Genomic DNA, 112,995 nt, shown 5'->3' with positions numbered 1-112,995 from the left:
CGACCGTGACCATCGGCGACATCGCCGATGTGCAACTGGGCGAAAAGAACTCGGATGTCCTTACGTCGTTCGACGGCGCGCCAGCAACGCTGATCGGACTTTACCTTTCGCCGGGCGCGAACTCGCTGGCCGCGGCAGCGGGTGTGAAGCAGGTCATGGCCGAGATGCAGGCGGATTTCCCGCCCGGGGTGACCTATGACCTGGTCGGGGACAGTTCGATCTTCGTCAAGGAGAGCATCTCCGAGGTAGAGCATACGTTGATCGAAGCGTTCGTGCTGGTCGTGGTCGTTGTCTTCATCTTCCTTGGCAGCCTGCGTGCGACCATCATCCCGGTCATTGCCGTGCCGGTGGCGCTGATTGGCACTTTCGCGATCATGCTGGCCCTGGGCTTTACCATCAACACCGTCTCGCTTTTGGCGATGGTGCTGGCGATCGGTATCGTCGTCGATGACGCCATCGTGGTGGTTGAGGCCGTTGAAGCCAAGATGCACGACCACCCGGAGATGACCCCGGCGCAAGCCACCAGCGCCGCGATGAGCGAAATCACCGGGCCTATCATCGCGATCACGCTGGTGCTCTTGTCCGTCTTCGTGCCGGTGGCCTTCATCCCCGGCATTTCCGGGCAGCTGTTCCAGCAATTCGCCGTGACCGTTTCTGTCTCGATGGTGATTTCGGCGATCAACGCCCTGTCGCTGTCGCCGGCGCTTTGCGCGATCATCCTCAAGCCCCATCACGGGCCGCGAAAAGGGGTGATGGGCTGGATTTCCCGCGGCATCGACAAGACGCGCGACGGCTATGCCTACGTCGCGGGCGCAATCGCTCGGCGATCGATCATCGGGCTGGTGCTGCTTGCCGCAGCGCTCGGGCTTTCGGGCTGGCTGTTCAAGACGGTGCCGACCGGGTTTCTGCCGGCAGAGGATCAGGGCTATTACATGATCGAGACGCGCCTGCCCGATGCCGCTTCGGTCAACCGGACGGCAGCGGTGCAGGCAAAGGTGATCGAGATGGTCCGGGCGATCCCCGGGGTCAAGAACGTCACCTCGATGACCGGCTATTCCATGCTCGATGGCCTGGCCAGATCGAATGCGGCCTTCACGATCGTTTCGCTCGAGGACTTCGCGGAAAGAACCGATTTCTCGAAGTCTGTCTATGCCGCGCTCAAGCGCACCTATGCCGATGGCGCGGCGATCCGCGAGGCGCAGGTGATCCCCTTCAACCTGCCGCCGATCTCGGGTCTCGGCACCGGGTCGGGTTTCGAGTTCCAGCTGATCGACCGGCAGGGCCGCTCGCCGATCGAACTGGCGGAAACGGCGCGTGGCATCGCGGCGGCGGCGAACCAGGACCCCGGCCTGACTGGCGTCTACACCACGTTCTCGGCGGATACGCCCCAGTTGTTCCTGAACATCGACCGCGACAGGCTCTATGCGCTGGGCGTTCAACTGTCGGACGTGTTCTCGACCCTGCAGGCGATCCTCGGAACAGTCTATGTCAACGACTTCAACCTGTTCGGTCGGGCCTGGCAGGTGCAGCTTGCCGGCTCCGAGGACGACCGGACTTCGGTCAACGACATCGCCAGGGTGCATGTGCGGTCACAGACGACCGGAGAAATGGTTGCGGTCGGTGCCTTCTCTTCACCCGATTACACCGTCGGTCCGATGATGCTGCAGCGCTACAACAACAACCGTTCGGCCACGATCAACGGCGGGCCCTCTGCTGGAGCCTCGTCCGGCCAGGCGATCGCTTCGATGGAGCAGGTCGCGGCCCAGACCCTGCCGCCCGGCTTCGGCTATGAATGGACCGGCACGGCGCTGCAGGAGAAGGAGGCGGCGGGCAAGACCACGATGATCCTCGCCCTTGCCCTGCTGTTCGCCTACCTCTTCCTCGTCGCGCTGTACGAAAGCTGGACAATTCCGGTGCCGGTGATGCTGTCGGTGACCTTTGGCGTCGCCGGGGCAATGGGGGCGCTCAAGCTGACCGGCTTGCCGTTCAACATCTACGCCCAGATCGGCCTTGTGGTGCTGATCGCGCTGGCAGCCAAGAACGCGATCCTGATTGTCGAATTCGCGAAGCTCCGCCGCGAACACGGGGAATCGATCGTCGATGCCGCCATCGACGGAGCGCGGTCGCGCTTTCGTGCGGTGATGATGACGAGCTTCGCCTTCATCGCCGGCCTGATCCCGCTGGTGACGGCGACGGGCGCCAGCATGATCTCCCGCCGGTCCGTGGGCACGGGGGTGGCGGCGGGGATGCTCTCGGCGGCTCTTGTCGGCATCTTCGTCGTGCCGGCCCTCTACGTCGTGTTCCAGTCGATCCGTGAGAGGGTGAAGGGCCGCAAGACGGTCGAGGCCCCGGCGAAGGAGGCGTGAGCATGGGCTGGGTTGTCGTCTGTCCGACTGAAGAACTTCAGGATGAGGAGGCGGTGCCCTTTCATCATGCAGGCCTGCCTTATGTCGTGTTCGAGGCGGATGATGGCACGGTCTTCTGCTGTGCCGGCTCCTGCCCGGTCTGCGATGCTCCTCTGGCAGGGGCGGTACTGGATGGAACGGTGCTCGAATGCCCTGCTGATGGCGCGGCCTTCGACCTGACGGATGGCACCAGCGAAGAAGATGGCCCGCCTTTGCCGGTCTTTTCCGTTCGGGTGGTAAGAGGCCGGGTCGAGGCACAGTTGCCGGACTAGTCCGACCGTACGATCCCGCTGAACCCCGCCACCGCCAGCAGGCCCAGACCAAGACCGGCCAGCGTCTGGAAATAGGCATAAAGTTTGCCGAAGTATCCCGCCGTGATCCTGGTATCAGGTGACCAGAAGTCCTTCTGCCCACTGCCAAGGCCGGGAAAGATCATGTCGGCCGAAAGCATCAGGGCGCTGAACTTCGGATAGGCTGCGGCCTCTGGCTGCTCCTTGAAGCAGGCGAGTTGGGCCTGGCCGGGCAGGGCGCGGCCCTCACGCTCCTGCCCGATAGAGGGAAGGAACAATGTCTGCCCCTGGGGCACGCCGCAAAGCACCCATTCGGGCGAGCGCAGAACCACGGGCGAATTCGGGCGCAGGGCGTTGGTCCGTTCGAGCCACGCATAGTAGAAGCCGCCCAGAAGCCAGAAGACGAGGATCCAGACGAGGGCCAGGAGCGGCAGGCGGCCATAGCCGGTCGTGACCCAGAGCAGCCGGTCGGACATCCAAAGCACCGCCTTGCGAGGCCAGCGGCGGGCCCGGCGGATGCGGGCTTGCCTCTGCAACCGCTCTTTCGCGATCAGGACCGAGCGTTTGTCCTCCTGATGCCCCATCTCGGCCAGGACGCGGGCGAGTTGCTCGTAGGGCTGCGGCCAGAAATCCTCGCCCCATCGGGAGGGGTCCTGCCGCGACAGCCAGTCGAGCCGCTCCTTCGCGCCGACCGGGGCGCCGAGGAAGCCGCCATAGCGGCAGCGGTTCAGAAGCAGATCGCCCGGTTTCGGCCAGCAGGCCGCCTCATCGACGATGGCGCCAAGCGTGGCGCCAGACAGGCTCAGCGCCCCGTCGATGACGGCCTCGTGTCTCAGGAAGAACGCGCCGTCGACCTCGCTTCGGTTGAGGTTCAGCGCGATCTCGCCCGGCGCCCAGAGTCCTGCGCCCGAGGCGTCGGCATCGCCGTCGATACGGGCAGAGACGGCCGAGATGCGACCCGTCACCTCGACCCGTCGAAGGATGAGATCGCCACCGATCTGCACGGCATCCGCTTCGATCGCCGGTCCGTCATGCCGCTCCACATGCGCACCGACGAAATCGAGATCACCGCCGATCTTTGCGCCGGGAAGGGCGATCGTTCCCAGCACCCTGGTCCCACGGAACAGGGCGCCTCCTCGAATGGCGATCCTTTCGGCGCTGACCGCCCGATCGTCGGCGTGAGTGAGCTCGGCGCCATCGAGTGCAAAATCCCCGCCGATCCGCGCGCCCCGTAGCGCGATTGGCCCGCTGATCTGCGCCGAGCGCATCAGGATGTCGCCACGCGCGTCGACCCTGTCGGCCGCGAGGCCGGGCAGCACCGATCCGTCGAAGGACACCGTATCGACCACCGCGGAGCGAAGGACGGGAGGCGCATCGAAGCGGCAGTCGAGCAGGCCGATATCATGCGGGATGCGGCAGCCTTCGAGATCGAGGATGCCCTTGATCCAGGCTCCGGACAGGCGAATGCCCTTCTCGTGCATCTTCGGGAGTCCATCGCCGCCCAGCAGGAGCGCGCGGATGAGCTCGGCCCTCACCAGGCGGTCCGGATCACCCTCGACCGGCAGGGACCCCAGCCGGTCGAAATGGCCTATACCGATGTTCTCGACCAGCACCGCCTCGGCGCGGCTGAGCGCACCGAAGCGGCGGGACAGTTCGGGGTGCCGGTCCGCGTCCGACACCATGGGCCTCAGAGCTGCGCCAGAACCCGGGCCCAGGAGCGGATGCCCTTGTGGAAGCTTGTCAGGCTGTATTTCTCGTTCGGGCTGTGGATGCGGTCATCCGACAGGCCGAAGCCCGCCATGACCACGTCCATGCCGAGCTTTTCCTTGATCATCGTGGTCACGGGGATCGAACCGCCACCGCCGACGAAGGCCGCCTGCTTGCCCCATTCGTCCGACATGCCAGCCTGCGTGCGCTGGAAGGCGGGGGCGGAGACCTCGAAGGCCACGGCACGGCCCGAGCCGAACTCGGTGAACTCCACCCGGCAGTCCTTGGGCACGCGGGCCTTCACGAAGTCGCGGAAGGCGGCGCGGATCTTGTGCGGGTCTTGGTCGTAGACGAGGCGGAAGCTGATCTTAGCCGAGGCAACGGCGGGGATGACGGTCTTGAAGCCGTCCCCGATATAGCCGCCATGCATCCCGTTGACCTCGCAGGTCGGGCGGGACCAGGTCTGTTCGAGCACAGAGCGGCCCTTCTCGCCGGCCGGGATCGACAGGCCCACTTCGCCGAGGAAGGCTTTTTCCGAGAAGCCGAGCTTGTCCCAGCCCGCGAGCAGGTCGGGCGAAGGTTCCGGGACGCCGTCATAGAAGCCGGGGATGGTGATGCGGCCATCTGCATCGCGCAGGTCGGCGATGATACGGGCGAGGATGTGGTTAGGGTTCGCCGCAGCCGAGCCGTAGAAGCCCGAATGCAGGTCGCGGTCGGCGGCATGGATGAAGATCTCCTCGGCGCAGAGGCCGCGGAGGCTTGTAGTGATCGCCGGGGTTTCCTTGTCCCACATGTTCGTGTCGCAGATCATCGCGACATCGGCCTTGAGTTCGTCTTTCGCGGCATCGAGGAAGCCGGGCAGGTTGGCGCCCCCTGACTCTTCCTCGCCTTCCAGAAGGATGGTGATCGGGATCGGCAGCTTGCCCGTGACCGCCTTCCACGCGCGGCAGGCCTCGATGAAGGTCATCATCTGGCCCTTGTCGTCGGAGGCACCGCGTCCGCGGATTTCCTTGCTGCCATCGGGCAGAGTGGCGATCTTCGGCTCGAATGGGTCGCCCTCCCACAGTTCAAGCGGGTCGGCGGGCTGCACGTCGTAATGGCCGTAGAACAGCACCTTGGTGCCCTTGGCGTCGTGGTTCTTGGCCAGCACGATCGGGTGGCCGGGAGTGTCGCGAACCTCGGACTTGAAGCCGATCGCCTCGAGGTCCTTCGAATGCCACTCGGCGCAAGCGCGCGTCTCGCCCGCATAGGCCGGATCAGTCGAAATCGACTTAATCCGTACTGTCTGGAACAGGCGGTCGAGAGCATTGTCGATATCGGCGTCAATATGCGCCAAGACCTTGTCGAGATCGGACATGTGATTTCCTCCCTGAACACATGCGCGGCCGTGCCGGGGCGCGGCCGCCAAAACTGGGTATAGGCCTCAGTAGAACGGCCAGATCAGCGGCACGTAGAAGACCGACAGAATGAAATACCAGATCATCATCGGCAGGCCGAGCTTCCAGTAATCCCCGAACTTATAGGCGCCTGGCTCCATCACCATCAGGTTCGTCGGCGTGGCGACCGGCGTCAGGAGCGCGGCGGCGCAGGCGACCGAAACGCTCATCAGCACGGGCTGGATCGAGATGCCCATCTGCTTGGCCGCGACGACGGCAATCGGGATCACGATCAGTGAGGTGGCCGTGTTCGAGATAACCTGGCCAAGGATGGCCGAGAACAGGAACAGACCAGCAAGCAGCGCATAGGGGCCATGGTCGCCGACGAAGCTCACCAGCCCGTCAGCAAGCATCCGCGCGGCGCCAGTCTGATCCATCGCCGTGGACAATGGTGTCAGAGCGCCGACAAGGATCACGGTCGTCCAGTTGATCGCGCGATAGACCCCGTCAACCGTCAGAACTCCGGTCAGAAGGATGATGCCGGCCGCAAGAAGCCCCGCCACCGCCGGCGGCACCAGCCCGGTTGCAAGCAGGATCACCATGATCGCGAGTGCGATCAGGACGGTCTGTGCACCCGGACCCATCGGCACGGCCTGTCGACGCACCAGATCGGGCGAGTTCACCACGAGTACTTCGGCCGGATGCAGCCGTTTGTCGAGCGCCGACCATGTGCCCTGCAGCAGCAACGTGTCGCCGGCAGCCAGCGCCTCGCCCGGTTGCAGATCCGCGCCCTGACGCTGGATCGCAAGCACGATCAGGTCGCCGCTTTCCGTCACCATGCCGGGGAAGAACCGTTTGCCGATCAGGGGCGACCGTGGCGGAACCAGCACTTCGGCCAGGCCGGAGTCCCGGTTGAACAGTTGGTCAGTCACACCGCCCGCAGGCACATCCTCGCGGAAGGCGAGACCTTGTTCGACTGCCAGTTCTGCCGCCGCATCGGCAGGGCCCTTGAGCACCAGGATGTCGTTCTCGGCGACGGAGTCACTGCGGATTGGGCGGCCCTCGTGATCCTTCAGGGTGACGAAGCTCAGGCCGCCGGTCGCGACCTTGCCCAACTCTTCGCGCGGGGTTCCGATCAGGGGCGACCCTGCGCGGACCCGCAACTGGTGAACATCGCTCGACAGGCGGTATTGCTCGACCAGCGTCATCGCATGGCGGCTTAGATCGGGGGGAAGTGTCTCGCTGGTGCGGTTCGGCAGCAGCTTTTCACCGAAGAGGACGACGATCGCGATACACCCCAGCACCAACGGAATGCCGACAAGCGCGAACTCGAAGTAGCCGAAGCCGCCGCCCCCGCCATTCTCGGACGCCTCGACGACCAGCACGTTGACCGGACTGCCCGTCAGCATCAGCTGCGAGCCGCAATGTGCGCCGAAGACCAGCGGCATCAGAAGCTGCGACGGCGCACGTCCCAGGCGAATCGCCATCACCACTACAACCGGTAGCAGGGCGGCGACGGCGCCGTTGACGCTGATGAGCGCGGCAAGGACGCCGACAAACGCCATCATCAGCACGATCAGCCGCGTCCGGCTCTCGCCTGCCTGCTTGATGAGGATCTGTCCGGCCCAAGCGGTGACCCCGGAAACCTCTAGCCCGGCCGAGACAACAAACAGCGATGCGATGAAAATGACGGCCGGGTCGCCAAAGCCCGAAAGTGATTGCTGGAGCGTCAGAATTCCCGTTGCCCACAGGGCGAGTGCGGCCGCGATACAGACGGCGATGACGGGCAGTCGGTCCCAGATGAACAGGACGATGATGCCACCGACAATCGCAAATACGGTCCAGATCTCGCTCAAGCCAGCCCCCATTCGCCTTCCTGTTGCGCCGGGATAATGGACGACATGCGCCGAGGTCGGCAACCGCAAATCGGTTGAAGGCCAATCTGGCGACCGAATCTGGAAGCCATTGTCGGGATGCGGTGCTTGCCGACAAAAGCGATTTCGTGCCATGGTCTTGGTCAAAGGGGGGCGGCCACAGCGCCCCGGCGAAGGGGGGCGAGTATGGCAGCGAAACCGCAGGATCCGAAGGCGGCCGGCATGTCCGGTTTCCTTGGGACGATCGAGCGTGTCGGCAACATGGTGCCGCATCCTGCGATCATCTTCTTCCTTCTCATCGGGATCGTGATCCTGCTTTCGGTGATTTTCGCAGCGTTGGGAACGACCGTCACCTACGAGGGGTTTGACCCTGTCGTGAACGATATTGTCGAGCAGACGGCGTCGGTCCGCAGCCTGCTGTCGCCTGACGGTATCCGTTTCATGGTCACGACGCCTGTCTCGAACTTCCTTGGCTTTGCGGGGGTCGGCGTGATCCTCGTTGCCATGATCGGTGTCGGTCTGGCCGAGGAGTCGGGCCTGATCGCCACGCTGGTGCGCAAGATCGTGGCGGTTGCTCCGGCAGGGCTGTTCACCTTTATCATCGTGATGGTGGGGGTCCTGTCCTCGATCGCCGCCGATGCGGGCTATCTGGTGCTTGTTCCTCTGGGCGCTGCCGCCTTCCATTCGATGGGGCGGCATCCTCTGGCCGGCCTTGCGGCGGCCTTTGCCGGCGTCGCGGCGGTCTTCCTGGTCAACGTCTTCGTCACGCCGACCGATGCGCTGCTGGTCGCTGTGACAAACGATGCGATCCATACGGTGAACCCGAATGCGGCGATCAGCGATGTGGGCAACCTTTTCTTCATGATCGCCTCCTCGATCCTGATGGCGATCATTGTCACAATCATCACCGAGAAATTCGTCGAGCCGCGCCTTGGTCCCTATACCGGCGGGCTGCCGATCGAAGGCGGCGTGCAGCTGTCCTCGCAGGAGTCTCAGGGGCTGAAATACGCCGGCCGGGCGCTGCTTGGCTATGTGATCGTCGTTGGCCTGCTGACCGCGCCGCCCGTTCCATGGGGCATCCTGCGCAATCAGGAAACCGGCGGGATCATGGCGGGCTCGCCCTTCATGAGCGGTCTGATCGTGCTCATCAGCCTTCTGTTCCTTGTGGTCGGCTATGCCTACGGCCGCGGCGCGGGCACCATCGCCAACGTGACGGCGGCGATCGGACTGGTGGTCAAGACCTGGAGCAACCTTGCAGGGATGATCTTCCTGCTGTTCGTCATCGCCAATTTCATCGCCTTCTTCAACTTCACCAATCTTGCGACCGTGCTGGCGGTCAATCTGGCCGACTTCCTGCAGACCGTACCGATCGGGGCCGTAGGCTACATCATCCTCTTCGTCGTCGTCGTGGCGATCATCGACATCATCCTGACCGGCGCGCTGGCAAAATGGGCGATCTTGGCACCGGTCTTCGTGCCTCTGTTCATGCGGCTTGGCGGAGATCCGAACCTGGTGCTCGCTACCTACCGGGTCGGCGACAGCCCGATGAATGTCATTACGCCGTTGAACGTCTATCTGGCGGTCATGGTAGGCTTCGCCCAGAAGTACCAGAAGGACGCGGGGATGGGCACCATCATCGCGCTTATGCTGCCATATACGGTGGTTCTGCTGGTGCTGTGGACGCTGTTCCTGATTGGCTGGTATCTGTTGGGAATCCCGCTCGGACCGGCATGAACCGCGCTGACAGCTCGACCTTGCGGCTTGACCGCAGCCCTTCGATTCTGCATCGCAGAGCAAACTGAATGCCCCGGCGGATCGCCCCGGGTGCGCACCTGACGATCAAGGAGCAACCCATGCAGAAACCGCTGGCAGCGCTGCGCAACGCGACACGAATGGCGCTGGTTCTGGGGGTCGTCGCCACTCTCGGTGCCTGCAAGGGTGAGGAAGAGAAACCGGCCGAGGAACAGGCTCGTCCGGTGCGCAGCGTTACGGTACAGCCGCAGACGATGGGCATGACCGTTTCGCTGGCGGGGATCGTCGAAAGCCAGGTGCAGGCAGACCTTGCCTTCCGCATCGGCGGGCGGATGACCGAGCGGGCAGTGGGGGTTGGCGATCAGGTGGAGGCGGGGCAGTTCCTTGCCCGTCTCGACCCGTCCGACGAGGAGAATGGTCTGCGGGCCGCCGAAGCCACGATGACCGCGGCAGAGGGGCAACTCTCCGAGGCGCGCACCAATTTCGACCGGCAACGCCAGCTGTACGACCGTGGTTTCGCGTCGCGTGCGGCCTTCGACCGGGCCGAGACCGGCCTGACCACGGCGGAGTCGCAGGCCGATGCGGCACGGGCGCAATACCTGATCGCCAAGCGTCGGCTGAATGACACCGCCCTTTATGCCGATGCGCCGGGACGTGTCACAGCGATTGGCGCAGAGCCGGGCGAGGTGGTGCAGCCGGGGCGCATGGTCGTGCAGGTGGCGCGCGATGGCGGGCTAGATGCCGTGTTCGACGTACCTGCAAACATCCTTGAAACCAGCCCCGCCGATCCCGAGGTCACCGTCGCGCTGTCTCAAAGCCCGACGATCAGCACCAAGGGCCGCATCCGCGAAGTTGCCCCCCGCGCCGATCTGGTGACCGGAACTTTCCGCGTGCGCGTCGGGCTGATCGACCCGCCGGGCGAGCTTCGGTTGGGGTCCACCGTAACCGGCACGGCCGATTTCGGCGAGGGAACCGTCATCGAGATCCCCGCGACCGCGCTGACCCGCAGCGAAACCGGGCCTGCTGTCTGGGTGATCGACTCGGCCACCATGACAGTGAGCCTGCGCGACATCGAGGTCGAGCGATTCCTGCCGGCAAGCGTGCTGGTCGAGGCGGGGCTTGAGCCCGGCGACGTCGTGGTGACGGCGGGTGTGCAGGCGTTGCGCCCCGGCCAGACCGTTCGCCTGGCCGGAGCGGCGCAATGACAAGCTTCAACCTGTCAAGCTGGGCGCTGAAAAGCCGCCAGTTGACCATCTACCTGATGATCGTCTCGGTGATCGCGGGGGCCTTTGCCTTCATCAATCTCGGCCGCGACGAAGATCCCAGCTTCACCATCAAGACGATGCTTGTCACCGCCGTCTGGCCCGGCGCCACGATGGAGGAGACCCAGACCCAGCTGACCGACCGTCTGGAGCGGCGGCTGGAAGAGACGACGGGCTTGGATGCACTTCAGTCGATCACCCGGCCGGGGATCGTCACCATCTATGTAGACCTGCAGGAATCCTTCCCGCCGGATCGAGTGCCGGCCGTCTGGCAGGAGGTTCGCAACAGTATCGGCGATATCCGCCACACCCTTCCTCCCGGCGTGCTGGGACCGTTCTTCAATGACAGCTTCGGAGACGTGTTCGGCATCATCTACGGGTTCACTGCCGACGGATTCTCGGATCGCGAGTTGCGCGACAATGTCGACATGGTCCGCTCGGAGCTGCTGCGGCAGGTGGATGGCATCGCCAAGGTCGAGTGGATTGGCGTGCAGGATGAACAGATCCTGCTCGAGTTCCTGCCGGACCGTGTGGCCGCGTTGGGCCTCGATTATGGCCGCATCTTCGAGGCGATTGCCGCGCAGAACGTGGTGCGCCCCGCCGGTGTTGTTACCACGGGTCAGGAGAATGTCGCGATCCGGGTGTCGGGCTCGTTCGAGAGTGAGGCCGATCTGCTAAATGTCTCGCTGGTGGCCGATGGCCGCATGATCCGCCTTGGCGATATCGCGACGGTCCGGCGAACCCTGTCTGATCCGCCACAGCCGCTCCTGCGGATCAACGGGCAAAGAGCCATCGCACTAGCGATCTCGATGGCCGAGGGCGGCGACATCCTTGCGCTCGGCCAGAACATCGACAAGGCCATGGCGAACATCAAGGCGGAACTGCCGATTGGGATCGAGCCGATCCTGATTTCGGATCAGCCGGTGGTCGTGGATCAGGCGATCGGCGACTTCACCGAGTCGCTTTGGCAAGCCGTAGCCATTATCCTTGGCGTGAGCTTCATTGCACTCGGGGTGCGCCCGGGGGCGGTCGTCGCGATCACCATTCCCGTTACGCTCGCCATCGTGTTTCTGGTTATGCAGGCTTTCGGGATCGACCTGCACCGCATCTCGCTTGGGGCGCTCATCATCGCCTTGGCGCTTCTGGTCGATGATGCGATGACGACGGTGGACGCGATCCTGCGACGGCTGGCGATCGGTGAGACGATCGATCAGGCGGCCAGTTTCGCCTTCCGAACGCTGGCTGCGCCCATGCTGACCGGAACTCTGGTTACCATCGCAGGCTTCGTGCCGATCGGTTTCGCGCAAAGCTCGGCAGGCGAGTACACGATCTCGATCTTCTACGTCGTCGGGATCGCGCTGATCGCATCGTGGCTGGTGGCGGTTATCTTTGCTCCGTTGGTCAGTTCGGTCCTGCTGAAGCCGCCCGCGACGACCGGAGAACCCGAGAAGCCGGGCGCGGTGCTGCGGGCTTATCAGGGCTTCCTGTCCGTCGCGATGAGGATGCGTTTTCTGACCGTCGCCGTTACCCTCGGCTTGTTCGCCCTTGCCGTCGTGGGCTTGCGTCATGTCGACCGACAGTTCTTCCCGGCCTCGGACCGGCTGGAACTGATCGTCGATTTCCAGCTGCCGCGTGCCAGTTCGATCTTTGCCAGCGAAGATGCGATCCGGCGGATCGAGGATCATATCAAGGAGAGCGGCGAGGCGCAGTTCTACAGCTCTTACGTCGGGCGGAATGTCATCCGCTTCTACCTGCCGCTCTCGATCGAGCCGCCGAGCGATCATCACTCGCAGATCGTCGTCATGGCAAAGGATTTCGACGCGCGCCAGAGGCTCGAGGCGGAACTGTCAGGCTGGCTGGACGAGACCTTCCCCGAGGCGATCAGCCGCGTCAGCCCGCTTGAGCTTGGTCCTCCGGTCGGTTGGCCGGTCCAGTACCGTCTGACCGGCCCGGATGTGGAAACACTCCGCGCCAAGGCAATGGAGCTTGCCGGGGTCGTCGCCTCGGAACCGGACACGCGCCATGTGCATTTCGACTGGATCGAACCGGCCCGCCAACTCAAGATCGAGGTCGATCAGGACCGCGCCCGCCGCCTTGGCCTGACCAGCGCGCAGGTCGCCGCGATCCTCAACACCGCCGTTTCGGGAACGACCGTCTCGCAGCTGCGCGACAACATCTACCTGATCCCGATCGTCGCCCGCGCAGACGAGCAGGACCGGGTTTCGCTTGACACGCTGTCCACGCTGCAGGTGCCCGTCCCCGGGGGCCGCACGGTGGCGCTCGGCCAGTTCGCCACATTCTCCTATGACCAGGAGCAGCCCTTCATCTGGCGCCGCGACCGACTGCCGACCTTGACGATCCTCGCCGATACCGCCCCCGGCGTTACGCCCGAGGCCGTTGTCGAAGCCTTGCAGGACAAGATCGACGCATTCGGTGCAGGACTGCCGGCAGGCTTCGAGGTGCAGACCGGCGGGACAGTCGAAACAAGTGCCGAAAGTCAGGCGTCGGTCTTTGCCGTGGTCCCGCTTATGGCTTTCATCATGGTCACCCTGCTGATGATCCAGCTCCAGAGCTTCCGCGACATGGCGATGGTGATCTGTCTTCTCCCACTTGGGCTGATCGGGGTCGTAGGGGCGCTGCTGTTGTTCCAGCGCTCGCTCGGTTTCGTAGCGATCCTGGGTATCCTTGCGCTGATCGGGATGATCGCGAAAAACGCCGTCATTCTTATCACCCAGATCAATGACGAACGCGCGGCGGGCCTGGGAGTTCGGGAAGCGGCGATAAAGGCGGCAACCAGCCGGTTCCGCCCTCTGCTGTTGACGGCGCTGTCGACCGTCCTGGGCCTTCTGCCGATCGCCCCGACTTTGTTCTGGGGGCCGATGGCCTTCGCGATCATGGGGGGCCTGTTGGTGGCGACACTCCTGACCCTGGTCTTCCTGCCGACGCTATACACGACGCTTCACCGGGACGACACGAAGCCGACCGGTTGAACAGCAGGGCAGGGCGGCGCGATTACTGGACGAAGGGGGCCCGCGCAACGTTGCGCAGGTCCTGGAACACGACGCCGGCTGCGGCGAACCTGGTCTTGCGTTCCTCGTCCTCGAACATGTCCAGCCCGACATTGCCGGTTCCCTGGATGAGCGAGATCATCACCGGGGATGTCGCCACCTTGAAATGACGCAAGCTGTCGCTTTGCGTCTGGACGCCAGACAAGTCGATCAGAGCGACGGGCAGACCACTGACGCGAGCGGGGTCGCTGACCGACCCAAGCCGGTCGGGCGTGCCGCGCAGGAGAGCCGAGAAGCGCAGCGCGCGATCGCGGCTGGACGTGAAGACGTAGACCGACACGTCCGTGCCCTTCAGGGCCTGCATCTGGCGCCGAAAGACCTCGACATCTATGTCGGGGGCCAGAAGGGCGATTGACTGCAGTTTGCGGAAGCCGGACTGCCCTTCGCGTATGGCGCGCTGTCTGACAGCCTCCATCACCACGAAGGCGCCCATCGAATGACCGCTCAGGACGATGTCGGTGGCCTTGGTGCGCGACAGGATCCCGATCAGACGATCAAGGTCGTCGCGGGCGATGAGCGTGGCCTCCCGATCAGTCGCATAGGCGCTGACGCTGGCAGCCGACGGCCAGGAGTAGTTCACCGAAACCCCGGGCGTCCCGTAGTCGGCACGCATCTGCGCCTGCCGCATCAAACCTTCAGCGAAATTGGTGTTGAAGCCGTGGACGAAGACAAAAATCTCTCGCTGGTTCTTCGGCTGTCGGGCCAGTTGGGCGTTGATCGCCTGGATGAAGGCCGTCTCGTCCGCGATGCGCAGGTTGGACACGGCCAGAAAGTCAGTCCGCGGATTGACCGTAGCGCCCGGGAACCTGACCGTCCCCGGGTCGCGGTCGGGGGGCACCGAGACGTATGTTTCGGCAAAGCTCATGCCGGGGGCCACGCGTCCGGAAAAGACTGCCGGATCGGCGGCCTGCGACCGGCTGCTCGCGACCATGATCGGGCGGACGTCTCCGATGGCAGAGGCCGCCGGATCGACGACGATGCTGCCGCGCGGTGCGCATGCGGACAGCGCGACCAGCGCTGTCAGGACCATCGCCCGGAGAAATCCGCCGCGCATCGTTGCGTACTCCCCCACGCAGCTATTCGGCGGCGCGCGGAACGGAGGGTGGCGCGGGCAGATGCGCATCACCTTCCAGGCTGTCGAGGTCGAGCGTCGAGCGTTCGCCGATATGATCGTAATTCTGCGCCAACCACTCTTCGGCCCAGCCACGGCCCAGATCGTAGAGCTTGCGCAGATAGCCCCATTCCGCATTCAGCTTGCTGGATGCCACAAGGTCCTGCACTTCGACATAGGTGTGGATCAGATGAAGATAGGTGTGAGTATAGACCCCGAGGTCGATGTTCCGCTCTTGTGCTACGCGCTGCATCAGGCCGATCGCGCGCAATTCCTTGACCAAGCTGGAGTTGAAGCTGATCTCGTTCACGCGGTTCATGATTTCGCGCGCAGAACGCGGGGCTTCGTGCCGGACCAGCGGGTTGATCTGGACCACGATGATGTCGGGGCTCGCGAGGCTCGACAACAGCGGGTAGAGCGCGGGGTTCCCGGTGAAGCCGCCGTCCCAGTAGAACTCGCCGCCGATTTCGACCGCCGGGAACATCTGCGGCAGACAGGCCGAGGCGAGGACGGGCTCCACCCCCAACTCGCCCGGCCCGAAGACACGCGACCGGCCCGTCCGCACATTTGTCGCCGCGACGTGGACCCGAAGCCCGTTCATCGCGTTGATCCTGTCGAAGTCGACATGTTCGGCAAGAAGCCCCCGCAAGGGATTCAGGCCGAGCGGGTTCAAGTCATAGGGCGAGAACATCCGGCTCATCCCCTCGAAGAAGAGGTAGCCGGGTGAATGGTCGAGACTGTAATTGCCCAGCATTTTGTCCAGCGGGCTCCGCTGGAAGGGCGAAAACAGCGCGGCGTCGCTGACGGCTTTCCAGAACCGCTCGAGACCCGCCCGGGCGCGGTCGCGCCCGCCTGCGGCGAGGCCATCAGCCATGACAACAGCATTCATCGCCCCTGCCGATGTCCCGCTGATGCCGACGATCTCCAGCCTGTCATCTTCGAGCACCCGGTCCAGAACACCCCAGGTCAGCGCACCGTGCGAGCCGCCACCTTGAAGGGCAAGGTTGATGGGCTTCGTCTTGCGGGGGGCGCGGGCCATCGGAACTCCTTCGCGGCCAATCTGGCCAATCTTCGAAAAGCTTCCGTGAAGCCTAACCTGCCGGCGCACCCGGCACAATCGACCAAGGCGGGATACCGCCTGCCGCAGCAAACGGCGATTTGGCAGGGTTGGCCCTTACGCCCGGCATGCTTAGTTCTGATGGATACCGGCGAGCGAGAAAGGCACTGACCCATGCGGCACCACCCGATCCTTCGGACGACGACGGCGTTGACCCTGTCTCTTTCAATCGTCAACGGCGGTGTGGCTTCGGCCCAGATCCCCGGTCTTGCGCGTGTCTTGCCAGTTGCCTCAGCAGATGAGGCGCGCATCTGGCTGGCCCAGTCGGATAGCGACTGTTCGACAGATCCCGGCGCGCCGGGCTGCGCGGCAACCGAGACCCAACCTGCGAATGAAGGCGCGACGTCGCCCGATGGCACCGCGCCCACCACCGATCCAGCTGCATCTGCTCCTGAGACCCCGCCACCCGCCGAAGAGCAGCAGGCAGAGTCGCCGCCTGCCGACGCAACACCATCCGAGGCACCCACGGAAGCAGCACCCTCTGCGCAGGAGCCGGCGCCAGACGCAACTGAGGCTCCGGCCGAGCCGCTTTCCGCCGCGCCGGAGCCAGAGGCGCAGCCCGTAACGACCGTCACGGAAAGCCCTGCTGAAACCGCGCCGCAGCCTGTGACAAACGAAGAACCAGCCGCGCCCGCTCCGGCCGAGATCCAAGCGCAGCCGGTGGAGGAGGGAAGCGAGACCCAGCCGGCGACTCCATCCGCCCAGCAACCCGCAACCGAGCCGACGGATCCTGCCCCTGAAGTCGGACAGGCGACCGATGCGGAGGCACCCCCAACGACAGATGCCGCGCCTGCTGACCAGCCGGTTGCCGAGACCGCTCCGTTGCCGACTGCAGAGGAACAGGCCGTTTTGGACGTGCTGCTGGCGAAGCCCGAAGTCGCGTCGGCCGTCGACACGCTGGAGCAGGCCATTGCTCCGACGGGGGAAGCCTCTGCGCCCGCGGCGGCGGCTGCCGCACTCGAAGGCCTCGCGCCGCCACCGGCCGAGACGTCGACGCAGACCATCTCCGCCGAGACTGCCCGAAGCAGCGAGCAGGATTTCCAGACCAAGGTAACCACGGCCGCCCCCACTTCTGCCGAGAAAAAGAGCGGGCTTTCCGATCTGGAAAAGGCCGGACTCGTCGCGCTCGGCGCGGTTGCTGTGGGCATGATGGTGGCCAACAACCGGGTTGTTGCGAATTCCGGCGACAGGGTGGTTGTCGATCAGGGCAACGGCAACCTGGCTGTGTGGAAGGACGATGACGCGCTGTTGCGGCAGCCTGGCGTGGTCGAGACGACGCAACGATATTCGGACGGCTCAACGCTCAGTTCAATCGCGCGCGGAGACGGCAGCACGGTCGAGACTGTGCGCGATGCGACGGGACGGGTCCTGCGCCGCGAGATCGTCTTTCCGAACGGGCAGCGCGTCGGGATCATCGACGATACGCGCCCTGTGAAGCCGGTCGATGTCAGCAGCCTGCCGAAACCACGCGTGCCATCGCTCAGCCTTCTTGACGATATGGACATCGCCGAGCTGCGTGGCCAGTTGGCTGAAGCGGAGCAGCCCGGTCTTGACCGCTACAGTCTTGCGCAGGTCCGGGGGATTGCAGAGTTGCGCGCGCTCGCGCCGGAACTCAGCCCCCGGCCGATTACCTTTGCCACGGCCTCGTCGGCCATCCCGCCTGAACAGGCTGGTCGGCTGGGACAGCTTGCGAAATTGATGGCCGACATCATTGCTGACGACCCTCGTGCCCTTTTTCTGGTCGAGGGCCATACCGATGCGGTCGGGAGCGCGGCCTACAATCTTGCCTTGTCGGACCGGCGGGCGGAATCGGTGGCGCTTGCACTGACGCAGGTTTTCGGCATTCCGCCGGAAAACCTTGTGGTCCAGGGCTATGGCGAGCGTTTCCTGAAGGTTCCGTCGGCGGGTGACGAACCGCGCAACCGTCGAGTGGCGGTACGCGACATCACCTGGCTGGTGGAGGGCAGCAGCTAGATCGCAGAGGCGACCAAGCCGAGCGCTACAATCCCCAGGTAGCCGGCAGCCCCGCGCCGCAGTGGTTTCGGCAGTCCGCTTTCGGTCAGGCGACCGAGGACGGCTCCGGCTCCGATCCAGCAGAGGGAAGCAAGAATGATGATGCCGGCCAGCCCGGCAAGCCACGGCAGCAGTGCGGTAAAGCTGCCGGTCGCGGGCAGGACAGCAAGTCCGATGATCAGCCCCTTTGGGTTAAGGAGCGTGGTCACGAAGATGCGGACAGGTGTCACCGTCCGGTCCGGGCCGGTCACGGGCGGGGCCTGCCAAAGCCGCACAGCCAGGTAGATAACCCAGGTCGCCGCCACGAGCCTGACTGTCTCTGCCACGGACGGATGGCCCTGAAGGAACGGGCCGCCGAACAGCGAGAGAGGCGTGACGACCAGCAGATAGGCCGTGACTTCGGCAACGGTCAGGCCAAGCGAGCGCCGCAGACCGCGCGAGGCACCGCCCACTGCAAGCAGCGTGTTGGTTGGACCGGGAGAGAACAGCAGCGCGATCAGTGCTGCCGAAAAGGCGAGGGGTGTCATCATGTCGCTCATGGATCGGTTGCCGCCTGCCTATCAGCCTCGCCGGATTCGCCCTTGACCCATGTCAATCGCGCGCCGCCGCGACCTTGGCCTTCAGCGCGTCCAGACCTTTCGGCGTCCAGCCCGGTGCGTCGGTGAGCGACGCCCAGGCATCGAGGTAATGCGGGAAGGCATAGGTGTGCCCATGCCCCATCGGAGGTGTCGTGGCCAGCATGATGTCGATGCCAAGTTGCAGGAAGGTTACGACCGGAATCCAGTTGAAATCCGGGCTGACATCGGGGCCAAGCGGCTGTTGCAGCCAAGCCGGTCGCCGCCAGAGTGCATAGGGGTCGAAGAACGTCACCGCATCCGAGGCATATTGCAGGTAGATGATCCGGTAGGGACCCCACGGTGCAGGGGCATCGTCCAGCTTGTTCTCCTGCGAGGTGAAGCGGATCACCGAGCCGTCGCGGAACTCTGGCAGCCAGGCGGGTGTGCCCGGATTGCGTTGCGCCGTCACGCTATTCCAGGTGCGGCTTGGGAAGGGCGGGCCGACCCAGAGCGCGCCCTGATAGGGATCGCCGATCACCTGGAACAGGTCGTGGCTGAGGTCCGAGTTGAACGAGCCAAGGCTCAGGCCGTTCAGGTAAAGTCGCGGCCGACTGTCTTTGGGCAGGTTGTGCCAATGGTCATAGACCTTGGCGAAGACGGCGCGCGCGGTCTCGATGCCATAAGTCGGGTCTGCCAAGAGTGCCAGCCAGCTTGCCAGATAGGAATACTGGACCGAGACACTGGCCACGTCGCCATGAAGCACGTATTCCAGCGCCGACTGTCCTTCGGGGTCCACCCAGCCGGTTCCGGTGGGCGTCACGATAACCAGGTTTGACCGATCGAAGGCGCCGATGCGGATCAACTCATCCAAGGCAAGCTGGGCGCGCTCCTCGACAGTATCGGCGGAATTCAGCCCGACATAGACGCGGAGTGGCTCCTGCGCGGGCATCCCGGTCATTGCCTCGATCATCGTCTTGTCAGGCATTGCCGCAATGGTCTCGCGCCCGGCGCGGCCCAGGCCTTCCCAGGTCAGCAGAGATCCGGGACCGCCGGTCTTCATTGGATCGGTGGGTTGAGGGCTGCCATCCTCGAAGGTGGCATCGAGCGTTGCATAGACCCGGTCAAAGGCGAGGAACGCTTGGTGGACGATCACGCCGCTGCCGATGTTCCAGAACAGAAGAGCGGTCGCGACGAGGCCGATGATCACGGCGACCGGTCCCGGAATCCAATGCGCGAGCCGCGTCGAAAGCACAAGAACAAGCCGCCGGAACACCCGGCCGAGCCCAAGCAGGATCAGGAAGACGGCCAGCGCGACGACGGCAATGGTGATAGGGCCGACACTGGCGATAGGCGGCATGTCCATCACCTCGCGCAGCCGGTTCTGCCAGCCTGATGCCTTCCAAAGAGCGATGATTAGCACGAGCGTGCAAAGCGCGATCACCGCGATCTTGATCCGCCTCAGCGCCTGCTCTTCCATGACCGGCAGCTTCAGCCCGAGCCATAGGTATCGCAGGGCCCAGCCAAGGCCGTAGCCCGCTCCAAGAGTGAATCCAGTAAGCGCGCCCTGCACGACCGGATGCCGCGGCACGAGACTGGGGGTCAGCGACGCAGCGGCGAACAGGGTCGCCAAGATCAGCCCCGTTGCCGTGAACGAGGTCAGGAAACTTGCAATACGGTGGGGAATCATGCGCGGCGGCCCTTCACCAGAGGTGCGGCAACCCTATCGCGCTGACACGGCGTGGAAAAGCGGCGCGAGAGGACGCGCCGCCTGCCGGATCAGATTGCGTAGCGCAGGATAGCGGCCAGCGCGCCGTTTCCGGGCACGTCTGCTTTCCGGGCCGAAATCACCCTCGCGCCGGCTTTCAGCGCGCGACTGGCGATCTCGTCGACGATCCCGTAGTTCGCGGCGTCGGCCTCCGTTTCGAAGGTCACGGTGCCGTCCTCGTCTGACACGGTGCCGACCACGACCTGATCCATGTCGACGATCAGTGTCTCTACCGCCCCATAGGTTGCGGCCCTCGCGGCCTGAGCAATGTCGGTCGTCGCCCGTCCCTGCGCGGCACGGTCGGCAAACTGGGCGGCCACCTCTGCGATCTGGCCTTCGTAGATCCGGTCGAGAACGCCACGTGCCGCCGCCGCCAGTTCGTGATCGGGCGTGTGGTCGGCGGAGCCGGAAATCACATCGGTCGCCGTATGGGCATAGGTCGAAACCGAGCGGTAAATGGAGCTCATCGGTTCTGCCGCCGCGATGATGAGCGGGGTTTCATGGCCGGCGAGCACCGGGCGCAGAGCCTGGGCGACGGTGCGGGCATAACGCGTCATCAGCGCATGCTCGCTCGTCTTCTCGCCGGTCGTGCCAGCACCGGTGCGCTCGCCATGGCTGCGCCGGCCAAGCGCATCGGCCATCGATTTGGGCAGCCCCGGAACCTTGACCTCAAGCGGCGGCAGGTCGCTGCTGATCTCGACCAAGCGCAGGGCGCCCATGCCGATGGCCAGAACGAAGGCATGATGCGGAAAGGTGATCGACCGCAGGAGCGGCTTGATATGGAAGCGGTCCGAGACCTCGACCATGCTGACCAGCTTGTTGGGCAGGCGGAAAGTGGTGAGGCTGTCCGGGGTCACGAAGACGGCAAGGCTGTTGGCCTGGAACGCCCAGAACTCGTCGTCCTCGACGACATGACCGACCGCCTCTTCGATCGGCCAGATGCTCCGCTTGGGTGTGCCCGCAGCCTCGAGCTGGGCAACCGCGTCCTTGAGCAGGTTCTTCAGCTCAATGCGGTCCTGCTGCGCCCCTTCGGTCAACGGCGTGGTCGCGACATAGATCGATACACAGGGACCGCCCCGCGTGTTGATGAGTTTCAGGATGTCGGCGCGGGTCGGCAGGTCGATATGCAGCATGTCTCGCTCTCCAATGATCCAGCGGCGCGACGTGTATCGCGCGAGGTCAGATATACTTGTGGCTCAAGACGTCCCGCTCGGCCTTGTTGCAAATCAACCGGGCGGGAAAAGATGGTCGATGCAGTGACCCTAGCGTGAACCGAACCGCCCGGCCACAGGATCAGCGCCCGGTGATCCAGGCGCCGAGTTTGGCGAGCTTCGAGGGTCCGACGCCGGGGCGCTTCTCGCGCTGGTCGGCCATTGCGTAGAGCTTGTACATCCCGTGGACACCCATCCAGCGTAGCGGTTCGGGTTCCCATTTTCGCACGCGGTGGTTGACCCATGGCAGCGTGGCAAGGTCGGTCTTGCGACCAAGGGACAGGTCGGCGAGCGTTCGGCCGGAAAGGTTCGAGGTCGAAACTCCCACACCGACATAGCCTCCCGCAAACCCCATGCCGGTGGCCGGATCGAAGCCGACCGTCGCGCACCAGTCGCGCGGCACGCCGATCACGCCGCACCAGGCATGGGCCACGCCGTACTTGGCGGCCTCGGGGAAGTGCTTGTTCAGGATCGCGATAAGCCGCTCGATCGTGACCGGGTCTGGCTCGCCCATGGTGTCGATGCGCGATCCCATCCGATAGGGCACGCCGCGCGCGCCCACGGTGATACGGCCTTCCCGGGTACGCTGGCAGTAGCAGTAGGCGTTGGCCATGTCGCCCAGTATCTCGTGCCCCTCCCAGCCGATGCGGGCCCAGACTTCGGGTGGCAGCGGTTCGGTCGCAATCTGGGCTGAGTTGATAGGCAGCCACTCGCGCGCAAGTCCGGGGAAAGTAGCGGTGAAGCCTTCGGTCGCTCGGATCACTATCTTGGCTGTGACCGTGCCGCGATCGGTCGTGACCTTGCCGGGGGCAAGCGCCGTTACCGTCGTGCCCTCGGCAATCGTGACGCCCAGCCGCTCGACTGCCGCCGCCAATCCGCGGGCCAGCTTGGCGGGCTGCACTCGCGCAACCCCGGTGACCACCATTGCGCCAATGGCGCCGGGAATGCGCACCCGGGCCAGCGTCTCGCCCTCGCCGATGGCATAGACCCGGTCCGGGCCTTCGCCCCAGCTCTGGCGATGTTCGACCTCGTCCAGCATCCGGGTCATCTGCGCGTGGTTGGTCGCCACCATCAACTCGTCGGTGCGAAGGATGTCGGCATCGATCCCTTCCGCCTCGGCCACACGGATCACCTCGTCCACGGTCCCGGTCATGGCATGGACCATGCGGCGGACATCGGTTGGCGTCTTGCCGTTTGTAAGGTACTTCTCGTGGTTCCAGGCAAACCCGCCAGAAAGCCAGCCGCCGTTTCGCCCCGAAGCGCCGAAGCCCGCGAATTCCTTCTCGACCACGACCACTTTCAGCGTCGGATCAGCCTTCTTCAGGTAATAGGCGGTCCAGAGCCCGGTATAGCCCGCGCCGACGATGCAGATATCGGCGGTGGTATCGCCTGCAAGCGGCGCGCGCCTGGCCGGCAGGCCCCCGATATCGGAATACCAGAACGAGACATCGCCAGTTCGTTGGGGCTTCATGGTAGGCCTTTCACTGCGTTCAGCCGCCGGTCGGCGGCGTTGACGGCCATTTCGGCGGTCAGGAGCGCGCCCTCGAACCAGCCTTGTTCGGCGCTGGCAAAGTCGGATCCCGCAAACAGAACATGCGGCGAGTCCGACCAGTTTGCAGGGTCATATGCGACATGATTTTCAAGATATGGCGAGACCCAGGTGCCAAGCGCGAAGGGATCGGCAATCCAGTCATGCCAGTCGAAGTCGATCACCTGCGCTCCCGGGAACGCCGCGACGACGGCCTCGGCGATCTGTGCCAGGTCAGGAGCGCCTACCTCGTCCTGAAGTCCGAAGGCGACAATCAGCGTTGTGCCGTCCGGCGAGACGTGATCCGCATAAAGGAACCGCAGGCCTGCAGTCTCGCCGGTGGCAAGAAGACCGGGCGCGACCCCCCAGGCGCGGATCAGGAGCTTGATCGCCCGGCCGCCATGACCGGTGCCGCACAGCATCGCGGCCTCTGGCAAGAGCGCGGGCGAAAAGGCAATGCCGTTCAGGGTATTGATGGGCGCCGCGACGATGACAACGGTGCCGGAAAGCGCTGTGCCGTCGGCCAGCCCGACCACGACGCCCGACCCCGTGTCGGTGACCGAGGTCACAGAGACACCTGGCCGGATTTCGGCGCCTGAGGCCTCTGCCGCGCGCCGGACGAGCCCTTCGACGCCGCCCGTCACCGTGTCTGCAAGTTCTTCAAGCTTGATCATCAGCCCGGCTGCAACCTTCGGCGTCAGAAGCTCGCTCACGCTGATCCGTGCCGGATCGCCCGAGCCGCTGATCGTCCACCAGGCGAGGATCTCGCGCCGTGCAGCCTCCGGGATCGTCCGTGTCTCGAAGTAGTCCGACAAGGCCAGTTCCGAGAACCGATCCGCCTCAAATGCGTCGCCCTGGAACCGCAACAGCCCAGGCGCGCGCGCCGCGGTTTCGGACGAGGCGGCCGGACCCTCGACCGGTTGGCCATCCAGAAAGTAGTGGTGGCCGGCAATCGGGACGCGCGGCGTGAAGCCGAGCCCGAGCCGCTTCGCCAGCGCGCGGATCTGGTCGTGATCGCGGCGGATCCAGCCGCCGCCGTATTCGACGATTTCGCCGCTTCCCGGGTGGGGGCGCGACCGCGCGCGACCGCCAAGGTGGTTGCGCGCCTCGACGATCACGCTTGAATGGCCGCGATCCGCAAGCCAGAGCGCTGAGGCGGCCCCCGCCAGCCCGCCGCCGATGATGATCGCGTCCACCATGACCGGCTCACAGGTACCAGTCGTATTCTCGCGGCAGGACATCCGCGAGGAAGGCATCGAGTTCCGACCGCTTGATCGCGGCATAGGCCGCCGGGTATCGCGGCCCGAAATAGTCGGCGAGGATCGCCGATCCCTCGATCTTGTCGAGCGCCGTCCATAGCCGCATCGGCATAGCGGGATCGACCTCCTCGCCGGCATTGCCGGTCGAGGCTGCGGTCGCCTCCAGACGGTTGACCAACCCGTGATGCACGCCCGCGAGCATGGCCGCCATGACCAGGTAGGGGTTGGCATCGGCCCCTGCGAAACGGTGCTCGATCCGCCGCGCCTGCCCACCACCCGTCGGAACGCGGAAGGCGACAGAGCGGTTATTGAACCCCCAACTGGTGTTTACCGGCACGAAAAGGTTCGGGCCAAAGCGGCGATAGGCATTCAGGTTCGGGGCGAAGATCGCCATCGCGTCGGCGCTTGTCGCCTGTAGCCCGGCAATCGCATGGCCGAGCATCCGGTCGCCTTGCGGACTGCGCTCATCAAAGATGTTGCGGCCTTCGGTATCGGCGAGACTCATGTGGATATGCAGCCCGGAACCTGACTGCTCGGTAAATGGCTTGGACAGGAAGGTCGCGTCCAGCCCGTGCTTCTGTGCAACTCCCTTGACGATCCGCCGCAGCATGAGCGCGTGGTCGCAGGCGCGCACCGGGTCGGCCAGATGGTCGAGGTTCACTTCGAACTGCGCTCCGCCGTATTCTGCGGTCGCGGCACCTGCTGGCAGGCCCTGTGCCTGGCAGGCCGCATCGATCTCGGCCAGGATCGTGCCGAATTCGTCGAGCTTGTCAAAGGCCAGCACGCGCGGTGCCTCCGGCGCACGACCGGCACGAGCGGGACGGGCAGGATGGATGCGGCCGTTTTCGTCGCGGGCAGGATCGACGAGGTAGAACTCAAGCTCGCAGGCAACCACCGGCGTCAGCTTCAGTTCGGCAAATCGCGCGACCACCCGTTCCAGGATCCGGCGTGGGTCGAACCACCAGCCATCCGAACCTTCGGGCGCCGCCGGGGCAATCTGCACCTGTGCAACACCCGCTTGCCACGGAACGGTCACGAGCGTGCCGGGCAGGGGGTAGGACGTCGCATCGGGATCGCCATCCGAGAACCCGATACCGTTCACGTCCCAACAGGTGCCAAGCGCGTCGAGCGTGGTGATCCCGGCGCAGAAGGCCGCGCCCGACGACCAAAGCTTGGCCGCATCGCGCACGGGCAGGCGCTTGCCGATCGCCGTGCCGCAAAGATCAAACAGCAGGGCATCCACGAAACGTGTTTCGGGATGGGTCGCCAGGAAGGCGGCAAGTTCCGCCGGGAGCGGCTTTTCAATGAGAGGTTTGTTCATGGCTGCCTGGTGTAGTGATCGAGATCCGCCAGACCGGAAGTGGGCGGCGAGATGATCCATTGTACCTCGGCCAATCCGGCACCGACGTTGACTGTCCGGTGCGGGGTGGCAGAGGAGTATTCGATGCTGTCGCCCGCATTTAGGCGGAATCGTTCTTCGTCCAGTGTCACCTCGACCTCGCCCCGCAAGACGATCAGCATCTCGTGCGAGTTGCCATGGGTATAGGTGTCTGGTCCGGTCGAGCCACCGACTTCGAACTCTCCTACATAGACTTCGAAATCGTGGATCGGGCGCTGCGAGAGCAGTGTCTTTCGGTATCCCGAAGATTCTGGCAGGGCGGGTCGCTCGCCCTTTCGCAAGACGCGGTGGGTCGATGGGAGGCGTTCGTCGAACAGGTCCGCGACCGAGATCGACAGCGCCTGGGCAATCTGCATCAGTGTTGACGTGGTTGCGCCGGTCAATCCGCGCTCGAGCTGGCTCAGGAACGAGGCGGAGGTGCCGGTCAACTCGCCCAACTGGCGCAGCGACAGCCGCCGGGCCTGGCGAAAGCGCCGCACGCGCTCGGCAAGGCGTCCGATCTCGGGCGAAAGCGGGGAAGGCTCGGTAAGTAAGGGGTGGGGCATCGGGCGGCACTCACTGAACGCGCCATTAAGTAGCACTGTCGATCATGTTCTTACAAGGAGATTTGCGGTTTGGTTTCGGGCGCCTCTTGCATGATGTGCGGCTGCCTCTAGCTTGCAGATGGCTAAGGGAGACGGCGAGATGCAGCGGGGCGATACAGGACATAGGGCCGCGATAATCGTCGCGCATGGCCAACCCTCGGCCCCCGGGCCTGCCGATGCCGAGATCGTTGCGCTTGCAGGCCGCATCGCCGGTTTTCTGCCTGGCTGGACGGTGGAAGGCGCGACGCTGGCTGCGGAAGGCTCCCTTTCGCGCGCGGTAACGGCCTGCGCGGGTATGGCCTTGTCGGTCTATCCGCTGTTCATGGCGGATGGATGGTTCACCACGGTTCATCTGCCTACCCGGTTGGCCGCAGCCGGTGCAGGGGACGTGCGCATCCTTCCTGCGTTCGGGCTCGATCCCGCCGTTCAGCGCCTGACGGTCGAACTGGCCAGAAAGGCTCTTTCTGCTGAGGCATCTGATGCAATCCTGTTGGCGGCGCACGGGTCGGGGCGCAGTCCGGCACCTGCGCTTGTTGCTGAAGGGATGGCGCGCCTTATCGCCGCGGAAACGGGGGCGAATGTGAAGGCGGGCTATATCGAGCAGGCCCCGCTCATTTCAGATGTTGCGCGCAGTCTTGGCCCAGGGGCGATCTGCCTTCCTTATTTCGCGGCCCGTGGCGGCCATGTCGTCTCGGATTTGCCGCTGGCGCTGGAGGAGGCTGGATTTGCGGGGACGCTGCTTGAGCCGGTCGGTTGCCATCCGGATGTGCCGGAGCTGATCGCAGATCGCCTGAGGCTCAACTAGGCCGACTTTGGCAGGATCGCGGAGCGTGCCGCCTGCACGGCCACGCGCGTCTCGGCCCAGCTGGCACGAAGGTCGTCTTTCATCCAGATTGTCGGCCGCCCCTGCTTGAGCAGGGTTTCCAGCTTGGCAAGATGGCGCGCGAGTTGATGTGCGCCAAAGGTAGAGGCCGAGCCTGAGAGCCGATGCGCCAAGCGCCGCACCTGATCAGCCTCTGCCCCCGCATCGATCCGGGCGATCGTCGCATCCCCCTCGGCGACAAATCGGATAAGCAACCCGTCAAGTGTTTCTGCTCCGAGATGCGACACGAGGTCGGTGAGCGTCTCGCGGTCGAGCGGTGTGTCAGACACGCCGTCGGTTGGCGCAGTTATGGCGCGCCCCTCGATTGCGGCAGACAGACCGCCGCGCGTGATCGGCTTGACGAGGCAATCGTCCATCCCCGCGGCACGATAGCGCTGAAGTTCGTCGGGCATGGCGTGGGCGGTCACCGCGACGATACGGGCCGTTGCCGAGGCTCCCCCTTGCCGGACAAGTCGTGTCGCCTCCATTCCATCAAGGCGCGGCATCGAGATGTCCATCAGGATGACGTCGAACCGTTCCTTTTCTGCCAGCGCGACACCTTCCATGCCATCGATGGCTTCGGTCACCTCATGACCACTTTCTGCCAGCAGGGTGCTAAGCACAAAGCGGTTGATGGAATTGTCCTCGATCACGAGGACCCGCTGTGGCACGGGTTTGTCCGAAACGGAGCTTTCCCCGTCTTCGACAGAGGTGGTGCCGGCTGGAGAAAAGGGCAGGCGAACCCAGAAGACGCTACCTTCACCCGGTTCACTTTCGATTCCGATCTGGCCGCCCATCGCTTCGACGAGACGCCGCGTGATGCCAAGGCCAAGGCCCGTTCCGCCGACTTCGCGCCCGTAAGAGCGGTCGAGCGTCACGAAGTCTTCGAAGATCCGTTCTTGATCGGCTTCGGCGATGCCGATTCCACTGTCGATGACGCGGAACTCGACCAGCGGGTTGCCGGCGAGCGAAGGCAGGGCTTCGATCTCGACGGTCACGCGGCCGTCGGTCGTGAACTTTACCGCGTTGCCGACAAGGTTCAGCAGGATCTGCCGCAGCCGGCCGGGATCGCCGATGATCCGTCCGACCGGATCTGAGGCCGCAACGATCTCGATGCGGTTTCCGGCAGCTTCGGCCAGACCGGATTGGTTCGCGACCACTTCGGCGACCAGCGCCTCGACCGAGAAGGCAACCGCATCGAGGCGCAGGGCGCCGGCTTCGGCGCTCGACAGGTCAAGCACTGCATTCACATGGCCAAGCAACACGTTGCCCGACGTTTCGATGATGTCGACGATCTCCTTCTGTCGTTCGGTCAAGGCGGTAGAGCCAAGGATCTCGACAGATCCCAGAAGTCCGTTCAGGGGCGTGCGCATCTCGTGGCTCATCACGGCCAGGAACTCCGCCTTCGCTCGTTCGTTTTCCAGCGCCCTGTCGCGGGCCCTGCGCATTTCTTCTTCGGTACTTTGGCGAAGGGAGATGTCGCGCAGGAACAAGACGGCCATTTCCCCCTTGGTTCCCCGTGTGCCGACAATGGTCAACTCGGCCGGGAACCGCCCGCCGTTCTTGCGCATGGCAACCAGTTCAAGTCGCGCCTTGCCGGTCAGCTTGCCTTGAGCGTCGATAACGCGGTCCTCGATCAGTTGTACCGAAGCGGTCATCGATTCCGGAGGCAAGAGCAGCATCTGGGTCGATTGCCCGATCACTTCGTCGCGCATGTAGCCGAACATCTCTTCGGCCGCCGGGTTGAATTCGGATGCGATCCCGTCCCGGTCGATGACGAGGATCGCGTCAGCCGAGGACTCGACGACCGTCTTCAGACGATCAGTCATGGTTGCCATCTGGACTGTCTGCTGGCGGCTTTGCTGGCTGTTGCGGAACATCGCATAAGCGAGGACGCTAAGGGCGATCACCAGCATCGAAGTCAGGACGGCGACGTTTCGAAGGGTCTGCGCAACGCCGAGACGATCCGCATCCGCGCGTGCCGAGAAATAATCGATCCCGGCCATCGAAATCGCCCGTGCATAGGGGCGCAACATCTCGATCTGCTGGGCAAGTGACGGAATCTCGGCTCGGAGCCGGTCGTCCGGGCCATCGATCAGGGGAAGCGTGGAGTCCACGAAGTTGCGGTACTGTGCCAGGCTGTTGGCGAATTCGGGTTGCCGACGCAGGTCCTCGAACAGACTGCTCTTGTCGAAGATCGTGAAGCGCGACAGGAAGATGTCGAACCTCTGCCGTATGTCATCGAGCTTAGGGTCGGGCTTGCCGAGTGCCTCGTGGAACAAGGAAGTCTCGACTTCGAGCTGTGCTAATGACCACTGCACATTGTCCGAACTCGCGCGGCCCAGTGCTTCGAGCTGCCGCTGGACTTCGAGCATCAGCGACACGATGACGAGCGCGAACAACACAAGGGCTGCAGCGACAAGCGTCGCGTAGACGAGTCTTACCCAGCCTTGTCTTTCCCGCGGTCGCTGCGCCAACCGGCTTTCCTTTCCGCGCCAAAGGGCTTGTCTGCAGACCGAAAGCTAGCTGAAAGGGTTTGCTGTGCAAGACCGGCTGCAAGTAGGACTGGGAAGAAGGCGAATCTAGGTTGCAGACCTGCCAGTTTTCAACAAGATCGCTCTTTTGCCGGCTTCGTTCCGGCAAGGCAACGAAACCGGACAGATAGACAGGCAGGCTGAACCGATCATGAGGATCCTGCTAGCAGATGACCATGATCTGGTGCGCGAGACGATCGCGGCCTTCCTCAAGGCCGAAGGTTTCGAGGCTGTGAAGGTCGTGGGGAGCTTGCAAGAGGCGATGGGCGTCATCGTGGAGCAGGGTCCGATCGATCTGGTCCTGCTCGATTACAGCATGCCCGGCATGAACGGCCTTGAAGGCATGATCTCGGCACTGAAGGCGAATGGCGGCAAGCCAGTGGCAATCCTTTCGGGTTTCGCCACGCGCGAAGTGGCCGAGGCTGCGATGCGGTCGGGTGCTGCGGGCTTCCTGCCCAAGACTCTGGGATCGCGGGCGATGGTTGCGGCGGTGCGGGCGATGGCGAATGGCGATACTTTCCTGCCCTACGGCGAGTTGTCCGATGCCAGCCTGCCGGCGGAAGGGCGCTTCAACCTTTCCCGGCGTGAGCAGGATGTGCTTCGCGGCATTTGCGAAGGCAAGTCGAACAAGGAAATCGCCCGGGACCACGACCTTCAGGAAGTGACGGTGAAGCTGCACGTCAAGACGTTGAGCCGAAAGCTCGGGGCAAAGAACCGCACCCATGCAGCGATGATCGCACGCGATTTCAGCCTGCTCTGACCACTGCCAGCGAGGCAGCCGTTTCGCAAGTTGCGCGGTGCGTGCCAAGGGTCCATACCGGCAAGCGACACTCGATGACGGACTCAACCATGATCCTTTACGGCATCTCGACCTGCGATACCTGCAAGAAGGCGCTCAAGACGCTGAAAGCCGAAGGGCACGACGTGGCATTTCGCGATGTCCGTGCCGAGCCGCTTTCGGATGCCGAGATCGCCGAATTCGTACATGCCTTCGGCGACGCGATCATCAACCGGCAATCGACCACCTGGAGATCACTTGGGGAGTTCCTGAAAGCAGCCGAACCCGAGGCGCAGCTTGCCGCACAGCCGACGCTGATGAAGCGTCCTGTCATCCGCGCGGGCGAAAGCCTGCACCTCGGCTGGGACGAAAAGGTCCTTGCAGCCCTGGCCAAATGAAACAGCCCGCGCCTGTAGCGCGGACTGGAAAAGCTCTCGGGGCGATGGCTCAGAGAAGCTTTAGGTCTCCCGCAGACTGGCGACCATCCCGACCCGACTGAAGCTCGTAGCCGATCTTCTGATTGTCGTTCAGGCCTTTCAGGCCCGCCCGTTCCACAGCCGAGATGTGAACGAAGATGTCCTTGCCGCCGTCATCCGGCGCGATGAACCCATAACCCTTGGTCGCGTTGAACCACTTCACGGTGCCGGTCGGCATGCCGCTCTCTCCTTAAGCCAGTCCTCCCGGGGCGAGATTGCACCGGGCCGTGTCCCCCAAACCTGTTTCTCCCCGGAGGACCCTGCCAAGGGCCACCGGCAGCGCTTCCGGCCACGCAAGAAAAAGTCTGCCGCATCCCAATAAAAAATCAAGCATCTCGTGAAATATCCGAGATTCGGCCGCCATGCGGCCGGATTCCCGGGGTTTTCCTTCGATTTCGAGGCTCGGTGCCGATTACTCCGGCACGAGGTCGGGTGGCGTGGCCTCGCTCGTCAGAAGGCGGATCACGTCGGTCAGCGCCAGCGTCTCGGTCCGGGTGTCGCCCAGCCGCCGCAAGGAGACCGTGCGATCCTGGACCTCTTTCATTCCGATGGCCAGGATGACCGGTACCTTGCCAACCGAGTGCTCGCGGACCTTGTAGTTGATCTTCTCGTTCCGCGTATCGGCTTCGGCGCGCAGACCGGCGGCGCGGAGCGCATTGGTGACCTCGTGCACATACTCGTCGGCATCCGAGACGATCGAGGCGACCACGACCTGCCGCGGCGCAAGCCAGAAAGGCATCTTGCCGGCATAGTTCTCGATCAGGATGCCGATGAAGCGCTCGAACGAGCCGAGGATGGCGCGGTGCAGCATGACGGGGCGGCGTTTCGATCCATCCTCGGCCACGTATTCCGCATCCAGCCGGACCGGCAGGTTGAAGTCGCACTGGAAGGTGCCGCACTGCCATTCGCGCCCGATCGCGTCGGTCAGCTTGAAGTCGAGCTTCGGACCGTAGAAGGCGCCTTCGCCGGGATCGATGGTGAAGTTGTTCGTCACCTTGCGGATCGCGTTTTCCAGCGCCCGTTCGGCCTTGTCCCAGACCTCGTCCGAGCCAACGCGGACGTCGGGACGGGTCGACAGCTTGATGTCGAACTTCACAAAGCCGAGGTCGCGGTAGATCGACGACAGCAGCGTCAGGAAGTTGGCGCATTCGCTTTCGATCTGGTCTTCGGTGCAGAAGATATGCGCGTCATCCTGAGTAAAACCGCGCACCCGCATCAGCCCGTGCATCGAGCCCGAGCTTTCGTAGCGATGGCACGATCCGAATTCGGCCAGCCGCAGCGGCAGGTCGCGGTAGGACTTGAGGCCCTGATTGTAGACCTGCACGTGGCACGGGCAGTTCATCGGCTTCAGAGCGTTGATGCGCTTTTCCTTCGCGCCTTCCTCGTCCACCTCGACGATGAACATGTTCTCGCGATAGGCCTCCCAGTGGCCCGACTTTTCCCACAGCACGCGGTCCACCACCTGGGGCGTGCGGATTTCCTTGTAGCCGGCACCGCGCAGGCGGCGGCGCATGTAGTCTTCCAGCGTACGGTAGATCGTCCAGCCGTTCGGGTGCCAGAACACCATGCCGGGCGCTTCTTCCTGCAGATGGAACAACTCCATCTCCTTGCCGAGCTTGCGGTGGTCGCGCTTGGCGGCCTCTTCCAGCATCGTCAGGTACGCCTTCAGGTCGTCGCGGTTCTTGAAGGCGACTCCATAGATGCGCTGAAGCTGCTTGTTGTTGCTGTCGCCACGCCAGTAGGCGCCGGCCACACTCATCAGCTTGAAGGCGTCTGCCGGAACCTGCCCGGTGTTCTGGAAATGCGGCCCGCGGCACAGATCCTGCCAGTTCCCGTGCCAATACATGCGGATATTCTGATCCTCGGGGATCGCCTCGACCAGCTCGACCTTGAAGGGTTCGCCCGCTTTTTCATAGTAGGCGATCGCGTCGGCCCGGCTCCAGACCTCGGTGCGGACCGGGTCGCGGGCGTTGATGATCTGCTTCATCTTCGCCTCGATGGCGCCGAGGTCTTCGGGGCTGAACGGCTCCGCGCGGTCGAAATCGTAATACCAGCCATTGGCAATGACCGGGCCGATCGTCACCTTCACGTCAGGCCACAACTCCTGCACGGCGCGGGCCATGATATGGGCCAGGTCGTGGCGGATCAGTTCCAGCGCAATCGCGTCATCCTGCATCGTGTTGATGGCGATGCTGGCGCTCTCTTGGATCGGCCATTGCAGGTCGAAATGCTTGCCATCGAGGGTGGCGGAGATCGCCTTTTTCGCCAGGCTCGGCGCGATCGACGCCGCCACTTCGGCAGGCGTCACACCGGCGGCGAAATCGCGCTGGTTGCCATCGGGGAATGTCAGGGAAATCTGGCTCATGGCCGGCTCCTCGTCGTTTTGGCGCCTACGAAACGCCCGGTTGCGGGTTTGTGCTGCTTCTGTGCGACGGGAGTTCGGGATTGTCAACGGAGGCAAGCTTGTCCGCACAGCCACCTTCTGTCAGGTTTCCGGCGTTATCTTAAGGGGAAAGAATGGTGCGGACATTCTCTGAAATCCTTGCCATTGCCGTTGCCCGCAAGGGCAGCGAGGAGGCTGTCCTCGCGGGGGCGCCGGTTCCGAAATCGGCAGAGGCCATCGCCGCTATTCCGGACGATCGTTGGCTCGCGGCAATGGCGCGCGGGATCTTCCAGGCCGGGATCAGCTGGAAGGTCGTCGAGACCAAATGGCCTGGCATCGAAGAGGCTTTCCTCGGGTTCGACCCCGGTCGGGTGTCGATGATGGAAGGCGAAGCGATCGACCGTTTGGTCAGCGATGCTCGCGTCATCCGCAGCGGTCCGAAGATCGTCGCCATTCGCGACAATGCAGTCTTCGTGAGCGAGGTCGCGGCAGGGGCCGGATCGTTCGGAAGGCGCATCGCCGACTGGCCGGACGACGATTTCGCGGGGCTGTTGGAGTGGCTCAGCCGCAACGGAAGCAGGCTGGGCGGCACGACCGGGCAGTACATGCTGCGTCACATGGGCAAGGACAGCTTCATTCTCAGCCGCGATGTGGTGGCTCGTCTGGTTGCGGAAGGCGTGATTGATGGTGCGCCCGGATCGAGAAAGGCCATGGCCGCCGTACAGGCGGCATTCAATGCGTGGCGGCGCGAAAGCGGTCGAAGCCTGACCGCGATCAGTCGGGTTCTTGCACAGAGCATCGGCTGAAAGGCGGCGGCATCGGCAGGCTTCCGCCCCGGGCCCCCGCCCGGAACTCGCGCCCGGGGCCGATGTGGTTGCAGCTTCCGCCGCCGACGCACTAGATAACGCTCATGACCTTGACCGATCCCCCCGTGACCCCGCCAGAATTCCTGATGACCCCGCAGGGGCGTCGCATCGCCTATCGGCGCGTTGCCGGTCGCGGGCCGGGGATCGTCTTCCTGCACGGCTTCCGCTCGGACATGCAGGGCAGCAAGGCAGTGCACCTTGCGTCCTGGGCAGAAGCCGAAGGGCGAGCCTTCCTGCGCCTCGATTATTCGGGGCATGGCGTTTCGGAGGGTGACTTTCTGGAGGGCTGCATCGGGGACTGGTTCCAGGATGCGCTGGCGGCCGTGACGTTGTTGACCGAGGGCCCTCAGGTTCTGGTTGGCTCGTCGATGGGCGGCTGGATCTCGCTCTTGCTGGCGAAAGCCGTGCCCGAGCGCATCGCCGGGCTTGTCGGCATCGCCGCCGCGCCGGATTTCACCGAGGACAGCATGTGGGCGGAAGCGACCGAAGCCCAGAGGCAGGCACTGGTGACGGTGGGCCGGATTGAACTGCCCACTGACTATTCGGACGAACCTTATGTCATCACCCGCCGCCTTATCGAGGAAGGTCGCAAGCGCCTCGTCCTGCGCGATCCGCTGCCCCTGCCTTTCCCTGTGCGGTTGCTGCAGGGCACGGCGGATACCGACGTGCCGCCCAGTGTCGCCTTGCGGCTGCTCGGTCATGCCAGTGGTCCGGACGTCCAGCTGACGCTGGTGAAGGGGGCGGATCACCGTTTTTCCTCTGCCGAGAACCTCGACCTGATCACCGCGACGCTGACCGATGTGCTGGACCGTGTCTGACTTTGGGGCAGGACAATGAGCGAGCCAGTCGTCCTGTTGCCTGGGCTGATGTGTGATGCCCGCGTGTTCTTTCACCAGATCGTTGCCCTGTCGCTTACCAGACCGGTCATCGTGATGCCGCTCGGACCGGGCATGGTCGAGGATATGTCGGCAGCGGTCGTCGCGGCGGCGCCGCAGCGCTTCGCCATCGCGGGGCAGGGGCTGGGCGGAACGGTGGCGCTGGACGTGATCCGGCGCGCGCCGGACCGGGTGACGCGCTGCATCCTGATCTCGACCGATCCGTTCGGTGAGACGCCCCAAGCCGCGGGCGCCCGCGAGGCTCGGCTGGTCGCGGCGCGCATGGGTCGGCTTGATGAGGCGATGAAGGGCGAGATCCCGGCAGCAGCCCTCGCACCCGGACCGGGACGCGAGGAGGTGCTTGAGGTGATGCTCGATATGGCCCGGGTCCAGGGACCCGAACAGTATCTGGCGCAGGCCAAGGCTTGGCAGCGGCGGCCGGACCACCAGAAGACCCTACGGCGCTGGCTGTTGCCGACGCTGATCATCGCCGGGTCCTGCGATACGCTGGTTCCGCCGCGGCGACAGGAATTCACCGCTGAATTGATGCCGAAGGGGCGCTTCCTGAAACTCGCCTCGGCCGGGCATCTGCCGACGCTCGAGGCGCCCGAACTGGTGTCCGACGCGATGGAGGAATTCCTGAACGAGCCGCTGATGCTGCGCTAGCGCGGCATCAGTTGGCGGCGACGATGCGCGGCTTGCTGGCGGTTGGTGCGCCGGAATTGGCGTCGATGAAGTTGAGCACCAGCGGGCGGATGTTCAGCCGCCAGGACTTGCCCGCGAAGATGCCGTAATGGCCCGCTTCGGGTTCAAGGTGGCTGGCCTTCTTGCTGTCCGGCAGGCCAGTCAGCAGCTTCAGCGCTGCAATGCATTGACCCGGCGCCGAGATGTCGTCATTCGCGCCTTCGACTGTCTTGACGGCCACTTGGGTGATCGCGCCGATATCGACCTTCTTGCCGCCGACAGTGAAGCGGTTCAGCGCGATCTCGCGGTTCTTGAAGATGCGCTCTACGGTCGACAGGTAGAACTCGGCCGTCATGTCCATTACGGCCAGATATTCGTCGTAGAAACGGTTGTGGGCATCGTGGTCCGACGCTTCGCCACGTGCCACCCGGATGATCTGGTCGAAGAACGCCTTGCCGTGGCGGTCGGCATTCATCGACATGAAGCTCTGCAGTTGCAGCAGGCCCGGATAGACCATACGGCCCGCGCCTTTGTACTTGAAGCCGACACGCTGGATGGCGATCTGCTCCAGTTGGCCCATGGTGATGCGACGACCGAAATCGGTCACCTCAGTCGCGGCTGCGTCAGGGTCGATCGGGCCGCCGATCAGGGTGAGCGAGCGGGGCTGCGCGTCCGGGTCCTCGCCGGCCAGATAGGCGGTCGCGGCAAGTGTCAGGGGCGCGGGCTGGCAGACGGCGATCACATGCGTGTCCGGCCCGAGATGGCGCATGAACTCCACGAGGTAGAGCGTATAGTCCTCGACATCGAACTTGCCGGCGCTGACCGGGATGTCGCGGGCGTTTTTCCAGTCGGTCACGTACACATCACAGTCGGGCAAGAGACTGGACACGGTCGAGCGCAGGAGCGTGGCATAGTGGCCGGACATCGGTGCGACCAGCAGCACCTTGCGGGCCATGGGCGCGCGGCGCCGGACAAAGAACTGGATCAGGTTTCCGAATGGCTTTTCGACGATGGATTTCACATCGACGAGGTGGTCCTGACCATCCGGTCCTACAATAGAGCGGATGCCCCAGTCAGGCTTGACGATCATGCGGCCGAAGGTACGCTCCGTTACCTCGCCCCAGGCGGCCATGAAGCTCAACGCCGGGTTCATCGACAGGGCGAAAGCGGGGTAGGAGGCGACGGCACGGGCTGTCGCGCCCAGCCACTCGTTCGTGTTACGCGCCGTTTCCATGGCGTCGTAGGTGTACATGTACTTCATCGCCGCTCCCGCCCAGATTGGGCCTGTAGGTCAATTCGTCGCTTTCCCCCCCAGTTTCGCGACGGTATTGTTTTCGGAGGTTAGGGGGGAATTTGACATATGACAACTAAGGATAGCGAAACCTCCGAACGGCTGGACCAGCTTAATGCGAACCTCGCCAAGATCGAGGAACTGTCCCAAAGGCTGATGGTAGCGCTATCAAAGCGGAAACCGGTCGATCCCGCGCTGAATGCGCCCGGTAACGACGTATATCTCAAGGCTGCCGCAGCCTATGTTGCTGAAATGATGCAGAACCCCGCGAAGATTCTGGAACATCAGATCAGCTACTGGGGCAAGACGCTGAAACACTATGTCGAGGCTCAGCAGGCGCTCGCGAAAGGCACCCTCGAAACCCCGCCCGATTCGACGCCCAAGGATCGCCGCTTCTCCAATCCGCTGTGGGAAACCCATCCCTTCTTCAACTACCTCAAGCAGCAATACATGCTGAACTCCGAGGCGGTCTCGCGCGCCGTCGCAGAGATGGAAAATCTCGATCCGATGGATCGCCGCAGGGTGGAGTACTTTACTCGCCAGTTCGTAGACCTTTTTGCCCCTTCGAATTTTCTCGGAACCAACCCTGATGCCCTGACGCGCGCGGTCGAGACCGACGGGCGAAGCCTGGTTCAGGGGCTGGAAAACCTTGTTCGCGACATCGAAACGAGCGACGGCGAGTTGCTGGTCAGCCTAGCCGACCGGAATGCCTTCGTGCTGGGCGAGAACATCGCGACCACCAAGGGCTCGGTCGTCTTCCGTAACCGGATGCTTGAACTCATCCAGTATGCGCCGACCACGGACAAGGTACACAAGACCCCGCTCCTGGTCTTCCCGCCATGGATCAACAAGTTCTACATCCTCGACCTCAAGGCGCAGAACAGCCTCGTCAAGTGGATCGTCGATCAGGGATTTACCCTGTTCATCGTGAGCTGGGTGAACCCCGACCCTTCCTATCGCGATACCGGGATGGATGACTATATCCGGGACGGCTATCTGGCCGCGATGGATCAGGTCCGCCAGATCACCGGCGAGAAGAAGATCAATGTCGTCGGCTATTGCATCGCCGGCACAACGCTGGCGCTGACGCTCGCGCATCTTCAGAAGAAGGGCGAAAGGGACATCAATTGCGCCACCTTCTTCACCACGCTGACGGACTTTACCGAACCGGGTGAGGTCGGGGTGTTCCTCAACGACGATTTCGTCGACGGGATCGAGCGGCAGGTGCAGACCGACGGCATCATGTCGAAGCTCTTCATGAGCCGCACCTTCAGCTACCTGCGCTCCAACGATCTTATCTACCAGCCGGCGATCCGCAGCTACATGCTGGGAGAAGCGCCCCCGGCCTTCGATCTGCTGTACTGGAACGGCGACGGGACGAACCTGCCCGGCAAGATGGCGCTCGAATACCTGCGCGGGCTCTGCCAGCAGAACAATTTTGCGGGCGAGGGCTTTGCGGTTCTCGATGACAAGGTGACCCTTGCCGACGTCAAGCTGCCGGTCTGCGCCGTAGCCTGCGAAACGGACCACATCGCACCCTGGCAAAGCTCCTACGCCGGCTTGCGGCAGTTCGGGTCGGTGGACAAAACCTTCATCCTGTCTGAGTCCGGCCATATCGCCGGCATTGTCAATCCGCCCACCAAGATCAAGTATGGACACTACACCAATGACGGTCCGATGGGCGACGCCAACGACTGGAAGGCCGGCGCCACTTACCATCAGGGCAGCTGGTGGCCACATTGGGGAGAGTGGCTGGCGGCGCGATCCGGGCCGATGGTGAAGGCAAGGCAGCCAGGCGATTCGGAGCATCCAGAGCTCGCTCCCGCCCCCGGGACCTACGTGTCACAGATTCCAAGCGATTGAGCCGAAACGGCTTTCACTGGGCGTCAGCGGGTTTCGGGGATTTTTGCTGCAGTGCAGCATTATCTCTTGATTTGCTGCGGCGCAGCATCTATATGTTTGTCATCAGGATGCCGGAAGCGCCAGAAACCAGGAGCAATTCGAAATGACCAAGACCCCGGACTTCACCAAAGTTTTCCAAGACGCCTTCGGCTCGATGCCGGTTGACGCCAAAGCGTTCCAGGACGCCTTCAAGACCCAGGCCGCTATGGCCGAGAAGTTCTCGAAAGTGGCTCTGGAAGCTGCCGAGAAATCGACCGAGATCTCGTCCAAATGGGCGAAAGACACCATCGCCAAGCTGGGCGCCGTGTCGAAAGCCAAGACCGAGCCGACCGAATACACCAAAGCCGCCAGCGACTTCGCTTCGTCGGCTGCTGAATCGGCTGCCGAGCATCTTGCCGCCTTCGCCGAAGTTGCGAAGAAAGTTCAGATGGAAACCGTCGAGCTGCTGCTCGCCGCTGGCAAGGACCTGCAGGAAGACGCCACTGCTGCGGTGAAGAAAGCCACCGCCGAAGTGACGACCGCTGCGAAAAAAGTCGCTGCTGCCGCGAAGTGATCTAGAAGGCCGCGTCGGTCCCTATCTCCTCCCTGTCGGGTTGACGCGCCACTGGGCGGGCTTCCAAGGAAGCCCGCCCTTTCTTTTTTTTCTGCGCTGCCCTAAGCTTCGATGCACCGCAGAAAATACGGGGAGGCGACGATGTCGGAAGCGGAAAAGCCACTGCTCATCAAGCGTTATGCGAGCCGTCGTCTCTACAACACCGAGACAAGCGACTATGTGACGCTCGAGGATATCGCCGGCTTCATCCGGGCGGGCCGCGAGGTACAAATCGTCGATCTGAAATCTGGTGACGACCTGACCCGTCAGTATCTACTCCAGATCGTCGCCGAGCACGAAAGCAAGGGCGAGAATGTCCTGCCGATCAACGTGCTGACCGATCTGGTCCGCAGCTACACCACCGAAGTTCAGAGCGTGGTGCCGCAGTTCTTGGCAATGTCCTTCGACATGTTCCGCAACGGTCAGGCCAAGATGCTTGAGAACCTCTCGACCCTGCCTAACCCGATGGCGGGCGTGCCGGGCTTCGAGGATCTGGTAAAGCAGCAGGAAGCCTTCATGAAATCCCTGATCGGCGGCATGCCCTCGATGCCGGGCTGGAGCGGTTCTGGGCCGGCGCGGGAAGATGAAGGCTCGGAGGCTCCCGCCTCGGCCGACGAGCTTGCGCAGATCAAGAAGCAGCTCGCCGAGTTGCAGAAGAAGCTGTCGAAACTCTGATCTGCTGGGGCGGACACGGCCATGCCGGAATCGCAGGGCCGGGTCACGCTTTGGGGTATCGAGATTTTTCTGGCGACCGCCGAAGAGGGGTCGATCACTGCAGCGGCACGCCGCCTCGGTGCAAGTCCCTCGGCAGTAAGCCAGCAGCTATCGGGTCTTGAGGCCGCGCTTGGCGTCTCGCTTCTGGACAGGACCGCGCGGCCAATGCGCGCGACGCCCGCGGGTGGCATGTTCCGTCGTCACGCCCAGACCATCGTGAATGCCGCAGCCGAGGCGCGGGCGGAGTTGGCGATGTCAGACATGTCTGCCTTGACCACTTTGCGGCTGGGGATGATCGAGGACTTCGACAGCACCGTCACGCCGCATCTTCTGTCCCTGCTGGCCGAAGATTTGCGCGGCTGTCATTTCCTGCTGGAAACCGGGGCGAGCCACCGCTTGCTAGATCAGCTTGACCAGCGGGCGCTTGATGTGGTGGTCGCTGCCGATCTGGGGTCTGGCTTCGACGGCGGCAGCTGGATGGAGGTTCATCCGCTGCTGACCGAGCCTTTCGTCGCCGTCGCGCCTAAGGGCGCTATCAGCCCGGCGCGTGAGGGGTCATCGCATCTGCTTGACCTGCCACTCATCCAGTACACCGCCCGTCACCATATGGGCCGCCAGATCGCGGCCCATCTCGCGCGCCAGAACCTGCGTCTGTCGCGTCGGTTCGAGCTCGACAGCTATCACGCCATTCTGGCGATGGTGGCCGACGGCGTCGGTTGGACGATCCTGACGCCGCTCGGAGTCCAGCACGCAGCTCCGTTCCGCGGCAGGGTCGATGTGCTGCCGTTGCCGTTCGAGCCTTTCTCGCGGACCATCTCGCTTTCGGCGAGGGCAGGGGTTCTGCATGACATGCCGGCACGGATGGCTGGGCTGCTCAGACCCGTTCTTCAGTCGAGCGTGGTCGAGCCGACAGTTGCCGATCTGCCGTGGCTGAAGCAGGAATTCAGGGTGCTCTAGCCCTTCGTCTCTGCCGCTGCGGCAAAGATCGCCTGGGCGATGAAGTCCAGATCGGGCTTCGTCAGCCGCGCGGGCAGGCGCATGTCACAGGCCCGCATGAGCATCGCGCGGGTCTGCGGCAGGTCAGGCAGATCGCCGAGGAACTGCCAGTTCCAGTAGGCGCGGGCATTGCCCTCGCTCAAGCCGAAGACCTGAACACCAACACCCCGCCGTTTGCAAGCATCCTGAAACGCCAGCGCCTCGGCATCGGTATCGAAGCCGACAAGATTGAACTGGATGGAGTCCGGCGCGCGCACTTCCTGCGGCAGTGGCGGCGGGACATCGAGCCAGGGCGAGGCATTGAGAAGGCCGGCAACGTAGTCATGGTTCGCCCGCCCGTCTGCAACGCGCCGCGCCAGCTCCGGTATCTGCGGCCGTATGACCGCGGCCGAGAGGTTCTGCATTCGCGTGTTGTAGAGCGGCAGCTTGTTCTGCCAGTGGCCGAAGCTGTTCTGCAGGCCGGGATGCTTCTTCCAGTTCTGCTCGTATGCGCCCGACATGATGATCGCCCGTGCCGCGACTTCAGGATCGTCGGTAACGAGGATCCCGCCTTCGCCAGCGTTGATGAGCTTGTAGGACTGGAAACTGAAGCATCCGACCTTACCGATGGTGCCGATGTTCCGCCCCGCCCACGTTGTGCCAAGCGAATGGGCCGCATCCTCGATCACAGGGATCGCAGCAGCTTCCGCCAGTTCCATGATCGCATCCATGTCCGAGGTATGGCCGCGCATGTGGCTGATGAGCATGGCGTCGAGCCCTTCCGCGATCTTCGCCTTGAGATCGGCGATGTCGACCCGGTAATTCGATCCGACCTCGATCAGCACCGGCACGCAGTCGGCATGGACGATCGCCGAGGGCACGGCGGCAAAGGTGAAGGCCGGGATCGCCACCCGGGCGCCGCGCGGCAGGTCCAGCGCCTTCAGCGACAGGAACAACGCGGCGGAACAGGAGGCCACGGCAAGTGCATATCTGCTGCCGAGAAGGTCGGCAAACTCGGCCTCGAGGAGGGCCACCGGCGCGCCTTCCGGTGCGGTGTAGCGGAACAGGTCACCCGAGGTGAGCAGCCTGTCGATCTCGTCCCGCGCGGCTTCAGGGATCGGTTCGGCGTCATAGACGTTGGGCGGGCTGATCGGTCCGTCTGCGGCCATGCTTCGACAACTTTCCTGAAGGTCTTCTTTAGGAATTCTGTAAACAGCGGCGCCGCATTTGGCGAGAGGCAACTTGCGCCATGCGCCAAAACCCGCGCCTTGACGCCGCGTCAAAGCGCAGATTTCGCCGAGTCAGAGGCCGAGCCGATCTCGCATCGAGTACCAGGTCATGGCGGCGACCAGCATCGGCCAGCGCAGCGCCGCGCCGCCGGGGAAGCGGGGCTGGGGCAGGCCCGCCATCACGTCGAAGCGTTCCGTCTCTCCGCAGGAGGCTTCGGCAAGCATCTTGCCCGCGAGCGTCGCCATCGCCACGCCATGGCCGGAATAGCCCGAGGCCGACAGCACATTCTGTTTAGGCCTGATGAAGCAGGGCATCCGGTTCATGGTGATGGCCAACGTCCCACCCCAGGCGTAATCGATCCGCGCATCGGCCAGTTGCGGATAGACCTCGAGCATCGGCTTCTTCACCGTCTTCACCAGATCGGGGAAACGGTAGCCATAGCTTTCGCCGCCGCCGAACAGCAGGCGGTTGTCTTCGCTCAGCCGCCAGTAGTTGACCACAAACTTTGTGTCGGCAACGGCGACGGGCTCGGAAAGGATCTCTTTCGCACGATTGCCCAGAGGTTCGGTCGCGACAATGAAGTTGTTGATCGGCATGACCCGCGCGGCGACCTTCGGCTCAAGCCCGCCAAGATAGCCGTTGGCGGCGAGGATCACCTGATCGGCCAACACCCGGCCGTGCTGGGTGCGTACGACCGGCTTCGCCCCACCTTCCACGGCATGAACCAGCGTCTTTTCTTGGATGATGACGCCCGCCTTGGCCGCCGCCATCGCAAGACCAATCGCGTAGTTCAGCGGATGTACATGGCCCGCGCCGCGGTCAATGTCCCCACCCTTATAGGCCGTTGATCCGATCAGGCGGCGGATGCCGGCCTGGTCCAGAGTCTCGATCTGGGAATAGCCATAGTCGCGAACGAGTTTCTCGGCGGTCTCGCGCGAATGTCTGACCTCGCCTTCGGTCCAGCAGGCATGTGCAACGCCAGGGTAGAAGGTCACCGGCATCGCGTGGTCGAGGATGAGCGAGCGGACAAGATCCTTCGCCTCTTCAGCGAAGTCCCAAAGCCGCCGCGCCTGTTCTCGGCCGACCATCTTCTCGAGTTCGTCCTGTTCAAGCCGTTGGCCCGAGCCGACCTGCCCGCCATTGCGCCCCGAGGCGCCGAAGCCGACGCGATGCGCTTCTACCAACACCACCTTGCGGCCGCGTTGGGCGAGATGCAGGGCTGCCGAAAGGCCAGTATAGCCGGCGCCGACAATGCAGACGTCGGCCTTTACCTCGCCTTTGAGTTCGGGGAAGGGGCCAAGCGGAGCTGCTGTGGCGGCGTAGTAGGACGGGGGATACTCCCCCGCCCTGTCGTTCGCAAAAAGCAGGTTCATGGCGTCACACGTTCGTCAGAAGGTGTTCACGCTCCCAGGGGCTGATGACTTGCAGGAACTCCTTGTACTCGTTCCGCTTGACCGAGTCATAGACCGCCACGAACTCGCGTCCCATCACGTCTTTCAGCGCTTCATCCTCTTCCAGAAGATCGAGCGCATCGCCAAGTGTTGTCGGGATCTCGTCATTGTCGATATAGGCGTTGCCCTTGAACTCGGGGCGGGATTCAGTCTGGTTGACAAGGCCCAGATAACCGCAGGCAAGCGTGGCCGCGATCCCGAGATAGGGGTTGCAGTCCATCCCCGGCAGACGGTTTTCGACCCGGCGCGCCGCAGATCCGGAAATCGGAACGCGGAGGCCCGTGGTGCGGTTGTCACGTCCCCATTCCAGGTTGATCGGCGCGGCAAAGTCCGGAACGTAGCGGCGGTAGCTGTTCACGTAAGGCGCAAACAGGGCGACGCCTGCACCGAGATGCTTTTGCAATCCGCCGATGAAGTGGCCGAAGGCATCTGTCTCGACCCCCTTCGGGCCGGCGAAGATGTTCTTGCCCGTCTTGATGTCAACAACCGAGGTGTGGATGTGCATCGCGCTGCCAGGCTCGCCCGCGATCGGCTTGGCCATGAAGGTGGCAAAGCAATCATGGCGCAGCGCCGCCTCGCGGATCAAACGCTTGAAGAAGAACACATCGTCTGCCAGCCGGACCGGGTCGCCATGGGCGAGGTTCAGCTCGATCTGCCCGGCGCCACCTTCCTGCAGGATTCCGTCGATCTCCAGCCCCTGCGCCTCGGCGAAATCGTAGATGTCGTCGATCACCTTGCCGTATTCGTCGATGGCCGACAGCGAATAGGCTTGCTTGCCCGCCGCACGGCGGCCCGAACGGCCCATCGGCGGGATCACCGGCTGGTTCGGGTCAATGTTGCGGGCGGTCAGGAAGAACTCCATCTCGGGCGCAACGACCGGACGCCATCCCTGGTCCTCGTAGAGTTTCACGATCCGGCGCAGCACGTTGCGCGGTGCAAAGGGGACATAGTTCCCCTCCTGGTCCTTGGCATCGTGGATGACCTGCAGCGTTATGTCGGCCGTCCATGGCGCCGCTGTGGCGGTGGTCCAGTCGGGCTCGAGGATCATGTCGGGTTCGGTAAACGCGTCGAAGGGGTTGTCCGCCCATTCGCCCGTGATGGTCTGAAGGAAGATCGAGTTCGGCAGGAAATAATTCGTCTGCTTGGCGAATTTAGCGGCGGGCATGGCCTTCCCGCGCGCCACGCCGGCAATGTCGCCGATCACGCATTCCACTTCGTCGACACGGCGGTTGCCAATGTAGTCTCGCGCTGCCTCAGGCAGCTGTTCAGTCCATTTGGACATAAGTCACACGTTCTTGGGGGGGTGGCCCCCGCGGCCGAAAATCAGGCGCGGAGCTTCTCGGCCCCGAGTTTCGCTTTGTGGGTCAGGAAGAATTGCGCGATCCGGTCCGCCATCGACGGGCTGTCGAGCGGCGTGTCGATGCGGTTCTCCGCATCGGCAAGGATTGCGTCGGGGACAAGACCCGGCCCCCGGTACTTTATCAGCCCCTCCATGAACTCCTTGCGGAATTCGGGGTGAGGCTGGACGGTAAACATGCGGTCGTCATAGAGGAGCGCCGCATTGGCGCAGAAATCGGTCGAGGCGAGTACCTCGGCGCTGTCCGGTTTTTCGGTAACCTGGTCCTGGTGCCAGGCGTTCAACGTATAGGTGCGGTCGCCGAAATCGTATTCAGTCGGGCCGACGGACCAGCCGCCCTTGTACTTCTCGACCTTGCCGCCCATCGCCTGAGCGATGATCTGATGGCCGAAGCACACGCCCACAACCGGGACATGTTCGGCATAAGACTTGCGGATGAAGTCTTCCAGTGGCGGGATCCAGGGATGCGGCTCGTAGGCGCCGAAGCGCGAGCCGGTTATCAGCCAACCCTCGCATTCATGCACGTCCTTCGGGAGGTCGTTCCGAAGGACCGCCCACCTGCGGAAGGTCAGGCCGCGGCCTGCGAGCAAGGTCTCGAAGAAATCGGGATAATCGCCCATGTCGCCGCGAAGTGCGTCGGGGGATTCGCCGGTCTGGAGGATGCCAATCAGCATGGAATGTCCGAATTATCTACGAGAACAAGCTAGGCGCGCTCCGGCAGCGAGGCAAGCCCCGCTGCCGGAAAGGGATCAGACCGTGTCGAGGTACAACTCGACCTGCTCCTCGCGGTTCAGTTCCGTCATGTAGTGAAGCTCCTGACGCTTGGTCAGGACATAGTTGCGGATCAGTTCGCGAGGCAGGAACCGTTCGATGATGCGGCTGTTTTCGAAGGCGCCGATCGCCTCTTCCCAGGTCGTGGGGATTTGCTGCAGATCCAGCGCATAGGCGTTGCCGGTCACCGGTGCCGGCGGTTCGATCCGGTCTTCGATGCCCGACAGGGCAGCGCCCAGGATCGCGGTCAGCATCAGGTACGGGTTCACGTCACCACCCGCCACTCGATGCTCGATCCGCCGGGCCGCAGGCTTGCCGGCGGGGATGCGGATCGCGGTCGTGCGGTTCTCGTAGCCCCAGGCAACCGCCGTGGGCGCATGGGCGTCGGGCACCAGCCGGTCGTAGCTGTTGGCATGAGGCGCGAAGATCAGTGCCGAGTCATGCATCGCATCAAGGCAGCCGGCGACCGCGTGACGCAGGAAATGCGACCCTTGCGCCGACCCGTCGTTGAACACGTTCCGCCCCTCGCCGTCGACCAGCGAGAAGTGGGTGTGCAGGCCCGAGCCTGAGTATTCCAGATAGGGCTTGGCCATGAAACTGGCGGCGAAGCCATGGCGCCGGGCGAGGCCCTTCACCAGCATCTTGAACAGCCAGGCATCATCGGCGGCGCGTAGCGCGTCGTCCGAATGCATCATGTTCACTTCGAACTGGCCCAGACCGGTTTCCGAGGTCGAGGTGTCGGCCGGAATGTCCATCGCCTCGCAGGCGTCATAGAGGTCTGTGAAGAAGGTGTCGAAGGCGTCGAGCGCCCGGATCGACAGCGTCTCGGCCGCTTTCCGGCGCTTGCCCGAGCGGGGCGAAGGCGGCACCTGCAGCGTCTTGCCAGAGTCGTCGATCAGGAAGAACTCAAGCTCCACCGCCACGACCGGCGTAAGCCCGATCGACTTGAACCGCTCGAGCACGGCGCGCAGTGCGTGGCGCGGGTCTCCCTCGTATGGCATCCCGTTCTCGCGGAACATCCAGATAGGCAGAAGCGCGGTCGGCGCTTCCAGCCAGGGCATCGGCATGAAGCCGCGCTCGGTCGGTTTCAGGACACCGTCGGCATCGCCCTGCTCGAACACGAGCGGGCTGTCGTCAATGTCTTCGCCCCAGATGTCGAGGTTCAGCACCGAGAAGGGGAACCTTGTCCCGTCCTCTACCACCTTGTCGGCAAAACGTGCCGGGATGCGCTTGCCGCGCGCCTGACCGTTCAGGTCGGCCGCCGCCACGCGGATGGTACGCACCTCGGGGTGCTTTCTAAGCCAGCTTTTCATCTCTGTCATGTCAGTCAGGTCGGAGCACGGCTGACCGCGAGAAGAAGCGGCGCGGACCATGCCCTTGGTCCTATCCCCAGTTTCGATCCCCTCCCGCGGCACACCTGTTGCACGGCATGCTTCGTCACGGGTCCGGACGGGTGTCCGAATAATTTGATCAAAATATGGATACTACCGGAGCGGCCCTTGGCGCAAGCCTTTTCTCGCCTGACCTTGCGGGATTCGCGCAGCTGTCCGCTCGCTATGACGTGTTCAGGCGAGGACCAGCTCCGTCCTGGCAGGGGTCAGCACTGCGTTTTGCCCGCCTCGCCAAAGACATCCGCGTCGGGGCCAAGCCATTTCAGGATCAGCGCATCAAGGCTTCCGTCGCACTTCATCGTGCCGATCGCCTGGTCGAGGCTGGCTTTCAATTCCGGCTCATCCCGCCTCAGGGCGATGCCGATCCCTGGTCCAAGCGAAAGCGGGGTGCCGGCGAGCGCCAGGTTCCCCTCGGCCCGTTCAATTGCGCCAAGCGCGAAGATGCGGTCAGTCAGGGCCGCAACCGCCTTGCCGCCAGCCACCGCCGCAATGGCTTGGTCGGCAGTCGCGGTCGCGAGGGTCTGCCTCCCCTCACTGGCCAAGTAGTCCGCCTGAACCGTGCCTGTCAGAACGGCAACGAGGCCGGACGAGATATCGGTCTTGCCCGTTGGCGCGACAAAGACTGATGCCGGAGGAGGGAGGTAGGGCTGGGTAAAGTCGAACTCCGCCTGACGCTTTGGCGTGATCGTGACTGCGGCCAGAACGGCGTCTGACTGACCGCCCTGCAATCCGGACAACAGCGATGCCCAGTCGGTCACCGACCAGCCGCAGGTCAGTTGGGCACGCTGGCACAGAAGATCGCCCAACTCCCGTTCAAGGCCCGCGACCTCGCCATTGTCATCAACAAAGTTGAAGGGCGGAAATGCTCCTTCCGTTGCAAGACGCACGGTTTCGGCCCCGGCCGGAAGAGGCAAGGCGAGGATGGCGAGTAGGGCAAGCTGCGCTTTCATGGGGGGCCGACAGGAGGATCAGGTTCGGCAAGGGTAGCGGTGCTCGGAAGGTCTTGGCAACCGGCGCCCTTTTTTACAGGGTCGGGGGCGGCGGCGTCGGAACCGCGAGATAGCTCTCGGCCGGGATGCGAACCAGACCCTTGAGCCCCGTGATCTGCCTGTCCTCGGCGGGCATCGCCACGATCGCGGCCTCAACCGCATCGAAGATCACATCTGGTTCCATGCCCGCACGCGAAATGAGAGGAAGCCCGGGCGAGGGATCGGTGCGACCGACCACGCGGAGCCGAGCGGCAAAGTCGTCGTAGGCCTGGATCAACCGCCAAGTCACAGCATCCAGCGCGGCGATGTCCGCGCGTCCTTCGCTGACCGCAATCGCCGAAAGCTTGTGGCCGCCGGTTCGCAGGACAGGTGTCACGCGGATGCCGAGACGGGCCAGGTGGGTCTGCGGTCCCGCCCAGCCGGATTGCGAAAGATCGTCGTTCCAGGCCAGTCGCGCGCCTTCGAACGCTGCCAGCGATGGGCGCGGGTCGTCGGCGCGCACCACGAAGACGCTCCGGTAGTGCCCCGGTTCGCAGCTCTCCAGGCCATAGTCGGGCGTGCCGACAAGCGTGACTCTGCCATGTAGCCGCGACCGATAAGGAAACCCGCAGGTTTGCGACAGCACGAGATCGGGCGCGGTCCAGTGCGGCCAGAGATCCGGAGCGCCGTGGATCAGCGCATCGGGCGCCTCGATTCCCCCGGCACGTAGCCGGTCGCGGATTGCGGACCAGAGCCGGTCATTTGCCCCGGCCGTCTCGGCCCGGTCATACATGGGCAGCGATGCGATCATTCCTTTTCGGCACGCTGGCGGGCAAGGGCTGAATCGACATCTGTCAGGCCAAGCAGGCTGGCCACAAGCCGCATCAGGGATTCTTCGTCATCATCACGCGCTCCGTCCGACAGAACGATTTCCCAGAGCGCCTCCATCAGCTTGGCCCGTGCCTCAAGCGGAAAGGACTCCTTAAGCACGCGGGTAAAGCGCACGGTGTCAGGCGCTTCTGCCTCCAGCGCTTCGGCATCGCTTCGCAGCATCGCTGCCGCTGCTGGAACCAGTCCGAACTGTGCCGCAAGCACCCGGTCGATTTGGTCGCGCTCCTCCTGGTCGTAAGTGCCATCGGCCTTGGCCACTCGGACCATCAGCGCTGCAAGGGCGAGCTTCGCCTCGGGGTCGTGGCGAGCTGGGGCGGGAGCCATCAGAAGGCGGAGGAATGCATCAAACATGGGGTCGTTATAGGGGGTCGGGTTGGAGCTGCCAACCAGTAGCCCCACGGTGCAAGCGGTTGTGATCCGGCTTTCAGCGCAGGGGTGCGAAGATCGAGGTCAGCCGTTCCATTTCCTCGACGGTTCCCCAAGGCGCATTGACCACGAACATGCCGCTTCCGACCATGCGATGGCCCTCCCTGGCCGGAGGAAACCGCAACTCGTGCCGCAGCGCGTCGGGAAATGACGTCTCGAGCTGGCGCAGCATCGGCAGATGCTGATCCCCCACAAGGATCGGATACCAAAGCGCCAGCACCCCCACGTTCCACTTGCGATGGACCGCCGCTAGCGCCTTTGGCACCGCTGCATAGTCTTCCTTCACCTCGTAGGACGGATCGACAAGCATCAGGCCGCGCCGCGGAGTGGGTGGGGTGACGGCCAGTGCCATCGCCAGCCCATCCTCTTGCCGGACATGTGCGCCCCAAGGCGCCATCACCTCGCGAAGGGTCGCAACTTCCTGCGGATGCAGCTCGGCCAGGTGCATCTGGTCTCCGTCCCGAAGCGCCATCGCCGCCAAGAGGGGCGAGCCGGGATAGGCCATCTCGCCATAGCGTGCGCGGATTTCGGATAGACTCCGGCGATAGGGATGGTCGGTCGGAAAGAGATCCTGAAGCCGCCCGATCCCCTGCGCCGCCTCGCCGGTCTTGGCCGCGGCTTCGCTGTCGAGACGGTAAAGCCCGCGCCCGGCATGGGTCTCGATATAGGTCAGCGGTTTGTCCTTGCGGGTCATGTAGTCGAGCATCGAGCAGAGCAGCGCGTGCTTCTGCACGTCGGCAAGGTTTCCGGCGTGATACGCGTGCTGGTAGGAAAGCATCGCCAACCCCTGACTGGTTCGCCGCCCTGTTATCCTGCCGGTGTCAGAGTGAACACCCAGTATTGCACCGGTGGTCCGCCCGAGCTGGCCGTGCCGGAGGCGGCCTCGGTGACGACGCATCCTGGCAGACGTTGGCGGAAAGCCTCCAGCGCAGGATCAAAGTCGGGCCAGACCGCCAGTAGGACCGTTCCTTCGCAGGGCAGCAGTCCTCTGTCCACGCGCTGGCCTACCGGAATGCCGGGCGAGGCGATCGCCAATCCCGCCGCCATGTCGTCGGGCAGCCACATCTGCGTCGCGCCCGTTGCCCTCAGTTCGGCAGCCAGCGCGGCGTAATCCGCTCGCGGCACGGGTTCTTTCCGCTCATAGTATCCGGGCAGGAGCGCAAGTTGCAGGATCGCCGAGAGGCCGCCCAGCACAGCGGGCAGAAAGCGAAACCGTCCGAGACGTTGAAAGCACCACACCAGGGCGACTGGCGTAAGAGGCGCTACTACGGGAACCATCCAGCGCTCCTTGATCTCGGCGGCATCAGCGAAGATTACCCCAAGTGCGATGAGCAGCACCGAGAGGACGCCCGCCCGCCAGAGAATCGCCGTCTCGGGGGGAAGTGATTCACCCCGCCGGGTCAGCAGGACGGTCAGCCCGACCGCGGCTGCAACGAAACCGCCGCTGTCCACGGTCGCCCGGCCGAGCGACAGGAGACCCGTTGTCCAACCGCCGCCCGGCTGGAACTTCGAGAGCGAAGCAGTGGCGATGGCGGCATTGCTCAAGGACCAGATCACCGTACCGGCGCAGAGGACGATCAGCAGCAAGAGCGCAAGCCCCATGCGCTTGGTAAGCACTGCCTGTCGCGACTCGGGGCGCATCAGTCCTGCAAGAATAAGCGCAACCAGGAAAATAGCCCCGGTGGCCTTGGCAAGAATCGCCAGCGCCGTCAGCACGCCGAAGCGCAGGTAATCTCCCAGACGTTGCCTCTGGCAGAGATCGAGGAATGCAAGTGTCGCAAGCGGCACCATGGCAGTCACTAGGAGGTTGTGCGTCCGCGTGCGCAGGAAGGTTTGGGCAATCTCTGGTATCAGGAACAGGCCGAGTGCGGCGAAACCCGCCAGCCGGGGCGAGGCATAGCGGCGCGCCATCAGATAGCCCGCGGCATAAAGGCCAAACAGGCAGACCGAGCGCATCACCGTGATCGACAGGATGCTTTCGCCGAAGACTCTGTTCACAAGCCATTGGCCCCAGGCGTAAAGCGGCGGCTGGACGCCATAGCCCCAGTCCAGCGTTCGCGCCCACAGGAACAGCTCGGAGTCATCCCCGAACAGAGTTGTCTTGTAGTGGTGCCGGATCGCGCCTTGCACGAAGGCGTAAACCGCAAACAGCAAGATCCAGAAGATCGGGCGATCAAAGACGCGGGCAGAGGAGGGGGGAGAAGGAATCACGGGAGGCCGTCTTGTCGTTAGTGACTAGGCCTACCGTATCGGTTGATCGGGGGCGTGAGAAAGACCCTGCGCAAGGCTCTCAGTATTTCTGGGGCACGTACAGCTCTTCGGGAAGGACCGCGCGCTCGTAATCGGGGTTGAAGACCCGGTCCGGCAACGTGATTTCCTCGTGCGGGACATCCGCATAGGGGATCAGACCCAAAAGATGGTCGATACAGTTGAGCCGCGCCCGCTTCTTGTCGTTGCCCTCGACGATGTACCAGGGCGCTTCGGGAATATTGGTGCGGGCAAACATCTCTTCCTTTGCCTTGGTGTACTGCTCCCAACGCACCCGTGATTGCAGGTCCATCGGCGAGAGTTTCCACTGTTTCATGGGATCGTGAATCCGCATGAGGAAGCGCATCTGCTGTTCTTCGTCGGTGATCGAGAACCAGTACTTCACAAGCCGGATGCCAGAGCGGACCAGCATCCGTTCGAATTCGGGCACGTCACGGAAAAACTGTTCGACCTGATCTTCGCTGGCAAAGCCCATGACCCGCTCGACTCCGGCGCGGTTGTACCAGCTTCGGTCAAACAGCACGATCTCGCCCCCGGCAGGCAGGTGCGGCACGTAGCGCTGGAAGTACCATTGGGTGCGCTCGCGGTCCGATGGGGCAGGAAGGGCCACGGTGCGCGCAACTCGGGGGTTCAACCTCTGGGTGATCCGCTTGATCACTCCGCCCTTTCCGGCGCTGTCGCGACCTTCGAACAGGACTACGACCTTTTCCTTGTGGTGCTGCACCCAGGATTGCAGCCGGATCAACTCTGCCTGGAGCCGGAGGAGTTCGCGGAAATAGACCTGACGGTCGATCGTGTCGGCATGTCTGTCCTTGTAGATGCGGGCGATCTCCTGCGACAGGACCGCATCTTCGAGATCCAGCTCGAAATCCTCATCCAGCGTGTCAGCCAGTTCCTGCTCGAGCCAGTCATGCGAGCTGTGAAAATCGGTCATTGGGGGCCCCCGAGCGGATAACGGCACGCTTAGACCAGCAGATTGTGACAGTCCTGCAAAGCCCAGGCGCTGCACCGGGCAGACGGAGCCAATCCGGTTGCCCGGGAGGTGCCAGCTTGCAGTTTCTTAGGCTTTGCTGGTCTCGACGGCAGGGTGGGGCAGGGCCTTTTGCGGCTCTGCGTCGGCCACGGTCTGGGCCACGGATGACGCGGGGTCTTCCGCGCCCTCGCGGACGCCATTCTTGAAGGCGCTGATGCCTTTGCCCACTTCGCCCATCAATGCGCCGACCTTGCCGCGCCCGAACAGCAGGATGACGACGACAGCGACGACAAGGATATGTGAAAGGCTGAACTCGCCCAAGATTGCCTCCGCAGAAATGTCGGCCATGCCGATTTGGAGGACCCTATCCTTGCCCCGATAAAGGGAAAAGACACGTTCGCGCGATGGGCCCCGACCGCATGCCTTTCCCGAAAGGAATCGTCGGGAGATAGCTGAATCCGCGCTATCATGATGGCTTCCTGGCAATGGAGGGTGCCATGACGGCTATGAATGTCGTGCACATGCGCGTGAAGCCCGGCAAGGAAGACGAGTTCGTCGCCATCCACAAGAAGTTTGAAGCGGGAAAGATGCCTGGCGGGCGGAACTTTTGGGTCATGAAGTCAGGCGAGCGGTCATATGTGATCGTGGGCGAATGGGACAGCATGGATGCCCTGGCCGCCGCGCGTCCGACGATGATCGAAAACCTCGACAAGTTGCGCCCGATCCTTGAGGACCTGGGCGGCGGCCGGGGCCTGACCGAACCGTGGGCGGGCGAGGTCGTGGTGGAGATGGGCCGCTGAAGGTCGATCCTACGGCAGGGGAGAAAGATCGATGTCGGACTACCCGATGCAGGGAGGATGCGCCTGTGGCGCGGTGAGGTTTACCCTGCTTGGCCCGCCGGTTTCGATCCAGCATTGCCACTGCGAGCAATGCCGCAAGATTTCCGGCGAGTTCACCTCGACCGGGGCGATCATTCCGCGGCGGTTTCTCGTGATCGAGGGGGCGGAAAATCTCGGCCGCTATCGGACCTCGCCCAGTTTCGAGCGGCAATTTTGCCGGACCTGTTCCTGCTATCTCTTCGCCTACGAGGACAGTGAAGCGGACCTCATGTACTTCGCCCCGGCCACGATCGACGGCGGCCGGCATCCCGGCCATCCACCGGGATCGGAAAGCCACATCTACCTGCGCTCGAAATGCGAATGGGAGCAGGTCGCAGATGACCTTCCAAAATACGAAGCGGCCAGCCCGGATGAGATCGTTACGGATCTGCAGCGGACAGAGGGGATCTGACGGGCCATTGCCCGATCGGCCGAACTTGGCAGATCAGTGGGCCACAAGCTGGCGCAAGCGGTGCCGCCAGCTTGGCGCCAGTTCAGCGCGGACTCTTGCCTCGAGCGCGTCGCGGCGGGCCGGATCAAGTTCACAAAGCTCTTCAATACGCGAAAAAGTCGGCGTCTGCGTCGGCACATTCTGCCCGACAATCGAATAGTCCAGACCGGGAAAAACCAATCCGAACTCATCGCGCTGCTGCAGAAGCTCGGTATTGGAACGAATGATGTAATCGCGGATTTCGGGACGCAGGCGGGGCTTGGTTGCACCGGGCAGATCGGCATCGGCCTGGAGCACTGCCCGGCGGCGGCGGGAGTGTTCCTTGGCTTCATCAGGGGTCTTGGCATCGGTCGGCGGATTGATCCGCAGGAAAACCGACATCGCCTCGGCAGAAATGCTGGAATTGTCGCTATCTGCGTTGGAGGGCATGAGGTTGGGATCAAGTCCGGCATAATCCCAGAAGTCCCGGATTACGTCGCCATCACGCAGGACCTTGCGGTCATAGACGCGGCATTCGAATGCATCGCCAAAGGCCGCTCGATAGGCGGTCAGAGGCCCGATGGTCCGGTTCGGATCTGGGCTAACAATCTCGGCCCGGTTGCGCAGCTGTTGCTGTGCGCGTGACATGTAGTGATCGGCCGGGTTGCGCAGATAGGCCACGACCCGGACCTCGTCGCCCAGATCCGCCAGAAGCTGCTTCAGGTGATCAAATTTCGCGGTCGAGAAACTACGGAACATCGACTCGCTCGACAGGATGATCTGCTTCGGCTGCACGGCGTCGACTTGCTGGCGAACCAGAGCAAGTTCTTCCCTCGCCATGCCCTTGCAGACCGTCGGGCTGAAGCCCATCCGGTTCAATGTATGCTGCGCGATCTTGTCCGGGTCTTCGATCAGGACTGGCAGGAAATGGTGCACATAAGGGATGTGCTTGGGAGATGGGTAAAGCGTGCCGTGCTTGATGAGCAGATCTCTCTGCGCCACGAGCGCATTCTGGATGGCGGTCGTGCCGGTCTTCGGCTGACCAATGTGAAGGATGACGGACACCATGAAACGGCCTGCAGCCTGTACCAACAAATCTGGATGTAAGAATCCGGTGAGTTGGTCCTGCCTGCAAGAGGCGAAGCGGAAACGATGTTTTTCCAGTCTGCAAAATGAAAACGCCCCGTTGCCGGGGCGTTTCTGGAATTGGACCTTCCACTGCTGATGTCGCAGTGGTCTGTCGGCCGCTTTCGTCTCAGCACTGAGCGGCGCTGAGGCCGGTCTTGCAGGTCGAGTTCGCGCCAGCAGCAGCGCCTAGGCCAGCGCCGACCAGCATCGCGGCGGTCTTGCCGGTGCCGTTGCCAACTGCGCTGCCGGCGGCGGCGCCGACCAGTGCGCCCGACATGGCGTTGATCGTGGGATCATTGGTGCAAGCGGTGGTGAACAGCGTAGCGGCCAGCGCGGCGGCGACGGCGATCTTTCCGGATTTCATGCTCGATTTCTCCTCGAAGGGGCCTAAATGCCAGATCAGCGGTAGCACTGGCCCCGATACTTGACAAGCGAGTGCAACTGCCCCGCGGGCATCGGGAGGCCGCGCCCGTTGGAGTGGCAGGAAATTGCCGGTCAAACGGGTGTCACACCAGCCGCGCACCCTCAATCGCCGCCTTGATGAAGCCAGCAAACAGTGGGTGAGGCGCAAAAGGCTTCGATTTCAGTTCCGGGTGGAACTGGACGCCGATGAACCAGGGATGATCCTTGTGCTCGACGATCTCGGGCAGACGTCCATCGGGGCTCATGCCTGAGAAGACCAGTCCGCAGCTTTCCAGCTTGTCGCGATACTTGATGTCGACCTCATAGCGGTGGCGGTGGCGTTCCTCGATCGTGGTCGCGCCATAGACATCCGCTACGCGAGAGCCTTCCTTCAGGATCGCGGTATAGGCGCCAAGCCGCATCGTGCCGCCCTTGTCATCCCCGACCTTGCGCTGAACGACATGGTTGCCCTGAACCCATTCCTTGAGGTGGTAAACGACGGGAGTAAAGCGCTTGGCGCCGATCTCGTGATCGAATTCCTCGGACCCGGCATTGGTCACCTGCGCAAGGTTCCGCGCCGCCTCGATCACCGCCATCTGCATGCCAAGGCAGATGCCGAGATAGGGGATCTTGTGTTCGCGGGCATATTGCGCTGCGCGGATCTTGCCCTCGGTCCCTCGTTCGCCGAAGCCGCCGGGGACAAGGATGGCATGGAAGTTTTCCAGGTAGGGCGCCGGGTCCTCGCGTTCGAAGATCTCGGCGTTGATCCATTCGGCCTTGACTCGGGTGCGGTTGGCCATACCGCCATGGGTCAGTGCCTCGGCGATGGATTTGTAGGCGTCTTCCAGCTGGGTGTACTTGCCGACGATGGCGACACGCACCTCGCCCTCGGCATGGGTCAGGCGGTCCATGACGTCTTCCCACCGGGCAAGGTTCGGGCGCGGCGCGGGCGAGATCCCGAAGGCGTCGAGTACAGCCTGGTCCAGCCCCTCACGGTGATAGGCGAGAGGGGCCTCGTAAATCGTCTTGAGGTCATAGGCGGCGATCACCGCCTCTTTGCGGACGTTGCAGAACAGCGCGATCTTCTCGCGTTCCTTCTCGGGGATCGGGTGCTCCGACCGGCAGACCAGCACGTCTGGCGCGAGGCCGATCGACTGGAGTTCCTTGACCGAGTGCTGGGTTGGCTTGGTCTTCAACTCTCCGCTCGCCTGCAGGTAGGGCAGCAGCGTCAGGTGCATCAGGATGCACTGGCCGCGCGGGCGCTCGTGGATGAACTGGCGGATCGCCTCGAAGAACGGCAGGCCCTCGATGTCGCCGACCGTGCCGCCGATCTCGCACAGCATGAAATCGACCTCGTCCGCGCCGATGCGGAGGAAGTCCTTGATCTCGTTGGTGACGTGCGGGATGACCTGGATGGTCTTGCCGAGGTAGTCGCCCCGGCGTTCCTTTTCCAGCACGTTGGAGTAGATCCGGCCGGACGAGATCGAATCCGTCTGGCGGGCCGAAACGCCAGTGAAGCGTTCGTAATGACCCAGGTCGAGATCGGTTTCGGCCCCGTCATCGGTGACGAAGACCTCCCCATGCTCAAATGGGCTCATCGTGCCTGGGTCGACGTTCAGGTAGGGATCGAGTTTTCGCAGCCGGACGGAAAAGCCGCGCGCTTGCAAAAGTGCCCCGAGTGCCGCCGAGGCGAGGCCCTTGCCAAGCGAGGAAACCACACCACCGGTGATAAAAACGTAACGTGCCATGGGGGCTCCCGTGCCTGAAAAGATGGGGCGCTTCCGATGCATGGAATCGCAGGATCACGGGGTTTGACGCTTAGCGCAAATCCCGGCCGTCCGCAACAGCACCTCTAGATGCTGTTGGGTAATGTTGCTGTAATGCCTAAGGCTGGTATCAGTCGTTCGGCGCCGTCGTGCCGGCGGGCGCGGTTCCGGTCGCGGGCGGCAGGAGGCTCTTGCCATCCTGCGGAAGGCCGGCCGGCGCAGCGGGAGCGGCCGCATCCGGGAGCGTTCCGCCGATCTGGTCGATCACCGAACGCTGCGAGGCATCGCGAGCGGCAAAGACCGTCAGCGCGATCGAGGTCGCGATGAAGGCAGCTGCCAGGGCCCAGGTGACCTTTGCAAGCGCAGTGGCCGCGCCGCGGCCGGTCATGACGCCGCCGGTCGATCCCATGCCCAAGCCGCCGCCTTCGGACCGCTGCAGCAGCACGACCCCAATGAGGCAGAGCGCGAGGATCAGGTGGATCGAGAGAACGACGTTTTCCATGGGGCGGTTTCCGGCGAGGCTGTCTCTGTCGGCGTTGACGCGCCTATCTAGGGCGATGCGGAGCAGGCCGCAAGCCAAAATGCCCGCCCCTTGTCGAAGCTTTGGCTGGACGCAACGTCGAACAGGACTAATGATCGGTGGCGATGCATGGAGTTGGGCCATCATCTCCGAACGGAGCTTGTATGTCGTCGAAGTTTGTAACGCGTGCGGCCCGGTTCGGCCAATTGATGCGGAACCGCCCTCTGACCGGCTATCGTGGGGTCCACCTGTCTTTCGACAACCGTCTTGGTTCGGTAGAGCACTATTTCCATTTCTTGCTCGGCTTCCTTGTGCCCCTGCTGAAGGTGTGGCCCGACGTCGGTGCCGATGATACGCCTGTGCTGATCAGGAGTTGCGCCCTGATGGACAGGCACCTCGCTGCTCTTGACCTGCCACTGCTTAAGGTGCTGGATCGCGATCTCCACAGGATACTAGGAAAGACCGATGGAATTCCTGGCGTGTTCGCCAGGAACTTGAGCCGTATCCGACAGTCGGGCTACGATCTTCCGACGTACTACGATGCCGAGGCTTTCGCTGTGGCGCGTGCCCGGTTGCCGGTGCACTTGGCACGGCAAGTCGAGATCGCAAGGCGGGACGTCGAGGCGCTGTTCGGAGATGGTCCAAGGGTCGTGGTGATCGACCGTCTGCCGGCAGAGGCCTATTTTCTATCCGCGCGCAGTGAAGGAAAGGGCAGCGGAACCCTGCGCCGATCGGTGCCCAACATGGCAGAGCTTGCAGAAGCCATCAGGCTGGACCTCGGTGCAGCCCACCTCGTCACGCTTGAGCGCAGCAACCTCGCGTTTCAATTCGCCCTGTTCCAGGCGGCCGAGGTCGTGATCGCACAGCACGGGGCGGCCCTGGCCAATCTGATCTGGTGTGAACCCGGAACATCTGTCGTCGAGATACTGGCAGAAGAGCGCCGTACCGACCCGGCCCTGATCGACTATTTCGGGCAGCTGTCTCACTGCCTCGGGCTTTCGTATTATCCGGTCTGGCAAGCGGACAATCACGCTCCCGTCCCGGTGACCGATTTGCGGCCCGTCGTTGCCGCCCTCCGAAGCCAGCGGGCGGTCGCGCGCCGGGCCATGGATTGATTTGCTGTTTCCACCCTGCAAGCTCGCGGCTATAGGAAAGCCGGAATCTACCAGCACCGGAATGCAGAATGGCCAATGTCGTCGTCGTGGGCGCCCAGTGGGGCGACGAGGGGAAGGGTAAGATCGTCGACTGGCTGAGCGAGCGGGCCGATGTCATCGTTCGCTTTCAGGGTGGCCACAATGCCGGCCATACTCTCGTAATCGGCGGCAAGGTCTACAAGCTGAACGCGCTCCCTTCGGGCGTTGTTCGGGGCGGCAAGCTCTCGGTCATCGGCAATGGCGTGGTGCTGGATCCCTGGCACCTATTGAAGGAAATTGCGGCGATCCGCGAGCAAGGGGTCGAGATCAACCCCGACAACCTGATTGTCGCCGAGAATACCCCGCTCATCATGCCGTTCCACGGTGAACTTGACCGGGCGCGCGAGGCACAGGCCTCGGGCTCGAATGCCAAGATCGGCACGACCGGACGCGGCATCGGCCCGACCTACGAAGACAAGGTCGGTCGTCGGGTGATCCGCGTGGCCGATCTTGCCGATGACGAGACGCTGCAGCAGCGGGTCGACCGGGCGCTGGTCCACCACAACGCGCTGCGCTCGGGCCTTGGTCTGGAGCCCATCGACCGCGAGGCCCTTGTGACGGAACTGCGTGCTCTGGCGCCGCAGCTTCTGCCCTACGCCAAGCCGGTCTGGAAAGTGCTGAACGATCTGCGCCGCGCCGGAAAACGCATCCTGTTCGAAGGCGCGCAGGGTTCGCTGCTCGATATCGACTTCGGCACGTACCCCTTTGTCACTTCATCGAATGTCATCGCGGGGCAGGCCGCAACCGGGACGGGCCTTGGCCCGAATGCCGTCGACTATTCGCTTGGCATCGTAAAGGCCTACACCACTCGTGTCGGCGCAGGCCCGTTCCCAACCGAACTCTTCGACGCCGATGGCGACCGGCTGGGCGAACGCGGCCGTGAATTCGGGACTGTGACGGGCCGCAAACGTCGCTGCGGGTGGTTCGACGCGGTGCTTGTGCGCCAGACCTGCGCGCTGTCTGGCATGAAGGGCATCGCGCTGACCAAGCTCGACGTGCTCGACGGATTCGAAACGATCCGGATCTGCACCGGCTATGACGTGGATGGTGTGCATTACGACTATCTCCCGACGCAGGCTGCCCTGCAGGCGCGTGCAAAGCCAATCTATGAAGTGATGGAAGGCTGGACGGATTCGACCCAGGGTGCGCGGTCGTGGAATGATCTGCCCGGGGCGGCCGTAAAGTATGTTCGCCGGATCGAGGAACTGATCCAGTGCCCGGTGGCTATGCTCTCCACCAGCCCCGAGCGCGACGACACGATCCTTGTCACCGATCCTTTCGTGGATTGAGGACCAAGGCGTGGCGCTCGGCTACAAGACGCGGCGGCGGCTTTCACTCCTGATCCTGCTGGTCGGGATGCCGCTTTACATCGTCGTCGCGGTAACGCTGGTCAACATGCTCGACCGCCCGCCCTTCCTTGTGGAACTGGCGATCTATGTCGGGCTCGGGTTCCTCTGGGCCCTGCCGTTCCGAGCTGTGTTCCGGGGTGTTGGTCAGCCGGACCCAGATGCGCAATCCAATGATAAGGGAAAGGGGCCAGACCCTTCGGTCTGACCCCTTTGTTCCTTCTTCCAGGACGGCTCAGCGCACCATGCGGCGGGCTTCGGCGAGGTAGTAGGAGTTGTCGGTGATCGCGAACTGCCCGCGCTTCACCTTCTCGATCTTGCCCTGGCGCAGAAGCGTGCCGAAGCTGCGCAGCCCGGTCTCGCGGTTGATCTCGGTGCCATCCGGCAGCGTCGCGACGTACCGCAGCAGATGCGGCCGCGAGAAATGCGGGCGGCCTTCGAAGCAGGCGGTATAGGCCGCAGCAGCTTCCAGAAGATCCGGGATCTCGGTCGCGCCAAGACGCTCGGCGAACTCCGCAAAGCTCGAGGATTGAGCGAAGATGTTCTCGGCGTCAGGCAGCGCGATTTCCTCGTCTTCGTCTTCGTCCTCGTCACTGACCGCAAGGTTGCCGGCGGTGACGCGACGCGGCACGACGCGGTTGCCAACTGCATCAACGGGGCGCGGCGCATCGATGCGCTGTTCCGAGACAAGAACCAGCGGCGCGGGTTTGTCGGTCGGTGCGCGATCCGCGGTCGGACGGCGCGGACGCACGACGCTGGCAAGATCGGCCCGGTAGCTGTCGAGCCCCTTGTCAGCGCTGCCTTCGGCCGGCTTGTCGCCCTTCGATTTGCCCGCGGAACGCAGATCGGCAACCGTTGCAGCCACCGCGGCCTTCAGATGCGAGAGCGTCAGCATCCGACGGCGGTTCTCCGGAACGTCCATCTCGGTATTGGTCTGGCGCAGCAGCCTGGTCACATCCTCGTCACCCTTGGTGTGGGTTTCCAGGATGGTGCGGCCTTCGCCACGCGCTGCCGGCTCTTCGACCACCGCGGAAGCTTCGGTGTCGGGGCGGCGCACACGAATGACCCGGGCCCGAGCGCGGCGAAGCTTGTCCTCGATCGAGGGTTCCTCGACTTCCTCGGACGGGGCAGCCTTGGCAACGGCGACGGCTTCGACGTCCTCGTCGAGGTCTTCCGGGAACTCCTCGGCCGATGACTCTTCGGCCTCTGCCTCGATAGCCGTGTCGGCGAACTCCGACTCCGCCACGTCCTCGGAGTCGAAGCTGGGTTCCGCGTCCTCGGCATCCATCTCGACGGCGTCCAGCCAGCGCGATTCCTGCTCGTCTTCTTCTGCGAACTCGTCAGTTTCTGCGGCGGCGGCGTCTTCGACCTCGTCGAATTCCATCGCCTTGGCTTCGATGGTCGGTCCCGGAGCGACGTCCGAAGACAAATCGGCAAGAATTCCCGAAAGGGTGTCCAGCGTCAGGTCGTCCTGATCCAGTTCGTTCTGTTCGTCTGCCTGAACCAGCGGTTCGACCGGCGTCTCTTCCGCAAACACTTCTTCTTCGACCGCATCTGCGTTCGATCCCGAGAGGGCGGCAATCAGCGCTTCCTCTTCGACCGGGTCAGGTTCGCTGAAGGCCTCGATGTCATCAGCTTCCGGCTCAGCGGTTACTTCGGGTGCCGGGGCGAGTTCCGGCAGATCTTCCTCGGCGGACAGCTCTGCCACGGCTTCGGGCTCGTCATCCGGTTCGACGGAGACGACTGCAACCTCTTCGACGACCTCGACGGCGATTGCCGCTGCCTCTGGCGCCGCGGCGGCTGGCACAGGGGCGGGAGCCTCGATCAGGTCTTCAGCATAGACGGCATCTTCAACCACCGGTGCCGGGGCGGCGGCGGCGCGGGCCACGGCGGACCGGATGCGCTGCAGCTTGGCCGCAACGCTTTCCTCGGACAGGAGCCCCGGGGAGGCAACAGATGGGGCCGGTTGAGGCGCGGGAGCGGCCGCAGGCTGGGCCACGGGCTGCGGCGCAAGATCGGACGCGCGCAGGACAACGCCGTGGTCGTCCACCTTGGCTTCGACACGGCGCTGGATCTCGCGCTCGGCGATGCGGTGCAGCATCGCGGCATCGGGTGTGGGAGGCTCGGCCCCAAAATAGCGGTCGTCTGCGGCGAGGTCGCGGAAATACTCCGCGATTGCCTTCATTGTGTTGAACGGGTCGTCGAACCCCTCGAGCGTGCAGGAGAAGGTTCCATAGGAGACCGTCAGGATCTTACTGGCACCGACCATGGGATGCTCGCTTTCTGCTCTTGTCCTCAGGGTCTGGTATTGACCCCGCGCTGTTCAATTCAATGGACAGAAGGGGGTAATTTGAAGGACTGATTATGGCCCCGAGCCGGGAGTCTTGCCATAATTGAGAACAGTATCCCCATGACTGCACTGATTGTCGATACAACGGATGGTATAACCTTGGTTGGAGGGGCGCCATTCGCTGCCCGGACGCTGGAAATGGCGCTCAAGCGGGCGCCGGTTCTGGTGGCGGCCGATGGAGGGGCGGATCGTGCCCTGTCAGCCGGCCGGATGCCGCAGGCAGTGGTAGGGGATTTCGATTCGATATCCGATACCGCTCGGCAAGCGATTCCCGCCGAACGGCAGTTCCCGATTGCGGAACAGGAAACCACCGATTTCGACAAGGCGTTGCGGTCGACCCGGTCGCCCTTCGTGCTTGCGCTGGGCTTCGTCGGGGCGCGGGTCGATCACGGACTGGCGGTTTTCTCGACGCTCGCGCGCCATCCCGACCGGACCTGCCTGGTGATTGGAGGGCAGGATGTCGTGTTCCTCTGCCCGCGGGGCATTCGCCTGCGACTCGAGCCCGGGGATCGGTTCTCGCTTTTTCCGCTTGGCGAGGTCTCAGGGCAGAGCACCGGATTGCGCTGGCCGATCGACGGCCTGGCTTTCGCACCGCACGGGATCATCGGCACGTCGAACGAGGTCAGCGCGCCAGACGTGACGCTGGAACTCGATGCTCCCCGGATGCTGGCGATTCTGCCGCGCCGTCGGCTGGACAGGGTACTTAGTGCGCTGCTTCCGCAGTGGCGGCTGCCGCGCGCCGATGGCGGGCGCTGAGCCTCTCGCGGTGGATGATGTATAGGCCGGACCCGACGATCACGGCGATGCCGGTCCATGTCAGCATGTTGGGGAAGTCCCTGAAGACCAGATAGCCCAAGGTCACGGCCGAAACGAGCTCAAGATAGTGCAACGGCGCCAGCGTCGCGGAAGGCGCGAACTTGAGCGCATAGGTCATGCACATGTGGCTGACCGCTGCCCAGAACCCCACGCCGAACAGCCAGAGCCATGCCCAGCCCTGCGGCATCACCGGGTCCAGATCGGCGATGCCGCTTCCGTTGAACAGCCACAGAAGCGGAACGCAGATGATGCTCCCGACAAGAGAGGTCTGGAACTGCATGGCAACCGGATGCATCTCATCCGACAGCTGCCGCGTGACCAGCATGTAAAGTGCGAAGAACAGCGCCGTGCCGAGTGGGAACAGTGCCACCAGTCCGAAAGCAATCAGCGATGGCTGGATCACCAGGAGCGAACCACCGAAACCCACGACAGATGCCCAGATGCGCCGCGGGCCAACCTCGTCTCCGAACAGGAAATGGCCGAGGATCAGGATGATGAACGGCTCGATGAAGACGATGGCCAATGCGTCGGCGATCGGCATGAACTGCAAGGCCGCGACGAAGCTGTAAGTTGACAGGATGAGAAAGACCGTCCGGATGAAGGTCAGCCAGAGGGCACGACGCGACATCCGGAATGGCAGCCGCATCAGCAGCACGGCCGGCAACATCAGTACGCCCTGGATGACGAAGCGCGCTCCCGTGATCTGGCCAACCGGAATCGACTGCGCGGCAAGCTTTGACGCAACATCGAGCAGCGGCGCGATGGCGCAGAACGCGAGCATGAGGGCCACGCCGGGCAGGATGCGATCATTGGACATCCGTGCTGCGTAGTCGTGCGGCAGGGGAACGTCCAGCCCAGCCGCGACACCACAGGCTTGTTGGCGCCGGGAATTTGCGCTCTGCTCGGTTTCGATGGGAGGCGTCAGAGGCGGATGATCATTCTTGGCAGGCAGCGTCTGGTGTTCCTGGAAATGCCGAAGGCGGCCAGCACCTCGATTGCCCGCATGATGAAGCGCGGCTTCGCCGATGAGGTGATCGTTCGCGACAAAGCTGACCGGCATATCGGTATCGTTGGATTTCGCCGGAAGATCGAGGAGCCGCTTTCGCTGGCGTTGGGCGGTCCAATCGAGACATTCGCTGTGGTCCGCGATCCGATCGACCGAGCCTGGAGCTGGTATCGGTACCGCCATCGCGAAAAGGTTCGCGGCCTGCCGGTCGATACCTCGGGCATGACCTTCGAGCAGTTTCTTGCGGGTTGTCTGATACGCCCGGTGCCGGCCCATGCTCGAACAGGCAGCCAGGCGCGGTTCGTAGGCTTTGCAGACGGACGCGCCGAGGTCGACTACCTTTTCGACTTCGCAAATCTCAAAGGTCTCAAGATGTTTCTGTCCAGGCGCGCGCATACTGGCCTGCACCTGCCGCGCCGCAACGCGTCCCCTGCCGAGCCGCTGCCTGAAGTCCCTGCCGCGCTGTCCGAAGCATTGCGGCAGCACTGGGCAGAGGATTTCGCCCTTTACGATACGGTTCGCGCGGCGGGATGCCTTCGCCGCGCGAATTGACCTTTCAGCAATTCGGTACGTTCACGGCCAGGCCGCCGAGTGAGGTTTCCTTGTACTTCTCATGCATGTCCTTGCCTGTCTGCCGCATCGTCTCGATACAGACGTCAAGGCTGACGAGATGTTGCCCGTCCCCCCGCATGGCAAGACTTGCGGCCGAGACCGCCTTGATCGCGCCGAGGCCGTTGCGTTCGATGCAGGGCACCTGCACCAGCCCCTTCACCGGGTCGCAGGTCATGCCCAGATGATGTTCCAGAGCGATCTCTGCGGCGTTCTCGATCTGCTCGGGCGTCCCGCCAAGCACGGCCGCCAGGCCTGCGGCCGACATGGCGGCGGCGCTGCCGACTTCGGCCTGACAGCCGCATTCGGCCCCTGAGATCGAGGCATTGTGTTTGCAGAGCCCGCCGATGGCGGCCGCAGTCAGAAGGAAATCGCCGATCCGCGTCACCGAGGCGCCGGGGACGTGATCCAGCCAGTAGCGGATCGTGGCGGGCAGAACGCCCGCCGCGCCATTGGTGGGCGCGGTCACGACCTGTCCGCCGGCGGCGTTTTCCTCGTTCACCGCCATGGCATAGAGGCTCATCCAATCGTTGATCGTATGCGGGGCGGTCATGTTCAGACCGCGTTCGGCCATCAGCGCGTCATGGATGCCCTTGGCCCGGCGGCGCACCTTCAACCCTCCTGGCAGAATGCCTTCGCCCTTCATGCCGCGCTCGATGCAACTGTTCATCACCTCCCAGATTCGGGCGATGCCGCGATCAATCTCGGCGGCGCTGCGGAACTTCAGCTCGTTCGCCCGCTTCATTTGCGCGATTGACAGGCCCGATGCCTTGGCCATCTCCAGCATCTCGTCGGCGGTCTCAAAGGGGTAGGGCACGTCCGCGCGGGCCTTGGCTTTTTGTCCGCCAGCTTCGGATTGTTCGGCCTCGGTCACCACGAAGCCACCGCCGATGGAGTAATAGGTCTCCTCGAGGATCACGTCGCCCTGCGCATCCGTCGCCTTCAGGATCATGCCGTTGGCGTGGCCGGGCAGCGAGGGGCCGTAGTCGAAGAGAAGGTCCGTCGCCGGGTCGAACTGCATTGCCGGCAGGCCCGGAGGCTCGATCAGTTTCGTTTCGCGGATGCGGGCCAGCGTGGCTTCGGCCTTTTCGGCATCGTAGGTCGCAGGCTCGAACCCCGCGAGCCCGAGTATCGTGGCCCGGTCGGTTGCATGGCCGACACCGGTGAAGGCGAGCGACCCGTGCAGCGAGGCGCGCAGGCCTTTCGGATGGAAGGGGCTGTTCCGAAGCGTATCCAGAAAGCGCGCACCGGCCACCATCGGGCCCATCGTGTGCGACGATGACGGGCCCACGCCTACCTTGAACATGTCGAAGACGGATAAAAACATCGCGACCTCAGTAGCTTGGCGCTGAGAATATCGTCGGCCCAAGCACTTCCGCCTCGGCTGCGGCAAGGGCGGCGGGCCGCGTCTCCAACGAGCGGGCGAGGGCAAGGAGCGCCGGGAAATCTTCACCGCGGCGGTTGGCAGGGTGGCTTGCCTCGAAGGAGAGGATCCAGCGCAGGAACATGGACAGATAGTAACCAAGGATCGTGGGCCGTCCAGGGGCGCACCAGTCCGGGCGGCTCGCGGCCATCGCTTCAAGAAGCGCAATCTGTCCCGACATGCGACCGGCCGCAGTCGCAAGAAAGGCCGGCACGGCTTCCTGCGAACCGGCGTGACGTTCGGGATTGAACAGTTCCATCAGTGTCGTATGCAGCGCGTTGTTGGTATAGACGAACCATTTCAGGAATGCGGCCCGCTCGTGACTGCCCGGCGGTGGGCAGAAGCCGGGATGGCGTTCACCCAGCCACAACAGGATGGCGCCAGTCTCGAAGATCGGTCCGTCTGGCGTTTCAAGCACCGGGACCTTGCCTTCGGGATGAAGCGACCGGTAGGGCGGCGCTTCCCGCTCCGACGAAGCGCGATCAATCAGATGCAGGCGAAAGGGCACGCCCATTTCGCGCAAGACACAATCGACGACAAGGCCCGCTGTATCGGGCATAGCATGAAGGACGTACATGGAGGCTCCCTAACTAATGGGACTATCAGGGTAGAGGTGGCTGCAGGCCAAGCGGAAAGCGACCGTTTCCCGACAGATTCCGCGCAGCTTTCTGTCTGGCGTTCACCTGCGGTTAACCAAGGGCACCCAGTCTTCCGGTGAGCAACCGGAAAGGACGGGCAATGGCGATCTTCAGGATGGCAGTTGTGTTTATTCTGCTGCCTGTGTTGGTGCAGGCGCAGGACGGGAATGGTTCTGCGGAGGCAATTGCGGCGGGCCTGCCCGCGGCGGTGGTCAAACGGATGCAAGTCTCGCCAGACCGGGCGGAAGAGGCCGTGGTGATGCTGATCGCAGGGTCCGGTTCGGGCGGCAGCATCAGTGCTGACCAGATCGATACTGCGGTATCCTTGCGACTGGCGGATGCCCGCGCCTCGGTTCTGGCGCGGCTGCTTGCTGCGGACCTCGACAACGATGGCACGCTTGGTGCCGACGAGCTGGCAGCGCTCGCCTCCTCCTCCGGCGCGCGCAATCGCGGCTGGCTGGCTGTTGCGGCATCGCGGGCGGATCGAAACCGCGACGGCGCGCTGGATCCCGGGGAACTGCGCCAGTTCGCAGCCGCAGAGGCGGAACAGGACGTGCCGGACCGTGAGATCGCCGCGATGCGCGGGGTAATGCGCTTTGATACCGACGGTGACGAGAGGGTCACCCTGGCCGAATACCGCGCAGTTATGGCTGCTGTCGCCGATCTGCCTGCGCCTGAGCAGGAAAAGACGGGGGGCTGAACAGGGTCAGCCGAGGAAATCCCACAGGAGCTTGAGGTTAAGCGCCACGATGACCACGGCAATCACCGCGGCTGCGACCGCCAGCCAGCCTGGCGCCACAAGGGCGCCCATCTTGCGCCGGTCGGTGGTGAACATCACCAGCGGCACCACGGCAAAGCTCAACTGCAGCGACAGCACCACCTGCGTAAGGATCAGCAGCCGCCCGGTTTCCTGGGCGCCATAGAAAATGGTCACCCCCGCCGCCGGGATGATTGCAATCGCCCGGGTGATCAGCCGCCGCACCCACGGCTTCAACCGCATCTGCAGGAAACCTTCCATCACCGCCTGGCCGGCGAGCGTTGCCGTCACTGTCGAGTTCAGGCCGCAGGCCAAGAGCGAGATGGCGAAGAGTGTCGGCGCAATTGCCGAGCCCAACAGCGGCCCGAGCAACAGATGCGCATCACCGAGCTCGGCCACGTCTGTCTGGCCCGTGGCATGGAAGCTCGCGGCCGCGAGGATGAGGATTGAGGCGTTGATGAGCAGCGCGAACATCAATGCGATGGTGCTGTCGAGCGTCGCATAGGTCAGCGCCTGACGCTTCTCTGGCAGGGTATGACCGAAGTCCCGGGTTTGCACGATGGCCGAATGAAGATAGAGATTGTGCGGCATGACTGTCGCGCCAAGGATGCCGAGCGCAAGATAAAGCATCTCGGGATTGTGAAGGATTTCGGTCGTCGGGGCGAACCCGCGGATCACGCCGCCCCAGTCCGGGTCGGCAAGCACGATCTGGATGCCGAAGCAGAGCGCGATGACCCCGAGCAGAGTAATGATGAAGGCTTCGAGCCAACGGAAGCCCTTGGTCTGCAGCCACAGGATCAGGAACACATCGAGAGCGGTGATAAGCACCCCTAGCTCCAGCGGGATTCCGAACAGCAGGTTCAGGCCGATGGCGGTGCCGATCACCTCGGCAATGTCCGTAGCTATGATCGCGCATTCCGCCAGGAACCACAGAGGTATGTTGATCCAGCGGGGAAAGGCGTCGCGGCAGGCCTGGGCTAGGTCGCGCCCAGAGGCGATTGCCAATCTGGCACAGAGCGATTGCAGGACAATCGCCATGATATTCGAGATCAGCGCGACGAAAAGCAGCGTGTAGCCGAACTTCGACCCGCCCGCGAGCGAGGTCGCCCAGTTGCCCGGGTCCATGTAGCCCACGGCCACCATGTAGCCTGGGCCGAGAAAGGCCACGAATTTTCGCCAGCCTGTTGTCGGCACGCGGACCGAGCGGTGGACATCGGCAAGGGCCGCGTCCCCGCGATCACGGCGCCAATTGCCGGCATCTGCTGCCGCTAGCCCGTTGAGCGAAAAGTTGTCCTGCACCACGCGTTCCTGATAATGAGAATAATTCGCAAGAATGGCGTGCCGAGCCTGAAAGTCAAGGGCAGCAGGGGTTTTCGGTCTCGCAGTGGGCGGGGATGTTTCCTATAACGACGCAGTCCCAGCTCTGGAGCCATTCATGACCAGCGATCTCTCCCCCATCGAAAGGGCCAAGTTCGTGGCCGCCAAGCGCGCTGTCGACTTCGTGCAAGACGGGATGAAGCTGGGCCTTGGCACCGGATCGACCGCGGCCTGGATGGTGCGGTGCCTGGCGGAACGGGTCCGTAACGAGGGACTTCGCGTACAAGGGGTGCCGACTTCGACCCGCACTGCGGAACTGGCGCATGACCTCGGACTTACCGTGGTCAGCCTCGACGAGGCGAAATGGCTGGACCTGACGATCGACGGCGCCGACGAGGTCGATCGTGACCTCAATCTCATTAAGGGCGGCGGTGCCGCGCTTCTGCAGGAAAAGATCGTCGCGACCGCATCTGACCGGATGGTAGTGATCGCCGACGCGGCCAAGGACGTGACCCAGCTTGGTGCCTTTCCGCTGCCGGTCGAGGTGATCCCCTTCGGATGGCAGACGACGAAATCGTTGATCGAAGAGCTGCTGACCGGGATGGATGTTCTGGGCCGCGACGTGACGTTGCGGATGAACGGCGACCGACCGCTTCTGACCGACGAGGCAAACTATATCGTTGACCTGCATCTGAAGCGCATCGGGAACCCTCGGCAACTGGCGCTGGTCCTCAACCAGATCCCCGGCGTGGTCGAGAATGGGCTGTTCATCGATATCTGTGATGTCGTGGTGATCGGACACGGCGACGGTCGTGTCGAGGTGCGCGACATCAATGCCGGTACGGTCGAACAGGACCGCCTGTTCTTCACCGCACCCGACAACATTTTCCTCGAGGCCGACGAATGAGTCAGCCTTTTGACTACGATCTTTTCGTGATCGGCGGCGGGTCCGGCGGCGTGCGCGCCGCGCGCATTGCCGCGGCCGAGGGTGGCGCCCGTGTCGCCCTGGCAGAAGAAGACCGTATGGGTGGCACCTGCGTTATCAGGGGCTGCGTCCCAAAGAAACTCATGGTCTTCGCCTCGTCCTATCCCGCCATGCTGCGAGAGGCCGTCACCTATGGCTGGCAGGTCAGCGCGGGCGGGTTTGACTGGCCTGCGTTTCGCTCGAAACTCGAGGCCGAGCTTGACCGGCTTGAGGGGGCCTATCGCAACACTCTCGCCAAAGCCGGGGTTGAGGTGTTCAACGTCCGCGCGACGCTGGACGATCCCCATACGGTGCGCCTGACCACCGGGCAGGTGGTGACTGCCCGCACGATCCTGATCGCCACAGGCGGGCGCCCCTTCGTCCCTGAGTTCCCTGGATCTGATCTGGTCATGACCTCGAACGACATGTTCCATCTGCCGGAATTGCCGAAGCGGCTCCTGATCGTCGGCGGCGGCTACATCGCATCGGAATTCGCCTGCATCATGAATGGTCTGGGCGTGAGGGTCAGCCAGTTCTACCGTGGGGCGCAAATCCTGCGCGGCTTCGATGACGAGGCACGCGGCCATGTCGCGAACGCGATGCGGATGAAGGGAATCGATCTGCGCACCGGCACCTCGATCATCCGGCTTCAGCGAACGCCGGAGGGGACAATCCGCGCGACCACGACCGACGGCCACGACTGCGAATTCGATGCCGTGATGTATGCGACCGGACGCGTGCCGAACACCGAAGGGTTGGGACTTGAGGCATTGGGCGTCGGCATCGGCCGGCGCGGCCAGATCGAAGTTGACGGCTGGAGCCAGACAGCTGTTCCCTCGATCTTCGCCGTGGGAGATGTGACTGACCGTATCAACCTGACGCCGGTCGCAATCCGCGAAGGCCACGCTTTTGCCGATACCGTCTTTCGCGGCGTTCCGCGGCAGGCCGAACATGACCTCGTTGCCTCGGCGGTCTTCACCCAGCCGGAACTTGGCAGCGTCGGCCTCACGGAAGAGGCCGCACGCGAGATCGAGCCGATCGAGGTCTATGCGACCGCCTTCCGTCCAATGCAGTCGGCTTTTGCCGGTGACGAGGATCGCGTACTGATGAAGCTGATCGTCAGCCGGGCGACCCGCCGGGTTCTCGGCTGTCACATCGTCGCACCCGGAGCGGGCGAAATGATCCAGCTTGCGGCGATTGCGATCCGCATGGGGGCAACGAAAGAGGACTTCGATCGCACGGTTGCAGTCCATCCAACGATGGCCGAAGAACTGGTGACTCTGCGCACTCCGGTGCGAAAAGCTTGAAATTCGCCGCGCGATGACCAAGTCGCGTTGCAGCACGACGTGAAGGAAGGAACGCATGGCAGGCAGCGGCGGCCCATGGGGCGGCGGAGGTTCGGGCGGCGACAATCGCGGCGATAACCGCGGTGACAACAATCGCGGGGGAAAGCGGCCGGGCGAAGGCCCGCAGCTCCCCGAGATCGACGAACTGATGAAGAAGGGGCAGGAACAGCTCCGCGTCCTGATGGGCGGCCGTGGTCGCCAGGGCGGCGGCGGCAATGGCGGCGGGTCCGGTGGTGGGGGTCTCGGCCCCATATTCACGCGCCAGGGTCTGGCGCTTGGCGCACTCGCGGCACTTGGTCTGTGGGCTTTCATGTCCTTCTACACGGTCAAGCCTGAAGAACGCTCGGTCGAATTGTTCCTTGGCAAGTATTCCGGCATCGGCAATCCGGGCCTCAACTTTGCGCCCTGGCCTTTCGTCACTGCCGAGATCGTTCAGGTGACCGGCGAACGGCAGACGGATATCGGCACGGGCAAGGATGGTGACAATGACACCGGCCTGATGCTGACCCGCGACCAGAACATCGTCGACATCGAGTTCCAGGTTGTCTGGAACATCACAGATCCGGCGAAATACCTGTTCAACCTTGCCGATCCGACCGACACGATCCGCGCGGTCTCCGAAAGTGCGATGCGCGACATCATCGCGCGGTCTGAATTGGCGCCGATCCTGAACCGCGACCGGGGCGCCATCGCCGCCGATCTGCGCCAGGCGGTGCAGGCGACGCTCGACAGCTACAATGCGGGCATCAACGTGGTGCGGGTGAACTTCGACCGTGCCGACCCGCCGCGCGAGGTCATCGACAGCTTCCGCGAAGTTCAGGCGGCCCAGCAGGAGCGGGACCGGCTGGAGAAAGAGGCTGATGCCTATGCCAACCGGGTCACCGCTGGCGCCCGTGGTGATGCGGCACGTCTGCTGGAGGAATCCGAGGCCTACCGCTCGCGCGTCGTGAATGCGGCCGAAGGTGAGACCAGCCGCTTCCTGTCGCTTCTGACAGAGTACGAGAAGGCGCCGGAGATCACCCGTCGCCGTCTCTATCTCGAGACGATGGAGAAAGTGTACGGCGACATGAACAAGGTCATCCTTGACGGCGTCGCCGGGGGCGAGGCTGCGGGGCAGGGGGTCGTGCCCTTCCTGCCGCTGAATGAACTTGGCCGGTTGACTGCGCCCGGAGGCGCCGGAGCCGCCGCGACCCAGTCTGGGGGGAGCAACTGATGAACCGCGCATCCATCATCCTGCCCGCGCTGATCGTCGCGATCGTGCTTGGCCTGTCGTCGGTCTTCATCGTCGACGAACGCGAGAAAGCACTTGTCCTGCAGTTCGGCCAGGTCAAGGCGGTGAAGGAAGATCCGGGCCTTGGTTTCAAGATCCCGCTTATCCAGGAAGTCGTAAGGTATGACGGACGAATCCTAGGCCTGCCGACGCAGCCGCTTGAAGTGACTCCGCTCGATGATCGCCGTCTTGTCGTCGATGCCTTTGCGCGCTGGCAGATCGTGAACCTTATCGAGTTCCGCGAATCTGTGGGTGCCGAGGGCGTGCGGGCGGCGCAGGTTCGGCTCGAACGGATCATCAACGCGGCCATCCGCGAGGTTCTGGGTTCGGTGCCTTCGAGTGCCGTGTTGTCCGAGGACCGCACAGGTCTGATGAACCGCATCCGCGATCTTGCGCGGCGCGAGGCGGCCGCCCTTGGAATCGACGTGATCGACGTTCGCCTAACCCGTACGGATCTGCCCGAGCAAAACCTGGCGGCGACCTATGCCAGGATGCGTGCCGAGCGCGAGCGTGAGGCAGCGGACGAGATCGCCCGCGGTGGCGAAGCCGCGGCGCGGGTTCGCGCAACCGCAGACCGGACCGTGGTTGAACTTACCTCGGACGCGCGGCGTCAGGCAGATGTCGTGCGCGGCGAGGCCGACGCCAAGCGCAACGCGATCTATGCGGCGGCCTATGGCAAGAATCCGGAGTTCTTTGCCTTTACCCGGTCGTTGCAGGCCTACGAGACGTCCCTGAAAGGAACGAATTCTTCGATCGTGCTCGAACCGAATTCGGTTTTCTTCGAGTATCTCAATGGCTTTGACACCCCGGCTGTGTCCTCGGCTACCCCCTTGGATTCCGCAGCCGAGGGACAGACTGCGCCATGAGCCTTTTGCTCCTTGCGATCGGTCTGGTGCTTTCGGTTGAGGGGCTGGCGCTTGCGCTGGCCCCTTCGCGTATGGAGGATCTGCTGGCACGATTTTCTGCCATGCCCCGGGACCAGCGCCGCGCTCTGGGATTGGGGGCCTTGGCCCTGGGCGTGGTGCTCGTCTGGCTTGCCCGTCACCTCGGGGCGTGACAGATTCCGCTAACGGATCTTTCACATCGAATTGAGCCTATGCGAACGGGATTGCATTGCAGTTGGCCCCCCTCCGCGGTGTATCTGCGGATCAGGCCGGTCGCGTGACCGGCAGTCTCATGCAGCCAAAAGGAGTTTCGAGTGTCCCTCATCACCAAGTCCGCCGCCCGGCCGAAGACCGCGCGCAACCTGGTTGCGGCAGCGCTCTTGGGTGCCGCCGTTGCGGCTACGCCGGTCGTCCCGGCCCTGGCGTTCACCGCCCCTGAATCGTTTGCCGATCTGGCCAAGCAGGTCAGCCCGGCCGTTGTCGACATCACCACCTCGGCCGTCGTTGCCGCCTCGACCGAGGACGGCCCGATGGTTCCGGAAGGCTCGCCCTTCGAGGAGTTCTTCAAGGACTTCCAGGATCGCCAGGGTGGCGAGGGCGGCCAGCAGGCCCCGCGCCGCAGCGAGGCGCTCGGCTCGGGGTTCGTCGTGTCCGAGGACGGTTTCATCGTCACGAACAACCACGTCATCGAAGGTGCCGACGAGATCCAGATCGAGTTCTTCAACGGCAACAAGATGGATGCGAAGGTCGTCGGCACCGATCCGAAGACCGATATCGCGCTCCTCAAGGTTGACTCCAAAGAGCCGCTGCCCTTCGTCAAGTTCGGCGACAGCGACCTGATGCAGGTCGGCGACTGGGTTGTCGCGATGGGCAACCCGCTCGGCCAGGGCTTCTCGGTTTCGGCGGGGATCGTTTCGGCCCGCAACCGGGCGCTCTCGGGCACCTATGACGACTACATCCAGACCGATGCCGCCATCAACCGCGGCAACTCGGGCGGCCCGCTGTTCAATTCGGATGGCCAGGTGATCGGCGTGAACACCGCCATCCTGTCGCCGAACGGCGGCTCGATCGGCATCGGCTTCTCAATGGCGTCGAACGTGGTGTCGAAGGTTGTCGACCAGCTGAAGGAATACGGCGAAACCCGCCGCGGCTGGCTGGGTGTGCGCATCCAGGACGTGACGCCGGATGTTGCCGACGCGATGGGTCTGGCTGATGCCAAGGGCGCACTGGTGACTGACGTGCCGGATGGCCCGGCCAAGGATGCCGGCATGAAGTCGGGTGACGTCATCGTTCGCTTCGACGGTGTCGATGTGAAGGACACCCGCGAACTGGTTCGCAAGGTGGCCGACACCGACATTGGCAAGGCGACCGAGGTCGTGGTGCTGCGCGACGGCAAATCCGAGACTCTGTCGATCAAGCTTGGCCGCCGCGAGGATGCAGAGTCCGAGCCGGTTCCGGCATCCGCCAAGAGCCCGGCCAAGCCGGAAGTGCAGGAGCTTCTGGGCCTGAAGGTGGTCGAAGTGACCCCTGATGCCGCCGAAAAGATGAACCTGCCTGCCGACACCAAGGGCCTTGCGGTGATGGAGGTCGATCCGGCGTCCGAAGCCTACACCAAGGGCCTGCGTGCAGGCGACATCATCACCGAAGCCGGTCAGCAGCCGGTCACGACCGTGTCCGACCTGGAAGACCGCGTCACCGAGGCCCGCGATGCCGGCCGCAAGTCGCTGCTGCTGCTTGTCCGCCGCGAAGGCGACCCACGGTTCGTCGCGCTGTCGGTCGAAAAGAGCTGATCCTGTCCTGGACTGGCGATCAATGGGGGTGCGCCTTGGGCGCCCCCTCTACTTAGCTCAGGCTGTCGCGGTCCACGGCGACAAGACCCAGATCCCGCGCCGCCGCGAGCGACAGGATCTTGCTGTCAAGGCCGCGTGGCTCTTGATAGCGGCGGATGGCAAGGCGCGTGGCCTCGTTCATTTCCCCTGTAACCGGCTCGGAATAAAGACCGCGGGCCTTGAGCGCGCGCTGCAGCGATGCGGTAAAGGTGATGTTGCCGTCAGCCCCGCAGGGCTTCCGAAAGAAGACCGTCTGGCGATCCTGAACGATCTTCTGGCGGGTGACGCTGCGAAAGACCGCCGGCGAGATCTGTGTTCCGTCCTCGGCAAGCTGCGCCGGTCGGATCATCTCCTGTTCGCTGACCGTCTCGATCACGGCGGGCGTCACCTCCTTGGCCCAGCACGCACCTGCAGGCGCAGTAGGGGGCATGTCCTCCTCTGCGGGAACGAGTTCCGCGCGCAGGTCGGCGTCGGAGGCTGCGCCAGACGTCGGGATGCTGTCGCAGGCCGTCAAGGCCAGCAACAGGGCACCGGAAGCAAGGAAGCGGATCATGCGGCCTGTCGGTTGTAATTCGTGCCGGTCTGCCCGGATTGCGGAACACGATAGCGCCAAAGCCTCTGCCTAGGAAGCAGTCGCTCACGCCCGCGGATGAACCGTTGCGGCACGATCAGGTCGTTGGCGCATCGCCCCCTGTGCCGAAGCGCGTTGTGAATTCAGTCCGGCTGTTCTGGTGTGGATAGGGAACATCGGGAACCTGCACGCCGAGGTGGGCGCAAAGCGGCCCCCACCCATCGCCAAGGCTATGGATCAACAGCCGGTCGGCCGGCACGGTGGCCTTCACTGTCGAGACATGCGCCTCGTATAGACCCATGACATGGGCACGATCCTCGGGTCGCCCACCAAGAGCCTGCTTGGCGACCAGGGCAACGCCAAGCGAGGCCGGATCGGTGCTGCCCTTGAGCGCGGGCAGCAGGGTGCGCTCATAGCTCTCCCACCAGCTTTCAGGACTCCGCCAGGTCAGGATCACTTTCGCCTTTGGATAGGTCGCGATCAGATCCCGCCAGTAATGCACCGAGGGCCAGTCCATGCACGACCGGTAGCCCGCGAAAAGGGCTTCCCAATCCGGAGCCGCTCCTGCGGCGAGCGCGCGCCACAGCCGCCTTTGCTCGGGATTCGAGTTCACCTCGAACATGTGATGGCAGGGGCCGAAGCCAAGAATGCCCAAGGCCTCTCGCATCGAGTCCGTGCCAGTTCGTCCAAATCCGGTCCCGATGACGTCAAGCGGCATGGCAAGCCTCCGGCTGCATCGCCTCTGGTCTTCGACTGACGCTAAGCCGACAGGAAATGTCGCGCAACAGGGGTATGGAAGCCGCCGTGCGGCTAGGCTAGAAACCGCGGGCATTCCGATTGAAGGACAAGGCGATGGCGAAAATCACCTATATCGAATTCGGCGGTAAAGAGCACGTCGTTGATGTGCCGAACGGCCTGACGGTGATGGAAGGCGCGCGAGACAATGGCATTCCGGGGATCGAAGCCGATTGCGGCGGTGCATGCGCCTGTTCGACCTGCCACGTCTATGTCGCTGCCGATTGGGTTGAAAAGCTTCCGGCCAAGGACGCGATGGAACAAGACATGCTCGACTTCGCCTGGAACCCCGATCCGGTGCGTTCGCGCCTGACCTGCCAGCTCAAGGTGACCCCTGCGCTTGATGGGTTGGTTGTCCAGATGCCGGAAAAGCAGATCTGACGCGGGTCAGTTTGTCTTGCGCCGCGGCATGAAGGGCAGCGGCGCAACGGGCACGCCATCCTCGATCAGTTGCTTCGCGTCTTCGGGCTTCGCTTCGCCATAGATCGACCGGGACGGCAGTTCGCCCTCGTGCATCTTGCGGGCTTCCGACGCGAAATTCAGCCCGACATACTCCGAATTCTCCTCGACCTGTCGGCGCAGTGCCGCGAGCGCCTGCTCGATTTCGGTCGTGGGGGCGCCAAGGTCTCGCGCCTCGCCTGCCATGGCGACAGAGGGTGACATAAGTGCTTTGGAAACCTCGGTATTTCCGCAAACAGGGCAGCTTAGCCGCGCCGCCGAGGCGAGGCTATCGAACGCGTCCGAGGATTTGAACCAGCTGTCGAACTCATGGCCAGACGCGCAGGTCAGGTTGTAGTGGATCATTCTGTCACACAGAGCTTCTGAGGACCGAGATAATCGATCGCGTCAGGAATTCAATCGCTGTCGCGCGGGGGCTCGACCGGCGGGTTCCCACTGACCTGCCCAGGCGCGGCTGCGAGGCCGGCGGCCGCAATCGCGGCCTCGCTCGGGGGGCGGAATTCGGACAGGATCTGGCGCAACTCCGGTTCAGCGACTTTTCGGATCGCATCCTCGATTGAGAACCATTTCCGCCGCCGCTGCTTGCGTTCGGGGAAACGCTTCTTCAGTTCGGTCACGCGCAGGGGATAGACGGCGACTACACAGGGAATGCTGCGGCCTGGAATGACGACCTTGTCATAGGCATAAACCCCCAGACACAACGGCAACATCTTGCCCAGTACTCCGGCTTCTTCCCAGGCCTCGCGCTCGGCCGATCCGGCATCGGTGGCCCCTTCGACCGGCCAACCTTTCGGAATGATCCACCGCCCCGTATCGCGCGAGGTCACAAGCAGCACCTGAATGCCGGCCTTGTGCATCCGCCAACAGATCGCCCCGTACTGGGTTCTGGTGGTCGTATCGCTCAACAGCGTAATGATCTTTGTCCTATTCACTGAACCGCCTGCTCGGAGTTTGCCTCTCGTTTGCGTCAGTTTCAGACGATCCGAGCCTCTTGTCCAGACCGTGCGTTTTACTGCGGTGAGTTGACGCTTGCGCTGGCGGGACTAGTTCCCGCCAAAGAAAGAAGCTGGAAACGGGGCTGGGAGGAAAGGCGATGACGAGATGGGTCTCGGGCGCAATAGGTGCAATCGGTTTCCTGCTGACGACGGCAGCGGCGCAGGCCGGTTTCACCTTTTCCTCGATCGACGGGGGCAGAATCGACCTCGACAGCTTCCGCGGACAGCCGGTTCTGGTCGTGAACACGGCTTCACTCTGTGGGTTCGCCCCCCAGTTCACCGAACTGCAGGAGCTTCAGGATCGCTATGGGTCGCGCGGTCTGGTCGTTCTGGCCGTGCCTTCGGACGACTTCCGCCAGGAACTGGGGTCAGCGCAGGAAGTGAAGGAGTACTGCGCGATACAGTTTGACGTGACCCTGCCGATGACCGACATCACCCATGTCACCGGTCCGGAAGCGCATCCCTTCTATCTCTGGCTGCGCGATGAAACCGGCTTCACGCCGCGCTGGAATTTCAACAAAGTGTTGATTGGCCCGAACGGAGAAGTGCAGGCGACATGGGGGTCCACGACGAAACCGACCTCGCCTTCGATCCTGTCGAAGATCGAGCCGCTTCTGAACTGAGCGCGCCCACCGGACCGCTGCTGATCGGGTCCGAGATCTATCGCCGCTCGAGCTACGGTGGCCAGCACCCGCTGCGGATACCCCGGGTCTCGACCGTGATGGACCTGACGCGGGCACTGGGCTGGCTGCCGCCCGCGCGCTTCCGCCAAAGTCCGCGTGCCAAGCCGGCAGCGCTGAGCCTGTTCCATGACCCCGCCTACATCGCCGCGCTTCAGGCCGCCGAGGCGCGGGGCCATGCCCTGCCGGATGACAGCCGCTTCGGCCTCGGGACCGTGGCAAATCCGGTCTTCCCCGAGGTTTTCCGCCGCCCGGCCACCTCGGCAGGCGGGGCAATGCTGGCGGCGGAACTCCTGCGCGACGCCGGGGTGATCTACGTTCCGGCAGGTGGCACCCATCACGGCCTTCCCGCCCGGGCAAACGGCTTCTGCTACACAAATGATCCGGTTCTGGCGATGCTGGTCCTGCGACGGGTCGGAGCTCGCCGCATCGCCTATGTCGATATCGACGCCCATCATTGCGACGGCGTGGAAGAGGCCTTTGCGGGCGATCCCGAAACCCTGCTGATCTCGATCCACGAGGAAGGACGCTGGCCATTCACGGGGCATCTGGAGGATGAAGGTGTCGGCAACTGTTTCAACCTGCCGGTTCCGCGCGGCTTCAACGACAGCGAGATGCGCGCGGCGCTTGAAGGCCTGATCCTTCCGCGCGTCACCGGATTCCGCCCCGACGCGATCGTCCTGCAATGTGGTGCGGATGCCCTTCTGGAAGACCCGTTGTCGCGCCTTGCCTTGTCGAACAATGCCCATTGGTCGGTGGTGGCGGCGCTGCGGCCCGTCGCCCCGCGCTATCTCGTTCTGGGCGGCGGAGGTTACGACCCATGGTCTGTCGGCCGGTGCTGGACCGGCGTCTGGGCGACGTTGACCGGAGATGAGATCCCTGACCTCCTGCCCCGCGAGGCGCAGGCTGTCCTTGCGACGCTGCCCCGGTTCCGCGGCCGACCCGAACCGCAGGAGCATATGCTCACAACGCTGCGCGATGCGCCGCGCGAGGGTCCGGTACGGCCAGAAATCCGGGCGCGTCTTTCTCATCTGGCCCGTCGATGATCCGCGCCTTCCTTGCCATCGAGTTGAACGAGGCATTGCGTTCGGCCCTGGCCGTGCAGCAGTTCCTGTTACCGCTGCCGCGCAAGGAGCCGCTCGAGAACCTGCATCTGACACTCGTTTTCCTGGGCGAACAGCCGGAGCGGAAGCTGGAAGAGGTCCACGAGGCAATCGGCGCGCTCAGATTGCCTGCGCTGTCTCTGGAAATGGCAGGGCTCGGGCTATTCGGCGGCGAGAAAGTTCGCGCTGTCTGGTCGGGCGTCGCCCCGACCCCCCAACTCATGCGCCTTCAGGAAAAGCTCGAGACCGCCGTCCGCCGCGCTGGCGTCGAGACCGAGCACCGCCGTTTCGTTCCGCATGTCACGCTCGGCCGCTTCCGCCCTCCCGGGATCGAGGAGCGTATGCGGATCGAACGGGCGGTCGCCAGCGGGAGCGATTTTCGCGCGGGGCCTATGGAGGTGAATGAGTTCGTCCTGTTCGAAAGCATCCGCACCGCAGCGGGCTCGCGCTACGAGGCGCTCGCACGCTATCCTCTTGGTTGAGCCAGGTGCTCAGGCTTCCGCCGGACGCTGCGATGGCCAGTCCGTGGCCCGGTGATAGGCCTGTCCGAGCCGAAGCAGCCGCCGATCGGTGCCCTTCGGGCCAAATATCTGAACCCCCATCGGCAGGCCCTGCTCACCAAAGCCGGCCGGAACGGCCAGGGCGGGAAGGCCGACCAAGCTCACCGGGATCACCACCTGCATCCAGCGGTGATAGGTGTCCATCTCCTGCCCGGCGATCCGGCGCGGCCAGGTTTGTTCCTTGGGGAAAGGCCAGACCTGCGCCGACGGCAAGACCAATGCGTCGTAGCGTTCGAACAGCCCGGCGAGCGTGGCATACCATTGCGAGCGGATCACGCTGGCCCGGTGGATCTCTGCCGCGCTGTAGGACAGGCCTCGCTCGATCTCCCAGATCGCCTCGGGCTTGAGATGGGCCCGCGATTTCGGCTCGGCATAGAGGACACCGAGACCAGCAGCCACCGACCAGCTGCGCAACATGGTCCAGCTTTCCCAGAGACGGTCGGCAGGGAAGGGCGGCGGGACCGCTTCGACAGAGCAACCAAGATCGGTCAGCGCGACGAGCGCCGCCGCACAGGTGTCAAGGATGCCGGGCTCGGTCGGGAACGCTCCGCCCCAATCCCCCAGCCAGCCGATCCGGGTGCCCTTCACCTCGACATCGAGGCCCGCGCTGAATGGCTCCCACGCGCGCGAATGCGGATCGGTGGGCTCGGGAACGGCAAGGATCTCCAGGAAACGGGCCAGATCCTCGATGGTGCGCGCCATGGGACCATCGGTCGCGAGCTGATGCAGGAAGCCATCACCTTCCGGGTCGGCCGGCACCAGTCCGAAGGTCGGTCTGAAGCCATAGACGTTGCAGAACGCCGCCGGATTGCGCAGGGACCCCATCATGTCCGAACCGTCGGCAACAGCGACGAGCCGCGCGGCGAGTGCGGCGGCAGCCCCGCCAGACGAACCGCCCGCGCTTCGCGACGGGTCATAGGGGTTGCCAGTCACCCCGTGCACCGGGTTGTAGGAATGCGACCCAAGGCCGAATTCGGGCACGTTGGTCTTGCCGATGATGATCCCGCCCGCAGCTCGAACCCGGCGGGGCAGCATGTCGTCGGCTTTCGGAATGAAATCGGCCAGTCCGGGGTGCCCGGAACTGGACAGGATGCCAGAAACGCGCTGCAGGTCCTTGATGGCAAAAGGAATGCCATGCAGCCAGCCGCTCGGCTCCAGATCGTCAAGCGCCTGCGCTTCGGCCATGAGGAGTCCGGGATCACGCAACGCGACGATGGCGTTGACCGCCGGATTGACGCGCGCGATCCGGGCAAGAACCGCCGACATCACATCCGAAGGTGCAACTTTGCGCGCATGGATCAGCCGCGACAGCGCGCTCGCGGAAAGTCCTGTCAGATCCATGACGGCCTGCTTCTTATTGGAAGAACACTTCAAACGGTGCGGGGGGCTCTCAGCCCCCCGCCTTGCCGGATGCCGACCCATAGGGTCGGCATCCGTTTCATGGTCATTTCTGCAGTTCGGTCCAGATGGCCGTGTTGTATTCCTGCGCCTTCGGGCTGCACGGCAGCAGGAAGTGGCCTTTTGCCTTGAACTCTTCCGGGATGACGATTTCCGGTGCGTCCTTCATGTCGGCGGGCATGAACTCCTCGGACCCCGCAATTCCGTTTGCGTAGCGGGCGAAGCTCGAGATCAGCGCGGCGTTCTCCGGCAACATGATGAAGTCGAGGAACTTGTAGGCTTCCTCGACGTTCTTTGCGTCCGACAGCAGGGCCACCTGGTCCATCCACAGCGGGAAGCCTTCCTTCGGATAGCCGTACTTCACATCCGGGTTGGCGAGACGGGCACGGAAGATGGCTCCGTTCCAGTAGAGCGAGGCCATGACATCGTTGTTCGACATCTTCTCGGTCATGCCATAATCCATCGACAGCCATTTCGGCTTGGCTTCCAGAAGCTTGTCGCGGACCTTCTTCAGCACCTCGGTATCCTCGGTGCAGGCCTCGCCGCCGACATACCAGGTGGCGAGCGAGATCACGTCGTTCATTTCCGGCGTGACGTTGACCTTGCCGACCAGCTCCGGCGGCGGGTCAAGGAAGATCGCCGAGGTATTGATGTCGCCCGAATAGGCCTTCTGGTTCACGGCCATGCCGGTCGTGCCCCACTGCCACGGAACGGTGAACTTGCGGCCCGGGTCATAGGGCACGTCCTTCCATTCCGGCGCGATGTTGCCGTGATGGGGCAGCTTCGACAGGTCCAGTTCCTGGATCAGGCCCTTCTCGGCATAGATCTGCACATAGTTGGCCGAGGGCACGACGAGGTCAAAGCCGTGGCCGCCAGCCTCGATCTTGGCCAGCGCGGTGTCGTTGCTGTCGTAGTCGGTCACGGTGACCTTGATGCCGGTCTCCTTCTCGAATTTCGCAAGCAGTTCGGGGCTGGTGTAGTCGCCCCAGTTGTAGAGCTGGAGCTCGCCCTCGGCACAAGCGATGCCGGTGCTGGCCATGAGGATGGCCGTGACCGTCAGAAGTCTTTTCATTTCCTGGTTTCTCCCGGTTGGTTGTCTTCTAAGTCAGTCTTTTTTGCGCGTCAGAATGAAGAACAGGGTCAACAGCACGATCGTAAGGGCGAGGAGCACGGTCGAGATCGCATAGATCTCGGGCGAGATCTGGCGACGCACCTGGGCAAGCATGTAGGTCGGCAGGGTATCCTGTCCCGCCGATTTAACGAAAAGTGTAATGACCACGTCGTCCAGCGAGGTGACAAAGGCCAGCATCATGCCGGCGATGATCCCCGGCAACAGAAGCGGCAGCGTCACCCGTCGGAAGGTCAGCCAGGGCGACGCATAAAGGTCAGCCGCCGCCGTTTCCAGCGTCAGGTCCATGCCTTCGAGCCGGGCGCGGATCGGCAGATAGGCAAAGGGCACGCAGAACGCCGAGTGCGCCGCGATCAGATAGCCAAGGCCCTGATAGCCGGTCGCAACCTTGATCGAGGCGAAGAAGATCAGCAACGCCACGGCTGTCACGATCTCGGGCACCATAAGGGGCTGGTTGATCATCAGGTAGATGAAGGTCTGGCCGCGGAATGGCCGCCGCCGCGTCGTGGCGATCGCGGCCATTGTTGCAACCGTGGTCGAGATCACCGCAGCTAGCGACGCAATCACCAGTGAGCGGATCGTGGCGTCCTTCACATGGTCGTTGGCCCAGGCCTTGGCAAACCAGCTTAGAGTGAATCCCTGCCAGGCGCCGATGGACTCACCGCCGTTGAACGATCCGATCACCAGCATCAGGATCGGCAGGTAGAGCGCGATGAAGACGAAGATCGCCGTTGCAGTGAAGCCCGGCAGGCGAGAGGCGGAGAAGCTGCGGTCAGCCATTGTTCGTCCCCTTGGTCGAGGCACGGACATAGAACATGAGCGCAATCGTCACGACGATCAGCAGCAGGACCGACAGCGCGGCGCCAAGCGGCCAGTTCCGGCCCTGTCCGAACTGCAACTCGATGAAGTTGCCGATCATCATGTTCTTTCCGCCGCCAAGGATGCGCGGCGTGACATAGGCCCCGAGGGCAGGGATGAAGACCAGGATCGAGCCTGCCACGATCCCCGGCCGCACGATCGGCACGATCACCCGCCGCAGGACCTGCCAGCGCGACGCGTAGAGATCATAGCCCGCCTCGAGCAGCCGCATGTCGAACCGGTCGATCGAGGCGAAGAGCGGCAGCACCATCAGCGGCAGGTAGACATAGGTCATGCCCACGAAAACGGCGGTGTCGGTGTAGATCATGTTGATCGGCTGGTCGATCACCCCCATCCACATCAGGACCGAGTTTATCAGCCCCTCATTGCGGATGATCTCGTTGATCGCGAAGGTTCGGATCAGCAGGTTCGTCCAGAACGGGATGGTGATGAGGAACAGCCAGAGCGCGCGCGAGCGGGGCGACCGCGTGGCGATGAACCAGGCGGTGGGAAAGCCGACGATGAAGGTGATGATCGTGGTAAGGAGCGACAGCTTCACCGATCGCCAGAAGATCGTCAGATGCGCATCGGCAAGCTTCAGCGTGCCGTCGAAGATGTCGCGGGAATAGAGCGTGCCGATCCAGGCATCCCAGGAAAACTTCCATTCCACGTTGCCGTATTGGCCGGGCGTCAGGAAGGAATAGACCAGCATGATGAACAGCGGCCCGATGGCTGCGACGAGCAGCAGGATCAGCGCCGGTGCCGACAGGGCCCAGGCGTTGCGGACCTCCCGGTGACGCGCGGCCTCCTCGTTGGCGCTCATCTCAATCCTCCAGGACGCGCGCGGCGCCCGGTGCAAAGCGTAGGCCGACCGACTGGCCCTGCTGGAGCCCCGCCTCGCCCGAGGCCGGGCTTTGCAGGCGCGCGACCATCTCGGTCCCGTCCTTCAGGCGCAGATGGCAATGGGTATCGGTGCCGAAATAGACGAGGCTTTCCACCGTTGCCGGAATCGTCTCTGCCGCACCGGCTTCCGCCAGCCGAACCTGTTCTGGCCGGATGACCACCGTGACCTTGCCTTTGCGGCCTTCGGCGCCCTCGACCTGGACCACGTCGCCGCTGGCAAGCGTCACGCGGCCTTCTCCCGCTTCACCCGACAGGAAATTCGTCTCGCCGATGAAGTCGGCGACAAAGCGGTTCACCGGACGGGTGTAGATTTCGCGCGGCCCGCCGATCTGCTGGATGTGGCCCGCGCTCATGACCGCGATGCGGTCCGACATCGTCAGCGCCTCTTCCTGATCGTGAGTCACGAAGATGAAGGTGATGCCCGTTTCGGTCTGCAGCCGCTTCAGTTCCAGCTGCATCTCCTTGCGCAACTTGTAGTCGAGTGCCGAGAGCGGCTCGTCCAGCAGCAGGACCTTCGGCTGCGGCGCCAGCGCCCTGGCCAGCGCCACCCGCTGCTGCTGGCCACCGGACAGTTGCGAGGTCTTGCGCCCCGCCATTGCCTCAAGCTTCACCAAGGCCAGCATCCGCTCGACTGTCTTGGTAATCTCGGCCCTGGGCCGCCCGAGCATCTCGAGCCCGAAGGCGATGTTCTGGGCCACGCTCAGATGCGGGAACAGCGCATAGCTCTGGAACACCGTGTTGACCGGGCGCTTGTTCGGCGGGTCGTTGGTGATGTCCTTGCCGTCCAGCAGGATCTGGCCCGAAGTCGGCGTCTCGAAGCCCGCGATCAGGCGCAGGAGCGTCGTCTTGCCGCAACCCGACGGTCCGAGCAGCGTAAAGAACTCAGCCTTCCTGATCTGGATCGAAACATCATCAAGCGCCCGGACCGCGGTTTCGCCCTGTCCGAAGGCTTTCACGGCGTTGCGGGCTTCCACCGCGACGTCTGTGGTCAATGGCCTAACTCCCCGGCTTTTTGATCATATGCTACGGGCCAGCTTTCGGCTTTGGCAAGCCCATAGCGACAGGATCAAGCATGAACCGGTGCCCGGCGCCCGATCCATGGGCGGGCCGCTTCCAATTCGGCACAAAGCGCGATGAGCTGTTCGTCGGCACCAAAGCGTGCGGCGAGATGCACGCCGACCGGAAGGCCATCGGGCGTCCAGTGCAGGGGAAGCGAGGCGGCAGGCTGGCCGCTGGCGTTGAAGACGGCGCAGAAGGGCGAATAGGCAAAGATGCCGTGGGGGCCGGTGCGGTAAGCCACATAATCCTCGGTATCATGCGAGAACCGCCCGACCTTTGCCGGTGGCTCCGCCAGCGTGGCCGACAGCAGAATATCCGGGCCGATCCCGTCCTCGGGGTCGAAAAAGGCCGCCATCTCCCGCCCGAAATCATGGATCTTGCCCACCGCCTCCAGATAGCGATCCGGGGCGAGCGAGGCGGCATGTGCCACGGCCCCCCGCCCGACGCCCTCGACAAGGTCGGGCGTCAGCGGTCTGCCGCCCAACGCCTTGCGGATACCCAGAGCGGTCCCGATCGCGACGATGTCGGTCCAGGCGCTCATCATGCCCGGGACGTCCGCAGTCGGCCGCCCGTGTTCGACGTGGTGGCCGAGACCGGACAGAAGTGCCGCCGCCTCATGCACCGCCTTGCGGCACGCGGGATCAATGGGTGTTCCGGTAAAGGTGGTCTCGCAGACCGCGATTCGCAGGCGGCGCGGCGGACGCGAGATCGCGGCGGCATAGCCCCGGCCAAGCGGTGGCGCCCAGTAGGGCGCGCCAAGATCTGCGCCTTCGCAGGCGTCAAGCATCGTTGCCGTGTCGCGCACCGACTTGGTGAGGAACCCGTCGATGGCCATGCCGGCCCAGCCTTCGCCGGCATAGGGTCCGTCCGGCAATCGCGCACGCGTCGGCTTGAAGCCGAACAGCCCGCAGGACGAGGCCGGGATCCGAACCGACCCGCCACCATCCGAGCCATGCGCGAACGGCACGATCCCAGCCGCAACAGCCGCTCCCGCGCCGCCCGAGGAACCGCCAGATGTATGGTCAAGGTTCCAGGGGTTCCGGGTCGGTCCGCCATAGACGGCCGATTCGGTCGCGGCGCCGATTCCGCCTTCGGGCGAGGTGGTCCGGCCGAAGGTTGCGACCCCAGTTGCGCGCATGCGCAGCCAGATTGACGAATCCTTGCCATAGACCGTGTTGGCCAGAAGCCGTGACCCGTTATGCGATGGAAAATCCTTCGCCTCTGCGCCCAGGTCCTTCAGCAAAAAAGGCACGCCCCGGAACGGGCCACGGGGCAGGCCCTGCGCAATGGCGCGCCGAGCCACGTCTTCCTGGATCAGCACCACGGCATTCAGCTTCGGGTTCAGCCGCGTGACCGCTTCCAGCGCCTGGTCCAGCAGCTCCTCCGCAGAAACCTCTCCGCGCGCCACGAGACCCGCCACCGCGGTTGCGTCCATGCCGCCGATATCGACCATCCCCATCCGCTGCTCCTGTACGTGCCTGCGGCATTGCTGCATGCGGGCGGTGGCAATGCCCATCCGTTTCCGCCACCCGCCGTCGCATTTGCGCAGCGCCCCTTGCGTTCAGCCGCCTGTCCGGATTTGGACCGTCTGTTTCAGCGCGCCGGTCAGGCGGTCGAAGATCAGGATCCGGTCATCGGCTGTCACCACCGCGATCCAGCCTTTGCCTTGCGTGAAGGCCGTGGCGCTTGCGCCTTCCGGCAGGCGAATGTCGGCAGGCAGCGGCGGTAGCCCCCCCGGCGCCTTCGGCATCCGGGTGACAAGCAGCCCGACGACGGTTATGACCCCCACGATCATCGTGATCGTCAGCAGGATGACGAGCGCCTTGAGAAATTTCAGGCTGGGCGGAAGCCCTTCCGCCGCCGGAGCAGCATCGATGTCCGATTTCATGCCAGAGGCCCGCATCCTGTCGGTGGTGATCGGGGCAGCACCCCCCGACCGCCTTGATAAGGCGCTCGCGCGTGACGTGCCAGAGGAAGCGGCGCTGTCGCGCTCGCGTCTTGCAGGGATGATCGCCGAGGGGGCGGTGACCCGGGAAGGGCGGGTGCTGGCCGATCCCAAGACCCGCGTATCCGAAGGCGACGTGATCGAGATTGCCATCGAGGATGCCGTCGAGACCGCGACGCAGGCCGAGGACATCCCCCTGACAATCCTTTGGGAGGATGATGATCTGATCGTCATCGACAAACCGGTCGGCATGGTCGTCCATCCCGCACCGGGCTCGTCCTCGGGCACGCTCGTCAATGCGCTACTTCACCATTTCGGCGGTCGCCTCTCGGGCGTAGGGGGCGAGAAGCGACCAGGTATCGTCCACCGCATCGACAAGGACACGTCGGGCCTTCTGGTCGTGGCCAAGTCCGACCGGGCCCATCATGGGCTGGCTGCGCAGTTCGAGGCGCACAGCGTCGAGCGGCACTACCTTGCCCTTGTTCACGGCGTACCTGACGCCGCCGACCCGCGCCTGCGGGGCATCCGTGGTGTCAGCTTCGAATCCGGCGGCATCCTGAAGATCGCCACCCAGCTTGCGCGGCACCGCACTGATCGACAGCGGCAGGCGGTGACCGAAGGCGGGGGCCGCCACGCCGTAACGCGTGCCCGCGTCGTGGAGCAGTTCGGCGCCCCGCCTGCCGCGGGGCTTGTCGAATGCTGGCTGGAAACCGGCCGGACCCATCAGATCCGGGTGCACTTGTCCCATGTCGGCCATGCCCTGATCGGCGACCAGACTTATGGTGGCCGTCGTCGCCTCGCCGCGAAGGCGGTGGGTGACGTCGCTGCCATGGCGGCGAACAGCTTTCCGCGTCAGGCGCTCCATGCCGCGACGCTTGGCTTCGCGCATCCGGTGACAGGGGAATGGCTGCAGTTTGCCTCGCCTTTGCCGTCCGACATGGAAGATCTGATCCGATTGTTACGCGCAGTCACTTCCGCATGAGCGCACGAAGTCAGGTCTTTCACTGCAACGGAAAGCGGTTCATATTTTGTTAAACCGATTGGTTCACTTCCTACTTGATCAGGGAAGTTCGCATTCCTAAGTCCACGGTTTCCGCGGCGTCAGAACCGAAGCGGAACGAGGAGGGTCGATGAGCACTTACACCAATCTGCCTGCCCCCAGTCCCGAACAGGGCCTGAACCGGTATCTGCAGGAAATCCGCAAGTTTCCGCTGCTGGAACCGGAAGAAGAATACATGCTCGCCAAGCGGTGGGTCGATCACGAGGATCCGGCCGCGGCGCACAAGCTGGTGACAAGCCATCTGCGGCTCGCCGCCAAGATCGCCATGGGTTATCGCGGCTATGGCCTGCCCCAGGCCGAGGTGATTTCCGAGGCCAATGTCGGCCTGATGCAAGCCGTCAAGCGTTTCGATCCCGAGAAGGGCTTCCGCCTGGCGACCTATGCCATGTGGTGGATCCGCGCTTCGATCCAGGAATACATCCTGCGGTCCTGGAGCTTGGTGAAGCTTGGCACCACTTCGGCACAGAAGAAGCTGTTCTTCAACCTGCGCAAGGCCAAGGCCAAGCTCGGGGCATTGGAAGAGGGTGACCTGCGCCCCGAGAACGTGGCCCAGATCGCCAAGGACCTGAACGTGACCGAAACCGAGGTCATCGACATGAACCGCCGTCTCGCGGGCTCCGACGCCTCGCTGAACGCGACAGTTGGCTCGGATGGGGAAGGCACGACGCAGTGGCAGGACTGGCTCGAGGACGAGGACGCTGACCAGGCCGGCGCCTATGCCGAGCGCGACGAGCTTGACGCACGCCGCGAGTTGCTGGTGCAGGCCATGGGCGCCCTGAACGAGCGCGAACGCGACATCCTTGTACAGCGGCGACTGTCGGACAACCCGGTGACGCTAGAGGAACTGTCGGAAAGCTACGGCGTCAGTCGCGAGCGCATCCGCCAGATCGAGGTCCGCGCTTTCGAGAAACTCCAGTCGAAGATGAAGGAACTGGCCCGCGGCAAGGGCATGCTGATCGACGCTTAGGCCAAGCCAAAGATTTTTCTACGAAAAATCAAGGAATGAGCCAGGCGAAGCGATATCTTCCATAGAGAAATCGCATCAGCGGCGCCCATTTACCGTTTCCCACACCCGCGACGCTCGGATAGCGTCGCGGGTGTTTCCATGTCGAGGGAGGGATTAGAAATGACACGCGTCGTCAACTGGGGCGTCCTCGGCGCCGCGAATTTCGCCAGGGAACAGATGGCTCCGGCCATCCATGCCGCCGAAGGCGCCCGCTTCCTTGCGCTCGCCACTTCGGACCCCGCGAAGGCTAAGCCCTTCCTGGCCTTCAATCCCGATCTCAAAGTGCATTCGAGCTACGACGCGCTGCTCTCCGATCCCGAGATCGACGCGGTCTACATTCCGCTGCCGAATACGCTCCATGTCGAATGGACGAAGAAGGCGCTTCTCTCGGGCAAGCATGTGCTGACCGAAAAACCGCTGACCATGAAGGCGTCGGAATTCGACGAGATCATCAGCCTGCGAGACAAAACCGGGCTGCTGGCCGCCGAGGCGTTCATGATCATCCAGCACCCGCAATTCCTGCGGGCCAAGCAATATGTTGACGAAGGCGCAATCGGCCGGGTCGAGCATGTCGATAGCGCCTTCAGCTACGACAACCGCACCGATCCCGGCAACATCCGCAACCGTCCCGAAACCGGTGGCGGTAGCCTGCCCGATATCGGCGTCTATACCATTGGCTCGGCCCGTTTCGTGACAGGCGCGGAACCACTGCTCGATACGCTGACCGCCCGCATCCGCACCGAGAACGGCGTCGATGTCTTTGCCCAGATCGAGGGCGAGTTCGAAGGGCCGCAGGGCCGCTTCACATATGGTTCGATGACTTCGATGCGTCTCTTCGTCCGGCAGGAGGTGACGTATCACGGCACGAAGGGCCTTATCCGTCTGACCGCCCCCTACAACGCCAACGTCTACGGCGAGGCGCGTGTGGAACTGCACCGCCCCGGCCTGTCGGTTACCGTCGACCGCTTCCCCGATGCGCGGCAGTACAAGCTGCAGGTCGAGGCCTTCAGCCGCTCGGTCGTGACCGGCGAACCCTATCCCTGCCCGCTCGAATGGAGCCGCAAGACGCAGGAGATGATCGACCGCGTGTTCGAGGTCGCCAAGCCGATCTGAGAAACCGGGTCAGGCCGGGATCGCAAGCCGCATGACATGCTGCGGCCCCGACCGCCCGCCCAGATAAAGCTCGCCCTCGTCGAGGAAACCGGCCCGCAGATAGGCGCTTCGGGCGGCAGAGTTTCGGACATTCACGGTCAGCACGATCGAAGCCGTGCCGGGATGTGCGGTTGCGACCAGCCCGGGCAGGGCCGCCATCGCCGCCCGACCCAGCCCGCGCCCTTGCTGTTTCGCGTCGATCAGAAGTGAGCGCAGGACGACATCCCCGGCGCGCGCATAGGGGTGCTCGCCCGACAGGTTTCGGTCGAGAACGAAAAAGCCGACAACGATGCCGTCCGCGACGACAGCCCATGCCCCTTCGCCCGGGCCAAGCGCCGCAAGCCGCGCGACAGGCTCAGCCGTGAAGGCGTCCGGTCCGGGACCAAGCGCAAGATGGGCGATCCGCGCCCCGTCGCCGGGAAACAGCCGTTCGAATCCGACGCTCACGCTTCGATCTGTTCCAGCTCGTCAATGAAGCCTGCGATCATCGACAGGCCCTTGTCCCAGAACTTCGGATCGGTCGCATCCAGGCCGAAGGGCGCCAGAAGCTCCTTGTGGTGCTTCGATCCGCCCGCCTTGAGCATGTCGAAGTAAAGGTCCTGGAATCCCGGCTTGCCCTCGGCATAGACCGCGTAAAGCGCGTTCACCAACCCGTCGCCAAAGGCATAGGCATAGACGTAGAACGGCGAATGGACGAAATGCGGGATATAAGCCCAGAAGGTCTCGTACCCGTCCATGAATTCGAACGCATCGCCAAGGCTCTGCGCCTGCACGCTCATCCAAAGCGCGTTTATGTCGTCAGGCGTGAGCTCACCCTCGCGCCGTGCCGCGTGCAGCTTGCATTCGAAATCGTAGAAGGCGATCTGGCGCACGACCGTGTTGATCATGTCCTCGACCTTGCCGGCCAGCAGCGTCTTGCGCTCGGCCGGGGTCTTTGCGCCGTCCAGAAGCTTGCGGAAGGTCAGCATCTCGCCGAACACGCTTGCCGTCTCGGCCAGCGTGAGGGGGGTGGAGGACAGAAGCTCACCCTGACCTGCCGCCAGCACCTGATGCACGCCGTGGCCAAGCTCATGGGCCAGCGTCATCACGTCGCGCGGTTTGCCGAGGTAGTTCAGCATGACGTAAGGATGCACTGTCGTGACGGTCGGATGCGCGAAGGCGCCCGGCGCCTTGCCCGGCTTCACGCCCGCATCGATCCAGCCCTTGCGGAAGAAGGGCTGTGCAAGGTCGGCCATGCGTGGATCGAAAGCCGCATAGGCATCGAGCACGGTCTTCGTCGCCTCGTCCCAGCCGACGGTCTTCGGCGTGTCGATCGGCAGGGGGGCGTTGCGATCCCAGACCTGCAGCTTGTCCAGCCCCATCCATTTGGCCTTGAGCCGGTAATAACGGTGGCTGAGCTTCGGATAGGCCGCGACGACCGCATTGCGCAGCGCCTCGACCACCTCCGGTTCGACATGGTTCGACAGGTGCCGGGCGGTCTGGGGCGTCGGCATCTTGCGCCAGCGGTCCTCGACCTCCTTCTCCTTCGCCAAAGTGTTATGAAAGCGCGAGAAGAGCTTGATATTCTTGTCGAAAACTTCAGCCAGCGCCCGCGCCCCTGCTTCGCGTTTCGTGCGGTCGGCGTCGGTCAAGAGGTTGAGCGTCGCTTCGAGGCTCAGCTCTTCCTCCTCACCCGCGACCTTGAACATCAGCCCCGCGGTCGTTTCATCGAAGAGCTTGTTCCAGGCTGAAGCTCCGACAACCGAGTTGTCGTGCAGGAACTTCTCCAGCTCGTCCGAGAGCTGATAGGGGCGCATCGCCCGCATCCGGTCGAAGACGGGCTTGTAGCGGGCAAGGTCGGCATTCTGTGCCAGCAGCCCGGCCAGATGCGCCTCGTCCAGGCGGTTGAACTCCAGCGTGAAAAACACCAGCGGCGTGGTCGCGTTGGTGATCCTGTCCTGAGCGTCGGCCATGAACTTGGCGCGCTCGCTGTCCATGGTGTTCTGGTAATAGCGCAGGCCCGCATAGGACATGATCCGCCCGGCGGTCACGTCGATCGCCTCGTAGCGACGGACGCAATCGAGCAGGCCCGACGCATCGAGCGTTGCAAGCTTGCCTGCGTAGTCGGCGGCGAAGCTTGCACAGTCGGTCTCGACCTGCGCCATGTCCCGCTCGAACTCCGGCGCGTCCGGCGCGGCATAGAGATCGGTCAGGTCCCAGTCCGGCAGGTCGCCCTGACCGCCGCTGACGGCATTGGCTTCAAAAACGGGGCGGGACAGGGGAAGCGTCATGGGAACCTCATTGCGTGGCCTGCCCCGATCTAGGGGGCGGGGCAGGGAAAAGACAACCCGCCCTGCCGCAAAGACCAGAGCAAAAGCGCGTCATCGCGTCTTCTTCTGTTCTCAAATATCCTCCGGGGGTGTGGGGGTGGAAAACCCCCACTCCACCGCCGAGCGTCAGGGCGACATCGCCAAGATGCGGTCCATCTGCGACGGGAAAAGCTGCAGCAGAAGCGTCTCGGTCTTGGCCTTGTCCTCGTGGCTGACAAACAGCCGGATGTCGATCGGTGTGTCGTCCCCTGTTGGTACATCGGCGAAATCGAGATCGAACATCGCGCGCCAATAATCGGTGCTGACTACCGGATAGGCCACCTCTTTCGAGACCTTCCCCCGCGATGTCGTGACGTTGACGGTCACGCCGTCGCCGCGGCCCAGACCTTCGAGTCCGGTCCCTTCGAAATCGCAGGCCACCCGCACGGTCTTCGGCGGGCGCGGCTGACCGGGAATGCCGCCCGAGCCGATGCGCACGGCAATGAAACGGGCCGAGATCGGGGGAACCGGGCTGTTTTCCATCCAGGTCAGGCGATAGGACAGGTCATAGCTTTTGCCTGCCTTCGCGGCCGGGCCGGGTTGCCAGAAGGCCACGATGTTGTCGTGAATCTCGTCATTGGTCGATAGCTCCACGAGCGTGACACTACCGTCGCCCCAGTCTCCCTTGGGTTCGACCCAGACGCTTGCGCGCTTTTCATAAAAGACGCCATCATCTTGATATTGCTGGAAATCGCGCTCTCGCTGCATCAGGCCAAAGCCTTTCACGTTCGGCGAAACAAAGTTGTTCACCATCGTGCGCGGCGGGTCGTTCAGTGGCCTCCAGATGCGCTCGCCTGTGCCGGTGATGATCTCGAGCCCATCGCTGTCATGGATCTCGGGGCGCCAGTCCGCGGCGGCGAAGCGGTTGTGCTTGCCATACCAGAACATCGAGGTCAGCGGAGCGATGCCCAGCCGCGCGACATCGGCGCGAAGATAGATCGTGGCCGTCACGTCCTGGATCACGCCATGGTCGCGATGCGAGATGATCTGATAGGCACCGGTCACGCTCTGGCTTTCCATCAGCGCCCAGATGGTAATCGCCCCGTCGGTGGACGGTTCCAGCCAGAACCTGGTGAAAAGCGGGAATTCCTCGGGGCGGTCCGACATACCGCTGTCGATGGCAAGACCGCGAACCGACATGCCGAACTGGCCGCTGTAGCCAGACGTCCGCCAGTAAGAGGCGCCGAGCAGTGCCATCCAGTCGAGGCCGGTCTTGGCATCCATGACGTGGAAACCCGCGAAGCCAGTGGTATGGGTCAGGTTCCGGGCCGGATTGTCTTCTGGGATGTCAAAGAGGTCGAGCGAGAAAGGCCATTCCGTCGCCATCCCGTTCTCGACCGTGTGGATGCGGACCGGGGTCTTGAAATAGCGGCCCGGGAAGAAGGGCTGCACCGGCGAGGTGTTGCCCTGGTTCAGCCAAAGCGTGTGCTCCTTGCGGAAGGTGATCTGGTTGTGGCGGTCGTAGTCGATCTCTTCCAGCACCTTGTCGTCGGGGATCTTCGGCGCGGTCCAGGGCTGCTGTGCCAGGGTCCGGGCCATCTCCTTCAGGATGTCGAACGAGAAGGGGGTCGGCTCGCTTGCGGCTCCGGCGGTTTGGGCGCGCGCGGCGCGCGGCAGCAGGAAAAAGCCGCCGGCAGCCAGAGCGGCTTGCAGAATGTCACGACGGTCGGGTCGGAAGCTGTCCACGACGAACTCCTTGCAGTCAGGGTGGCAGGACCGGGCCAATCCATGCCCGGTGCCCGATTCGCATCGCCACCAGATAGCAAGCGGCAGGCGGCGCGTGAACAGTCGTCACGCGCCCGTGTTCGAAGGTTGACCGCGGTCGCTCACCGAGGCGAGCAGCGCCTTGAGCCCGTCAAGGGTGTCGATCTCGGCGACCGGCTTGTCCCTCCGCCAGCGCAGCATTCGCGGGAAGCGAAGGGCGATCCCCGACTTGTGGCGAGAGGACGCCTGGATGCCTTCGAACGCCAGCTCGAACACCAGTTCCGGCGTGACCCGCCGCACCGGGCCAAATCGTTCGAGAGTATTCTGCCGAACCCAACGGGTGATCTCGGCGAACTCGTCGTCGGTCAGGCCTGAATAAGCCTTTGCGAAGGGGACAAGGTGATCGCCGTCACGGACCGCAAAAGTGAAGTCGGTGAAAAGCGAGGCTCGGCGGCCGTGCCCGGCCTGCGCATAGAGCATGACGGCATCGACGGTGAAGGGATCGAGCTTCCACTTCCACCAGTCGCCGCGCTTGCGCCCGGTGAAATAGGGCGACGTCCGGCGCTTGAGCATCAGGCCTTCGGCCACCGCCTCGCGCGCGCCGAGCCGTGTCTCCGCCAGAGCGCTCCAGTCGGTGAAGGGCACTTCCGGAGACAGACCTAGGGGTATGTCAGGGGGCAACGCGGCCACGATCGCCTCGAGTCGCGATCGGCGTTGTGCAAAGGGGGCTGCGCGCAGGTCATTGCCATCGGCCTCCAGAAGGTCATAGGCGAGCAGGCGGGCCGGAGCCTCTGCCAGGACCTTCCTGGGCACGTTCTTGCGGCCGATCCGGGTCTGAAGCGCGGCGAAGGGCAGGGGGTTGCCCGCGCCCCAGGCCAGCACCTCGCCGTCGATCACGGTTCCTTCTGGCAGGAAGTCGGCAAGCGGGGCGAATTCGGGAAAGCGGTCGGTGATGAGATCCTCGCCGCGCGACCAAAGCGCGAAGGCCCCGCGCCGGCGGACCAGCTGGCCACGGATGCCGTCCCATTTCCATTCGGCAAACCAGTCGGCAGGCGGTCCGAGTGTGGGCGCGTCCGCCTCGAGCGGCGAGGCGAGGGCAAAGGGATAGGGCTGTGCCCCTGACCCCGTTCCCTCATTCGATAGGATCAGTGCCGCATAGCTGGTCCGTGCAGGGGTCCAGTCGCCCATCAGGCGATGCGCCAGTTCTGTTTCGGGCAGGCCGGTCGCCTGGGCGAGAGCGCGGGTCATCAAGCCCTGGCTGACCCCCATGCGAAATCCGCCGGTGATGAGCTTGTTGAAGAGGAACCGCTCGTCCTGCTCCATCCCTGCCCATGCGCTCACGATGGCCGCGCGTCGCTCGTCGGCAGGATGCCCGGTCAGACGCAGCAGGGTCGTCAGGTGGTCGGAAAGGCTGCGTGTCTCCGTCTGGACGGGCGGCGGCAGGATCAGCGCGATGGTCTCGGCCAGATCGCCAACCACCGGATAGGTTTCCTCGAACAGCCAGTAGGGCAGGCCCGCAGCATCGGCCGCCCATTGCGCCAGCTCTGTCGCTGTCACGGCCCGCTTCGGGCGGCGGCCTGAGAGCAGCGCGATAGTCCAGAGCCGATCCTCTTCCGGGGCCTCGCGGAAATAGGCAGCCAGTGCCGCGGTCTTTTCCGAGGTGCGCGTGGTGGCGTCGAGCGCCGCGAAGAGCCGGGCGAAGCGCTTCATGGCTGGTCGCGACAGGGGGCTTCCTGCCCCCCGCGCCCCGCGAGGATGCTTCCGAACGAAAGAATGAAAACGGAGTTCATTCTGCTGCCGCCTCCACCAGGGGATCGGCGGGCGCTTCGATGCCTTCGCCTTCATACTCGGTCGCGACGATGCCGGCGTCGTAGCCCTGATCCGCCAGCCAGCGACGAAAGATCTGCGTATAGCCATGGGTGACATAGACCCGCGTCGCGCCGGTTTCGCGGATGGCAGTATTCAAGCCTGGCCAATCGGCGTGGTCCGACAGGACGAAGCCGGTCGAGGCGCCGCGACGGCGGCGGATCCCGCGTATCTGCATCCAGCCCGATACAAAGGCGCTGGCATAACCACCGAAGCGGTTGGCCCAGGGTGTCGCTTCGGCTCCCGGCGGGGCAATGACCAGGGCGCCGGGATGGGATTTCGCGTCGATGCCTGCCGTGACGCGGGTTGTGGCGGGCAAGGGATAGCCCTGCGCGCGCAGGATCGCCGTGGTTTCCTCGACCGCGCCATGGGTCAGGAGAGGACCGATGCCGGGATCGAGCCCCGCCATCAGCCGCTGTGCCTTCCCAAGCGCATAGGCGCCCAGGATAGACATGCGTCCTTCGGCGGCATTCGCCGCCCACCAGCGATTGATTCTTGCCATCACCTCTGGCTGCGGAGCCCATCGGAAGACCGGCAGGCCGAAGGTGCATTCGCTGATGAAGGTATGGCAGAGGACCGGCTCGAAGGGTTCGGACAGACCGTCAGGCTCAGTTTTGTAATCGCCTGAAACCACCCAGACCTCGCCCCCGCGCTCGATCCGGATCTGCGCCGAGCCGGGCACATGGCCCGCCGGATGGAACGAGACGGTGACGCCGCCGATCTGCCGGGTCTCGCCGAAGCCGATCGTCTCGAGCCGGATCGGACCAAGCCGGTGGCGAATGACCGGGGCGGCGGCATCGGTGGCAAGATAGGCGCCGTGGCCGGGCCGGGCGTGGTCGGAATGGCCGTGGGTGATGAGCGCACGACCGACCGGCCGCCAGGGGTCGATGTAGAATCCGCCCTCGGGGCAGCAGATGCCGCGGTCGGTGAAGGTCAGGAGCGGTTGCTGGGCCATGAGCCAAGGATAGCGTCTGGCGCGAACACGGCCAGCGGCTGCGATTGCCCAAAAAAGTGGCGAATGCACATGTCGCACCCTTGATTGGTGGTTTGGGGCCTTTCGCGGCGCATGTCGGGCTGATTAACTGGCTTCAGGGACCGATGGGGGAAGCCTCTGCTTTGACCACCTACTTCAACGAGATGTACCAGAGCGACACCGTCCGACTGCCGTATGCGCGGCTCGAGGACTGGACCCGTTCGATGCCCGCTGAATTGCGCCAGATGAAACAGGCCGAGGCGGAATCGCTGTTCCGCCGGATCGGGATTACCTTCGCCGTCTATGGCGAGGGGGGCGACCCGGACCGGCTGATCCCCTTCGACATGTTTCCGCGCGTCTTCACCAATGCTGAATGGACCCGGCTGGAACGCGGAATCAAGCAGCGGGCGCGGGCGCTGAACGCCTTCCTTCTTGATGTCTATGGCCGGGGCGAGATCGTGCGCGCGGGGCGCATTCCGGCGCGGCTCGTCTATCAGAACGACGCCTATGAAAAGGCCGTGGCGGGGATCGTGCCGCCCAAGGGCGTCTACTCTCATATTGTCGGGATCGACCTCGTGCGGACCGGCCCGGACGAGTTCTTCGTGCTCGAGGACAACTGCCGCACGCCTTCGGGCGTCAGCTACATGCTGGAAAACCGCGAGATCATGATGCGGATGTTCCCTGAACTGTTCCGCGAGAACCGCATCGAACCGGTGGACCGCTACCCCGACCTCCTGCGCCGGACGCTGGCCAGCGTGGCGCCGCCGAAATGCAACAGCGAGCCGACAATCGTCATCCTGACACCGGGCCATTTCAACAGTGCCTATTACGAACACAGCTTCCTTGCCGACTTGATGGGTGTCGAACTGGTCGAGGGGCAGGATCTGTTCGTCGAGGGCGAATTCGTCTGGATGCGCACGACCGAAGGCCCGCGCAAGGTGGACGTGATCTATCGCCGGATCGACGACGCCTATATCGACCCGCTGTGCTTCCGCCCGGATTCGATGCTGGGTGTGCCGGGACTGATGGATGTCTACCGATCGGGCGGCGTCTCGATCTGCTCGGCGCCGGGGGCCGGTGTCGCCGACGACAAGGCCGTGTACACCTTCGTGCCCGAGATGATCCGCTTCTATCTGGGCGAGGAACCGATCCTGCAGAACGTGCCCACATGGCAGTGCGCCAAGGCCGATGACTGCAAGTATGTGCTGGAGAATCTGGGCGAGCTTGTCGTGAAGGAGGTCCACGGCTCGGGCGGATACGGGATGCTCGTCGGGCCGAAATCGACCGCCGAGCAGATCGCGGGCTTTGCCGACCGGATCAAGGCCGACCCCGGAAACTACATCGCCCAGCCGACGCTGGCCCTGTCGACCGTGCCAACCTTTGTCGAGCAGGGCATCGCGCCGCGTCACGTGGACCTGCGCCCCTATTGCCTTGTCGGCGAGCGTATCGAGCTGGTCCCCGGCGGGCTGACCCGAGTGGCGCTCAAGGAGGGATCGCTGGTCGTCAACTCGTCCCAGGGCGGGGGCGTCAAGGATACCTGGGTGCTGGCGGAGTGACGATATGCTGAGCCGGACCGCAGACAATCTTTACTGGATTGCCCGTTACATGGAGCGGGCCGAGACCACGGCGCGCCTGCTGGAAGTGGGCGCGCGCATCGCGCTACTGCCCTCGTCAGGGCATGGCTACCGCAGCGAGTGGGACAGCCTGTTGCAGGCTTCGGGGACTGCCTTGGGCTTTGCCCACAAGTATGGCGACCCGGTGCAGCGCAACATCGAAAGCTACATGTTCTTCGACCGCGACAATGTTTCGTCCGTCGCCTCCTGCCTGTTTCGGGCACGGGAGAATGCGCGCATCGTGCGCACGGCGCTGACGACACAGGTGTGGGACGCGATCAATACCGCCTACCAGGAACTGCGCGAGCTTGAACGCAAACCGCGCAGCGAGCTGGAACTGAGCCGCCTGACCGAATGGACGATGCGCCATTCGGCGATGGTGCGGGGCGCGATCGACGCTACGCTTTTGCGTAACGACGGTTGGGATTTCCTGAACCTCGGCTATCATCTGGAACGGGCTGACAACACCGCGCGCCTGATGGACGTTAAATATTATGTTCTGCTGCCGCGGGTGGAGTTCGTTGGCTCGGGCCTCGACAACTACCAATGGACGACGCTGCTGCGCGCGATGTCGGCGCACCGCGCCTTCCACTGGGCCTATGGCGGCGAGGTGACGGCGCGCAAGATCGCGCATTTCCTGATCCTGAACCCGCAATGCCCGCGCTCGCTGATCTCCTGTGCTTACGGGACGAACGAGCATCTGCACCGGCTCGCGCGCGGATACGGCAGATCGACTGAGGCGCAGAGCATGGCGCGGAACATGCTGGCCGAGCTGCAGGATGGCACGGTCGAGGCGGTGTTCGACGAAGGAATGCACGAATTCCTGACCCGCTTCATCCTCGAAACCGGTCGGCTTGGTCACCTGGTGCATGAAGCCTATCTGAGCGGGGACGTGAGATGATCCTCAGCGTCGATCACAGGACAGTCTATCGCTACACGCTGCCGGTGCGCGGGATCGTGCAAAGCCATCGCCTGACGCCGTCGATCTTTGACGGACAGAAGGTGCTGGACTGGTCGGTTGAGGTCAGTGACGGCCAGAAGGGCGGCGGCTTTCGCGATGGGGCCGGGGACTGGGTGCAGGCCTGGACCGTGACCGGGCCAGTCAGCGAGGTGATCGTCTCGGTCCGCGGCAAGGTCGAGACGATAGACCTGACCGGCCTCCTGCGCGGCCATAAGGAGACGATCCCCCGCGAGGCCTATCTGAACGCCACGGCTCCGACCGAAGTCGACGCGGCTCTTGCCGAACTCGCCGCGGCTGCCGAAGGCGCAACGGATCGGCTCGACGCGGCACACCGGCTTTGTGCTGCCGTCAGCGAAGCGATAAACTACGAGCCGGGCGTCACCGCTGCGCATACGACCGCGGCCGAGGCTTTGGCCCTGGGGGAAGGCGTTTGCCAGGACCACGCCCATGCGCTGATCGCCATAGCAAGGCGCAACGATCTGCCAGCTCGCTATGTCTCGGGCTACCTGCACGCCAGCGGGGACGGCGAGCCGCACGAGGCCGCTCACGCCTGGGCCGAGGTCTGGATCGAGGGGTTGGGCTGGATCGGGTTCGATCCGGCCAATGGCTGCTGCCCGGATGAACGCTATATCCGGTTGGGGTCGGGGCTCGATGCACAGGATGCAGCGCCGATTCGTGGAATTTCGCGCGGTTCGGCGGCCGAAATCCTGGATGTGACGGTTGCAGTCCAGGCTGTCCAGCAATAGGCTCTCGCCCTGTCGCCGCAAGAGCGGCGGAAAGAGGGATGGATGACCTACTGCGTCGGACTGCTGCTCAATCAGGGCATGGTGCTTTTGTCTGACACACGCACCAATGCCGGGCTCGACAATATCGCGACCTATCGCAAGATGTTCGTTTTCGAGGTTCCGGGCGAACGGGTCATCACCATCCTGACAGCTGGCAGCCTGTCTGTGACCCAGACCACGATCGCGCGTCTCAAGGAGGCGATCGAGGACGTAGACGCGACCGAGACGACTTCGATCATGAAGGCGCCGACAATGCTTAAGGTCGCAGAGATCGTCGGCAACACGCTCGCTGCCGTACGTCGCGACATCGACGAGAAGTTGGCGGCGATGAACCAGGGCGCCTCGGCCTCGATGATCGTCGCGGGGCAGCGCCGGGGCGGGGACATGCGGATGTTCCTGATCTATCCCGAGGGCAATTTCATCGAGGCGACCGAGGATACCCCCTTCCTGCAGATTGGCGAACACAAGTATGGCAAGCCGATCCTGGACCGGGTGGTCAAACCTTCGACGAGCCTTACCGATGCCCAGAAGGCGGTGCTTCTGTCGATGGATTCAACGCTGCGGTCGAACCTGTCGGTCGGCATGCCGCTGGACCTGATGACGATCGAGAAGGACCAGTGCCGCGTCGGAACGCGGCGGCGGATCGAGGCCGGGGACGCGCAGTTCAAGGCGATGAGCGAGGCGTGGTCGAAGGCGTTGCGCGAGGGTTTCGCGCAGATCAGCATCTGAGCGGGTATCGATCGAGCCGGGAACGCTGCGTGGCCCTAGGTCCCCGGAAGGCTCTAGGAAACTCCCCTCGAGGAAAACCCGATGTGTGGCCTTGTCAGGTCGTGCTTTCGAAAAGCTGGTTCAGCGCGCCAAGCAGTCGCTCCCGAACGGGCCGCGTCTCCATCAGGATTTCGTGCTGGGCCCCCTCGACCAGATCAAGTCGGCTGCCCGGCCAACGGCGCATCCTTGTATGGATCGCCTTCGAATCGACGATCTGCTCGCGCGTGCCGAGGAAGGTGACGGCGGGCACCTTCGGCGCGGGCAACGCGCGGATCGCGCGGCATTCGCGCAGGGCCTCGGCCGCCCAGTGAAGGCTGGGGCCGCCAAGGCCGAGTTCCGGCACGTGCCGCACCTGTCGCTGAAGATAGGCGAACATGTCGGCGTCGCAGGTCAGGTGGTTCTGTTCGAAGGCAACCGTTGCCGCATAGCATTCGAGTGACGTGCCCGGCGCCAGGCGCTGGCCGAACTTGGGGATGCGCGCACTGGCCGCCAGCGCCCCGACAAAGGGGCGTATGGCGGGCTGGATACGGATGCCCCACATGGGCGCGGTCAGAACCGCTGCCTTGACCTCCAGCCCTTCGGACAGAGCGCGGAAGGCAATGCATCCGCCCATGGAATGAGCCAGCAGGAACAGCGGTTTCGGCAGGTGGAGCCGCCCGACCAGTTCGACCAGGGCCTGCAGGTCAAGCTGATAGTCACGGAACCGCCCGACATGGCCCTGCATCGCCACCGGCAGCAGGCGGTCGGCCAGCCCCTGCCCTCGCCAGTCGAGCGAGACCGAGGCAAAGCCAAGTTCGGCCAGCTCCGTTGCGGTGCGACCGTATTTTTCGGCCGATTCCGACCGGCCGGGAAGAATCAGGACCGTCCCCTTCTTCCCCTCCGGCCAGATCACCGCGCGAAGCCGCACGCCATCGGCGGCCCGGAACCACGTTGCGTGGCCGCCGGACGGCCCTTCCGCTAGCGCGGCGTGAAATGGCGCCGGCTCACGCATCGTTCAGGACAGGACCGAGCCCAGCTTCATCGCAATGCCCATCGAGCCGTCGACCTTCAGCTTGCCGGACATGAAGGCCATCGTCGGGTTCAACTTGCCTTCCAGGATCGCCCGGAACACCTCGGGCGTGGCCGTCAGCGTCACGTCGGCCTCGTCATCGCCGGCGCGTACGCCCGATCCGTCGATCATGATGGCGCCTTCGTCGGTCAGGACGAACTTCGCCACGCCGTCAAACCCTCCGGACACCCGCTTCGACAGGGCCGCCACGGCCGCCTCGATCACATCGCTCATGCATTTCCTCCAATCGTGACCGGGGAGATATGGTAATCCGCCGGTCCTCCGCTACACTTGCAATGTTATGAAAGCGCGACAGACCCTGTTCAATCGTATCGTTGCGGCATTTCTGCTTCTCGCCGCCGCGACTCTGCCTGCCATGGGGCAGACCGAGCGGCTTGACGAGCTTTTTGACAAGCTGCAGGACGCCGATCCGACCAGCGCACCCGACATAGAGCAGGAGATCTGGAACGAATGGTCCAAGAGCGGTTCGCCCGCGATGGACCTCTTGCTGATCCGCGGCCGCAAGGCGATGGAAGAAGGCGACACCCAGGCCGCCATCGAACATCTGACCGCACTGGTAGACCATGCCCCGGATTTTGCCGAAGGCTGGAATGCGCTTGCCACCGCCTATTACGATGCGGGCGAGTTCGGCCCGTCGATCGACGCGATCGCCAAGACCCTGACGCTCAATCCCCGACATTTTGGCGCTCTGTCCGGTCTGGGGATGATCTTCGAGGAGCTCGGCGACAAGCAGCGCGCCATCGCGGCCTACAAGGCGGCGCTCGAAGTTGACCCCTGGCTTCAGAACGCCAAGGAGTCGGTTGAACGGCTGGAAGCCGAAACCGGCGGACAGGAACTTTAACCCCCGAAGGCCCGAATCCCCATGCGCGAGAATGCGAGGATCGTTGCGGTCCTTGGCCCGACCAACACGGGAAAGACCCATTACGCCATCGAGCGGATGCTGGCCCATCGCACCGGCGTCATCGGCCTGCCGCTGCGCCTGCTTGCGCGCGAGGTTTATGATCGGATCGTTGCGCAGCGCGGCCCCTCGGTGGTGGCTCTGGTGACGGGTGAAGAGCGGATCGTGCCGGAGCGGACGCAGTACTGGGTCTGCACTGTCGAGGCGATGCCGCTCGAGATCGGCGCGGATTTCGTGGCTGTGGACGAGATCCAGCTCTGTGCCGATGCCGAGCGCGGGCACGTCTTCACCGACCGTCTTCTGCGGGCGCGGGGGCTGCACGAGACGCTGTTCCTCGGCTCGGAGACGATGCGCGGCGCCATTGCGGCGCTGGTGCCCCATGTGACCTTCATGAAACGGGACCGTCTGTCGCAACTTAGCTGGGCGGGTTCGAAGAAGATAAGCCGGATGCCCCCCAGAAGTGCAATCGTCGGCTTTTCGGTCGAAAATGTCTATGCCATCGCCGAGTTGATCCGCCGGCAAAAGGGTGGTTGCGCCGTGGTGATGGGGGCACTCTCGCCCCGGACCCGCAACGCGCAGGTCGCACTCTACCAGAATGGCGACGTTGATTACCTGGTCGCGACCGACGCCATCGGCATGGGGTTGAACCTCGACATTCACCACATCGCCTTTTCTGCCACCGCAAAGTTCGACGGCCGGCGGATGCGTCCGCTTTACCCGCAGGAGATCGGCCAGATCGCCGGGCGGGCAGGGCGCCACACCGACAACGGCACCTTTGGCGTTACCGGCGAGGCGCGGCCCTTCGACGAGGAGTTGATCGACGCGATCGAGAACCATCGCTTCGCCCCGGTCAAGAAGCTGCAATGGCGCAATGCCGACCTGGATTTCGGCACGTCAGCTCGGCTGATCGCCAGCCTGGAGCAGCAGACAGCAAACGACTGGCTCAGCCGGGCGCGGGACAGCGACGATGTCGTGGCGCTGAAGACACTCTCCGAGATGCCCGAGATCCGCGACCGTCTGAAAGGGCCGCAGGCGGTGCGGCTCCTGTGGGATGTGTGCCGGATTCCCGACTTCCGCTCGATTTCGGAGGCCGAGCATGCCTCGCTTCTGGCGCGGATCTGGGGGTTTCTGGCCAATGGTGGACAAGTGCCGACCGACTGGATGGCCAAGGCCATCGCCCGGATCGACCGGCAGGATGGCGACCTCGACGCGATCTCGAAGCGACTGGCCTATATCCGCACATGGACCTACGTGGCGCAGCGCAAGGGATGGGTTGCGGACGAAAGCCATTGGCGCGACGAGACTCGCGCTGTAGAAGATCGCCTGTCGGATGCGCTGCACGCCCGTCTGACCCAAAGATTTGTTGACCGGCGCACGAGCGTGCTCCTGCGCCGGCTGAAGCAGAAGGAGAGCCTCGTGGCCGAGGTGAACGACAAGGGTGAAGTGACGGTCGAGGGCGAATTCGTCGGACGTCTGGAAGGGTTCCGGTTCCGGCAGGATAGCTCAGCTTCGCCCGATGAGGCGCGCACCCTGCGCCAGGCGGCCTATGAGGCGCTCAAGCCCGAATTCCACCTGCGCGCGGACCGTTTCTACAACGCGCCGGATACCGAGCTCGACTTTACCGAGCAGGGCGGCCTCATGTGGGGCGGCTCGGCCGTGGGCAAGCTGGTGGCCGGTGGCGAGGTAATGAAGCCCCAGGTCGAGGCCTTTGTCGATGAAGAGGCGGGCTTTGACGTGGGCGAGAAGGTTCGGCGTCGCCTCCAGCACTTCATCGATCGCAAGGTGGCGACCCTGTTCGAACCTCTCCTGGCGATGGGCCGGGACGAGACGCTGACAGGACTTGCGCGCGGTTTCGCCTTCCGCCTGACCGAGGCGCTTGGCGTGCTGCCGCGCGACGGGATTGCTGACGAGGTGAAGGCGCTGGATCAGGAGGCGCGCTCGGCGCTGCGCAAGCATGGCGTGCGCTTCGGCCAATACACGATCTTTCTCCCGGCGCTGCTGAAGCCGGCTGCGACCCGGCTGCGGCTGGTGCTGCGCTCGCTGGCCGACGGATTGCAGGAATTTCCCGAAAGTCCGCCGCCGGGGTTGGTGACCATTCCGAACATTGCCGATGTGCCACGCGCCCATTACACTCTGGCCGGTTACCATCCGGCGGGGACCCGGGCGATCCGCATCGACATGCTGGAGCGTCTCGCGGACCTGCTGCGCGCCAAGGACAGCCGCGCGGGCTTCGAGGCGACGCCCGAGATGCTGTCGATCACCGGCATGACGCTCGAGCAGTTCAGCGACCTGATGGGCGGTCTCGGCTACCGCGGCGACAAAGGCGAGCGGCCGAAGAGCCGGCCCGCCACCGCGGAAAACGCTCCGGCCGCTGCCGTTGAAGGCGAAGCAGAGGCCCAAGCCGCATTGACCGAGCCGGTCGCCATTGCAGAACCGGCCACAGAGGTGCCCGCGGAAGCCCCGGCCGCTGTCGAGTCAGCAGCTGAGCCGGTCGCGGTCGAGACCGAGGTCTATTACACCTTCACCTGGGCGCCGCGCCCCAGAGGCGGGCAGGGACGTGATCAGCAGCGCAACCAGCGTGGCGAGAGGAACCGTCCGCAGGCGGCTGCCGGCGAGGCGCCGCAGGGCGAGCGTCCGGCGCGCCCGAAGGGCGATCGGCCTGAGCGTGGCGAACGTCCGCCGCGCCCTGATCGCGGCGAAAGCCGCAAGGAAGGTCGTCCCGACCGGCCCGAGCGCGGCGGCAAGCCGCATCAAAAGGGGGGCAAGCCGAACGACCGGCCGCGCGACCACCAGCCCAAGGTGTTCGAGTCCCGTCCTCAGCGCGAGCAGAAGATCGACCCGGACAACCCCTTTGCCGTGCTGGCGGCGCTCAAGACCAAGAGCTGACCACTTGGAGACGGCCCGTTGACCGGCCCGCGCCCGACCGAGCGCATCGACAAGTGGCTTTGGCATGCGCGCTTCTTCAAGACTCGCAGCCTTGCCACAGCGGAAGTCGCGGCGGGTCATGTGCGGCTGAATGGACAGAAGATCGCCAAGCCCGCACATCCGGTGGGCGAGGGCGACACCCTCACCTTTCCTCAGGGTGGACGCATCCGGCTGATCCGGGTGCTGACCCTGGGTGCAAGGCGCGGACCGGCCAGCGAAGCACAGGCGCTCTACCTCGACCTCGATGCGACGGACGGGACGCGAAGCCCGCTTGAATGATCCGCGCCCGTGCTCTAGCTAGACGCGCGGAAGGAACGAACCGGGGCCAGCCATGACCTATGTCGTGATCGATAACTGCATCGCCTGCAAATACACCGACTGCGTCGAGGTGTGCCCGGTCGACTGCTTCTACGAAGGCGAGAACATGCTCGTCATCCATCCCGACGAGTGCATCGACTGCGGCGTCTGCGAGCCGGAATGCCCGGCTGACGCAATCCGGCCGGATACTGAGCCGGATATGGAGAAATGGGTCGAGTTCAACCGCAAGTATTCCGAGATGTGGCCGGTCATCGTGACCCGGAAGGATCCGCTCCCCGAGGCCAAGGACCGCGACGGTGAGCCTGACAAGCTGTCCAAGTACTTCTCGGAAGCTGCCGGAGCGGGCGGCTGAACGGGCGCAAGAACGAACCGATTCGCACCTGACAAAGGTGGCGATCACGACAAAATGCACAAAACCGACACTTTACGCGGGGTAAAAACTCATCGGCGTAGGGCTGCTGGAGTTGGAATCACGCCTTTTTTGTGCTATATCATTGTTACAAACAAGCACGGAGCCTGACACCGGCCCAGACTGGCTGATCTGGGGCGGCTTTCCGATGACAAATTAATCTTCATCGCCGAGGTGCCCGCCGCGGTCGATGGAATTGTTGTCGGTTCGATGGCCTCCAACCCGAGGAAGCGACTGAATGAGCAAATCGAAGAAGCCAGAGTTCCGTCCCAATGAATTCGTTGTCTACCCGGCGCATGGCGTCGGTCGGATCGTTTCGATCGAGGAACAGGAAATCGCCGGGATCAAGCTGGAACTGTTCGTCATCTCCTTCGAGAAGGACAAGATGACCCTCCGGGTTCCGACCCACAAGGCGACCGAGATCGGCATGCGCCAGCTGTCTTCGCCGGACGTGGTGACGAAGGCGCTCGATACGCTGAAGGGCAAGGCCAAGGTGAAGCGTGCGATGTGGTCGCGCCGCGCTCAGGAATACGAGCAGAAGATCAATTCGGGCGACCTCTTGTCGATCGCCGAAGTGGTGCGCGACCTGCATCGCACCGATGATCAGCGCGAGCAAAGCTATTCCGAGCGTCAGCTTTATGAGGCGGCGCTTGAGCGTCTGACCCGCGAGGTGGCCGCCGTGGCCGGCTATGACGAAGCTGGCGCGCAGAAGGCCGTGGACGACGTGCTGGTTTCGCGCGCCGCCTGATCCTCTGATCGGCTCATCCCATCGAATGACTTGCGCCGCACCCCAAGGGTGCGGCGCTTTTCATTTGTGGATCAAGGGGCAAGCATCAGCAGCATCGCGATCTCACTGACCTGCTGCGCGGCACCCAGCACGTCGCCGGTCTGGCCGCCGATCTTCGACCGGGCCACAAGCGCGACTGCGAAGGTCGCAAGCACTGCAACGAGGCTTGCATAAAGGACGTCCTTCTCCAGAAAGAGCGTCGCCAGACCAAAGGCAAGCGCTACAGCCCCGCCCGCAGCCGCAGCCGAAGGGCGGCCGACGGCATGCGACAGGCCCGCGCCTCTGGCGTTCGGCAAAGCCGCCATAAGCACCGCCATCGGCGCGCGGCTTAGCGTGGCGGCGGCGATCACCACCTGCCATTGACCCGATCCGAACAGCGCGGTCAATGCAAGCCACCGCAGGAGTACGGCCAGAACCAGTGCCAGCACGCCATAAGTGCCGATACGGCTGTCTTTCATGATTTCGAGGCGCCGCGCCCGGGTCCAGCCGCCCCAGAAACCATCGGCGACATCGGCCAGCCCGTCCTCGTGCATCGCGCCCGTCGTCACAACCTGCACCAGGATGCACAGCCCCGCGGCGGGCCCGGCGCCAAGTCCAACGGCCAGGGCCAAAGAGCCTGCGAGAGCGCCGAGGGCGCCGATGGTCAGGCCCGCCAGAGGCCAAGCCCATGCCGCTGCACCGCCCCGCATCGACGTGTTGGGGCGCATCGGGACCGGCAAGCGGGTCAAGAGCCCGACGGCCGCCTTCACATCCGCAAGCCGCGGGCGATCGTTGTCGTTCCCGGTCAAAGCAATGCCCTTTCCGTGCTGGCCCTTGTCCGGGCTTATCGCTAACCAAGGCGCGCAAGGCAATCCATGAGGTCACCAATGCCCGCGCCCTTTTCGAGCATCGCCGAATTCCGCAATCGACTGAACGCCTTGCCAGGGCCGGATCGCTTGGCCATTGCCGGCGCGCAGGATCGGAACGGACAGCTGACGAAGCCTCCGGGCGCGCTTGGACGACTGGAAGACCTGGCGATCTGGTATGCCGGTTGGCGCGGCACTCCCCGGCCTTTGCTGGAACGCCCGCAGGTCGTGATCTTCGCTGGCAACCATGGCGTCGCGGCGCGCGGAGTCTCTGCCTTTCCGCCCGAGGTGACGGTGCAGATGGTCGCGAACTTCCAGGCAGGCGGGGCAGCGATCAACCAGCTGTCCAAGGCCTTCGGGGCCACAATGGCGGTTGTTGCGCTGGATCTCGATCGCCCGACGCAGGATTTTACCGCCGGTCCGGCGATGACCGAGGATGAACTGGTCGCCGCTTTGGCCGCGGGATGGGAGGCGGTCGATCCTTCTGCGGACCTTCTGGTGACCGGCGAGATGGGCATCGGCAATACGACGCCCGCTGCGGCGCTAGCCTGTGCGCTGTTCGGCGGCACCGCGGCTGACTGGACGGGCAGGGGTACCGGCCTTGACGACAAGGGCCTGTCGCTCAAGACCAGCGTGGTCGAGGAGGGGCTGGCCCTGCATCGCGACGTGCTCGGCGACCCGCTAGAGGTCATGCGCTGCCTTGGCGGGCGCGAGCTGGCCGCCATGGCCGGCGCGGTCGCCCGGGCGCGGGAAGAGCGGATCCCCGTCATTCTCGACGGCTTCATCTGCACCGCTTCGGCTGCCGTGCTCGACCGGGCCGCGCCGGGCGCGCTCGATCATGCGGTCGCCGGTCATGCCAGCGCCGAACAGGCGCATCAGAAGCTGCTGGCCGCGCTCGGCAAGGACCCGCTTCTGAGCCTTGGTCTGCGTCTGGGCGAAGGCTCTGGCGCGGCCCTTGCGATCGGGGTGCTGAAGGGCGCGATCGCCTGCCATTCCGGCATGGCAACCTTCGCCGAGGCAGGCGTCTCGGGCGGCTGACCTATTCGGCCGCGTCGGGGTTGCGGCGGTTCTGATCAAGTTCCTCGATCAGCGCTGTCTCAAGGTCTCGGTCGAGTTGCTTTGCGCGGGCGACATAAGCTTCGTTCAGATGCACGGGCTGTCCCGGCACCCAAAGCTGGGCCAGATCGCGCATCGCTGCACGGTCGACCTTGTAATAGGTCTGCGACAGTTTCGCCGCCTCGTATTCGGTGAAGCCCATGTTTTCCAGGACATAGCGCCCGGCCCTGACGGACGAGTCGAAGGTTTCGCGCACGATGTCATTCGCGCCGGCCTGAAACAGCTCGTAGACATGCACCCGGTCGCGGGCACGCGCGACGATGTGAAGGTCCGGTCGAACTTTGCGTGCGTGGCTCACGATCTGCGTCGCCGCCTCGCGTTTGTCGACGGCCACGACCAGCACCTCGGCTGTGGCCAGGCCCGCGGCTTCGAGCAGCTCGTGGCGCGATGGATCGCCGAAATACCCCTTCACTCCGAAGCGGCGCATCAGCTCAATCGTCGAGATGTCGGCATCGAGTACGACCGTCTCCAGCCCGCTGGTGCGCACCAGCCGGTTCACGACCTGCCCGAACCTGCCGATGCCGGCGATGATGACCCGGCCGCGCTCCTCGATGCGGTCGGGGTCCCGCTCGGCCGCGTCACGGGCCGCCCGGGCGCTGATCCACTCCTGCAGGACGAAAAGCAGCGGAGTCAGGACCATGGTCATGGCGATGACCAAAAGCAGGATCTGCGACTGAGGATCGGCCAGCAGGCGCTGCTGATTGGCAAAGCCGGTCAGAAGGAACGCGAATTCGCCTGCCTGAGCCAGCCCAAGCGCGAAAAGCCAGATGTCTGCGCGCCGCAACCCGAAGACCAGGCCAAGGCCGAAGAGCACGGCGACCTTGACGGCGATCACCGCCAACGTCAGGCACAGCACGAGGACAAGGTTGTCAGCCAGCATGCCGAGGTCAATCTGCGCCCCGACGGTCATGAAGAAGATGCCCATCAGCAGACCCTTGAAGGGCTGGATGTCGACCTCGATCTGGTGGCGGAATTCCGAACTTGCCAGAACGACGCCGGCAAGGAAGGTGCCGAGCGCGGGGGAAAGGCCGACCGCCATCATGGCCAGGGCAATTCCCAACACGATCAGAAGCGAGATGAAGGTCGACATCTCGGGCAGGCGCGAGGCATGAACGAAGCGGAACACCGGCCGTGACAGGAAATGCCCGCCCAGCACGATTGCGACCACGACCGTGAGTGTCACGAGTGTAGCGGCCCAGCCGGGAAGCGAGTCGATCAGCGTCGCGATTTCAGGCATCGAGGCCTCTGCGGTCTCGGGCGCCGCCGGCACCAGACCGCCGATCCCTGCCAGAAGCGGCACCAGCGCAAGGATCGGCACCACGGCAAGGTCCTGGCTCAGCAGGACGGCGAAGACCGATCGCCCCCCCGGACTCCGCAGCAGATTCTTCTCGGTCAGTGTCTGAAGCACGATCGCCGTCGAGGACAGGGACAAAGTCAGCCCGACCGTCAGCGCTGCAGGCCAGCTCAGACCGACAATCATCGCCAGCCCGCCGATGGCGAGGCTGGTCAGTGCCACCTGCAGCCCGCCCAGGCCGATCAGCCTCTTGCGCATGTCCCACAGGGCGCGCGGTTCAAGCTCCAGCCCGATGACAAAGAGCAGCATGACGACGCCGAATTCGGCAAAGTGCTGGATCTCGCCCGTCTCGGCGCCGACCAGACCAAGAATCGGCCCGATCACGATGCCTGCCGACAGGAAACCCAGAACCGACCCCAGGCCCAGCCGCACCGAAAGAGGCACCAGCAACACGGCGGCGGCCAGATAGATGCTGGCATGAGTGATGAAGAGTTCCATCCGAGACCCGTCAAGGCGCGGCCCATGCCGGACCGGGGATCAGCCTTTCATGTCAGTCAGGAATGCGAAAGCCCGTTTTAGCCGCGCGGCATGGACAGCGTGACGGTCTGCCCATTCTTGACATAGCGAAGCTCGCTTTGCGTGATCGCCGCCACCTGGCCGCCATCGATCCGGTCACCGACTTCGACCTTCACGTAGCGGCCGGAGGGCTGGCGCACGAGCGCGTAGCGATTGGATGGCGTGCCATAAACGCCAATCAGGTTGGTCTTCGACAGGTTCAGGGCATTCGCGAAGGTGGCCTTCTTGGCGACACTTGCCTTGGTCGGCAGGTTGGGGG

General features: G+C 63.9%; 105 protein-coding genes (2 of these 105 cut by a window edge). 47 read left to right on the top strand and 58 right to left on the bottom strand.

What is annotated here, in order from left to right:
* Together L0V05_RS09740 and L0V05_RS09735 are read left to right on the top strand one after the other, a co-directional pair.
* Window positions 1–2,366, top strand: the 3' portion of a protein-coding gene (locus tag L0V05_RS09740) for an efflux RND transporter permease subunit (protein WP_234869913.1). Its footprint begins 778 nt before the window's first position; 2,366 of the gene's 3,144 nt are visible here — the last part of the coding sequence; its start codon lies beyond the left edge, outside the window; it ends in the stop codon at window positions 2,364–2,366.
* A gap of 2 nt (window positions 2,367–2,368) precedes the next feature.
* The gene (locus L0V05_RS09735) at window positions 2,369–2,677 is read left to right on the top strand and encodes a Rieske (2Fe-2S) protein (protein WP_234869912.1); all 309 of its coding nucleotides are present in this window, start codon (window positions 2,369–2,371) and stop codon (window positions 2,675–2,677) included.
* Here the strand turns inward: L0V05_RS09735 and L0V05_RS09730 are convergent.
* From L0V05_RS09730 to L0V05_RS09720, 3 genes are all read right to left on the bottom strand, one after another.
* Window positions 2,674–4,374 (bottom strand): hypothetical protein, encoded by a 1,701-nt coding sequence (locus tag L0V05_RS09730; RefSeq protein WP_234869911.1) that lies wholly within the window; start codon window positions 4,372–4,374, stop codon window positions 2,674–2,676. The two genes, L0V05_RS09735 and L0V05_RS09730, sit on opposite strands and share 4 nt — an antisense overlap.
* A gap of 8 nt (window positions 4,375–4,382) precedes the next feature.
* The gene (locus L0V05_RS09725; RefSeq protein ID WP_234869910.1) at window positions 4,383–5,759 is read right to left on the bottom strand and encodes a M20/M25/M40 family metallo-hydrolase; all 1,377 of its coding nucleotides are present in this window, start codon (window positions 5,757–5,759) and stop codon (window positions 4,383–4,385) included.
* Between the two features lie 66 nt (window positions 5,760–5,825).
* Window positions 5,826–7,634 carry an SLC13 family permease gene (locus L0V05_RS09720; RefSeq protein WP_234869909.1) on the bottom strand — a complete coding sequence of 603 codons (1,809 nt, stop codon included), beginning with the start codon at window positions 7,632–7,634 and terminating at the stop codon, window positions 5,826–5,828.
* A 204-nt stretch (window positions 7,635–7,838) separates the two neighbouring features.
* Here L0V05_RS09720 and L0V05_RS09715 point away from each other — a divergent pair, with 204 nt between their 5' ends.
* From L0V05_RS09715 to L0V05_RS09705, 3 genes are all read left to right on the top strand, one after another.
* On the top strand, window positions 7,839–9,386 hold the full coding sequence (locus L0V05_RS09715) for an AbgT family transporter (protein ID WP_234869908.1): 1,548 nt from the start codon (window positions 7,839–7,841) through the stop codon (window positions 9,384–9,386).
* 119 nt (window positions 9,387–9,505) lie between these two features.
* Window positions 9,506–10,609: an efflux RND transporter periplasmic adaptor subunit gene (locus tag L0V05_RS09710; protein ID WP_234869907.1), complete on the top strand. Its 1,104-nt coding sequence runs from the start codon at window positions 9,506–9,508 to the stop codon at window positions 10,607–10,609.
* Entirely contained in the window at window positions 10,606–13,656 is a 3,051-nt protein-coding gene (locus L0V05_RS09705) for an efflux RND transporter permease subunit (RefSeq protein WP_234869906.1), read from the top strand. The genes L0V05_RS09710 and L0V05_RS09705 overlap by 4 nt, the downstream gene beginning before the upstream one ends.
* A 22-nt stretch (window positions 13,657–13,678) precedes the next feature.
* Here the strand turns inward: L0V05_RS09705 and L0V05_RS09700 are convergent, their stop codons facing one another.
* Both L0V05_RS09700 and L0V05_RS09695 read right to left on the bottom strand, forming a co-directional pair.
* Window positions 13,679–14,788 carry an alpha/beta hydrolase gene (locus L0V05_RS09700; RefSeq protein WP_234869905.1) on the bottom strand — a complete coding sequence of 370 codons (1,110 nt, stop codon included), beginning with the start codon at window positions 14,786–14,788 and terminating at the stop codon, window positions 13,679–13,681.
* A gap of 22 nt (window positions 14,789–14,810) precedes the next feature.
* Window positions 14,811–15,884 carry a patatin-like phospholipase family protein gene (locus tag L0V05_RS09695; RefSeq protein WP_234869904.1) on the bottom strand — a complete coding sequence of 358 codons (1,074 nt, stop codon included), beginning with the start codon at window positions 15,882–15,884 and terminating at the stop codon, window positions 14,811–14,813.
* 192 nt (window positions 15,885–16,076) lie between these two features.
* Here L0V05_RS09695 and L0V05_RS09690 point away from each other — a divergent pair, with 192 nt between their 5' ends.
* Window positions 16,077–17,936: an OmpA family protein gene (locus L0V05_RS09690; protein ID WP_234869903.1), complete on the top strand. Its 1,860-nt coding sequence runs from the start codon at window positions 16,077–16,079 to the stop codon at window positions 17,934–17,936.
* On the opposite strand, the gene L0V05_RS09685 is transcribed toward L0V05_RS09690, so the two are convergent.
* From L0V05_RS09685 to L0V05_RS09655, 7 genes are all read right to left on the bottom strand, one after another.
* Window positions 17,933–18,514, bottom strand: a complete 582-nt coding sequence (locus tag L0V05_RS09685) for a LysE family translocator (protein ID WP_234869902.1) — start codon at window positions 18,512–18,514, stop codon at window positions 17,933–17,935. The genes L0V05_RS09690 and L0V05_RS09685 overlap by 4 nt on opposite strands.
* A gap of 52 nt (window positions 18,515–18,566) precedes the next feature.
* A complete protein-coding gene (locus L0V05_RS09680) occupies window positions 18,567–20,219 on the bottom strand; it encodes an alpha/beta hydrolase (RefSeq protein WP_234869901.1) in 1,653 nt (550 codons plus the stop codon).
* A gap of 89 nt (window positions 20,220–20,308) precedes the next feature.
* Complete coding sequence (locus tag L0V05_RS09675) at window positions 20,309–21,430, bottom strand: baeRF11 domain-containing protein (protein ID WP_234869900.1); 1,122 nt, start codon at window positions 21,428–21,430, stop codon at window positions 20,309–20,311.
* Between the two features lie 160 nt (window positions 21,431–21,590).
* Window positions 21,591–22,979 carry an NAD(P)/FAD-dependent oxidoreductase gene (locus tag L0V05_RS09670; protein ID WP_234869899.1) on the bottom strand — a complete coding sequence of 463 codons (1,389 nt, stop codon included), beginning with the start codon at window positions 22,977–22,979 and terminating at the stop codon, window positions 21,591–21,593.
* Window positions 22,976–24,235, bottom strand: a complete 1,260-nt coding sequence (locus tag L0V05_RS09665) for a flavin monoamine oxidase family protein (protein ID WP_234869898.1) — start codon at window positions 24,233–24,235, stop codon at window positions 22,976–22,978. The genes L0V05_RS09670 and L0V05_RS09665 overlap by 4 nt, the downstream gene beginning before the upstream one ends.
* Before the next feature lie 7 nt (window positions 24,236–24,242).
* Complete coding sequence (locus L0V05_RS09660) at window positions 24,243–25,616, bottom strand: glutamine synthetase family protein (protein WP_234869897.1); 1,374 nt, start codon at window positions 25,614–25,616, stop codon at window positions 24,243–24,245.
* Complete coding sequence (locus tag L0V05_RS09655; protein WP_234869896.1) at window positions 25,613–26,239, bottom strand: helix-turn-helix domain-containing protein; 627 nt, start codon at window positions 26,237–26,239, stop codon at window positions 25,613–25,615. The genes L0V05_RS09660 and L0V05_RS09655 overlap by 4 nt, the downstream gene beginning before the upstream one ends.
* A 118-nt stretch (window positions 26,240–26,357) precedes the next feature.
* On the opposite strand from L0V05_RS09655, the gene L0V05_RS09650 reads away from it, so the two are divergent.
* The gene (locus L0V05_RS09650; protein WP_234869895.1) at window positions 26,358–27,083 is read left to right on the top strand and encodes a sirohydrochlorin chelatase; all 726 of its coding nucleotides are present in this window, start codon (window positions 26,358–26,360) and stop codon (window positions 27,081–27,083) included.
* Here L0V05_RS09650 and L0V05_RS09645 read toward each other — a convergent pair.
* Window positions 27,080–29,617 carry a hybrid sensor histidine kinase/response regulator gene (locus L0V05_RS09645; protein ID WP_234869894.1) on the bottom strand — a complete coding sequence of 846 codons (2,538 nt, stop codon included), beginning with the start codon at window positions 29,615–29,617 and terminating at the stop codon, window positions 27,080–27,082. The genes L0V05_RS09650 and L0V05_RS09645 overlap by 4 nt on opposite strands.
* A gap of 208 nt (window positions 29,618–29,825) precedes the next feature.
* On the opposite strand from L0V05_RS09645, the gene L0V05_RS09640 reads away from it, so the two are divergent.
* Window positions 29,826–30,434 (top strand): response regulator transcription factor, encoded by a 609-nt coding sequence (locus L0V05_RS09640; protein WP_234869893.1) that lies wholly within the window; start codon window positions 29,826–29,828, stop codon window positions 30,432–30,434.
* A gap of 89 nt (window positions 30,435–30,523) precedes the next feature.
* Entirely contained in the window at window positions 30,524–30,850 is a 327-nt protein-coding gene (locus L0V05_RS09635) for an arsenate reductase family protein (RefSeq protein ID WP_234870591.1), read from the top strand.
* A gap of 49 nt (window positions 30,851–30,899) precedes the next feature.
* Here the strand turns inward: L0V05_RS09635 and L0V05_RS09630 are convergent, their stop codons facing one another.
* Together L0V05_RS09630 and thrS are read right to left on the bottom strand one after the other, a co-directional pair.
* Window positions 30,900–31,106 carry a cold-shock protein gene (locus L0V05_RS09630; RefSeq protein ID WP_234869892.1) on the bottom strand — a complete coding sequence of 69 codons (207 nt, stop codon included), beginning with the start codon at window positions 31,104–31,106 and terminating at the stop codon, window positions 30,900–30,902.
* 234 nt (window positions 31,107–31,340) lie between these two features.
* Window positions 31,341–33,293: a threonine--tRNA ligase gene (thrS, locus tag L0V05_RS09625; RefSeq protein ID WP_234869891.1), complete on the bottom strand. Its 1,953-nt coding sequence runs from the start codon at window positions 33,291–33,293 to the stop codon at window positions 31,341–31,343.
* Between the two features lie 152 nt (window positions 33,294–33,445).
* Between thrS and L0V05_RS09620 the strand changes: the two genes are divergently transcribed.
* The 3 genes from L0V05_RS09620 (at window position 33,446) to L0V05_RS09610 (ending at window position 35,718) form a co-directional block, all read left to right on the top strand.
* Window positions 33,446–34,117 carry a DNA-3-methyladenine glycosylase I gene (locus tag L0V05_RS09620; protein WP_255683693.1) on the top strand — a complete coding sequence of 224 codons (672 nt, stop codon included), beginning with the start codon at window positions 33,446–33,448 and terminating at the stop codon, window positions 34,115–34,117.
* Window positions 34,118–34,242: 125 nt separating this feature from the next.
* Window positions 34,243–34,995: an alpha/beta hydrolase gene (locus tag L0V05_RS09615; protein ID WP_234870587.1), complete on the top strand. Its 753-nt coding sequence runs from the start codon at window positions 34,243–34,245 to the stop codon at window positions 34,993–34,995.
* A gap of 15 nt (window positions 34,996–35,010) precedes the next feature.
* Window positions 35,011–35,718, top strand: a complete 708-nt coding sequence (locus L0V05_RS09610) for an alpha/beta fold hydrolase (protein ID WP_234869890.1) — start codon at window positions 35,011–35,013, stop codon at window positions 35,716–35,718.
* A gap of 7 nt (window positions 35,719–35,725) precedes the next feature.
* Here L0V05_RS09610 and phaZ read toward each other — a convergent pair whose 3' ends face one another.
* Window positions 35,726–36,997, bottom strand: coding sequence for a polyhydroxyalkanoate depolymerase (phaZ, locus tag L0V05_RS09605; protein ID WP_234869889.1), 1,272 nt, complete (start codon window positions 36,995–36,997; stop codon window positions 35,726–35,728).
* Between the two features lie 99 nt (window positions 36,998–37,096).
* On the opposite strand from phaZ, the gene phaC reads away from it, so the two are divergent.
* The 4 genes from phaC (at window position 37,097) to L0V05_RS09585 (ending at window position 41,192) form a co-directional block, all read left to right on the top strand.
* Window positions 37,097–38,890: a class I poly(R)-hydroxyalkanoic acid synthase gene (phaC, locus tag L0V05_RS09600; protein WP_234869888.1), complete on the top strand. Its 1,794-nt coding sequence runs from the start codon at window positions 37,097–37,099 to the stop codon at window positions 38,888–38,890.
* A gap of 142 nt (window positions 38,891–39,032) precedes the next feature.
* Window positions 39,033–39,482, top strand: a complete 450-nt coding sequence (locus L0V05_RS09595) for a phasin family protein (RefSeq protein WP_234869887.1) — start codon at window positions 39,033–39,035, stop codon at window positions 39,480–39,482.
* 141 nt (window positions 39,483–39,623) lie between these two features.
* The gene (phaR, locus tag L0V05_RS09590; protein WP_234869886.1) at window positions 39,624–40,196 is read left to right on the top strand and encodes a polyhydroxyalkanoate synthesis repressor PhaR; all 573 of its coding nucleotides are present in this window, start codon (window positions 39,624–39,626) and stop codon (window positions 40,194–40,196) included.
* A 21-nt stretch (window positions 40,197–40,217) separates the two neighbouring features.
* Entirely contained in the window at window positions 40,218–41,192 is a 975-nt protein-coding gene (locus L0V05_RS09585; protein WP_234869885.1) for a LysR family transcriptional regulator, read from the top strand.
* Here the strand turns inward: L0V05_RS09585 and L0V05_RS09580 are convergent.
* The 12 genes from L0V05_RS09580 to L0V05_RS09525 form a co-directional block, all read right to left on the bottom strand.
* Entirely contained in the window at window positions 41,189–42,379 is a 1,191-nt protein-coding gene (locus L0V05_RS09580) for a DegT/DnrJ/EryC1/StrS family aminotransferase (protein WP_234869884.1), read from the bottom strand. The genes L0V05_RS09585 and L0V05_RS09580 overlap by 4 nt on opposite strands.
* A gap of 132 nt (window positions 42,380–42,511) precedes the next feature.
* Window positions 42,512–43,813, bottom strand: a complete 1,302-nt coding sequence (locus L0V05_RS09575) for an NAD(P)/FAD-dependent oxidoreductase (RefSeq protein ID WP_234869883.1) — start codon at window positions 43,811–43,813, stop codon at window positions 42,512–42,514.
* A gap of 4 nt (window positions 43,814–43,817) precedes the next feature.
* On the bottom strand, window positions 43,818–45,173 hold the full coding sequence (locus L0V05_RS09570) for a glutamine synthetase family protein (RefSeq protein WP_234869882.1): 1,356 nt from the start codon (window positions 45,171–45,173) through the stop codon (window positions 43,818–43,820).
* 41 nt (window positions 45,174–45,214) lie between these two features.
* A complete protein-coding gene (locus L0V05_RS09565; RefSeq protein ID WP_234869881.1) occupies window positions 45,215–45,922 on the bottom strand; it encodes a type 1 glutamine amidotransferase in 708 nt (235 codons plus the stop codon).
* Between the two features lie 75 nt (window positions 45,923–45,997).
* Complete coding sequence (locus L0V05_RS09560; protein ID WP_234870585.1) at window positions 45,998–47,332, bottom strand: glutamine synthetase family protein; 1,335 nt, start codon at window positions 47,330–47,332, stop codon at window positions 45,998–46,000.
* Between the two features lie 284 nt (window positions 47,333–47,616).
* The gene (locus tag L0V05_RS09555; RefSeq protein WP_234869880.1) at window positions 47,617–48,360 is read right to left on the bottom strand and encodes a transporter substrate-binding domain-containing protein; all 744 of its coding nucleotides are present in this window, start codon (window positions 48,358–48,360) and stop codon (window positions 47,617–47,619) included.
* A 73-nt stretch (window positions 48,361–48,433) separates the two neighbouring features.
* Window positions 48,434–49,189, bottom strand: a complete 756-nt coding sequence (locus L0V05_RS09550; RefSeq protein ID WP_234869879.1) for a phosphate/phosphite/phosphonate ABC transporter substrate-binding protein — start codon at window positions 49,187–49,189, stop codon at window positions 48,434–48,436.
* A complete protein-coding gene (locus L0V05_RS09545; RefSeq protein ID WP_234869878.1) occupies window positions 49,186–49,620 on the bottom strand; it encodes a tellurite resistance TerB family protein in 435 nt (144 codons plus the stop codon). Before L0V05_RS09545 ends, L0V05_RS09550 begins: the two co-directional genes overlap by 4 nt.
* 73 nt (window positions 49,621–49,693) lie before the next feature.
* Window positions 49,694–50,473 carry a 23S rRNA (adenine(2030)-N(6))-methyltransferase RlmJ gene (locus tag L0V05_RS09540; protein WP_234869877.1) on the bottom strand — a complete coding sequence of 260 codons (780 nt, stop codon included), beginning with the start codon at window positions 50,471–50,473 and terminating at the stop codon, window positions 49,694–49,696.
* Between the two features lie 29 nt (window positions 50,474–50,502).
* Window positions 50,503–51,906, bottom strand: coding sequence for a glycosyltransferase family 39 protein (locus L0V05_RS09535; protein WP_234869876.1), 1,404 nt, complete (start codon window positions 51,904–51,906; stop codon window positions 50,503–50,505).
* A 79-nt stretch (window positions 51,907–51,985) separates the two neighbouring features.
* Complete coding sequence (ppk2, locus tag L0V05_RS09530) at window positions 51,986–52,897, bottom strand: polyphosphate kinase 2 (RefSeq protein WP_234869875.1); 912 nt, start codon at window positions 52,895–52,897, stop codon at window positions 51,986–51,988.
* A gap of 126 nt (window positions 52,898–53,023) precedes the next feature.
* A complete protein-coding gene (locus tag L0V05_RS09525; RefSeq protein ID WP_234869874.1) occupies window positions 53,024–53,257 on the bottom strand; it encodes a twin-arginine translocase TatA/TatE family subunit in 234 nt (77 codons plus the stop codon).
* Between the two features lie 176 nt (window positions 53,258–53,433).
* Here L0V05_RS09525 and L0V05_RS09520 point away from each other — a divergent pair, with 176 nt between their 5' ends.
* Window positions 53,434–53,736: a putative quinol monooxygenase gene (locus L0V05_RS09520; protein WP_234869873.1), complete on the top strand. Its 303-nt coding sequence runs from the start codon at window positions 53,434–53,436 to the stop codon at window positions 53,734–53,736.
* A 31-nt stretch (window positions 53,737–53,767) separates the two neighbouring features.
* Entirely contained in the window at window positions 53,768–54,226 is a 459-nt protein-coding gene (locus tag L0V05_RS09515; RefSeq protein WP_234869872.1) for a GFA family protein, read from the top strand.
* A gap of 33 nt (window positions 54,227–54,259) precedes the next feature.
* Here the strand turns inward: L0V05_RS09515 and L0V05_RS09510 are convergent, their stop codons facing one another.
* The 4 genes from L0V05_RS09510 to secG form a co-directional block, all read right to left on the bottom strand.
* On the bottom strand, window positions 54,260–55,309 hold the full coding sequence (locus L0V05_RS09510) for a hypothetical protein (RefSeq protein ID WP_234869871.1): 1,050 nt from the start codon (window positions 55,307–55,309) through the stop codon (window positions 54,260–54,262).
* A 190-nt stretch (window positions 55,310–55,499) separates the two neighbouring features.
* Window positions 55,500–55,736, bottom strand: coding sequence for a YMGG-like glycine zipper-containing protein (locus L0V05_RS09505; RefSeq protein ID WP_234869870.1), 237 nt, complete (start codon window positions 55,734–55,736; stop codon window positions 55,500–55,502).
* Between the two features lie 142 nt (window positions 55,737–55,878).
* Entirely contained in the window at window positions 55,879–57,522 is a 1,644-nt protein-coding gene (gene pyrG, locus L0V05_RS09500) for a CTP synthase (RefSeq protein WP_234869869.1), read from the bottom strand.
* 148 nt (window positions 57,523–57,670) lie between these two features.
* Window positions 57,671–58,042 carry a preprotein translocase subunit SecG gene (secG, locus tag L0V05_RS09495; protein WP_234869868.1) on the bottom strand — a complete coding sequence of 124 codons (372 nt, stop codon included), beginning with the start codon at window positions 58,040–58,042 and terminating at the stop codon, window positions 57,671–57,673.
* A 182-nt stretch (window positions 58,043–58,224) separates the two neighbouring features.
* Here secG and L0V05_RS09490 point away from each other — a divergent pair, with 182 nt between their 5' ends.
* The 3 genes from L0V05_RS09490 (at window position 58,225) to L0V05_RS09480 (ending at window position 60,807) form a co-directional block, all read left to right on the top strand.
* Complete coding sequence (locus L0V05_RS09490; RefSeq protein WP_234869867.1) at window positions 58,225–59,175, top strand: glycosyltransferase 61 family protein; 951 nt, start codon at window positions 58,225–58,227, stop codon at window positions 59,173–59,175.
* Window positions 59,176–59,243: 68 nt separating this feature from the next.
* A complete protein-coding gene (locus L0V05_RS09485; RefSeq protein ID WP_234869866.1) occupies window positions 59,244–60,542 on the top strand; it encodes an adenylosuccinate synthase in 1,299 nt (432 codons plus the stop codon).
* Window positions 60,543–60,552: 10 nt separating this feature from the next.
* A complete protein-coding gene (locus L0V05_RS09480; protein ID WP_234869865.1) occupies window positions 60,553–60,807 on the top strand; it encodes a DUF2842 domain-containing protein in 255 nt (84 codons plus the stop codon).
* 27 nt (window positions 60,808–60,834) lie between these two features.
* Here L0V05_RS09480 and L0V05_RS09475 read toward each other — a convergent pair whose 3' ends face one another.
* Complete coding sequence (locus tag L0V05_RS09475) at window positions 60,835–62,868, bottom strand: hypothetical protein (protein ID WP_234869864.1); 2,034 nt, start codon at window positions 62,866–62,868, stop codon at window positions 60,835–60,837.
* Between the two features lie 141 nt (window positions 62,869–63,009).
* On the opposite strand from L0V05_RS09475, the gene L0V05_RS09470 reads away from it, so the two are divergent.
* A complete protein-coding gene (locus tag L0V05_RS09470; RefSeq protein ID WP_234869863.1) occupies window positions 63,010–63,705 on the top strand; it encodes a thiamine diphosphokinase in 696 nt (231 codons plus the stop codon).
* Here the strand turns inward: L0V05_RS09470 and L0V05_RS09465 are convergent.
* Window positions 63,653–64,582: a DMT family transporter gene (locus L0V05_RS09465; protein WP_234869862.1), complete on the bottom strand. Its 930-nt coding sequence runs from the start codon at window positions 64,580–64,582 to the stop codon at window positions 63,653–63,655. The two genes, L0V05_RS09470 and L0V05_RS09465, sit on opposite strands and share 53 nt — an antisense overlap.
* A 114-nt stretch (window positions 64,583–64,696) precedes the next feature.
* Between L0V05_RS09465 and L0V05_RS09460 the strand changes: the two genes are divergently transcribed.
* Entirely contained in the window at window positions 64,697–65,323 is a 627-nt protein-coding gene (locus L0V05_RS09460) for a sulfotransferase family 2 domain-containing protein (protein WP_234869861.1), read from the top strand.
* Between the two features lie 4 nt (window positions 65,324–65,327).
* On the opposite strand, the gene L0V05_RS09455 is transcribed toward L0V05_RS09460, so the two are convergent.
* Complete coding sequence (locus L0V05_RS09455) at window positions 65,328–66,707, bottom strand: L-serine ammonia-lyase (RefSeq protein WP_234869860.1); 1,380 nt, start codon at window positions 66,705–66,707, stop codon at window positions 65,328–65,330.
* 7 nt (window positions 66,708–66,714) lie between these two features.
* Window positions 66,715–67,380 carry a glutathione S-transferase family protein gene (locus L0V05_RS09450; RefSeq protein WP_234869859.1) on the bottom strand — a complete coding sequence of 222 codons (666 nt, stop codon included), beginning with the start codon at window positions 67,378–67,380 and terminating at the stop codon, window positions 66,715–66,717.
* Between the two features lie 161 nt (window positions 67,381–67,541).
* Between L0V05_RS09450 and L0V05_RS09445 the strand changes: the two genes are divergently transcribed.
* Window positions 67,542–68,141 (top strand): EF-hand domain-containing protein, encoded by a 600-nt coding sequence (locus L0V05_RS09445; RefSeq protein WP_234869858.1) that lies wholly within the window; start codon window positions 67,542–67,544, stop codon window positions 68,139–68,141.
* Window positions 68,142–68,147: 6 nt separating this feature from the next.
* Here the strand turns inward: L0V05_RS09445 and L0V05_RS09440 are convergent, their stop codons facing one another.
* Window positions 68,148–69,497, bottom strand: a complete 1,350-nt coding sequence (locus tag L0V05_RS09440; RefSeq protein ID WP_234869857.1) for an Nramp family divalent metal transporter — start codon at window positions 69,495–69,497, stop codon at window positions 68,148–68,150.
* A 136-nt stretch (window positions 69,498–69,633) separates the two neighbouring features.
* Here L0V05_RS09440 and rpiA point away from each other — a divergent pair, with 136 nt between their 5' ends.
* From rpiA to L0V05_RS09410, 6 genes are all read left to right on the top strand, one after another.
* Window positions 69,634–70,422: a ribose-5-phosphate isomerase RpiA gene (gene rpiA, locus L0V05_RS09435; RefSeq protein ID WP_234869856.1), complete on the top strand. Its 789-nt coding sequence runs from the start codon at window positions 69,634–69,636 to the stop codon at window positions 70,420–70,422.
* The gene (gene gor, locus L0V05_RS09430; RefSeq protein ID WP_234869855.1) at window positions 70,419–71,786 is read left to right on the top strand and encodes a glutathione-disulfide reductase; all 1,368 of its coding nucleotides are present in this window, start codon (window positions 70,419–70,421) and stop codon (window positions 71,784–71,786) included. The genes rpiA and gor overlap by 4 nt, the downstream gene beginning before the upstream one ends.
* Before the next feature lie 55 nt (window positions 71,787–71,841).
* Window positions 71,842–73,038 carry an FtsH protease activity modulator HflK gene (gene hflK / locus L0V05_RS09425; RefSeq protein ID WP_234869854.1) on the top strand — a complete coding sequence of 399 codons (1,197 nt, stop codon included), beginning with the start codon at window positions 71,842–71,844 and terminating at the stop codon, window positions 73,036–73,038.
* The gene (gene hflC, locus L0V05_RS09420) at window positions 73,038–73,961 is read left to right on the top strand and encodes a protease modulator HflC (RefSeq protein ID WP_234869853.1); all 924 of its coding nucleotides are present in this window, start codon (window positions 73,038–73,040) and stop codon (window positions 73,959–73,961) included. Before hflK ends, hflC begins: the two co-directional genes overlap by 1 nt.
* Window positions 73,958–74,152 (top strand): DUF2065 family protein, encoded by a 195-nt coding sequence (locus L0V05_RS09415; protein ID WP_234869852.1) that lies wholly within the window; start codon window positions 73,958–73,960, stop codon window positions 74,150–74,152. The genes hflC and L0V05_RS09415 overlap by 4 nt, the downstream gene beginning before the upstream one ends.
* 141 nt (window positions 74,153–74,293) lie before the next feature.
* On the top strand, window positions 74,294–75,769 hold the full coding sequence (locus L0V05_RS09410) for a Do family serine endopeptidase (protein WP_406565964.1): 1,476 nt from the start codon (window positions 74,294–74,296) through the stop codon (window positions 75,767–75,769).
* A 52-nt stretch (window positions 75,770–75,821) separates the two neighbouring features.
* Here the strand turns inward: L0V05_RS09410 and L0V05_RS09405 are convergent, their stop codons facing one another.
* A complete protein-coding gene (locus tag L0V05_RS09405; protein WP_234869851.1) occupies window positions 75,822–76,361 on the bottom strand; it encodes a peptidoglycan-binding domain-containing protein in 540 nt (179 codons plus the stop codon).
* Between the two features lie 115 nt (window positions 76,362–76,476).
* The gene (locus tag L0V05_RS09400; RefSeq protein ID WP_234869850.1) at window positions 76,477–77,097 is read right to left on the bottom strand and encodes a sulfotransferase family protein; all 621 of its coding nucleotides are present in this window, start codon (window positions 77,095–77,097) and stop codon (window positions 76,477–76,479) included.
* A gap of 134 nt (window positions 77,098–77,231) precedes the next feature.
* Between L0V05_RS09400 and L0V05_RS09395 the strand changes: the two genes are divergently transcribed.
* The gene (locus L0V05_RS09395) at window positions 77,232–77,555 is read left to right on the top strand and encodes a 2Fe-2S iron-sulfur cluster-binding protein (RefSeq protein WP_234869849.1); all 324 of its coding nucleotides are present in this window, start codon (window positions 77,232–77,234) and stop codon (window positions 77,553–77,555) included.
* Window positions 77,556–77,561: 6 nt separating this feature from the next.
* Here the strand turns inward: L0V05_RS09395 and L0V05_RS09390 are convergent, their stop codons facing one another.
* Together L0V05_RS09390 and L0V05_RS09385 are read right to left on the bottom strand one after the other, a co-directional pair.
* A complete protein-coding gene (locus L0V05_RS09390; protein ID WP_234869848.1) occupies window positions 77,562–77,978 on the bottom strand; it encodes a DUF1178 family protein in 417 nt (138 codons plus the stop codon).
* 50 nt (window positions 77,979–78,028) lie between these two features.
* Window positions 78,029–78,538 (bottom strand): NUDIX hydrolase, encoded by a 510-nt coding sequence (locus L0V05_RS09385; protein WP_234869847.1) that lies wholly within the window; start codon window positions 78,536–78,538, stop codon window positions 78,029–78,031.
* A gap of 188 nt (window positions 78,539–78,726) precedes the next feature.
* Here L0V05_RS09385 and L0V05_RS09380 point away from each other — a divergent pair, with 188 nt between their 5' ends.
* From L0V05_RS09380 to thpR, 3 genes are read left to right on the top strand one after another with little or no spacing between them, the layout of a single operon-like run.
* Window positions 78,727–79,251 (top strand): glutathione peroxidase, encoded by a 525-nt coding sequence (locus L0V05_RS09380; protein ID WP_234869846.1) that lies wholly within the window; start codon window positions 78,727–78,729, stop codon window positions 79,249–79,251.
* Window positions 79,248–80,354, top strand: a complete 1,107-nt coding sequence (locus L0V05_RS09375; protein ID WP_406565970.1) for an acetoin utilization protein AcuC — start codon at window positions 79,248–79,250, stop codon at window positions 80,352–80,354. Before L0V05_RS09380 ends, L0V05_RS09375 begins: the two co-directional genes overlap by 4 nt.
* On the top strand, window positions 80,351–80,893 hold the full coding sequence (gene thpR, locus L0V05_RS09370; protein ID WP_234869844.1) for an RNA 2',3'-cyclic phosphodiesterase: 543 nt from the start codon (window positions 80,351–80,353) through the stop codon (window positions 80,891–80,893). The genes L0V05_RS09375 and thpR overlap by 4 nt, the downstream gene beginning before the upstream one ends.
* 9 nt (window positions 80,894–80,902) lie before the next feature.
* On the opposite strand, the gene L0V05_RS09365 is transcribed toward thpR, so the two are convergent.
* From L0V05_RS09365 to L0V05_RS09335, 7 genes are all read right to left on the bottom strand, one after another.
* Window positions 80,903–82,393: an amidase gene (locus L0V05_RS09365; protein ID WP_255683690.1), complete on the bottom strand. Its 1,491-nt coding sequence runs from the start codon at window positions 82,391–82,393 to the stop codon at window positions 80,903–80,905.
* A 22-nt stretch (window positions 82,394–82,415) separates the two neighbouring features.
* On the bottom strand, window positions 82,416–83,441 hold the full coding sequence (locus tag L0V05_RS09360) for an extracellular solute-binding protein (RefSeq protein WP_234869842.1): 1,026 nt from the start codon (window positions 83,439–83,441) through the stop codon (window positions 82,416–82,418).
* Window positions 83,442–83,474: 33 nt separating this feature from the next.
* Entirely contained in the window at window positions 83,475–84,278 is an 804-nt protein-coding gene (locus L0V05_RS09355; protein WP_234869841.1) for an ABC transporter permease, read from the bottom strand.
* Window positions 84,271–85,179: an ABC transporter permease gene (locus L0V05_RS09350; RefSeq protein WP_234869840.1), complete on the bottom strand. Its 909-nt coding sequence runs from the start codon at window positions 85,177–85,179 to the stop codon at window positions 84,271–84,273. Before L0V05_RS09350 ends, L0V05_RS09355 begins: the two co-directional genes overlap by 8 nt.
* A 1-nt stretch (window position 85,180) precedes the next feature.
* Entirely contained in the window at window positions 85,181–86,251 is a 1,071-nt protein-coding gene (locus tag L0V05_RS09345) for an ABC transporter ATP-binding protein (RefSeq protein ID WP_255683689.1), read from the bottom strand.
* Between the two features lie 74 nt (window positions 86,252–86,325).
* Complete coding sequence (locus tag L0V05_RS09340) at window positions 86,326–87,777, bottom strand: amidase (protein ID WP_234869839.1); 1,452 nt, start codon at window positions 87,775–87,777, stop codon at window positions 86,326–86,328.
* 102 nt (window positions 87,778–87,879) lie between these two features.
* Window positions 87,880–88,206 (bottom strand): DUF6476 family protein, encoded by a 327-nt coding sequence (locus L0V05_RS09335; protein WP_234869838.1) that lies wholly within the window; start codon window positions 88,204–88,206, stop codon window positions 87,880–87,882.
* Between L0V05_RS09335 and L0V05_RS09330 the strand changes: the two genes are divergently transcribed.
* The 3 genes from L0V05_RS09330 to L0V05_RS09320 all read left to right on the top strand — a co-directional run bounded on the left by L0V05_RS09330 (window position 88,193) and on the right by L0V05_RS09320 (window position 91,442).
* Window positions 88,193–89,245 (top strand): RluA family pseudouridine synthase, encoded by a 1,053-nt coding sequence (locus L0V05_RS09330; protein ID WP_234869837.1) that lies wholly within the window; start codon window positions 88,193–88,195, stop codon window positions 89,243–89,245. The two genes, L0V05_RS09335 and L0V05_RS09330, sit on opposite strands and share 14 nt — an antisense overlap.
* Before the next feature lie 148 nt (window positions 89,246–89,393).
* The gene (gene rpoH / locus L0V05_RS09325) at window positions 89,394–90,290 is read left to right on the top strand and encodes an RNA polymerase sigma factor RpoH (RefSeq protein ID WP_234869836.1); all 897 of its coding nucleotides are present in this window, start codon (window positions 89,394–89,396) and stop codon (window positions 90,288–90,290) included.
* Window positions 90,291–90,449: 159 nt separating this feature from the next.
* A complete protein-coding gene (locus tag L0V05_RS09320; RefSeq protein WP_234869835.1) occupies window positions 90,450–91,442 on the top strand; it encodes a Gfo/Idh/MocA family protein in 993 nt (330 codons plus the stop codon).
* Window positions 91,443–91,451: 9 nt separating this feature from the next.
* On the opposite strand, the gene L0V05_RS09315 is transcribed toward L0V05_RS09320, so the two are convergent.
* The 5 genes from L0V05_RS09315 to L0V05_RS09295 all read right to left on the bottom strand — a co-directional run bounded on the left by L0V05_RS09315 (window position 91,452) and on the right by L0V05_RS09295 (window position 98,354).
* The gene (locus tag L0V05_RS09315) at window positions 91,452–91,928 is read right to left on the bottom strand and encodes a GNAT family N-acetyltransferase (RefSeq protein WP_234869834.1); all 477 of its coding nucleotides are present in this window, start codon (window positions 91,926–91,928) and stop codon (window positions 91,452–91,454) included.
* Entirely contained in the window at window positions 91,925–93,751 is a 1,827-nt protein-coding gene (locus L0V05_RS09310; RefSeq protein ID WP_234869833.1) for a M3 family oligoendopeptidase, read from the bottom strand. Before L0V05_RS09310 ends, L0V05_RS09315 begins: the two co-directional genes overlap by 4 nt.
* 165 nt (window positions 93,752–93,916) lie before the next feature.
* Complete coding sequence (locus L0V05_RS09305; protein WP_234869832.1) at window positions 93,917–95,515, bottom strand: OpgD/OpgG family glucan biosynthesis protein; 1,599 nt, start codon at window positions 95,513–95,515, stop codon at window positions 93,917–93,919.
* A gap of 105 nt (window positions 95,516–95,620) precedes the next feature.
* On the bottom strand, window positions 95,621–97,243 hold the full coding sequence (locus L0V05_RS09300; RefSeq protein WP_234869831.1) for an ATP-dependent DNA ligase: 1,623 nt from the start codon (window positions 97,241–97,243) through the stop codon (window positions 95,621–95,623).
* A gap of 76 nt (window positions 97,244–97,319) precedes the next feature.
* Complete coding sequence (locus L0V05_RS09295) at window positions 97,320–98,354, bottom strand: ligase-associated DNA damage response exonuclease (RefSeq protein WP_234869830.1); 1,035 nt, start codon at window positions 98,352–98,354, stop codon at window positions 97,320–97,322.
* A 143-nt stretch (window positions 98,355–98,497) separates the two neighbouring features.
* Here L0V05_RS09295 and L0V05_RS09290 point away from each other — a divergent pair, with 143 nt between their 5' ends.
* From L0V05_RS09290 to L0V05_RS09275, 4 genes are read left to right on the top strand one after another with little or no spacing between them, the layout of a single operon-like run.
* Window positions 98,498–99,928, top strand: coding sequence for a circularly permuted type 2 ATP-grasp protein (locus tag L0V05_RS09290; RefSeq protein ID WP_406565969.1), 1,431 nt, complete (start codon window positions 98,498–98,500; stop codon window positions 99,926–99,928).
* Window positions 99,929–99,932: 4 nt separating this feature from the next.
* A complete protein-coding gene (locus L0V05_RS09285) occupies window positions 99,933–100,886 on the top strand; it encodes an alpha-E domain-containing protein (protein ID WP_234869829.1) in 954 nt (317 codons plus the stop codon).
* Window positions 100,883–101,692 (top strand): transglutaminase family protein, encoded by an 810-nt coding sequence (locus tag L0V05_RS09280; RefSeq protein WP_234869828.1) that lies wholly within the window; start codon window positions 100,883–100,885, stop codon window positions 101,690–101,692. The genes L0V05_RS09285 and L0V05_RS09280 overlap by 4 nt, the downstream gene beginning before the upstream one ends.
* A gap of 42 nt (window positions 101,693–101,734) precedes the next feature.
* Entirely contained in the window at window positions 101,735–102,460 is a 726-nt protein-coding gene (locus L0V05_RS09275; protein WP_234869827.1) for a proteasome-type protease, read from the top strand.
* A 94-nt stretch (window positions 102,461–102,554) separates the two neighbouring features.
* Here the strand turns inward: L0V05_RS09275 and L0V05_RS09270 are convergent, their stop codons facing one another.
* Window positions 102,555–103,490 carry an alpha/beta fold hydrolase gene (locus tag L0V05_RS09270; protein ID WP_234869826.1) on the bottom strand — a complete coding sequence of 312 codons (936 nt, stop codon included), beginning with the start codon at window positions 103,488–103,490 and terminating at the stop codon, window positions 102,555–102,557.
* A 3-nt stretch (window positions 103,491–103,493) separates the two neighbouring features.
* Entirely contained in the window at window positions 103,494–103,781 is a 288-nt protein-coding gene (locus L0V05_RS09265) for an SCP2 sterol-binding domain-containing protein (protein WP_234869825.1), read from the bottom strand.
* A gap of 67 nt (window positions 103,782–103,848) precedes the next feature.
* On the opposite strand from L0V05_RS09265, the gene L0V05_RS09260 reads away from it, so the two are divergent.
* From L0V05_RS09260 to L0V05_RS09240, 5 genes are all read left to right on the top strand, one after another.
* Window positions 103,849–104,409, top strand: coding sequence for a tetratricopeptide repeat protein (locus tag L0V05_RS09260; RefSeq protein ID WP_406565963.1), 561 nt, complete (start codon window positions 103,849–103,851; stop codon window positions 104,407–104,409).
* A 21-nt stretch (window positions 104,410–104,430) separates the two neighbouring features.
* Complete coding sequence (locus tag L0V05_RS09255) at window positions 104,431–107,352, top strand: helicase-related protein (protein ID WP_234869824.1); 2,922 nt, start codon at window positions 104,431–104,433, stop codon at window positions 107,350–107,352.
* Window positions 107,353–107,370: 18 nt separating this feature from the next.
* On the top strand, window positions 107,371–107,670 hold the full coding sequence (locus tag L0V05_RS09250; RefSeq protein ID WP_234869823.1) for an RNA-binding S4 domain-containing protein: 300 nt from the start codon (window positions 107,371–107,373) through the stop codon (window positions 107,668–107,670).
* A 52-nt stretch (window positions 107,671–107,722) separates the two neighbouring features.
* Window positions 107,723–108,061, top strand: a complete 339-nt coding sequence (gene fdxA, locus L0V05_RS09245) for a ferredoxin FdxA (RefSeq protein WP_234869822.1) — start codon at window positions 107,723–107,725, stop codon at window positions 108,059–108,061.
* 295 nt (window positions 108,062–108,356) lie between these two features.
* Window positions 108,357–108,866 (top strand): CarD family transcriptional regulator, encoded by a 510-nt coding sequence (locus L0V05_RS09240; RefSeq protein WP_234869821.1) that lies wholly within the window; start codon window positions 108,357–108,359, stop codon window positions 108,864–108,866.
* Window positions 108,867–108,937: 71 nt separating this feature from the next.
* Here the strand turns inward: L0V05_RS09240 and cobS are convergent, their stop codons facing one another.
* A complete protein-coding gene (gene cobS / locus L0V05_RS09235; RefSeq protein ID WP_234869820.1) occupies window positions 108,938–109,693 on the bottom strand; it encodes an adenosylcobinamide-GDP ribazoletransferase in 756 nt (251 codons plus the stop codon).
* 78 nt (window positions 109,694–109,771) lie between these two features.
* Between cobS and cobT the strand changes: the two genes are divergently transcribed.
* Window positions 109,772–110,788: a nicotinate-nucleotide--dimethylbenzimidazole phosphoribosyltransferase gene (cobT, locus tag L0V05_RS09230; RefSeq protein WP_234869819.1), complete on the top strand. Its 1,017-nt coding sequence runs from the start codon at window positions 109,772–109,774 to the stop codon at window positions 110,786–110,788.
* 1 nt (window position 110,789) lies between these two features.
* Here cobT and L0V05_RS09225 read toward each other — a convergent pair whose 3' ends face one another.
* Both L0V05_RS09225 and L0V05_RS09220 read right to left on the bottom strand, forming a co-directional pair.
* Window positions 110,790–112,658, bottom strand: coding sequence for a monovalent cation:proton antiporter-2 (CPA2) family protein (locus L0V05_RS09225; protein ID WP_234869818.1), 1,869 nt, complete (start codon window positions 112,656–112,658; stop codon window positions 110,790–110,792).
* Window positions 112,659–112,735: 77 nt separating this feature from the next.
* Window positions 112,736–112,995 carry the end of a hypothetical protein gene (locus tag L0V05_RS09220; RefSeq protein ID WP_234869817.1) on the bottom strand. 2,572 nt of this gene lie beyond the right edge of the window, so 260 of the gene's 2,832 nt are visible here — the last part of the coding sequence; its start codon lies beyond the right edge, outside the window; the stop codon is at window positions 112,736–112,738.

Source organism: Alitabrizicola rongguiensis (assembly GCF_021491355.1).
Classification (GTDB): domain Bacteria; phylum Pseudomonadota; class Alphaproteobacteria; order Rhodobacterales; family Rhodobacteraceae; genus Aliitabrizicola; species Aliitabrizicola rongguiensis.
The sequence above is the reverse complement of the archived record's forward strand: the minus strand, read 5'-3'. Positions and strand labels throughout refer to the sequence as shown.

What these genes read in the sequence shown, in the direction of transcription:
- L0V05_RS09735 (WP_234869912.1), top strand. Translation starts at nt 2,369, where the DNA reads ATGGGCTGGGTTGTCGTCTGTCCGACTGAAGAACTTCAGGATGAGGAG.
- L0V05_RS09725 (WP_234869910.1), bottom strand. Translation starts at nt 5,759, where the DNA reads ATGTCCGATCTCGACAAGGTCTTGGCGCATATTGACGCCGATATCGAC.
- L0V05_RS09715 (WP_234869908.1), top strand. Translation starts at nt 7,839, where the DNA reads ATGGCAGCGAAACCGCAGGATCCGAAGGCGGCCGGCATGTCCGGTTTC.
- L0V05_RS09710 (WP_234869907.1), top strand. Translation starts at nt 9,506, where the DNA reads ATGCAGAAACCGCTGGCAGCGCTGCGCAACGCGACACGAATGGCGCTG.
- L0V05_RS09705 (WP_234869906.1), top strand. Translation starts at nt 10,606, where the DNA reads ATGACAAGCTTCAACCTGTCAAGCTGGGCGCTGAAAAGCCGCCAGTTG.
- L0V05_RS09700 (WP_234869905.1), bottom strand. Translation starts at nt 14,788, where the DNA reads ATGCGCGGCGGATTTCTCCGGGCGATGGTCCTGACAGCGCTGGTCGCG.
- L0V05_RS09695 (WP_234869904.1), bottom strand. Translation starts at nt 15,884, where the DNA reads ATGGCCCGCGCCCCCCGCAAGACGAAGCCCATCAACCTTGCCCTTCAA.
- L0V05_RS09690 (WP_234869903.1), top strand. Translation starts at nt 16,077, where the DNA reads ATGCGGCACCACCCGATCCTTCGGACGACGACGGCGTTGACCCTGTCT.
- L0V05_RS09685 (WP_234869902.1), bottom strand. Translation starts at nt 18,514, where the DNA reads ATGAGCGACATGATGACACCCCTCGCCTTTTCGGCAGCACTGATCGCG.
- L0V05_RS09680 (WP_234869901.1), bottom strand. Translation starts at nt 20,219, where the DNA reads ATGATTCCCCACCGTATTGCAAGTTTCCTGACCTCGTTCACGGCAACG.
- L0V05_RS09675 (WP_234869900.1), bottom strand. Translation starts at nt 21,430, where the DNA reads ATGCTGCATATCGACCTGCCGACCCGCGCCGACATCCTGAAACTCATC.
- L0V05_RS09670 (WP_234869899.1), bottom strand. Translation starts at nt 22,979, where the DNA reads ATGAAGCCCCAACGAACTGGCGATGTCTCGTTCTGGTATTCCGATATC.
- L0V05_RS09665 (WP_234869898.1), bottom strand. Translation starts at nt 24,235, where the DNA reads ATGGTGGACGCGATCATCATCGGCGGCGGGCTGGCGGGGGCCGCCTCA.
- L0V05_RS09660 (WP_234869897.1), bottom strand. Translation starts at nt 25,616, where the DNA reads ATGAACAAACCTCTCATTGAAAAGCCGCTCCCGGCGGAACTTGCCGCC.
- L0V05_RS09655 (WP_234869896.1), bottom strand. Translation starts at nt 26,239, where the DNA reads ATGCCCCACCCCTTACTTACCGAGCCTTCCCCGCTTTCGCCCGAGATC.
- L0V05_RS09650 (WP_234869895.1), top strand. Translation starts at nt 26,358, where the DNA reads ATGGCTAAGGGAGACGGCGAGATGCAGCGGGGCGATACAGGACATAGG.
- L0V05_RS09640 (WP_234869893.1), top strand. Translation starts at nt 29,826, where the DNA reads ATGAGGATCCTGCTAGCAGATGACCATGATCTGGTGCGCGAGACGATC.
- L0V05_RS09635 (WP_234870591.1), top strand. Translation starts at nt 30,524, where the DNA reads ATGATCCTTTACGGCATCTCGACCTGCGATACCTGCAAGAAGGCGCTC.
- L0V05_RS09630 (WP_234869892.1), bottom strand. Translation starts at nt 31,106, where the DNA reads ATGCCGACCGGCACCGTGAAGTGGTTCAACGCGACCAAGGGTTATGGG.
- thrS (WP_234869891.1), bottom strand. Translation starts at nt 33,293, where the DNA reads ATGAGCCAGATTTCCCTGACATTCCCCGATGGCAACCAGCGCGATTTC.
- L0V05_RS09620 (WP_255683693.1), top strand. Translation starts at nt 33,446, where the DNA reads ATGGTGCGGACATTCTCTGAAATCCTTGCCATTGCCGTTGCCCGCAAG.
- L0V05_RS09610 (WP_234869890.1), top strand. Translation starts at nt 35,011, where the DNA reads ATGAGCGAGCCAGTCGTCCTGTTGCCTGGGCTGATGTGTGATGCCCGC.
- phaZ (WP_234869889.1), bottom strand. Translation starts at nt 36,997, where the DNA reads ATGAAGTACATGTACACCTACGACGCCATGGAAACGGCGCGTAACACG.
- phaC (WP_234869888.1), top strand. Translation starts at nt 37,097, where the DNA reads ATGACAACTAAGGATAGCGAAACCTCCGAACGGCTGGACCAGCTTAAT.
- L0V05_RS09595 (WP_234869887.1), top strand. Translation starts at nt 39,033, where the DNA reads ATGACCAAGACCCCGGACTTCACCAAAGTTTTCCAAGACGCCTTCGGC.
- phaR (WP_234869886.1), top strand. Translation starts at nt 39,624, where the DNA reads ATGTCGGAAGCGGAAAAGCCACTGCTCATCAAGCGTTATGCGAGCCGT.
- L0V05_RS09585 (WP_234869885.1), top strand. Translation starts at nt 40,218, where the DNA reads ATGCCGGAATCGCAGGGCCGGGTCACGCTTTGGGGTATCGAGATTTTT.
- L0V05_RS09580 (WP_234869884.1), bottom strand. Translation starts at nt 42,379, where the DNA reads ATGGCCGCAGACGGACCGATCAGCCCGCCCAACGTCTATGACGCCGAA.
- L0V05_RS09575 (WP_234869883.1), bottom strand. Translation starts at nt 43,813, where the DNA reads ATGAACCTGCTTTTTGCGAACGACAGGGCGGGGGAGTATCCCCCGTCC.
- L0V05_RS09570 (WP_234869882.1), bottom strand. Translation starts at nt 45,173, where the DNA reads ATGTCCAAATGGACTGAACAGCTGCCTGAGGCAGCGCGAGACTACATT.
- L0V05_RS09565 (WP_234869881.1), bottom strand. Translation starts at nt 45,922, where the DNA reads ATGCTGATTGGCATCCTCCAGACCGGCGAATCCCCCGACGCACTTCGC.
- L0V05_RS09560 (WP_234870585.1), bottom strand. Translation starts at nt 47,332, where the DNA reads ATGAAAAGCTGGCTTAGAAAGCACCCCGAGGTGCGTACCATCCGCGTG.
- L0V05_RS09555 (WP_234869880.1), bottom strand. Translation starts at nt 48,360, where the DNA reads ATGAAAGCGCAGCTTGCCCTACTCGCCATCCTCGCCTTGCCTCTTCCG.
- L0V05_RS09550 (WP_234869879.1), bottom strand. Translation starts at nt 49,189, where the DNA reads ATGATCGCATCGCTGCCCATGTATGACCGGGCCGAGACGGCCGGGGCA.
- L0V05_RS09545 (WP_234869878.1), bottom strand. Translation starts at nt 49,620, where the DNA reads ATGTTTGATGCATTCCTCCGCCTTCTGATGGCTCCCGCCCCAGCTCGC.
- L0V05_RS09540 (WP_234869877.1), bottom strand. Translation starts at nt 50,473, where the DNA reads ATGCTTTCCTACCAGCACGCGTATCACGCCGGAAACCTTGCCGACGTG.
- ppk2 (WP_234869875.1), bottom strand. Translation starts at nt 52,897, where the DNA reads ATGACCGATTTTCACAGCTCGCATGACTGGCTCGAGCAGGAACTGGCT.
- L0V05_RS09520 (WP_234869873.1), top strand. Translation starts at nt 53,434, where the DNA reads ATGACGGCTATGAATGTCGTGCACATGCGCGTGAAGCCCGGCAAGGAA.
- L0V05_RS09515 (WP_234869872.1), top strand. Translation starts at nt 53,768, where the DNA reads ATGTCGGACTACCCGATGCAGGGAGGATGCGCCTGTGGCGCGGTGAGG.
- L0V05_RS09505 (WP_234869870.1), bottom strand. Translation starts at nt 55,736, where the DNA reads ATGAAATCCGGAAAGATCGCCGTCGCCGCCGCGCTGGCCGCTACGCTG.
- pyrG (WP_234869869.1), bottom strand. Translation starts at nt 57,522, where the DNA reads ATGGCACGTTACGTTTTTATCACCGGTGGTGTGGTTTCCTCGCTTGGC.
- secG (WP_234869868.1), bottom strand. Translation starts at nt 58,042, where the DNA reads ATGGAAAACGTCGTTCTCTCGATCCACCTGATCCTCGCGCTCTGCCTC.
- L0V05_RS09490 (WP_234869867.1), top strand. Translation starts at nt 58,225, where the DNA reads ATGTCGTCGAAGTTTGTAACGCGTGCGGCCCGGTTCGGCCAATTGATG.
- L0V05_RS09485 (WP_234869866.1), top strand. Translation starts at nt 59,244, where the DNA reads ATGGCCAATGTCGTCGTCGTGGGCGCCCAGTGGGGCGACGAGGGGAAG.
- L0V05_RS09475 (WP_234869864.1), bottom strand. Translation starts at nt 62,868, where the DNA reads ATGGTCGGTGCCAGTAAGATCCTGACGGTCTCCTATGGAACCTTCTCC.
- L0V05_RS09470 (WP_234869863.1), top strand. Translation starts at nt 63,010, where the DNA reads ATGACTGCACTGATTGTCGATACAACGGATGGTATAACCTTGGTTGGA.
- L0V05_RS09465 (WP_234869862.1), bottom strand. Translation starts at nt 64,582, where the DNA reads ATGTCCAATGATCGCATCCTGCCCGGCGTGGCCCTCATGCTCGCGTTC.
- L0V05_RS09460 (WP_234869861.1), top strand. Translation starts at nt 64,697, where the DNA reads ATGATCATTCTTGGCAGGCAGCGTCTGGTGTTCCTGGAAATGCCGAAG.
- L0V05_RS09455 (WP_234869860.1), bottom strand. Translation starts at nt 66,707, where the DNA reads ATGTTTTTATCCGTCTTCGACATGTTCAAGGTAGGCGTGGGCCCGTCA.
- L0V05_RS09450 (WP_234869859.1), bottom strand. Translation starts at nt 67,380, where the DNA reads ATGTACGTCCTTCATGCTATGCCCGATACAGCGGGCCTTGTCGTCGAT.
- L0V05_RS09445 (WP_234869858.1), top strand. Translation starts at nt 67,542, where the DNA reads ATGGCGATCTTCAGGATGGCAGTTGTGTTTATTCTGCTGCCTGTGTTG.
- rpiA (WP_234869856.1), top strand. Translation starts at nt 69,634, where the DNA reads ATGACCAGCGATCTCTCCCCCATCGAAAGGGCCAAGTTCGTGGCCGCC.
- gor (WP_234869855.1), top strand. Translation starts at nt 70,419, where the DNA reads ATGAGTCAGCCTTTTGACTACGATCTTTTCGTGATCGGCGGCGGGTCC.
- hflK (WP_234869854.1), top strand. Translation starts at nt 71,842, where the DNA reads ATGGCAGGCAGCGGCGGCCCATGGGGCGGCGGAGGTTCGGGCGGCGAC.
- hflC (WP_234869853.1), top strand. Translation starts at nt 73,038, where the DNA reads ATGAACCGCGCATCCATCATCCTGCCCGCGCTGATCGTCGCGATCGTG.
- L0V05_RS09415 (WP_234869852.1), top strand. Translation starts at nt 73,958, where the DNA reads ATGAGCCTTTTGCTCCTTGCGATCGGTCTGGTGCTTTCGGTTGAGGGG.
- L0V05_RS09405 (WP_234869851.1), bottom strand. Translation starts at nt 76,361, where the DNA reads ATGATCCGCTTCCTTGCTTCCGGTGCCCTGTTGCTGGCCTTGACGGCC.
- L0V05_RS09400 (WP_234869850.1), bottom strand. Translation starts at nt 77,097, where the DNA reads ATGCCGCTTGACGTCATCGGGACCGGATTTGGACGAACTGGCACGGAC.
- L0V05_RS09395 (WP_234869849.1), top strand. Translation starts at nt 77,232, where the DNA reads ATGGCGAAAATCACCTATATCGAATTCGGCGGTAAAGAGCACGTCGTT.
- L0V05_RS09390 (WP_234869848.1), bottom strand. Translation starts at nt 77,978, where the DNA reads ATGATCCACTACAACCTGACCTGCGCGTCTGGCCATGAGTTCGACAGC.
- L0V05_RS09380 (WP_234869846.1), top strand. Translation starts at nt 78,727, where the DNA reads ATGACGAGATGGGTCTCGGGCGCAATAGGTGCAATCGGTTTCCTGCTG.
- thpR (WP_234869844.1), top strand. Translation starts at nt 80,351, where the DNA reads ATGATCCGCGCCTTCCTTGCCATCGAGTTGAACGAGGCATTGCGTTCG.
- L0V05_RS09365 (WP_255683690.1), bottom strand. Translation starts at nt 82,393, where the DNA reads ATGGGTCGGCATCCGGCAAGGCGGGGGGCTGAGAGCCCCCCGCACCGT.
- L0V05_RS09360 (WP_234869842.1), bottom strand. Translation starts at nt 83,441, where the DNA reads ATGAAAAGACTTCTGACGGTCACGGCCATCCTCATGGCCAGCACCGGC.
- L0V05_RS09355 (WP_234869841.1), bottom strand. Translation starts at nt 84,278, where the DNA reads ATGGCTGACCGCAGCTTCTCCGCCTCTCGCCTGCCGGGCTTCACTGCA.
- L0V05_RS09350 (WP_234869840.1), bottom strand. Translation starts at nt 85,179, where the DNA reads ATGAGCGCCAACGAGGAGGCCGCGCGTCACCGGGAGGTCCGCAACGCC.
- L0V05_RS09340 (WP_234869839.1), bottom strand. Translation starts at nt 87,777, where the DNA reads ATGGGGATGGTCGATATCGGCGGCATGGACGCAACCGCGGTGGCGGGT.
- L0V05_RS09330 (WP_234869837.1), top strand. Translation starts at nt 88,193, where the DNA reads ATGTCCGATTTCATGCCAGAGGCCCGCATCCTGTCGGTGGTGATCGGG.
- L0V05_RS09335 (WP_234869838.1), bottom strand. Translation starts at nt 88,206, where the DNA reads ATGAAATCGGACATCGATGCTGCTCCGGCGGCGGAAGGGCTTCCGCCC.
- rpoH (WP_234869836.1), top strand. Translation starts at nt 89,394, where the DNA reads ATGAGCACTTACACCAATCTGCCTGCCCCCAGTCCCGAACAGGGCCTG.
- L0V05_RS09320 (WP_234869835.1), top strand. Translation starts at nt 90,450, where the DNA reads ATGACACGCGTCGTCAACTGGGGCGTCCTCGGCGCCGCGAATTTCGCC.
- L0V05_RS09310 (WP_234869833.1), bottom strand. Translation starts at nt 93,751, where the DNA reads ATGACGCTTCCCCTGTCCCGCCCCGTTTTTGAAGCCAATGCCGTCAGC.
- L0V05_RS09300 (WP_234869831.1), bottom strand. Translation starts at nt 97,243, where the DNA reads ATGAAGCGCTTCGCCCGGCTCTTCGCGGCGCTCGACGCCACCACGCGC.
- L0V05_RS09295 (WP_234869830.1), bottom strand. Translation starts at nt 98,354, where the DNA reads ATGGCCCAGCAACCGCTCCTGACCTTCACCGACCGCGGCATCTGCTGC.
- L0V05_RS09290 (WP_406565969.1), top strand. Translation starts at nt 98,498, where the DNA reads ATGGGGGAAGCCTCTGCTTTGACCACCTACTTCAACGAGATGTACCAG.
- L0V05_RS09285 (WP_234869829.1), top strand. Translation starts at nt 99,933, where the DNA reads ATGCTGAGCCGGACCGCAGACAATCTTTACTGGATTGCCCGTTACATG.
- L0V05_RS09280 (WP_234869828.1), top strand. Translation starts at nt 100,883, where the DNA reads ATGATCCTCAGCGTCGATCACAGGACAGTCTATCGCTACACGCTGCCG.
- L0V05_RS09275 (WP_234869827.1), top strand. Translation starts at nt 101,735, where the DNA reads ATGACCTACTGCGTCGGACTGCTGCTCAATCAGGGCATGGTGCTTTTG.
- L0V05_RS09270 (WP_234869826.1), bottom strand. Translation starts at nt 103,490, where the DNA reads ATGCGTGAGCCGGCGCCATTTCACGCCGCGCTAGCGGAAGGGCCGTCC.
- L0V05_RS09265 (WP_234869825.1), bottom strand. Translation starts at nt 103,781, where the DNA reads ATGAGCGATGTGATCGAGGCGGCCGTGGCGGCCCTGTCGAAGCGGGTG.
- L0V05_RS09260 (WP_406565963.1), top strand. Translation starts at nt 103,849, where the DNA reads ATGAAAGCGCGACAGACCCTGTTCAATCGTATCGTTGCGGCATTTCTG.
- L0V05_RS09255 (WP_234869824.1), top strand. Translation starts at nt 104,431, where the DNA reads ATGCGCGAGAATGCGAGGATCGTTGCGGTCCTTGGCCCGACCAACACG.
- fdxA (WP_234869822.1), top strand. Translation starts at nt 107,723, where the DNA reads ATGACCTATGTCGTGATCGATAACTGCATCGCCTGCAAATACACCGAC.
- L0V05_RS09240 (WP_234869821.1), top strand. Translation starts at nt 108,357, where the DNA reads ATGAGCAAATCGAAGAAGCCAGAGTTCCGTCCCAATGAATTCGTTGTC.
- cobT (WP_234869819.1), top strand. Translation starts at nt 109,772, where the DNA reads ATGCCCGCGCCCTTTTCGAGCATCGCCGAATTCCGCAATCGACTGAAC.
- L0V05_RS09225 (WP_234869818.1), bottom strand. Translation starts at nt 112,658, where the DNA reads ATGGAACTCTTCATCACTCATGCCAGCATCTATCTGGCCGCCGCCGTG.